The organism is Enterococcus sp. C57, assembly GCF_040887305.1.
Lineage (GTDB): Bacteria > Bacillota > Bacilli > Lactobacillales > Enterococcaceae > Enterococcus_B > Enterococcus_B hirae.
The window spans coordinates 1-115,343 of sequence record NZ_JBFOFP010000005.1 but is presented as its reverse complement, the minus strand read 5'-3'; the positions used below and the strand labels follow the sequence as shown (position 1 = coordinate 115,343).

The 115,343-nt window shown below is 37.1% G+C and carries 100 protein-coding genes, 1 tRNA gene, 2 pseudogenes and 1 riboswitch (1 of these 104 running past the window's edge); of the genes and pseudogenes, 85 read left to right on the top strand and 18 right to left on the bottom strand.

Annotation, left to right across the window (positions count from 1 at the left end):
* Positions 1–190: the final stretch of a signal peptidase I gene (lepB, locus tag AB5M32_RS07805; RefSeq protein WP_096709234.1), read on the top strand. It extends 362 nt beyond the left edge of the window; 190 of the gene's 552 nt are visible here — the last part of the coding sequence; its start codon lies off the left edge, out of view; it ends in the stop codon at positions 188–190.
* A 225-nt stretch (positions 191–415) separates the two neighbouring features.
* Positions 416–1,429 carry a lipoate--protein ligase gene (locus tag AB5M32_RS07800; protein ID WP_368024391.1) on the top strand — a complete coding sequence of 338 codons (1,014 nt, stop codon included), beginning with the start codon at positions 416–418 and terminating at the stop codon, positions 1,427–1,429.
* A 91-nt stretch (positions 1,430–1,520) separates the two neighbouring features.
* Here AB5M32_RS07800 and AB5M32_RS07795 read toward each other — a convergent pair whose 3' ends face one another.
* A complete protein-coding gene (locus AB5M32_RS07795) occupies positions 1,521–1,919 on the bottom strand; it encodes a VOC family protein (protein WP_010737374.1) in 399 nt (132 codons plus the stop codon).
* Between the two features lie 343 nt (positions 1,920–2,262).
* Here AB5M32_RS07795 and AB5M32_RS07790 point away from each other — a divergent pair, with 343 nt between their 5' ends.
* The 12 genes from AB5M32_RS07790 to AB5M32_RS07735 all read left to right on the top strand — a co-directional run bounded on the left by AB5M32_RS07790 (position 2,263) and on the right by AB5M32_RS07735 (position 14,954).
* Positions 2,263–2,709: a LytTR family DNA-binding domain-containing protein gene (locus tag AB5M32_RS07790; RefSeq protein WP_034700296.1), complete on the top strand. Its 447-nt coding sequence runs from the start codon at positions 2,263–2,265 to the stop codon at positions 2,707–2,709.
* Positions 2,706–3,137, top strand: a complete 432-nt coding sequence (locus AB5M32_RS07785; RefSeq protein ID WP_010737376.1) for a hypothetical protein — start codon at positions 2,706–2,708, stop codon at positions 3,135–3,137. The genes AB5M32_RS07790 and AB5M32_RS07785 overlap by 4 nt, the downstream gene beginning before the upstream one ends.
* Positions 3,138–3,805: 668 nt before the next feature.
* Complete coding sequence (ylqF, locus tag AB5M32_RS07780) at positions 3,806–4,666, top strand: ribosome biogenesis GTPase YlqF (RefSeq protein WP_010719467.1); 861 nt, start codon at positions 3,806–3,808, stop codon at positions 4,664–4,666.
* A complete protein-coding gene (locus AB5M32_RS07775; RefSeq protein ID WP_034700297.1) occupies positions 4,659–5,426 on the top strand; it encodes a ribonuclease HII in 768 nt (255 codons plus the stop codon). Before ylqF ends, AB5M32_RS07775 begins: the two co-directional genes overlap by 8 nt.
* A 61-nt stretch (positions 5,427–5,487) precedes the next feature.
* Positions 5,488–6,345 carry a DNA-processing protein DprA gene (gene dprA / locus AB5M32_RS07770; RefSeq protein WP_010737379.1) on the top strand — a complete coding sequence of 286 codons (858 nt, stop codon included), beginning with the start codon at positions 5,488–5,490 and terminating at the stop codon, positions 6,343–6,345.
* A gap of 120 nt (positions 6,346–6,465) precedes the next feature.
* Positions 6,466–8,544, top strand: coding sequence for a type I DNA topoisomerase (topA, locus tag AB5M32_RS07765; RefSeq protein ID WP_010719464.1), 2,079 nt, complete (start codon positions 6,466–6,468; stop codon positions 8,542–8,544).
* Positions 8,513–9,886 carry an FADH(2)-oxidizing methylenetetrahydrofolate--tRNA-(uracil(54)-C(5))-methyltransferase TrmFO gene (trmFO, locus tag AB5M32_RS07760; RefSeq protein WP_051092533.1) on the top strand — a complete coding sequence of 458 codons (1,374 nt, stop codon included), beginning with the start codon at positions 8,513–8,515 and terminating at the stop codon, positions 9,884–9,886. Before topA ends, trmFO begins: the two co-directional genes overlap by 32 nt.
* Before the next feature lie 282 nt (positions 9,887–10,168).
* On the top strand, positions 10,169–11,068 hold the full coding sequence (xerC, locus tag AB5M32_RS07755; RefSeq protein ID WP_096710450.1) for a tyrosine recombinase XerC: 900 nt from the start codon (positions 10,169–10,171) through the stop codon (positions 11,066–11,068).
* A gap of 39 nt (positions 11,069–11,107) precedes the next feature.
* Positions 11,108–11,656 carry an ATP-dependent protease subunit HslV gene (gene hslV / locus AB5M32_RS07750; protein ID WP_010719461.1) on the top strand — a complete coding sequence of 183 codons (549 nt, stop codon included), beginning with the start codon at positions 11,108–11,110 and terminating at the stop codon, positions 11,654–11,656.
* A gap of 12 nt (positions 11,657–11,668) precedes the next feature.
* Positions 11,669–13,069: an ATP-dependent protease ATPase subunit HslU gene (hslU, locus tag AB5M32_RS07745; RefSeq protein ID WP_010719460.1), complete on the top strand. Its 1,401-nt coding sequence runs from the start codon at positions 11,669–11,671 to the stop codon at positions 13,067–13,069.
* Between the two features lie 15 nt (positions 13,070–13,084).
* A complete protein-coding gene (gene codY / locus AB5M32_RS07740) occupies positions 13,085–13,876 on the top strand; it encodes a GTP-sensing pleiotropic transcriptional regulator CodY (protein ID WP_010719459.1) in 792 nt (263 codons plus the stop codon).
* 202 nt (positions 13,877–14,078) lie between these two features.
* Entirely contained in the window at positions 14,079–14,954 is an 876-nt protein-coding gene (locus tag AB5M32_RS07735; protein ID WP_034700304.1) for an aldose 1-epimerase family protein, read from the top strand.
* 163 nt (positions 14,955–15,117) lie between these two features.
* Here the strand turns inward: AB5M32_RS07735 and plsY are convergent, their stop codons facing one another.
* Positions 15,118–15,756: a glycerol-3-phosphate 1-O-acyltransferase PlsY gene (plsY, locus tag AB5M32_RS07730; protein WP_010719457.1), complete on the bottom strand. Its 639-nt coding sequence runs from the start codon at positions 15,754–15,756 to the stop codon at positions 15,118–15,120.
* Positions 15,757–15,859: 103 nt separating this feature from the next.
* Between plsY and AB5M32_RS07725 the strand changes: the two genes are divergently transcribed.
* From AB5M32_RS07725 to pflA, 5 genes are all read left to right on the top strand, one after another.
* Positions 15,860–16,294: a CoA-binding protein gene (locus AB5M32_RS07725; protein WP_010719456.1), complete on the top strand. Its 435-nt coding sequence runs from the start codon at positions 15,860–15,862 to the stop codon at positions 16,292–16,294.
* 199 nt (positions 16,295–16,493) lie between these two features.
* Positions 16,494–18,518, top strand: coding sequence for a DNA topoisomerase IV subunit B (parE, locus tag AB5M32_RS07720; protein WP_010737383.1), 2,025 nt, complete (start codon positions 16,494–16,496; stop codon positions 18,516–18,518).
* 11 nt (positions 18,519–18,529) lie between these two features.
* Complete coding sequence (gene parC, locus AB5M32_RS07715) at positions 18,530–20,980, top strand: DNA topoisomerase IV subunit A (RefSeq protein ID WP_010719454.1); 2,451 nt, start codon at positions 18,530–18,532, stop codon at positions 20,978–20,980.
* 274 nt (positions 20,981–21,254) lie between these two features.
* Entirely contained in the window at positions 21,255–23,486 is a 2,232-nt protein-coding gene (gene pflB, locus AB5M32_RS07710; RefSeq protein ID WP_010719453.1) for a formate C-acetyltransferase, read from the top strand.
* Between the two features lie 151 nt (positions 23,487–23,637).
* A complete protein-coding gene (gene pflA / locus AB5M32_RS07705) occupies positions 23,638–24,405 on the top strand; it encodes a pyruvate formate-lyase-activating protein (RefSeq protein WP_010737384.1) in 768 nt (255 codons plus the stop codon).
* Positions 24,406–24,583: 178 nt separating this feature from the next.
* Here the strand turns inward: pflA and AB5M32_RS07700 are convergent, their stop codons facing one another.
* Positions 24,584–24,808, bottom strand: coding sequence for a hypothetical protein (locus AB5M32_RS07700; RefSeq protein ID WP_063626944.1), 225 nt, complete (start codon positions 24,806–24,808; stop codon positions 24,584–24,586).
* 9 nt (positions 24,809–24,817) lie between these two features.
* The gene (locus tag AB5M32_RS07695) at positions 24,818–25,585 is read right to left on the bottom strand and encodes a DeoR/GlpR family DNA-binding transcription regulator (protein WP_010737385.1); all 768 of its coding nucleotides are present in this window, start codon (positions 25,583–25,585) and stop codon (positions 24,818–24,820) included.
* Positions 25,586–26,050: 465 nt separating this feature from the next.
* Between AB5M32_RS07695 and AB5M32_RS07690 the strand changes: the two genes are divergently transcribed.
* Complete coding sequence (locus tag AB5M32_RS07690) at positions 26,051–28,285, top strand: helix-turn-helix domain-containing protein (RefSeq protein ID WP_178286415.1); 2,235 nt, start codon at positions 26,051–26,053, stop codon at positions 28,283–28,285.
* 277 nt (positions 28,286–28,562) lie between these two features.
* On the opposite strand, the gene AB5M32_RS07685 is transcribed toward AB5M32_RS07690, so the two are convergent.
* The 4 genes from AB5M32_RS07685 to AB5M32_RS07670 all read right to left on the bottom strand — a co-directional run bounded on the left by AB5M32_RS07685 (position 28,563) and on the right by AB5M32_RS07670 (position 33,313).
* Complete coding sequence (locus AB5M32_RS07685; protein WP_368024390.1) at positions 28,563–29,867, bottom strand: alpha-L-fucosidase; 1,305 nt, start codon at positions 29,865–29,867, stop codon at positions 28,563–28,565.
* 10 nt (positions 29,868–29,877) lie between these two features.
* A complete protein-coding gene (locus AB5M32_RS07680; RefSeq protein WP_063626948.1) occupies positions 29,878–30,363 on the bottom strand; it encodes a hypothetical protein in 486 nt (161 codons plus the stop codon).
* 15 nt (positions 30,364–30,378) lie between these two features.
* Positions 30,379–32,247 carry a beta-N-acetylhexosaminidase gene (locus tag AB5M32_RS07675; RefSeq protein WP_063626950.1) on the bottom strand — a complete coding sequence of 623 codons (1,869 nt, stop codon included), beginning with the start codon at positions 32,245–32,247 and terminating at the stop codon, positions 30,379–30,381.
* Positions 32,248–32,668: 421 nt separating this feature from the next.
* Positions 32,669–33,313 carry a DUF624 domain-containing protein gene (locus AB5M32_RS07670; protein WP_178286411.1) on the bottom strand — a complete coding sequence of 215 codons (645 nt, stop codon included), beginning with the start codon at positions 33,311–33,313 and terminating at the stop codon, positions 32,669–32,671.
* 256 nt (positions 33,314–33,569) lie between these two features.
* Here AB5M32_RS07670 and AB5M32_RS07665 point away from each other — a divergent pair, with 256 nt between their 5' ends.
* The 12 genes from AB5M32_RS07665 (at position 33,570) to AB5M32_RS07610 (ending at position 48,401) form a co-directional block, all read left to right on the top strand.
* The gene (locus AB5M32_RS07665) at positions 33,570–34,916 is read left to right on the top strand and encodes an alpha-L-fucosidase (protein WP_063626953.1); all 1,347 of its coding nucleotides are present in this window, start codon (positions 33,570–33,572) and stop codon (positions 34,914–34,916) included.
* Between the two features lie 33 nt (positions 34,917–34,949).
* On the top strand, positions 34,950–35,903 hold the full coding sequence (locus AB5M32_RS07660) for a sugar ABC transporter permease (protein ID WP_034867549.1): 954 nt from the start codon (positions 34,950–34,952) through the stop codon (positions 35,901–35,903).
* Between the two features lie 13 nt (positions 35,904–35,916).
* Positions 35,917–36,825 carry a carbohydrate ABC transporter permease gene (locus tag AB5M32_RS07655; protein WP_034700323.1) on the top strand — a complete coding sequence of 303 codons (909 nt, stop codon included), beginning with the start codon at positions 35,917–35,919 and terminating at the stop codon, positions 36,823–36,825.
* A gap of 32 nt (positions 36,826–36,857) precedes the next feature.
* Positions 36,858–38,480: an extracellular solute-binding protein gene (locus tag AB5M32_RS07650; RefSeq protein ID WP_063626954.1), complete on the top strand. Its 1,623-nt coding sequence runs from the start codon at positions 36,858–36,860 to the stop codon at positions 38,478–38,480.
* A 302-nt stretch (positions 38,481–38,782) separates the two neighbouring features.
* Positions 38,783–40,192 carry a glycoside hydrolase family 1 protein gene (locus AB5M32_RS07645; RefSeq protein ID WP_368024388.1) on the top strand — a complete coding sequence of 470 codons (1,410 nt, stop codon included), beginning with the start codon at positions 38,783–38,785 and terminating at the stop codon, positions 40,190–40,192.
* A 275-nt stretch (positions 40,193–40,467) separates the two neighbouring features.
* On the top strand, positions 40,468–41,394 hold the full coding sequence (locus AB5M32_RS07640; RefSeq protein WP_010719439.1) for a manganese-dependent inorganic pyrophosphatase: 927 nt from the start codon (positions 40,468–40,470) through the stop codon (positions 41,392–41,394).
* A gap of 228 nt (positions 41,395–41,622) precedes the next feature.
* Positions 41,623–42,504 carry a DUF1803 domain-containing protein gene (locus AB5M32_RS07635; RefSeq protein ID WP_010719438.1) on the top strand — a complete coding sequence of 294 codons (882 nt, stop codon included), beginning with the start codon at positions 41,623–41,625 and terminating at the stop codon, positions 42,502–42,504.
* Positions 42,505–43,816: 1,312 nt separating this feature from the next.
* Positions 43,817–44,206 (top strand): hypothetical protein, encoded by a 390-nt coding sequence (locus tag AB5M32_RS07630; RefSeq protein ID WP_010719436.1) that lies wholly within the window; start codon positions 43,817–43,819, stop codon positions 44,204–44,206.
* Positions 44,207–44,210: 4 nt separating this feature from the next.
* Complete coding sequence (locus tag AB5M32_RS07625) at positions 44,211–44,975, top strand: alpha/beta fold hydrolase (RefSeq protein WP_178286405.1); 765 nt, start codon at positions 44,211–44,213, stop codon at positions 44,973–44,975.
* A 520-nt stretch (positions 44,976–45,495) separates the two neighbouring features.
* Complete coding sequence (locus AB5M32_RS07620) at positions 45,496–46,443, top strand: LacI family DNA-binding transcriptional regulator (RefSeq protein ID WP_034700335.1); 948 nt, start codon at positions 45,496–45,498, stop codon at positions 46,441–46,443.
* Positions 46,444–46,541: 98 nt separating this feature from the next.
* Positions 46,542–47,276, top strand: a complete 735-nt coding sequence (locus AB5M32_RS07615; protein ID WP_010737399.1) for a hypothetical protein — start codon at positions 46,542–46,544, stop codon at positions 47,274–47,276.
* Positions 47,277–47,348: 72 nt separating this feature from the next.
* Positions 47,349–48,401, top strand: a complete 1,053-nt coding sequence (locus tag AB5M32_RS07610; RefSeq protein WP_368024387.1) for a zinc-binding alcohol dehydrogenase family protein — start codon at positions 47,349–47,351, stop codon at positions 48,399–48,401.
* A gap of 39 nt (positions 48,402–48,440) precedes the next feature.
* Here the strand turns inward: AB5M32_RS07610 and AB5M32_RS07605 are convergent, their stop codons facing one another.
* Positions 48,441–49,106 carry a YitT family protein gene (locus AB5M32_RS07605; RefSeq protein WP_010719430.1) on the bottom strand — a complete coding sequence of 222 codons (666 nt, stop codon included), beginning with the start codon at positions 49,104–49,106 and terminating at the stop codon, positions 48,441–48,443.
* Positions 49,107–49,233: 127 nt separating this feature from the next.
* On the opposite strand from AB5M32_RS07605, the gene AB5M32_RS07600 reads away from it, so the two are divergent.
* The 10 genes from AB5M32_RS07600 (at position 49,234) to AB5M32_RS07555 (ending at position 60,782) form a co-directional block, all read left to right on the top strand.
* Positions 49,234–49,521: a hypothetical protein gene (locus tag AB5M32_RS07600; RefSeq protein WP_010719429.1), complete on the top strand. Its 288-nt coding sequence runs from the start codon at positions 49,234–49,236 to the stop codon at positions 49,519–49,521.
* A 439-nt stretch (positions 49,522–49,960) separates the two neighbouring features.
* Positions 49,961–51,499, top strand: coding sequence for an ABC transporter permease/substrate-binding protein (locus tag AB5M32_RS07595; RefSeq protein WP_010719428.1), 1,539 nt, complete (start codon positions 49,961–49,963; stop codon positions 51,497–51,499).
* A complete protein-coding gene (locus AB5M32_RS07590) occupies positions 51,496–52,461 on the top strand; it encodes an ABC transporter ATP-binding protein (protein ID WP_368024386.1) in 966 nt (321 codons plus the stop codon). Before AB5M32_RS07595 ends, AB5M32_RS07590 begins: the two co-directional genes overlap by 4 nt.
* Entirely contained in the window at positions 52,448–53,770 is a 1,323-nt protein-coding gene (locus AB5M32_RS07585) for an NAD(P)/FAD-dependent oxidoreductase (RefSeq protein ID WP_368024385.1), read from the top strand. Before AB5M32_RS07590 ends, AB5M32_RS07585 begins: the two co-directional genes overlap by 14 nt.
* Before the next feature lie 391 nt (positions 53,771–54,161).
* Entirely contained in the window at positions 54,162–55,646 is a 1,485-nt protein-coding gene (locus tag AB5M32_RS07580; RefSeq protein WP_034700342.1) for a helix-turn-helix domain-containing protein, read from the top strand.
* Positions 55,647–56,027: 381 nt separating this feature from the next.
* Positions 56,028–57,500 carry a helix-turn-helix domain-containing protein gene (locus AB5M32_RS07575; protein WP_010719424.1) on the top strand — a complete coding sequence of 491 codons (1,473 nt, stop codon included), beginning with the start codon at positions 56,028–56,030 and terminating at the stop codon, positions 57,498–57,500.
* A gap of 246 nt (positions 57,501–57,746) precedes the next feature.
* Positions 57,747–58,085: an LPXTG cell wall anchor domain-containing protein gene (locus AB5M32_RS07570; RefSeq protein WP_223603537.1), complete on the top strand. Its 339-nt coding sequence runs from the start codon at positions 57,747–57,749 to the stop codon at positions 58,083–58,085.
* Between the two features lie 55 nt (positions 58,086–58,140).
* On the top strand, positions 58,141–58,770 hold the full coding sequence (locus AB5M32_RS07565; RefSeq protein ID WP_010737408.1) for a hypothetical protein: 630 nt from the start codon (positions 58,141–58,143) through the stop codon (positions 58,768–58,770).
* A 304-nt stretch (positions 58,771–59,074) separates the two neighbouring features.
* Positions 59,075–59,581, top strand: a complete 507-nt coding sequence (locus AB5M32_RS07560; protein WP_178286391.1) for a hypothetical protein — start codon at positions 59,075–59,077, stop codon at positions 59,579–59,581.
* A gap of 289 nt (positions 59,582–59,870) precedes the next feature.
* Positions 59,871–60,782: a plasmid recombination protein gene (locus AB5M32_RS07555; protein ID WP_306172390.1), complete on the top strand. Its 912-nt coding sequence runs from the start codon at positions 59,871–59,873 to the stop codon at positions 60,780–60,782.
* Between the two features lie 107 nt (positions 60,783–60,889).
* Here AB5M32_RS07555 and AB5M32_RS07550 read toward each other — a convergent pair whose 3' ends face one another.
* The 3 genes from AB5M32_RS07550 to AB5M32_RS07540 all read right to left on the bottom strand — a co-directional run bounded on the left by AB5M32_RS07550 (position 60,890) and on the right by AB5M32_RS07540 (position 62,778).
* Positions 60,890–61,507 carry a LysM peptidoglycan-binding domain-containing protein gene (locus tag AB5M32_RS07550; RefSeq protein WP_178286389.1) on the bottom strand — a complete coding sequence of 206 codons (618 nt, stop codon included), beginning with the start codon at positions 61,505–61,507 and terminating at the stop codon, positions 60,890–60,892.
* 355 nt (positions 61,508–61,862) lie between these two features.
* The gene (locus tag AB5M32_RS07545) at positions 61,863–62,072 is read right to left on the bottom strand and encodes a DUF378 domain-containing protein (protein WP_010719419.1); all 210 of its coding nucleotides are present in this window, start codon (positions 62,070–62,072) and stop codon (positions 61,863–61,865) included.
* A 623-nt stretch (positions 62,073–62,695) separates the two neighbouring features.
* A tRNA-Leu gene (locus AB5M32_RS07540) sits at positions 62,696–62,778 on the bottom strand.
* Between the two features lie 68 nt (positions 62,779–62,846).
* On the opposite strand from AB5M32_RS07540, the gene AB5M32_RS07535 reads away from it, so the two are divergent.
* The 4 genes from AB5M32_RS07535 to nagA all read left to right on the top strand — a co-directional run bounded on the left by AB5M32_RS07535 (position 62,847) and on the right by nagA (position 66,635).
* The gene (locus AB5M32_RS07535) at positions 62,847–63,008 is read left to right on the top strand and encodes a hypothetical protein (protein ID WP_010719418.1); all 162 of its coding nucleotides are present in this window, start codon (positions 62,847–62,849) and stop codon (positions 63,006–63,008) included.
* A gap of 143 nt (positions 63,009–63,151) precedes the next feature.
* Positions 63,152–64,369, top strand: a complete 1,218-nt coding sequence (locus AB5M32_RS07530) for a pyridoxal phosphate-dependent aminotransferase (RefSeq protein WP_010719417.1) — start codon at positions 63,152–63,154, stop codon at positions 64,367–64,369.
* A 206-nt stretch (positions 64,370–64,575) separates the two neighbouring features.
* Positions 64,576–65,412 carry a helix-turn-helix transcriptional regulator gene (locus AB5M32_RS07525; protein WP_178286387.1) on the top strand — a complete coding sequence of 279 codons (837 nt, stop codon included), beginning with the start codon at positions 64,576–64,578 and terminating at the stop codon, positions 65,410–65,412.
* 74 nt (positions 65,413–65,486) lie between these two features.
* The gene (nagA, locus tag AB5M32_RS07520; RefSeq protein WP_010719415.1) at positions 65,487–66,635 is read left to right on the top strand and encodes an N-acetylglucosamine-6-phosphate deacetylase; all 1,149 of its coding nucleotides are present in this window, start codon (positions 65,487–65,489) and stop codon (positions 66,633–66,635) included.
* A 163-nt stretch (positions 66,636–66,798) separates the two neighbouring features.
* Here nagA and AB5M32_RS07515 read toward each other — a convergent pair whose 3' ends face one another.
* Entirely contained in the window at positions 66,799–67,563 is a 765-nt protein-coding gene (locus AB5M32_RS07515; RefSeq protein WP_178286385.1) for a DeoR/GlpR family DNA-binding transcription regulator, read from the bottom strand.
* A 217-nt stretch (positions 67,564–67,780) separates the two neighbouring features.
* On the opposite strand from AB5M32_RS07515, the gene ulaG reads away from it, so the two are divergent.
* The 7 genes and pseudogenes from ulaG to AB5M32_RS07480 all read left to right on the top strand — a co-directional run bounded on the left by ulaG (position 67,781) and on the right by AB5M32_RS07480 (position 73,384).
* Positions 67,781–68,848 (top strand): L-ascorbate 6-phosphate lactonase, encoded by a 1,068-nt coding sequence (gene ulaG / locus AB5M32_RS07510; protein WP_178286383.1) that lies wholly within the window; start codon positions 67,781–67,783, stop codon positions 68,846–68,848.
* A 16-nt stretch (positions 68,849–68,864) separates the two neighbouring features.
* Entirely contained in the window at positions 68,865–69,317 is a 453-nt protein-coding gene (locus tag AB5M32_RS07505; protein WP_034866766.1) for a PTS sugar transporter subunit IIA, read from the top strand.
* 12 nt (positions 69,318–69,329) lie between these two features.
* A pseudogene (locus AB5M32_RS07500) lies at positions 69,330–70,819 on the top strand (PTS ascorbate transporter subunit IIC).
* A 43-nt stretch (positions 70,820–70,862) separates the two neighbouring features.
* Positions 70,863–71,162: a PTS sugar transporter subunit IIB gene (locus tag AB5M32_RS07495; RefSeq protein WP_010719408.1), complete on the top strand. Its 300-nt coding sequence runs from the start codon at positions 70,863–70,865 to the stop codon at positions 71,160–71,162.
* Positions 71,163–71,176: 14 nt separating this feature from the next.
* Positions 71,177–71,818 carry a 3-keto-L-gulonate-6-phosphate decarboxylase UlaD gene (locus AB5M32_RS07490; protein ID WP_010719407.1) on the top strand — a complete coding sequence of 214 codons (642 nt, stop codon included), beginning with the start codon at positions 71,177–71,179 and terminating at the stop codon, positions 71,816–71,818.
* Positions 71,819–71,820: 2 nt separating this feature from the next.
* Positions 71,821–72,681 (top strand): L-ribulose-5-phosphate 3-epimerase, encoded by an 861-nt coding sequence (locus AB5M32_RS07485; protein ID WP_178286381.1) that lies wholly within the window; start codon positions 71,821–71,823, stop codon positions 72,679–72,681.
* Complete coding sequence (locus AB5M32_RS07480) at positions 72,668–73,384, top strand: L-ribulose-5-phosphate 4-epimerase (protein ID WP_034700355.1); 717 nt, start codon at positions 72,668–72,670, stop codon at positions 73,382–73,384. Before AB5M32_RS07485 ends, AB5M32_RS07480 begins: the two co-directional genes overlap by 14 nt.
* Before the next feature lie 162 nt (positions 73,385–73,546).
* Here the strand turns inward: AB5M32_RS07480 and AB5M32_RS07475 are convergent, their stop codons facing one another.
* Positions 73,547–74,329: a MerR family transcriptional regulator gene (locus AB5M32_RS07475; protein ID WP_010719404.1), complete on the bottom strand. Its 783-nt coding sequence runs from the start codon at positions 74,327–74,329 to the stop codon at positions 73,547–73,549.
* A gap of 178 nt (positions 74,330–74,507) precedes the next feature.
* On the opposite strand from AB5M32_RS07475, the gene AB5M32_RS07470 reads away from it, so the two are divergent.
* The 3 genes from AB5M32_RS07470 to AB5M32_RS07460 all read left to right on the top strand — a co-directional run bounded on the left by AB5M32_RS07470 (position 74,508) and on the right by AB5M32_RS07460 (position 79,334).
* A complete protein-coding gene (locus AB5M32_RS07470; protein WP_178286378.1) occupies positions 74,508–77,111 on the top strand; it encodes an HAD-IC family P-type ATPase in 2,604 nt (867 codons plus the stop codon).
* A gap of 195 nt (positions 77,112–77,306) precedes the next feature.
* Complete coding sequence (locus tag AB5M32_RS07465; protein WP_178286376.1) at positions 77,307–77,831, top strand: hypothetical protein; 525 nt, start codon at positions 77,307–77,309, stop codon at positions 77,829–77,831.
* A 15-nt stretch (positions 77,832–77,846) separates the two neighbouring features.
* Entirely contained in the window at positions 77,847–79,334 is a 1,488-nt protein-coding gene (locus AB5M32_RS07460; protein ID WP_010719401.1) for a flotillin family protein, read from the top strand.
* 77 nt (positions 79,335–79,411) lie between these two features.
* Here the strand turns inward: AB5M32_RS07460 and AB5M32_RS07455 are convergent, their stop codons facing one another.
* On the bottom strand, positions 79,412–80,005 hold the full coding sequence (locus tag AB5M32_RS07455; protein ID WP_010719400.1) for an aromatic acid exporter family protein: 594 nt from the start codon (positions 80,003–80,005) through the stop codon (positions 79,412–79,414).
* Between the two features lie 109 nt (positions 80,006–80,114).
* On the opposite strand from AB5M32_RS07455, the gene AB5M32_RS07450 reads away from it, so the two are divergent.
* On the top strand, positions 80,115–81,068 hold the full coding sequence (locus tag AB5M32_RS07450) for an aromatic acid exporter family protein (protein ID WP_010719399.1): 954 nt from the start codon (positions 80,115–80,117) through the stop codon (positions 81,066–81,068).
* A gap of 111 nt (positions 81,069–81,179) precedes the next feature.
* Here AB5M32_RS07450 and AB5M32_RS07445 read toward each other — a convergent pair whose 3' ends face one another.
* The gene (locus tag AB5M32_RS07445) at positions 81,180–82,133 is read right to left on the bottom strand and encodes a Gfo/Idh/MocA family protein (protein ID WP_010737424.1); all 954 of its coding nucleotides are present in this window, start codon (positions 82,131–82,133) and stop codon (positions 81,180–81,182) included.
* A gap of 183 nt (positions 82,134–82,316) precedes the next feature.
* Here AB5M32_RS07445 and AB5M32_RS07440 point away from each other — a divergent pair, with 183 nt between their 5' ends.
* The 6 genes from AB5M32_RS07440 (at position 82,317) to AB5M32_RS07415 (ending at position 87,470) form a co-directional block, all read left to right on the top strand.
* The gene (locus tag AB5M32_RS07440) at positions 82,317–82,853 is read left to right on the top strand and encodes a hypothetical protein (RefSeq protein WP_014834723.1); all 537 of its coding nucleotides are present in this window, start codon (positions 82,317–82,319) and stop codon (positions 82,851–82,853) included.
* Positions 82,854–82,867: 14 nt separating this feature from the next.
* The gene (locus tag AB5M32_RS07435; RefSeq protein ID WP_034700361.1) at positions 82,868–83,671 is read left to right on the top strand and encodes a D-alanyl-D-alanine carboxypeptidase family protein; all 804 of its coding nucleotides are present in this window, start codon (positions 82,868–82,870) and stop codon (positions 83,669–83,671) included.
* A gap of 9 nt (positions 83,672–83,680) precedes the next feature.
* Positions 83,681–84,298, top strand: coding sequence for a glycoside hydrolase family 73 protein (locus AB5M32_RS07430; RefSeq protein ID WP_010737427.1), 618 nt, complete (start codon positions 83,681–83,683; stop codon positions 84,296–84,298).
* Positions 84,299–84,320: 22 nt separating this feature from the next.
* The gene (locus AB5M32_RS07425) at positions 84,321–85,004 is read left to right on the top strand and encodes a hypothetical protein (RefSeq protein ID WP_010737428.1); all 684 of its coding nucleotides are present in this window, start codon (positions 84,321–84,323) and stop codon (positions 85,002–85,004) included.
* Between the two features lie 322 nt (positions 85,005–85,326).
* Positions 85,327–85,424, top strand: a riboswitch (purine riboswitch).
* Positions 85,425–85,575: 151 nt separating this feature from the next.
* Positions 85,576–86,157 (top strand): xanthine phosphoribosyltransferase, encoded by a 582-nt coding sequence (locus AB5M32_RS07420; protein ID WP_010719393.1) that lies wholly within the window; start codon positions 85,576–85,578, stop codon positions 86,155–86,157.
* A gap of 2 nt (positions 86,158–86,159) precedes the next feature.
* The gene (locus AB5M32_RS07415; protein ID WP_368024384.1) at positions 86,160–87,470 is read left to right on the top strand and encodes a nucleobase:cation symporter-2 family protein; all 1,311 of its coding nucleotides are present in this window, start codon (positions 86,160–86,162) and stop codon (positions 87,468–87,470) included.
* A 203-nt stretch (positions 87,471–87,673) separates the two neighbouring features.
* Here the strand turns inward: AB5M32_RS07415 and AB5M32_RS07410 are convergent, their stop codons facing one another.
* Entirely contained in the window at positions 87,674–88,951 is a 1,278-nt protein-coding gene (locus AB5M32_RS07410) for a hypothetical protein (RefSeq protein WP_178286374.1), read from the bottom strand.
* Positions 88,952–89,290: 339 nt separating this feature from the next.
* Between AB5M32_RS07410 and AB5M32_RS07405 the strand changes: the two are divergent.
* The 4 genes and pseudogenes from AB5M32_RS07405 to purB form a co-directional block, all read left to right on the top strand.
* Positions 89,291–90,219: pseudogene (locus AB5M32_RS07405) on the top strand (transposase); the annotation flags it as partial.
* 106 nt (positions 90,220–90,325) lie between these two features.
* The gene (gene purE / locus AB5M32_RS07400) at positions 90,326–90,814 is read left to right on the top strand and encodes a 5-(carboxyamino)imidazole ribonucleotide mutase (RefSeq protein WP_178286371.1); all 489 of its coding nucleotides are present in this window, start codon (positions 90,326–90,328) and stop codon (positions 90,812–90,814) included.
* Complete coding sequence (gene purK, locus AB5M32_RS07395) at positions 90,807–91,931, top strand: 5-(carboxyamino)imidazole ribonucleotide synthase (protein WP_172595681.1); 1,125 nt, start codon at positions 90,807–90,809, stop codon at positions 91,929–91,931. Before purE ends, purK begins: the two co-directional genes overlap by 8 nt.
* A gap of 13 nt (positions 91,932–91,944) precedes the next feature.
* Positions 91,945–93,252 carry an adenylosuccinate lyase gene (purB, locus tag AB5M32_RS07390; RefSeq protein ID WP_178286369.1) on the top strand — a complete coding sequence of 436 codons (1,308 nt, stop codon included), beginning with the start codon at positions 91,945–91,947 and terminating at the stop codon, positions 93,250–93,252.
* 155 nt (positions 93,253–93,407) lie between these two features.
* On the opposite strand, the gene AB5M32_RS07385 is transcribed toward purB, so the two are convergent.
* Entirely contained in the window at positions 93,408–93,785 is a 378-nt protein-coding gene (locus tag AB5M32_RS07385) for a hypothetical protein (protein ID WP_010737435.1), read from the bottom strand.
* A 261-nt stretch (positions 93,786–94,046) separates the two neighbouring features.
* On the opposite strand from AB5M32_RS07385, the gene purC reads away from it, so the two are divergent.
* The 18 genes from purC to AB5M32_RS07295 all read left to right on the top strand — a co-directional run.
* Complete coding sequence (gene purC / locus AB5M32_RS07380; RefSeq protein ID WP_088775548.1) at positions 94,047–94,763, top strand: phosphoribosylaminoimidazolesuccinocarboxamide synthase; 717 nt, start codon at positions 94,047–94,049, stop codon at positions 94,761–94,763.
* Positions 94,764–94,777: 14 nt separating this feature from the next.
* The gene (gene purS, locus AB5M32_RS07375) at positions 94,778–95,032 is read left to right on the top strand and encodes a phosphoribosylformylglycinamidine synthase subunit PurS (RefSeq protein WP_010719384.1); all 255 of its coding nucleotides are present in this window, start codon (positions 94,778–94,780) and stop codon (positions 95,030–95,032) included.
* Between the two features lies 1 nt (position 95,033).
* Positions 95,034–95,705, top strand: a complete 672-nt coding sequence (gene purQ, locus AB5M32_RS07370) for a phosphoribosylformylglycinamidine synthase subunit PurQ (protein WP_178286367.1) — start codon at positions 95,034–95,036, stop codon at positions 95,703–95,705.
* Between the two features lies 1 nt (position 95,706).
* Complete coding sequence (gene purL, locus AB5M32_RS07365) at positions 95,707–97,929, top strand: phosphoribosylformylglycinamidine synthase subunit PurL (protein WP_010719382.1); 2,223 nt, start codon at positions 95,707–95,709, stop codon at positions 97,927–97,929.
* The gene (gene purF / locus AB5M32_RS07360) at positions 97,914–99,356 is read left to right on the top strand and encodes an amidophosphoribosyltransferase (RefSeq protein WP_034700370.1); all 1,443 of its coding nucleotides are present in this window, start codon (positions 97,914–97,916) and stop codon (positions 99,354–99,356) included. The genes purL and purF overlap by 16 nt, the downstream gene beginning before the upstream one ends.
* A gap of 13 nt (positions 99,357–99,369) precedes the next feature.
* Entirely contained in the window at positions 99,370–100,413 is a 1,044-nt protein-coding gene (gene purM / locus AB5M32_RS07355) for a phosphoribosylformylglycinamidine cyclo-ligase (protein WP_178286365.1), read from the top strand.
* Positions 100,410–101,003: a phosphoribosylglycinamide formyltransferase gene (gene purN / locus AB5M32_RS07350; RefSeq protein ID WP_010719379.1), complete on the top strand. Its 594-nt coding sequence runs from the start codon at positions 100,410–100,412 to the stop codon at positions 101,001–101,003. Before purM ends, purN begins: the two co-directional genes overlap by 4 nt.
* Entirely contained in the window at positions 100,996–102,531 is a 1,536-nt protein-coding gene (purH, locus tag AB5M32_RS07345; RefSeq protein WP_368024383.1) for a bifunctional phosphoribosylaminoimidazolecarboxamide formyltransferase/IMP cyclohydrolase, read from the top strand. The genes purN and purH overlap by 8 nt, the downstream gene beginning before the upstream one ends.
* Before the next feature lie 17 nt (positions 102,532–102,548).
* On the top strand, positions 102,549–103,823 hold the full coding sequence (gene purD / locus AB5M32_RS07340; RefSeq protein WP_368024382.1) for a phosphoribosylamine--glycine ligase: 1,275 nt from the start codon (positions 102,549–102,551) through the stop codon (positions 103,821–103,823).
* 119 nt (positions 103,824–103,942) lie between these two features.
* On the top strand, positions 103,943–104,857 hold the full coding sequence (locus AB5M32_RS07335; protein ID WP_010719376.1) for an aldo/keto reductase family oxidoreductase: 915 nt from the start codon (positions 103,943–103,945) through the stop codon (positions 104,855–104,857).
* A 108-nt stretch (positions 104,858–104,965) separates the two neighbouring features.
* Entirely contained in the window at positions 104,966–105,481 is a 516-nt protein-coding gene (locus AB5M32_RS07330; RefSeq protein WP_178286359.1) for a hypothetical protein, read from the top strand.
* Between the two features lie 217 nt (positions 105,482–105,698).
* On the top strand, positions 105,699–106,676 hold the full coding sequence (gene guaC / locus AB5M32_RS07325) for a GMP reductase (protein WP_010719374.1): 978 nt from the start codon (positions 105,699–105,701) through the stop codon (positions 106,674–106,676).
* 116 nt (positions 106,677–106,792) lie between these two features.
* Positions 106,793–108,220: a PLP-dependent aminotransferase family protein gene (locus tag AB5M32_RS07320; protein ID WP_178287282.1), complete on the top strand. Its 1,428-nt coding sequence runs from the start codon at positions 106,793–106,795 to the stop codon at positions 108,218–108,220.
* A 457-nt stretch (positions 108,221–108,677) separates the two neighbouring features.
* On the top strand, positions 108,678–109,787 hold the full coding sequence (pdhA, locus tag AB5M32_RS07315; RefSeq protein WP_010719372.1) for a pyruvate dehydrogenase (acetyl-transferring) E1 component subunit alpha: 1,110 nt from the start codon (positions 108,678–108,680) through the stop codon (positions 109,785–109,787).
* Between the two features lie 2 nt (positions 109,788–109,789).
* Positions 109,790–110,767, top strand: a complete 978-nt coding sequence (locus AB5M32_RS07310) for an alpha-ketoacid dehydrogenase subunit beta (protein ID WP_010737448.1) — start codon at positions 109,790–109,792, stop codon at positions 110,765–110,767.
* Between the two features lie 26 nt (positions 110,768–110,793).
* The gene (locus AB5M32_RS07305) at positions 110,794–112,431 is read left to right on the top strand and encodes a dihydrolipoyllysine-residue acetyltransferase (RefSeq protein WP_063627006.1); all 1,638 of its coding nucleotides are present in this window, start codon (positions 110,794–110,796) and stop codon (positions 112,429–112,431) included.
* A 7-nt stretch (positions 112,432–112,438) separates the two neighbouring features.
* Positions 112,439–113,845, top strand: a complete 1,407-nt coding sequence (gene lpdA, locus AB5M32_RS07300) for a dihydrolipoyl dehydrogenase (protein WP_010719369.1) — start codon at positions 112,439–112,441, stop codon at positions 113,843–113,845.
* A 338-nt stretch (positions 113,846–114,183) separates the two neighbouring features.
* On the top strand, positions 114,184–115,343 hold a 1,160-nt coding region (locus AB5M32_RS07295; protein ID WP_368024381.1), incomplete at its 3' end, for a hypothetical protein.

Here is a 115,343-nt window from a genome sequence, read left to right as displayed (position 1 = left end):
TACAACGGACTTTACTCTGGAAGAATTAACGAATAAGACAAAGCTGCCAGCCGACAGTTACTTTGTTTTAGGGGACAATCGACGTGTTTCGAAAGACAGTCGCTCCTTTGGTATGATTACAGGAAGCGAAATATTGGGTAAGGCTCGCTTTGTTTACTATCCCTTGAACGAGATAAAATGGATTGGGTAAAGAAAAGAGATCATTCAGCATGATTTCAAGGCGCTAATGCCACCGCTAATTTGTTTTAGAGTGAAGAGGGAAGCGACCTCCAAAAGTTAGATTTTTTGGTCTAACTTTTGGAGGTCGCTTTTTTACTTGATTAAAGATAGTACAATTAAGATATAAAATGAACTAATTTCTTGCCATTTTATGTTCTAAAAGAGATGATAGGAGAAAAAGTAAGAAGGGATAAAAGTGCGCTATCATATCATGGAAAGTTTAGATATTCGGAGAAATCTAGCAACAGAGGAATATCTTATGAACAGTTTTGACAGTGATGAACCTTTGTTTTTATTATATATTCAAAAACCTTGTGTGATTATTGGACGAAACCAAAATAGTTATGAAGAAATCGATCTCAAGTATTTAAGGAAAAACACCGTGACACTCACTCGGCGAACCTCAGGTGGAGGAGCTGTATATGATGACTTAGGAAATCTAAGCTTTAGCTTTGTGACCAGCAAAAATGCAATGAAATTTGGTGAATATGAATCCATTACCTCGCCTATTATCACAGCATTAAGAAAAATGGGCGCAACCAAAGCAGAAGTTGGTGGACGTAATGATATGTATATCGAAGGAATGAAATTTTCTGGTAATGCCATGTATACGAAAAAAAATCGGTTATACTCACATGGTACATTAATGTATGATGTTGATTTGTCCGTTCTTGATAAAATTTTGACGGTTTCCAAAGAAAAAATTGAGTCTAAAGCAACGAAATCAGTAAAAAAAAGTGTGACGAATCTGAAACCATTTTTAAAAGAAAAATATCAATTTGAAAAAACCGCTGACTTTAGAGATTCACTGATTTGTGAAGTCTATCAGGTCGATGATCTGCGAGAAATTGAAGATAAAAGGATAGATTTGACGAAGAAAGATGAACAAAACATTGAACAAATCGTCCAGAATCGTTATGGCAATGATGATTGGGTCTATGGTGAAACACCAAGGTTTTCGGTGAAACGCAGAATCAGGCTCCCCAAAGTTGGAATTGTGGATGTCCGTTTGTCGACACTACATGGGAGAATCAATGAGATTCGTTTTTATGGTGATTTTTTTGGACAAAAAGATGTAAGTATTCTTGAACAACAATTACTTGGTCAAAAATTTATTTATGAAGAAATAAAAAACGCATTAAATGATATGACTGTTTCAGATTATATCTTTCATTTTAATAACGAAGATCTTCTAGCACTACTATTTTAGCCAAACAAGACAAAATAAGTGCATAGGAGATCAAGAAAATTTATCTAAAAAAGCCTTCCATCTGTTTTTCTAATGGAGGGCTTTAAAAAATTTACATTTTCATCCAGACAGGCTCTAATGTATTTCCATCTAAATCTTGGACTTCAAGTGAAAACATTTCTTCTTCAGACATGCCCATATCGACTTCATGATAGCTTCCGCCATTTTCTTTCGCCGTATTCGCAAACTTTTTAACTTCATCCGCATTTGCTACGCTAAAAGAAATCAAGGCGCCACTTGTTTTTTTATTATCTGCGATTTCTTTGTCTTTTAAGAATTTTTTGTAAAAACCGTGAGAGAGTAACATGATCCAAAATGTGTCGTCCCAAACCACAGCGCTTGCTTCGTCAGTTGAAAATTCTTCATTTTTCTTAAAGCCCAATTTTTCATAAAAAGCAACAGACTTGTCTACATCTTCAACGGGGAAATTAACAAAAACCATACTGTTCATTTGTACCTCTCCTTTCTTTTATCCTATCATCTATTAAAATGTAAACGTTGTCAAAAGATGTGTGCTGAAAGAATTCTTCTTTACAGTTTTATAAACGTTCATTGAATATATTTATCGGCAGAATACTAGAAAAAACGATTAAACCCAATCGAATGTCGTTCATCATTAAAGACAGGAACATTCTTCATTTGAAGAAGCAGGGTACACCTGAATAGGGAGGAAGTATTGAAATGTTTCCTATCTCTTGCAATCTTCTTGCGAAAAAGTGCAACCTCATGGAAAGGAATTGAATATGGTATGCGTACGGCTTAAACTGAGAGTATCAAAGCAAGGAGGAGAAAATTTGAGAATAAAATTTGGAATTGATAATCACATTGCACAGGATACAGTGAAGGTAACTACCCATTCTTCTTGCGAAAAAACGTGGGGGAGAATAAAAGAAGCTATTCTGACTACGGAGCAAACAATCGTAGTAATTGATGCAAAAACAAATAAGAAAGTTTCCAGGCTATTAAGTGATGTCTCCTCAATCGAGTCAAAAGAACAGATGTGTCATGTCGTTTTTACATCAAATGAGAGGTATCTATTAGCTGTACGGTTAAAAATAGTTGAGAAGCAATTTACAAGTTACGGATTTGTGCGGATCAACATTAGTACGCTGGTTAATCGATCTTTTATTAAAGCTTTTCGTTCTACGGATAATGCACGGGTTGAAATTGAAATGAAAAATGGTTCTAAATTTATTGTGAATCGTCACTATGTAAAAAAATTTAAGGAGATGTGGGTATGAGTAAACAGATAAAACATAATTTTTTTCAAACGTTCTCGTTAAGCAGCATCTGGTTGATATTTATAATAACAAGCTTCTTTGCGAAAGGACAGATGATCCATGTTTATTTTCTTTGGCACGTAATGGGTGTTAGTCTAGTTTGTGCATTAGTCTTTGGTGTGATGTATGATGTGCTTTGGAATCATCTTACGCTGAAACCAGTCAGTAATATTTTGATTGCGACTGTTGGAAATACAGTTGCGGGTTTAGCGATTTTCAATTTGCTTTCATTCAAACTGCCTTTGGCAATTTCACCAATTAATCTTTTGGCAATTTATCTTATTTTAAATTTGATCTTACACACCATTGCTTTTTATCTATACGCAAAAAATGAGAGCAAAAAGCAAGCAAGAGCGTTAAATAAAAAAATAAATAACTCAATCGATTAAACCTTAGAAAGCAAGTTGGAAGTTTTCCACTCATTTTTAACTGAAAAAGGATAATCGATAGTTGATGATTCCAAAACTCAGAATCGATAATAAAGTGAAAAAATATCTCAAATTATATTGAGTAATGGATCACGAAGAAGTCTTAAAGGATGTGTTATCTCACCAATTTGTAGCATGGAGGAATCAAGAACCCAGAGAACGGAAAATGCCAAAATGAGAGTGCGATTAGTAGGGAAATATGATAAAATACGGAACAGGCGCCTTTTTGTTATTTATAATGATGTATTTTCTTTTTATTAATAGTAATAAAAGTACAAAACATGTTTGATAAAGAAAAATACCCTAAGGCGTTGAGATTTAGTATCATGATAGAAGGATTATTCTGCCGAACCACTGATGAATAAAAAGCGGTATCCACTTTAAAAAATTGTAAAGTCAGGATAAATGCATAAAAATAATCGCTGATCTTAGGTTCATGGTAGTATGGATAGTTGCAGAGCTGCTTTTGAAAGAGTCTACCCAATAATTGCTTTGAATAATATAAGGAAAATGAGCCTAATCAACTTACTTGATGGTAGTAGACTTGTATGCATAGATTTACTAAGGTTAAATATGATAATGTAAGAATAAGGTTTGAAATCCTTATATGAAAGGAATGAATTTATTCTATGACGATCCAATGGTTCCCAGGGCACATGGCAAAAGCCCGTCGTGAAGTTTCTGAGAAAATGAAATATGTCGATATCGTCTTTGAATTAGTCGATGCACGATTACCTTTGTCTTCACGTAATCCAATGCTTGATCAGATCATCCAACAAAAGCCAAGGTTGGTATTATTAAATAAAGCTGATCTAGCAGACCCCCAACAAACGAAGTTATGGCAAACGTATTTTCAACAACAAGGTCATCAAGCATTAGCGATTACCGCTCAAGAGAGTAAAGGGATCAAAGCGTTGATTCCAGCAGCCAAAGAAGCACTGAAAGAAAAAAGAGCACGTGATGCCGCTCGAGGGATCAAACCACGAGCAATCAGAGCCATGGTTTTAGGTATTCCAAATGTCGGGAAGTCAACATTGATGAACCGCTTAGTTGGAAAAAAAATTGCTCAAACAGGTAATAAACCTGGTGTGACAAAAGGACAACAATGGTTGCGCCTAGGTAGCGAATTAGAGTTATTAGATACGCCAGGAATCTTATGGCCTAAATTTGAAGATGAAGAGATCGGTAAAAAACTAGCACTAACCGGAGCCATTAAAGACCAGTTAGTTCATTTAGATGATCTCGCTATCTATGGCTTAGATTTTTTCGCTCGTTACTATCCAGGAAGAATTGCGGAGCGCTATCAGTTACCAGAAGAAGCAGAACAACAATTAGCACCTGAATTATTGATGACGATTACTGCAAAGCGTGGCTATAAAGATGATTATGATCGTGGTAGTGAAGTGGTAGTCTTCGATATCCGTCAAGGAAAACTTGGGCGCTACACGTTAGATCGATGTGAAGAAATGGGGAAAACAAGCGATGAGTGAATCGATCCAAAGTATCAAGGAACGATTAAAAACAGTGACGTCGTTAACTGATCCCTTCATTGCCGAACTAAAGCAAGATCAGCGAAAAGGGGTACAACAAGCGCTTCTATCCTTTGAGAAACAAGTAAAAAAAACGGCATTGATCCAAGAAAAATATTTGGAAATGTCATTATTTGAGAAGCAGGCATATGAACAAGGATATGAATGGATTGCGGGGATTGATGAAGTAGGGCGTGGACCTTTAGCAGGGCCAGTAGTAGCGGCCGCTGTCATCCTACCTAAAGACGAACCGATCCTTGGATTAAATGACTCGAAACAATTATCAGAAAAAAAACGAGAACTGCTTTATGACCAAATCCAACAAAAAGCACTTGCTATCGGTATCGGCATCATTGATGAAAAAAAGATTGATGAGGTCAATATTTATGAGGCAAGCAAACTAGCAATGATCCAAGCTGTAGAAAAGCTGGCGATACGTCCAAATTATCTCTTAATTGATGCCATGACACTGGATTTGCCAATCCAGCAAGAAAAATTGATCAAGGGAGATGCTCGTTCAGTTTCTATTGCGGCAGCAAGTATCATTGCAAAAGTTTATCGTGATGATTTAATGAAAAAATATGATGAACTATATCCAGGTTATGGTTTTGGCCATAATGCTGGTTATGGAACGAAAGAACATCTACAAGGCTTAGCAACACAAGGAATTACCCCTATTCATCGACGCTCTTTTGCACCGATAAAAAATTATTTATCTTAAGATGTTTGACCGTCTCTTGCGTATTTTATTTAAAAGTAACTTCGAGAGGCGGTTTTCGTTCATGGATCAGATTGAAGGATTTTTACTTAAATTAGCTTATGCGAAAGGAATTAGCAGTCAAGGAAAATGGGCGGTTGTCCAGGCCTTATTGGAAGCTCAAACAAGCGAGTTGTCTTCTTATGAAATCATTGAAATCGCAAAAATTGTTCGTCATCGAGAAAAATTTCAAGAAAGTTGGCGGCAAATCAATCAAAATTTTGCGAAGTTTAAAACAGCTCAGTCATTCATTACTTGTCTTGACCCGTGCTATCCCCCGCAACTTTTTCATCTTGCGACACCACCGATTCTTTTATTTTATTCTGGTGATCTTTCTCTACTAAAACAAAAGATGCTCAGTGTGGTTGGGGGCAGGAAAACCTCGGTCTTGGCAAAAAAAGTTGTACATGAACTTTTAACTCCGGTCATAGATGCTAACTATGTCATCGTTAGTGGCTGTGCCAAAGGAATCGATACATATGCACATTTGGCTGCGATTAAAAATACTGGAAAGACGATTGCGGTAATCGGTACAGGAATTAAAAAAGCCTACCCAAAGGAAAACCAATTTCTTCAAGCAGAAATTGGAAAGAATCATCTTTTACTTAGTGAATATCCACCATATGAAGGACCAAAACAATACCGCTTTCCCATGAGAAATCGAATCATTGCTGCTTTGTCACAAGGCACTTGTGTCATTGAAGCAAAGCAAAAGAGTGGTTCTTTGATAACAGCACAACAAGCGTTAGAAATCGGTCGAACTGTTTTTTCTGTACCTGGAAATATTTTGACACAATACTCAACTGGCTCCCATCAACTAATTCAAGATGGTGCTGTTTGTGTGATTTCTGGTGAAGATTTATTGTTCGAGTTGAAAGAATAACAGGAACTTCTCATTTGATTTTCTTGACAAACGTTTTCTGAATGGATATGATAAGCTACGATTTGTATGAGTCCGCTTAATATAGTAGGAACATGTCAATGGAAAGGAGTCCATTCAGTAATGGCATATAAATATTTAGTGATTGTGGAATCACCTGCAAAGGCCAAAACCATTGAAAAATATCTTGGTCGTAATTATAAAGTAATGGCCAGTGTCGGTCATATACGTGATTTACCTAAAAGTAAAATGGGAATTGATGTCGAAAACAACTATGAACCCCATTATATTTCAATTCGCGGAAAAGGCGATGTGATCAAAAGTTTAAAATCAGCAGCAAAAAAAGCGCAAAAAGTTTATCTTGCAAGTGACCCGGATAGAGAAGGGGAAGCAATTGCTTGGCATTTAGCCTATTTACTAGGTTTAGATTTATCAGAAAAAAATCGTGTGGTTTTTAACGAAATTACTAAGGAAGCGGTAAAAGCAGCCTTCAAGGAACCAAGAACGATCGACGTGGATTTAGTGGATGCCCAACAAGCAAGACGGGCGTTAGACCGCTTGGTGGGCTACTCCATCAGTCCAATCCTATGGCGCAAAGTCAAAAAAGGATTAAGTGCTGGAAGAGTACAGTCTATTGCATTAAAAATTATCATTGATCGTGAAAAAGAAATCCGTGATTTCATTCCAGAAGAATACTGGAGCATTGACGGTAATTTCAAAAAAACACGTAAAAAATTTAAAGCAAACTTTTGGGGAATTGATGGTAAGAAAAAGAAATTGCCTGATGCCCAATCCGTAAAAGAAGTTACTGATCGTATTGATGGACCAGATTTCACCGTTCAAAAAGTTGAAAAGAAAGAACGGAAACGAAATCCAGCAAACCCATTTACTACGAGTAGCCTACAACAAGAAGCTGCTAGAAAATTGAATTTTAGAACACGGAAAACGATGATGGTTGCGCAACAATTATATGAAGGGATCTCCTTAGGTAAGCAAGGGACTGTAGGTTTGATCACTTATATGCGTACCGATTCAACACGGATCGCTGAGACTGCGAAAGCAGAAGCGGCTACCTTCATTGAAGAAACTTACGGGAAAGAATTTTCAAGTCATGCACAACGTAAAATCAAAAATGCGCAAGGTGCGCAAGACGCCCATGAAGCAGTTCGCCCGACAAGTGTCCTACGCACTCCTGAGGAAATCAAACAATATTTAGACAAGGACCAATTAAAACTCTACACCCTTATCTGGTCACGATTTGTTGCTAGTCAAATGACACCAGCGATATTAGATACCATGAAAGTTACCTTAGAACAAAATGGCGTACTTTTTATTGCGAATGGCTCTAAAGTTAAATTTAAAGGGTTCATGCAAGTCTATGTTGAAGGCAGAGATGATGGGAAAGAAGATAAAGAAAATATCTTACCAGAACTAGCACAAGGGGACATTGTTCAATCAGTGGACATTGAACCGAAGCAACATTTCACACAACCGCCAGCAAGATTCAGTGAAGCAACTTTAATCCGTGCTTTGGAAGAAAATGGTGTGGGACGTCCTTCCACTTATGCGCCAACGCTGGATACGATCCAACGACGTTACTATGTCAAATTGACACAAAAACGCTTCGAACCAACTGAATTGGGTGAAATCGTCAATTCTTTGATTTGTGATTTCTTCCCCCAAATCGTCGATATCCATTTTACCGCTGAAATGGAAGGTGATTTGGATAAAATTGAAGAAGGAAAAGAAGCATGGATCGAAGTGGTGGATCGTTTCTACAAACCATTTGAAAAAGAATTGACCAATGCAGAAGAAAAAATCGAAAAAATTCAAATCAAAGATGAACCGGCTGGATTTGACTGTGATATTTGTGGGCATCCGATGGTTATAAAATTAGGAAAGTATGGTAAATTTTATGCATGTAGTAATTTTCCTGATTGTCGAAATACGAAACCAATTGTTAAAGAGATCGGTGTGACTTGTCCAGTTTGTCATGAGGGTCAGGTGATTGAACGCAAGTCTAAGAAAAACCGAATCTTTTACGGGTGTTCACGTTTTCCAGACTGTGACTTTACTTCTTGGGACAAACCAGTAGGACGAAATTGTCCGAAATGTGACCAGTATTTAGTTGAAAAGAAAGTCAAAGGCGGAAAACAAGTCGTATGTATCAATGGCGACTATGAAGAAGACATTCAAAAATAAAATGAGAAGAGGTCTTTATTTGAAAACTGTTAATGTAATAGGTGCAGGATTAGCTGGAAGTGAAGCAGCTTGGCAAGTCGCTCAAGCAGGTGTTCCTGTTCGTTTATACGAGATGCGCCCAGTGAAATCAACAGAAGCACACCATACAAGTAATTTTGCAGAGTTAGTCTGTTCCAACTCCTTGAGAGGGAATAGTTTAGCAAATGCAGTAGGTTTATTAAAAGAAGAAATGCGACGGTTAAATTCAGTCGTGATTACTTCAGCTGATGAAACAGCTGTTCCAGCTGGCGGTGCCTTAGCAGTGGATCGGGATTCTTTTTCTGAGACGATCACACGTAAAGTCAAAGAACACCCGCTAGTAACAGTCATCAATGAAGAAATCACTGAAATTCCAGAAGGGATCACGATCATTGCTACTGGTCCCTTAACCTCTCACCCGTTAGCTGAAAGTATTAAAGCATTCAATGGTTCTGACGGATTCTATTTTTATGATGCAGCAGCACCGATCGTAGACAAAGCAACGATCGATATGGATAAAGTCTATTTAAAATCACGCTATGATAAAGGGGAAGCAGCTTATCTAAACTGTCCAATGACTGAAGAAGAGTTTAAAGCATTCCACGAAGCTTTAACAACAGCTGAAGTAGCCGAACTTAAATCATTTGAAAAAGAAAAATACTTTGAAGGCTGTATGCCGATCGAAGTGATGGCTCAGCGTGGCTTTAAAACAATGCTGTTTGGTCCAATGAAACCAGTTGGATTAGAAGATCCAAAAACCGGTAAACGCCCTTATGCGGTGATCCAGTTACGTCAGGACAATGCCGCTGCCTCATTGTATAACATCGTTGGTTTCCAAACGCACTTAAAATGGGGAGAACAAAAACGGGTTTTCCGTATGATCCCAGGTTTAGAAAACGCAGAATTTGTCCGTTATGGTGTGATGCACCGCAACAGTTTTATGAATTCACCAGAATTATTGAAACCAACTTATCAATCAACCAAGCGTGAAGACTTGTTCTTTGCAGGACAAATGACTGGTGTGGAAGGTTATGTTGAAAGTGCAGCTAGTGGTTTGCTTGCAGGGATCAATGCTGCTCGTTTAGCTAAAGAAAGTGAGCCGATTGAGTTTCCACGAGAAACAGCGATTGGGAGTATGGCGTATTATATTACACATGCTGAAGGAAAACATTTCCAACCAATGAATGCGAATTATGGTTTGTTCCCTGAATTACCAGAGCGCATTCGTGACAAAAAAACACGTTATGAAGCGATTGCTCAAAGAGCACTTCAGGCAAATGAACAAATAAAAAAAGAATTAATTGATGAAGTAACAGCTCAGTAACATGAAGTGAGCCCGGGACAAAGGTGTTCCGGGCTCTTTACTAGGCATAAAATAAATATACAACACATCTTTTATTTGCAGTGTTCCAAAAAAAATTTTTTCTTTTGGTAAAAAATGAGTAAATATCAGATTAAAAAAAAGGTCGTAATCTAAGAATTTTGTCAAATTAATTGTTTCAATTGTGAACAAACTTAGAAATATTGATTAAATTCTGACAATTTATTTGTTTTTTTAATTTTGCTATGCTAAATTTATCTCTGGGATTAAAAGGAAGGTGATAAAATGCTAGAACAAACGTGGAAAGATAAGTTTTTGCGTTATTTAATCGTGGAACGTGGTTACTCTGAAAAAACACGAGAAGCATACGAGGAAGACCTCACTAATTTTGAAAGATTTCTTACAGAATCAGGAGAGGATGATTTATTAAAAATCAATCACTTAGATGTTCGAGTGTATTTAAGTTACCTAACTGATGAAAGATATAGTAGAAATTCGATCAGTCGTAAGATTGCAAGTCTGCGCTCTTTTTATCAATACCTTTTAAAAGAAGAAGTGATCAAAGAAAATCCTTTTTCTTATGTCCACCTAAAAAAGAAAAATTTGAAACTACCTCGCTTTTTTTATGAGAATGAAATGCAAGTATTATTTGACAGTGTCAAAGGAGAAAAACCTTTAGATTTGAGGAACCAAGCGCTATTAGAAGTTCTTTACGGTTCGGGGATTCGATTAAGCGAGTGCAGTAATTTGAAACTAGCAGAAATCGATTTCGACTCCGAAGTCATGTTGATTCATGGTAAAGGGAATAAAGAACGGTATGCACCACTTGGTTCATTCGCACAAGATGCCTTACAAGAGTATTTTGAAAAAGGGCGAAAGGCTTTGATGGATAAATACCACAAGAGTCATGACTATGTTTTTGTGAACCATCATGGTGAACCAATTACGCCAACAGGGATCGAGTATGTATTGAATCAAGTGATTAAAAAGAGTAGTTTAGATAGTTCGATCCATCCACATATGCTGCGGCATACCTTTGCTACACACTTGCTGAATAATGGTGCAGATATGCGGACAGTTCAAGAGCTGTTGGGTCATGCTAATCTATCTACTACACAGATCTATGCTCACGTGACAAAAGAAAGTTTACAAAAAAATTATCGCTCGTTTCATCCAAGAGCGTAATAGAAAAGGATCAGTAATCTTAATTGGGAGGAAATAACTATGGTAGAATCACAATTTCATTCAACGACGATTTGTGCCGTTGAAAAAGATGGAAAATTTGCAATGGCAGGTGACGGTCAAGTTACAATGGGCGAATCCGTGGTGATGAAAGGAAGCGCAAGAAAAGTCCGTCGAATCTATAATGATGAAGTCATCGTAGGATTTGCTGGAAGTGTCGCAGACGCATTTACATTGGAAGAAAAATTTGAAGGCAAATTAAATGAATACAATGGTAATTTACAGCGAGCTGCAGTGGAATTAGCGCAAGAATGGCGGACACAACAGTCCATGCAAAAACTAGAAGCAATGTTGATCGTAATGAACGAAAAAGAAATGTTATTAGTTTCAGGTACTGGGGAAGTGATTGCACCAGATGATGGAATTTTGGCCATTGGTTCAGGAGGGAATTTTGCATTAGCTGCTGCTCGAGCAATGAAGAACTACGCACAAAACGACATGAGTGCCAAAGAAATCGCAGAGAATGCATTGAATATTGCAGCAGACATTTGTATCTTTACAAATCATAATATTATTGTGGAAGAATTATAGAGGTGAAGAAGAATGTATGAATTAAAACAAACACCAAGACAAATCGTTAATGAATTAGATCAATATATCATTGGACAACAAGCAGCTAAAAAATCAGTTGCGGTCGCTTTGCGCAATCGCTATCGCCGTTTACAATTAGATGAAAAAATGCAACAAGACATCACACCTAAAAATATGTTGATGATCGGACCAACAGGGGTAGGGAAAACAGAGATCGCTCGCCGATTGGCAAAAATCGTCAACGCTCCTTTCGTGAAAGTAGAAGCAACGAAATTTACAGAAGTAGGTTATGTTGGTCGAGATGTGGAGTCGATGGTTCGTGATCTAGTAGAAAATGCGATCCAGATCGTTGAAAAAGAACAATATAGTCGTGTATATACTGAAGCTAAGAAAAGAGCAGAAAAACGATTAGTAAAAGTGCTGGTTCCTGGAATTAAAAAAGAACAAAAACAAACAGGAAATCAATTTGAACAAATGATGAACATGTTCAATGTTGCGCAACAAAATACAGCAGAACCGCAAGAAGAAGTGACTGAAGAAATTCGTGTCAATCGGAAAACGGTTCTAGAACAATTACAAAAAGGTTTACTTGATAACCGTCAAGTAACAATCGAAATAGAAGAACAAAAGAAACCAGCTCCAATGATGAACAATGGTTTGGAACAGATGGGCATTGATTTAAATGAAACATTAGGGGCGCTAACACCGAAGAAAAAGGTTGAGCGCACGTTAGCAGTAAAAGATGCACTTGAACTGTTGATCAAAGAAGAATCAAGTAAACTAGTCAAAGATGCTGACATCCATAGTGAAGCCATTCAATTAGCACAATCAAGCGGGATCATTTTTATTGATGAAATCGATAAAATCACTTCAAAATCACAACAATCTGGTGAAGTATCACGTGAAGGCGTCCAAAGAGATATCCTGCCAATCGTTGAAGGTTCACAAGTGAACACGAAGTATGGAGTTATCCAAACGGATCACGTCTTATTTATTGCTTCTGGTGCCTTCCATTTATCAAAACCAAGTGATTTGATTCCAGAATTGCAAGGACGGTTTCCAATACGTGTAGAATTAGATGATTTAACTGCAGATGACTTTATTAAGATCTTGACTGAACCAAACAATGCACTAATCAAACAATACGTAGCATTGATTGGCACAGAAAATGTTTCAGTTATCTTTACGAAAGAAGCAATTGAGAAAATCGCTCAAATCGCTTATGATGTGAACCGCGATACAGACAATATCGGAGCTAGACGTTTGCACACGATCTTAGAAAAATTGTTAGAAGACTTATTGTTTGAAGCACCTGACATGCAAATGGGAGAAATCACGATTACGGAAGCATATGTAGAAGAAAAATTAGGTTCGATTGTAGCAAATGAAGATTTAAGTCGTTTTATTTTATAAAATCGGAGGAAGAAAATGACGGATTTATTAACAAAAACCCGCAATATCAACAAATTATTACAACAAAAAAATACTTTCGATCTGCGAGCTGATTTACCTTATGATAAAATGGCTGTGACATTAGGTGCTATTTTAGATAGTAACGTCTATATCATCAGCAGTGAAGGAGTCTTATTAGGCTATGATGAACGTCATGATGTCAACAATGAACGGATAAAAATGATGTTTGTTGAAAAGCAATTTCCCGATTCTTATACTGACACAGTTGATCAATTGAACAAAACGGAAGCCAATATTCCGATCAGTAGTGAAATGACTGCTTTTCCTTTTGAAGCAAGAGAAAAATACCCATTTGGTTTGACGACAGTAGTCCCTATTTTTGGTGCTGGCGAGCGGTTAGGAACCATTATTTTATCAAGGATGGAACAAGCCTTTACCGATGAAGACCTAGTGTTAGCTGAATATGGTGCGACGGTAGTCGGTATGCAGATCCTTTATCAAAAATCACGTAGTATTGAAGCGGATGTCAGAAGTGCAACAGCTGTCCAAATGGCGATCAATACTTTGTCTTACAGCGAATTGAAGGCAGTTCAAGCGATTTTCGATGCATTAGAAGGCGATGAAGGACGTTTAACAGCATCCAATATTGCGGATAAAATTGGGATCACTCGCTCAGTGATCGTCAATGCATTACGTAAATTAGAGTCAGCTGGGATCATTGAATCACGCTCCCTTGGGATGAAAGGGACGTATTTAAAAGTTCTAAATTCCAGATTCAAAGAGGAATTAACAAAACACAGTTACTAAAAATCTATGACCGATTGATTAGATGAATCTATTCAGTAGGAACGAAGTAAACAAAAAGAGTCTCCTTTAGGTTTTCTTTTCGCTGAAACACACGAGTAATGCCAAGGATGATTCGGATACTTCTTGTTGGAAAAAATAAGAATAGCTTAGGACCTGAGACTAGCTATCTCAGGTCCTAAGATTTAACGGTGGAGGAATTATAATGACTGTAATCATTCAAAATGATCAATTGATTGCTGAAATTGCTGAACATGGAGCAGAATTGGTCAGTTTAAAATCAAAGGATAATAATCTTGAGTATATTTGGCAAGCTGATCCAGCGTATTGGGGAAGACATGCGCCCGTTTTATTTCCATTTGTTGGAAGATTAAAGGATGACCAATACACGTACCAAGGAAAGACTTATTCAATGGGGCAACATGGCTTTGCGAGAGATATGGATTTTGAAGTAATCGAACATGGTCAAGAATTAGCCAGCTTTTTGTTAAGAAGCACACCCGAGACCAAAAAAAATTATCCTTTTGATTTTGAATTAGTGATTTCTTATGAATTAGGTGGAGATGGGATCACCGTTCATTATCAAGTGGCTAATACTGGAGAAGAAGAAATGTTCTTTTCGATTGGGGGTCACCCAGCCTTTAATGTTCCTCTGGAAGAAGGATTGACTTTTGATGATTTTTATCTTGCGTTTTCACCTAAAAAATCACGTTTGCGTTTACCTTTAAGTGGGCCATATATCGATATGGAACAAAAAACACTTGGACAAACAAATACCAACCTTGCATTAGTACACGATCTTTTTGAAAATGATGCACTAGTATTTGAAACGAAAGGATTGAACGCTTATGCCATCCGTAGTGAAAAATCTAGCCACAGTGTGACATTGAGTTATAAAGATATGCCATATGTTGGGATTTGGTCACCTTATCCAAAAGAAGCGCCTTTTGTTTGTATCGAACCTTGGTGTGGTATCGCAGATACAGTAAACAGCTCGGGAGAATTGATGGAAAAAGCTGGAATCAATCAACTAGGCGCACATGAAATTTTTCAAACAAAATATTCGATTACGGTAAAATAGTGGTTATCCTAAAGTTGTTTGATTTCAATTAATCAGAGGAAATCAGGTATAATGATTCATGTTCCCTTTATTTTGCTAATCGTTTCTTTTCGCTTCTTAACGAATCAATCATTTAAAAGCTAAAAAAACAGTTGGCTGATTAGTCAACTGTTTTTCTCTCAGGTCAATTTTTTTTCTTACTACTATTCAATCCGAAGGGGATACGACTTTCTGTATGGTTTTTGATTCGTAGGATATTCTCTTTATGGCGATAGAAAATAAAGGCAGAAACTAAAAATGCAATGATCGTCAATAGCCAGTTTTGCTTAGGTAAGATACCAGGTGCGATGTAAGGAAGGATAATCGTTGATAAAGTGATCAAAGTTGCACTGATCATACTTGTTAAACTTACCATACTAGTACAAAAGAGCGTAACAACGAAGATGATACTGGAATAGATAAAAAATAGAGGATTGAATCCAAGTAACATTCCAGCACTTGTTGCAACTGCTTTGCCTCCTTTGAAGCCAGCGAAAATAGGGAACGTATGACCTAAGATCGCACAAACACCAAACCATAGGGGATTAATGGTTGTAACGTGGAAAATAACTGGTAAGCAAGTTGCCAAGGTTCCTTTCAAGATATCCATGAACAACACAATTGTACCTGCTGTTTTTCCTAAAACTCTAAAAGTATTGGTGGTGCCAGTATTTCCGCTACCATGTTGGCGGATATCTTTTTTGAAAAATAATTTACCTATCCAAACCCCCGAAGGAATCGAGCCTAGAAGATAGGCAAGTACCAATAATAAAATTAATTTCATTGTTCTACCTCTTTCAATTTGAAACTAATGTTTATTTTAGCATGAATAAAGTACGTGAACAATTGGAAATACTTGAAAGAGTGAACGAAAGGGAGTATTATTTATGTCATTTGAAAATCCAACACAAGAAAAAATCTTCGATTATTTAAAAACAGCAAAAACGATTGCAATTGTTGGTTTGAGTAATAAGGAAGAACGAACAAGTTATCAAATTGCTCGATTTCTGCAAGAACGGGGTTATCGTATCATTCCGGTGAACCCATTATTAGCAGGAGAGATCATTTTAGGCGAAAAGGTCTATGCGTCGCTACAGGAAATCCAAGAACCGATCGATATCGTGGATATTTTTCGGCGTAGTGAATTTTTGCCAGAGGTAGCTGCTGACTTTTTACAGACTCAAGCAAAAGTATTTTGGGCGCAATTAGGTATCGCAAATGAAGAAGCAGCAAACAAGCTTCAATCAGCAAATCGCAAAGACATCGTCATGGATCGTTGTATAAAAATCGAGTGGAACAATATGAACGAAAAAGATAACTAAATGTTTGCATTTTAAATAACATGAAATATTTAATCGACAAGACAAAAGCGAACAATAGGATAAAAAAGATGGTATTCTCAAAGGTTAGTTAGTAATTAAGTTTTAATTCTTTCCTAACCTCTTTTTTTTCATGCGTATTTCTAGTATGATTATCGTGATGCGGTTTTAACCGTAAAGTATTATTGAAGGAGCGTTTGCCTTGGCAAAAAAAGTAAAGAACGAATATAATGATGCATCGATCCAGGTTCTTGAAGGATTAGAGGCAGTTAGAAAACGACCAGGAATGTATATCGGGTCAACGGATAGCCGGGGCTTACATCATTTAGTCTATGAGATCGTTGACAATGCGGTTGATGAAGCTTTATCTGGATATGGAAATGAAATTGATGTAACCATTCATGAAGACAATAGTATCACTGTGACAGATAGCGGTCGTGGTATGCCAGTTGGGATGCATGCTTCTGGTATCCCCACAGTTGAAGTGATTTTTACTGTACTACATGCCGGCGGAAAGTTCGGTCAAGGAGGATACAAGACCTCAGGGGGACTACACGGTGTCGGAGCAAGTGTGGTCAATGCTTTATCAAAATGGTTGGTTGTTACAATCGTCCGTGATGGGATTGAATACCAACAAAAATTCAGCAATGGTGGTAAGCCTGATGGTACACTGAAAAAAATCGGGAAAACCAAGAAATCCAATGGAACGACAGTTCATTTCTTACCAGATGACACGATCTTTTCCACTACTAAATTTTCTTATGATATTTTATCTGAACGTTTGCGAGAATCAGCTTTTCTTTTAAGAGGAGTAAAAATCACACTTTCTGATCTGCGTGGTGAAGAACCAATCAAGGAAGTTTTTCACTACGAAGAAGGAATCAAAGAATTTGTTGACTACCTAAACGAAGAAAAAGATACGTTGACACCAGTTGTTTATTTTTCTGGTGAAAAAGACGGTATCGAAGTCGAAGTTGCTTACCAATATAATGATGGATATTCAGAAAACGTGTTGTCATTTGTGAATAATGTCCGAACGAAAGATGGAGGCACCCATGAAGTCGGTATGAAGTCAGCGATGACGAAAGCCTACAATGAATATGCCCGAAAAGTAGGCTTGCTGAAGGAACGAGATAAGAATCTCGAAGGTAGTGATTTTAGAGAAGGTTTAGCAGCTGTTCTCTCCATTCGAGTACCTGAGAATCTCTTACAATTTGAAGGACAAACAAAAGAAAAATTGGGTACACCAATTGCCCGTACGGCAGTAGATAATGTCATTGGAGAACAAATGGGCTTTTATTTACAAGAAAACAGTGAAATGAGCCAAATGTTAGTGCGAAAAGCAATCAAAGCCCGAGAAGCACGTGAAGCTGCCCGAAAAGCTCGAGAAGAAAGCCGTAATGGGAAAAAACGTAAAAAAGGTGAATCATTACTCTCAGGAAAACTGACACCTGCTCAATCACGAAATCCGAAAAAGAATGAATTATACCTCGTGGAGGGAGACTCTGCTGGTGGTTCAGCAAAACAAGGAAGAGACCGTAAATTCCAAGCCATCTTGCCTCTTCGTGGGAAAGTGATCAACACTGAAAAAGCAAAAATGCAAGACATCTTGAAAAACGAAGAAATCAATACGATGATCTATACGATCGGTTCAGGTGTTGGACCTGAGTTTTCAATTGAAGATTGCAATTATGACAAAATTATTATCATGACCGATGCGGATACCGATGGTGCGCATATTCAAGTGTTATTACTGACGTTCTTTTATCGTTACATGAAACCATTGATTGAAGCAGGAAAAGTGTATATCGCATTACCACCGCTTTATAAGGTTTCTAAAGGTCAAGGAAAAAAACAAGTGGTCGAATATGCTTGGACAGATGATGAATTAGCAGCGACCATCAAAAAAATTGGTAAAGGCTATATGTTGCAACGCTATAAAGGTCTTGGAGAAATGAATGCAGAACAATTGTGGGAAACTACCATGGACCCAGCCTCTCGAACGTTGATTCGCGTGAGGATAGATGATGCTGCTCAAGCGGAACGTCGCGTGACGACATTAATGGGGGACAAAGTTGAACCTCGCCGAAAATGGATCGAAAATCATGTGCAATTCACGTTAGAAGAAGATGGTAGTATCTTAGATAAAAAAGAAGATATTGAAAATACAGCTACGTCCAATGAATTGTTCGATGAAGAGAAACAATCTGAATTAGTAGAAGAATAGGAGGTCACCTAATGGAAGAACGTCAAGAAGTCCAAGAACTAACCCTAGAAGAAGTGATGGGTGACCGCTTTGGACGTTACTCAAAATATATTATTCAAGAAAGAGCATTGCCAGACATCCGAGATGGATTGAAACCCGTTCAAAGACGAATTTTATTTGCGATGAATAAAGATGGCAATACTTTTGATAAAGGATTCCGTAAATCTGCCAAATCTGTCGGAAATATCATGGGGAATTATCATCCTCATGGGGACAGTAGTATTTATGAAGCCATGGTTCGGATGAGTCAGGATTGGAAGCTAAGAGAAGTACTTATAGAGATGCACGGAAATAACGGTAGTATGGATGGTGACCCACCAGCTGCTATGCGTTATACAGAAGCACGGCTCTCCCAATTAAGTGGTGAAATGTTGGCAGATATTGAAAAAAATACGGTTGATCTTGTATGGAACTTTGATGATACTGAAAAAGAACCAACTGTGTTGCCAGCGAGATATCCAAACCTATTAGTCAATGGTTCAACGGGAATTTCCGCTGGTTATGCTACGGAGATCCCTACCCATAACTTAGCAGAAGTCATTGATGGTACGATTTACCTCATTGATCATCCCCAAGCGAGTTTAGAGAAACTAATGGATTATATCCCTGGTCCTGATTTTCCTACTGGGGGAATCTTGCAAGGAAAAGCAGAAATCAAAAAAGCTTATGAAACTGGACGTGGAAAAGTCATTCTACGATCAAAGACTAAAATTGAAGCGATTAAAGGGAACAAGCAGCAAATCGTGATTTCCGAGATCCCTTATGAAGTAAATAAAGCCACATTAGTGAAGAAAATGGATGAAATCCGGTTAAATAAAAAAATCGATGGCATTGCTGAAGTTAGAGATGAAAGTGACCGCACTGGATTACAGATCGTGGTTGAATTGAAAAAAGATGCTAACGCACAAGGTATCCTCAATTATCTGTTTAAAAATACTGAACTACAAATCAATTACAACTTCAATATGGTAGCTATTGATCACATGACACCGCATCAAGTGGGGTTAAAAGATATTTTAAGTAGTTATATTGATCATCGAAAACAAGTGATCACGAAACGAAGTCAATTTGATTTAGAAAAAGCACAAAAGCGCCAGCATATCGTAGAAGGTTTAATGAAAGCTTTGTCGATCTTGGATGAAGTCATTGCCACGATCCGAGAAAGTAAAGATAAGAAAAACGCGAAGCAAAATTTAGTCGAAGTTTTTCAGTTTACGGAAGAACAAGCTGAAGCAATCGTGACGTTGCAACTATATCGTCTAACAAATACGGATATTACAGAATTACGTAAAGAATCAGAAAGCTTAATAGCACAAATCACTGAATTAAACAAAATTCTATCTAATGATAAAGAATTATTCTCAGTCATGAAGAAAGAACTTCGTGAGGTCAAGAAAAAGTATGCTAATGCACGTTTAACGACAATTGAAGACGAAATCGAAGAAATCAAAATTGATACAAAAGTGTTAGTAGCACAAGAAGATGTGATTGTCAGCGTAACGAAGGAAGGTTATGTGAAACGGACTAGTCTACGTTCATATAGTGCTTCTAAACCAGAGGAAATCGGCATGAGAGAAGGGGACTATCTCTTGTATTCTGGTGAACTAAATACCTTGGATCATGTGTTGTTGATCACCAATAAGGCAAATGTCATTTATCGTCCTGTCCATGAATTGCCAGATTTAAAATGGAAAGATGCTGGAGAACATATTTCACAAACGATTGTCAATCTTTCGGTTGATGAATCGATTCTAGCTGTTTTTCCATACAAAAAAATCGAAGCAGAAAAAACATTGGTCTTCATCAGTAAAAATGGCTGGGTAAAACAAACTCGAATGACTGAATTTGAACCATGGCGTACTTATAAGAGTCGTCCGTTAAGTGGCATGAAACTCAAAAGTGACGATGATGAATTAGTTGCGTCTTACTTGGTAGAAGGTCAAACGGATTTAGATCTCTTTTTAGTCACCTACCAAGGGATGGGGTTACGATATCCATTAGAAGAAGTACCTGTGGTAGGAGCAAAAGCTGCTGGCGTTCGTTCAATCAACCTCAAAGACGAAGATACTGTCGTTAACGGGTTACTCGTTTTGACAGAAGGAGATACGCCAATCATCATCGTCACTCAACGTGGTGCGGTAAAACGGATGCTTGCGCAAGAAATTAGTCAAACCTCTCGAGCAAAACGTGGTGTTACGGTTCTACGTGAACTAAAGAAAAACCCACATCGAGTTATTCATATGTCTGAAGGAAACGCCAAAGAAATAATGATCATTAATCAAAAAGGTCAAGAGCTAATGATTGACCCAACGGATTATCCGATTGGCGATCGAACGTCTAATGGCTCATTTGCAGTTGACGAGAAAAAAGGCGGCGAAGTGATTAAAGTCATTGAGCCACCTGAAGTAGCCATTACCGATTAACTGTTATAGTTTTTTTGAAAGAAGGTAGATCTGTTTTAATACAGAACTACCTTCTTTTTTCTGATTATTAAAAAATTATAAATATTAAGATAAAAAAATATGAAAGTGTTCACAATTACTAAAGCTTGGTATATTAGCGTTTGTTGATATAAGTGAATAAAAACGCCATCTTTTGTTAAATAAAAAACAAGAAAACCCTTGCAAAGATGCTCGTCTGTGTTATACTAATCACGTAAAAACTGTTACATAAAACAGATAACGGGAGGTCCATACAATGGAGCAATGGAATGGATTTAAAGGAACGAAATGGAAAGAAGGCGTAGATACAAGAGACTTCATCCAAAATAACTACACTGAATACCGTGGAGACGACAGCTTTTTAGAAAAACCAACTGAAGCAACAGAAAAGCTTTGGGCAGAATTACAAAAACTAAATGATATTCAATTTGAACGCAATGGCGTTTATGACATGGACACAGAAATCGTTTCAACGATTACCTCACATGATGCAGGTTATTTAGACAAAGATCTTGAAAAAATCGTTGGTTTACAAACAGATAAACCATTGAAACAAGCATTTATGCCATTTGGTGGTATCAATATGGCTAACAATGCATTAACAAGTAATGGTTACACACCTAATGATGAGTTGACACATATCTTTAGCGATTGGCGTAAAACACATAACCAAGGTGTATTTGATGCCTACACAGCTGAAATGCGTGCAGCACGTAAAAACAAAATCATTACAGGCCTTCCAGATGCTTATGGACGTGGACGAATCATTGGTGACTACCGTCGTATCGCATTGTATGGTATTGACTATTTGATGGAACAAAAGAAAAAAGACCATGATATGACAGGTTTCCATACAATGGATGAAGAAGTCATTCGTCTTCGTGAAGAAATCACAGAACAATATCGTGCTTTAGCACAAATGAAAGAAATGGCTGCAAAATATGGCTATGATATCTCTAAACCAGCTGCTAATGCAAAAGAAGCAGTACAATGGTTATACTTCGGTTATTTAGCAGCAATCAAATCACAAAATGGTGCAGCAATGTCAATCGGACGTATCTCTGCTTTCTTAGATATCTATATCCAACGTGACTTAGATAATGGCGTGATCACCGAACAAGAAGCACAAGAATTGATCGATCACTTAGTCATGAAATTACGTATGGTGAAATTTGCCCGTACACCAGAATACAATCAATTATTCTCAGGATTCCCAATCTGGGCGACTCTTTCAATCGCTGGAATGGGCTTAGATGGACGCTCATTAGTAACTAAGAATGATTTCCGTCTATTGCACACATTGACTAACATGGGTCCTTCTCCTGAACCAAACTTAACAGTTTTATATTCAGAACATTTACCAGAAGGCTTCAGAACTTATGCAAGTAAAATTGCAATCGAAAGCTCATCTATCCAATTTGAAAATGACAATCTTCTTCGTGAACAATGGGGTTCAGATGATTGCGCTATTGCATGTTGTGTATCTGGAACAGTTGTTGGAAAAGACATGCAGTTCTTCGGTGCTCGTGCGAACTTAGCAAAAGCATTATTATACGCAATCAACGGTGGGGTTGATGAAGTAACTGGTGCCCAAGTTGCCCCTGAATATCGTCCAATCACAGCTGATGTATTAGACTTTGAAGAAGTAAAACACAAATTTATGAATGTGATGGACTGGTTAGCTGAGTTATATGTGAATACATTAAACATCATCCATTATATGCATGATAAATATTCTTATGAAGCAGCTCAACTGGCATTGATGGATTCAGATTTGAAACGTACATTTGCAACAGGGATTGCTGGAATCTCTCATGCAGCGGATAGCTTGTCAGCGATCAAATATGCAGATGTGAAACCAATCCGTAACGAAAAAGGAATTGCCGTTGATTTCGAAGTAACTGGCGACTTCCCTAAATACGGAAATGATGATGATGCAGCAGATGAGTTAGCAGAATGGATCTTAGAATACTTTATGACACAAATCAAACGTCATAAAACTTACCGTAACTCCACACCAACAACGTCATTATTAACAATCACATCAAACGTGGTTTATGGTAAAAACACTGGTAACACACCTGATGGACGTGAAGCAGGTAAACCTCTTGCTCCTGGGGCAAACCCAAGTTACAATGCAGAACAAAATGGATTGTTGGCAAGTCTTAACTCAACTGCTAAAATCAATTATGGTTATGCACGTGACGGGATCTCTAATACGCAAACGATCAATCCTTCCGGTCTTGGAAAAGATGAAGAAACACGTATCGGCAACTTGCGTAATGTATTAGATGGTTACTTCTCTAAGGGAGCGTACCATTTGAACGTCAATGTATTTAGTAATGATCTATTACGTGACGCTATGGAAAATCCAATGAAATACCCTAACTTGACGATCCGTGTCTCAGGTTATGCTGTTAAATTCCGTGATCTAACGAGAGAACAACAATTAGACGTATTGATGAGAACATCACACGATAGAATGTAAAGCGGAATAAATAATACGATCTATCATTAAAAAGAACGATTGAAAAAGGTTGAGGGCAAGGCGGTGGTCTTTGCCCTCGTCTTTTCCTAGCAATCGGTTGATTCAAGTGTCTTTTGAAATAAAATGAAATCAAAGAAAAGAAGTGATCCTTATGGAAGAAAAAACAATTGGCTATGTTCATTCGATCGAAACGTTTGGTTCTGTAGATGGACCAGGCGTTAGATTCGTCGTTTTTATGCAAGGTTGTCGCATGCGTTGTGAATTTTGTCATAATCCTGATACATGGAATATAGGCGGAGGAAAAGAATATACGGCGGATGAACTATTAGACCAAGCAGAGCGCTATCGTTCCTATTGGGGTTCAGAAGGCGGTATCACTGTTAGTGGAGGCGAACCTTTATTACAGATCGATTTTTTGATCGAACTGTTCAAGAAAGCGAAAGAGCGTGGTATGCATACTACGCTAGATACTTGTGGGAAGCCTTTCACGCGTGACGAACCATTCTTTTCTCGTTTTCAAGAATTGATGAAGTATACTGAATTGTTACTGTTTGATATCAAACACATCGACAATGAAGAGCATAAAAAGTTAACACGTTGGGATAATGAAAATATTTTGGAGATGGCGCAATATCTTTCTGAAATCAATAAGCCAGTGTGGATCAGACACGTATTAGTTCCTGAACGCAGTGACTATGATGAATACTTGATTCGGCTAGATGACTTTATCAAGACATTGAACAATGTAGCTAAAGTAGAGATTCTACCTTACCATACGATGGGGAAATATAAGTGGGAAACACTTGGCTTAGATTATCCACTAGAAGGTATTGAACCGCCAACAAAAGAAAGAGTCGAGAATGCCAAACGACTACTTCACACAGAAGACTATCGAGGATATCTCAGCAATAAGAACTGAGTAGCTGTGTAAAATCAAACCTGGGTCAGAATGAATCTCATTCTGTCTCAGATTTTTTGTTTCGCACAAAGCGCACGAAAATGTGACTGAAGAATCCTCCAGTCACATAAATGATAGAGCCAATTAAGCAATGGCCTCAATACTGTATGTTCATTTTTTAGTGATACCAAAACACTTTTTATAGCGGATTGTCTTGTTTGAGGATCTGTGATTTCAGGTCAACCAATAGCTTGATGTAGGTGTGCTGTTTCTTTTGATGAAGCAAATAAGTGCTGTTTGAGTCACCTGCTTTTTGAGAAGAAAAAGGGTGAGTAACAAGGGCGTTTGTTTGGCTGGTTGCAAAAGTTCTATCAACAAGTTGGACAATGAGAAATATTGGATGCTCCAATCGTTTTTTGTCCATTTATATTTCTCATTCAGTGGGATACACCAAGTGAATGTCATTTTTTTCAATGATTCTATGATAAATCTTAGGCGGTTTTTTATTGGTAACAATCGCATCATAATCATAATAATCACCTATCTTGAAAAAATGAGTAGAGTCAAATTTCGTTTCGTCAGCCAATAAAACAATCTCTTGTGCTTTATTCATCATTTCTTTTTTGATTTGTGCTTGATTGAAGTTTGCTTCATAAATCCCTTCATGGTCGAGCCCCCGGCAAGATAAAAAGGCAGCATTGAAACGAAAGGAACTGGTAATGGGATCAAGTGTATTTGAAATAACTGTACTAGCATTAAGTTTGACTTCACCGCCAGTCAAATAAATTTTTAAAGATTCGTTCTGACATTCACTTAACTTTAAAGCTGTACGCAAACCATTGGTAATGATAATTAAGTTAGGTATCTTAACAAGTAGTGGAATAAGGTGTAGAACCGTACTGCTGGAATCTAAAAAAATACACATACCTGGTGCAATAAAATCTCGTGCTAATTCACTGATGATCTTTTTTTCCGGGATATTACTGGCTTCTCTTTGAAGATAAGTATATTCCATGTTTGTCGTTTCGTTCAAGATCGCTCCGCCCCAAGTTCTACGGATCAATTTTCGTTTTTCTAGCTCAAGTAATTCTCTGCGAAGTGTACTTATACTACAGTGAAGGTGAGTACAAAGTTCTTTGGAAGTTGCTTGTTTCTTTTTTACCAAATAGCTTAAAAGATCGCTTGTACGTCTAGTCTCCATTTTTTTCTCCAAGTTTTTCTTTTATTATAGCGCTTTCTTTTTGCGAATAAAATGCTTTTGAATAAAAATGAATGAGTTGAACAAAAATCTTGCTAATTTTTGAACAATGATCAAAATTTTAAGCAAGGATTTCCTTTGTTTGGAAAGCGCTTTATAATCGAGGCATACATACGTTGGAATAAAAGGAAACGATGGAAGAATACCAGATAAAAATTAGATTTGTGATATATGTAAATAAAATGTGGCTGCAAAAAGCTGGGTTGTCAGGATAATGAAAATGGTTCTATGAAGTTGATGGATCAGCTTTTTTAGGTATCTTCATCGGGATCAGCAACCTGTAGATATCTATTCATTGACCAGTGCGGATGGAATTGTGAGGAGTAATTATAGAAATGAAAAGTTGCTATTTGTAACTAAAGCCCTAGATAACACGACAGGATTAGCTAAAGAATCAAGGAGGGACATATGGTACGAGAAGTTGCTACTAACGGGAAAAATAAACAGCACAGACAGCTTTCTAAGTCGATTTTATCTTATCTTTTTGTCTTTCTAGTGCCATTTTTTATGGTATCGTTAATTTGGTTTCATACGGCTAAAGAAAGCATTAATCAGCAAGTTGTTTTGACAGCCAAAAATCAGTTACTCCAATTGAAGTACTCATCTGAAAATAAGTTTTTGCAATTGGATAATATCACTCAACATATTCCTTATAACACCAATCTTTCACCTGGAAGGTTTTCCCATAGTTATTATGCTCGTGAAGGACAACTTAGCTTGCAACAATATAAGCTAAGTAATGATTTTGTTGAGGAAATTTATCTTTACTACAAAGAAAACCCAAATACATTGTTTTCATCTGCCGGTAGCTTGACAGTGGACAATTTTTTGCAACGAAAAATCAATAATCATTCGCTTGATAAAAAAGAGCTGCTTTCACATCTAGATAACGATATTCCAACTGGGCTAACCCTGAAAAAAGAACCCAATTCCACACAACTTTTTTATATTGTTCCAATTAAAGATGCAGAAATGCATTTTTATGGCGCAGCAATCTATTCAATCAATCTTTCGATTTTGAATAAGCTGTTGAATCTTTCCAATAGTGATGGCATCAGTACCAACTATCTGATTGATGACTCGTATCGTATTCTAGCAGCAGATACCAGTAATAACAAACTAACGGCGCATTTGCATCAGCCGAAGCAAATTCAAATGATCTTGCAACAGGACAATTTTTACTACAACCATCGAAACTATCTTGTCCAGTCTTTGAATAGCAGGGATTTGAATATGTCGTTTGTTTCTGTAATGGATCCATCACAAGCTTTGACAAAGATCAATACCATCCACCAAAAGTTTTTAAAACTTTTTTTTGTGATTTTTGTGTTTGGTCTAGTGCTTGTAGTGATTATAGGTACTCGTTTTTCACAGCCGATCCGCAACATTGAAAAATTGATTGATCAATATTATCGAAATAAAATCGGTGTAGCTGTTTCCAACGGGAATGTCTATGAAACGTTGGCGCAATTTTTGAACGAACATGAAGAGCTACATAAAGAAATTAAACGACAGACTCCCCATGCGAGAGAACAAGTCCTTAGAAAAATTTTAGGAGGGAAATTTAAGTCTCCAGAAGATTCATTAGTTCTACTGAACTCTGTCCAAGTGCATTTTACCGGTACTTGCTATTTTGTCGTCGTAGTTGATTATCCTATCCAGAGCATTGACGATACAGCTAATGAGTTACCGCTGAAAGTAAGCGGAAAGAACTTTTCGGGATATGGTACAGAGATCCTATCTGCAGGAGTGACCGCCTATATCTTTAGTACCTATGAAAAAACTAGTCACAAGAAAGTTGTAATAGAGCTGATTCAGCAACTAAAAAAAGCGTGTTACGGTACTTTTAGGATAGGAGTAGGAAATAGTACTGAAAACCTTACGAAGATCAATGCTTCTTATATTGAAGGTTTGGCCGCATTAGACTATTCAACAGTAGAAAATAACTTTGTTTTCTATAATGAAATTCCAAGTGAAGAGTCTTCAACTAGCATTAATTACCCAGATGGAGAAAAACTGAAATTGATTCAAAGTCTGCGTCAAGGAGACTTAACGATCGCTGCGGAAACGATTGAATCGTTGATTGAGCGGGGGATTAAAGAACACTTTTCTTATAGTGGACAAAAAATGTATGGTTTTTATCTATTAAATGCAGTTGCTAAAGTAAGTAGTAATTTGCAAAATAAAACAATTTTGAAAAAAGCAGAAAGAAGTGCCAAGTTTAGTAATTTACTCGAATTGAAGCAACAATTATTAATGCTCGCAAAAATGATCTGTGAGGTTATGCAAGTTAAGCCACAAAATCAAGAGTCTGTGCTGAAAAAAGAATTGTTCGAATATCTTCACAAAAACTATGCTTCTTCCCAATTATCTATGGAAAAGTTGGCAGATGAATTTCAACTTTCAGTTTCGTATCTTAGCCGTTTTATCAAAAAAGAAACAGGTACTACTTTTTCAAAATATCTGCAAGAATTGCGGCTAGAAAAAATCAAGCAAGACTTAATAGAAACTGATTTGCCAATAAAAACGATTATTCAAAAGAATGGATATTATGATGTTTCAAATTATACGAGAAAATTCAGGACGAACGTTGGTGTGACTCCAGGTCAATACCGAACAATGAATAGAGAAGGAACTTTATAAGCAAGAAATAGGAGTAAACTAAGGGGGGATATCGAACTGGAGCAGGACGAAGAAGTCATTTTATTTCCAGTTTTGAGCTTCTAACTAAAAAAACAAAAGCAAATAATTGTAAAAGACTGAAATAACTACCCAAATTGTTGCTTTTTCAGCATACAACTTGGGTAGTTATTCAAATGTTTTACGATATTTCTCACTAAAAGTATGTTTTTACAAGCTTTCGATGCCAGTATTTTTTGTGAATCGACGAAGGAAGTATCATCTGCTTTATATTTGCTCTTTAATCGTCTTTCAAGGTAATTTCAATTACTGGGATCAGCACATCAGGCTTGATGATTGGCAAGGTGATGACAAGATCTTCTGGAGCAATGACTGCTTCTGTAGAAGTAATCACTTCGTCCGGATCAAATCCTCGATAAAAAATTTCCGAGCCATCATTGAGCAGACGAATAAACTCAACTTTACCTGCTAATCCTTTAAGATGAAGGTTGCGGTAAGGATAAGAAAAGAGATGCAGATAAAGCTTGTTTCCATTTTGTGTATATCGGCAATCGTCAGGAGCTTCAAAGGCGCTATATGAACAGCCAATGACAGATGCTTTGTGAAGGGTCATCCAATCCCCGATAGCATGAAGCCGTTCCAACGTTTTCGTATCAATCATTCCTCGTGGATTAGGACCAATATTCATCAAGAAATTCCCATTTTTTGAAACGGTATCAATCAGCATTTTCAAAAGCATCTCACTACTTTTCCATTCCATATTGTCACGGTCATACCCCCAAGTGCCATACATTGTCTGACAGGCTTCCCAGATAACAGGCATGCCGTTTTTCTCTAATGGTTTATCAGGTTGAAACTGTTCTGGAGTAGTGATGCCATGGCCTAAATCAAGTCGATCATTCAATAGGAGATGAGGTTGCAGTTCTAAGCAGAGCTTTTCTAGTGCTTCGCTATCCCAATCAATGTGCCCTTTTCCTTTTGACCAACCCCAATCGCGGTGGCTGTAAGAAAAATCGAACCATAAATAATCGATTTTTCCATATTCTGTCAGTAGTTCTTTGACTTGTTCGCGAAGATAGCGTTGATAAATCTTGATATCTCTTTCGGAATTTTTTTCTCGCAGTTTCTGGTTCTCTCTTTCAGGATGCAGTCCGTCCAGTGGGAAATGTTCATGGCGCCAATCGATCATTGAGTGGTATAACCCGATTTTGATCCCGACTTTGCGAAAAGCCGGGAGTAGCTCTGCCAGAAGATCTCGTCCAAAAGCAGTATTGGTGATTTTGTAATCAGTTTGTTTCGTATCCCATAAGGCAAAGCCTTCATGATGTTTTGTCGTGAATACCATGTATTTCACCCCACAACGAGCGGCTTCTTTTGCCCAAGCATCTGCATCAAACAAATCAGGGTTAAAATGCTGAAAATATTTTTTTGAATATTCCTCTAAAGAGACTTGTTCTGTGGTCATAAACCATTCGTGTCTAGCTCCCACACTGAACAAGCCAAAATGGATAAACAAACCAAAACGATCATGGATAAACCAGTTAGGATCAGGATAGTCGGTGGGCCAATTATTGAATTTTTTCATATGAACACTCCTAATTTAAAAATTGTGTATTTGTCATTGTTGTTTCTTTGATTTTCCATTCATTCTCTTCCAAAATAAAGGTGTGACATGCCGTTGTGATATGATCTCGATACGCCTTCTTCCCATGATTCACTGTTTTTTGTTCTGCCGCTACTAACATCGATTGAGGTGCTTGTTTGATTACTTCGAAAGAAAGCAGTTCATGACTGACATCATAGTCTTTAAAAAATTGCTGCATTTCTTTTGCGGTCGCGTTATGTGCATCTTTGACTAGTGTTGCTAAATAGTCATTCAGATTTTTATCCGTTGCAGCCTTTAAATTTTGTTGCAAAAGCTGATGGCAGATGTTCGCAGTTCTTTGATTATTGATTTTCCCAGTGATTTTAGTAGATGTCTGTTTTGCTTCGACACGAGGCACGTTTCTGACAAGCTGAGAAGCAGCAGTGACCAACAAAAAAATACTCAGAATGACCAAAAAAAGAGTTCTCTTTTTCATTTTTTATCCCTGCCTTTAGATATCTGATAGTTTACTAGCACTATAAATTCCATGGAACAAGTTTCGCCCGACACCGCTTGCTGTTTTGAAAGGAGCATCGAAGGGTAAAGGCGTTTGCTCAAGCTCAGGCAATTGCTTGATTTCTCCTGTTAAAAATTTATTCAGTCGCCAAATGGTTGTTTCTATCCGACTTTTTAAGGCACCGTAACGAAGATCGATAATTTCATAGCCAAAGGGTTTATTCCATTCAAACCATAGCTGGCGATGGAGGTGTTGCAACTCATTGATCTTTTTGGTGAGAACTTCCAGTTCGTGAAGGATTAGTTGTAACTGGTCCTTCCTTTTTGATTGGTAGGCTCGATAAGAGCGACCGATCAAATTTGTTTTTATAAAAAGGACTTGTGCTAATTTCTGATAAAAAGTAAACATCGTTTGTGTGTCCTCATTAGCTGTTACGCTAGATAGTTTCTCACTTAAGTCCTTATAATGCGAAGGAAGTTCTAAATTTTGCAGATCAACATCGTAAAGACCGTATAATAGATCTTGATAAAGTGCCAACTTACTACTATTTGATCCATCAGGGTTATTTTTTGCTACACCTTTCGTCTGGTCAAAAGCATCTAGCAGTAAAAAATCATCAGCCTCAAGATGGTGGAAGAGACGGAAACGCTCCTTAATCAATTCCATGCTTACTTCAGGAGCAAATTGTTCCTCGCTGAATTGTTGTAATCCTAACAAACTTGCGAGGATCGGTGTTTCAGCACTATCATCGCCCCATAAAGTAGCATAAACTTCGTTGATTTTTTCCTCTTTTGCGACAGAAAGACTAGCTCTTGTCGTTTCAAATGATTTTCCATAATTTGGTGCAAGACCATTCCACGTCCAGATACCGCCCGCAAAAACGATCGGCCGTTGCAATTTTTTATGATTTGAAAAATGCAATTGGTACTCTTCTTTTGAATGATGGTAATAATCCCAATAAACCATACTAATTTCAGGAATCTTTGCAATCAAATCTTCTGGAAAATGTACATCTTTATCGTAATAGTCTCCTGACTTTGAACCGATTCTAAAAAACATATCGCTCCACATCATGGGCTGTAACTGATAGTTCCTGCAGATTTCCATTACTTTTTTCAGATGCTTTTCCATAATATCAAAGCGATCGATCAAACCATGCTGGGTTAAATAATGACCACGTCCCAGATCATGAGCTTCGTCCATCCCGATATGAATTTTTGACGTTTTAAAAGCGGCTGCGATCACAGAAATTGCACGATCTAAAAATTGATATGTTTTTTCCTCTTCCACAAGGAGAATATCACTTGTATCTCTCATGCCATTGGCAAATCCCCATTTTAGCGGATTAGTTAAATGAGCCAGCGTTTGAATACAAGGAATCAGCTCGATCCCTACCGTCTCTGCAAAAGCATCCAACGCCTTTAATTCCTCAAGAGAATAGGCACCACGACAATAACCAAAATAAGGATAATCAGGGATTTGATACGTATCTTCCATATAAAGCATGCAGCTATTTAATCCCATCTTGCTACAAAGAACAAAAAAGTGTTTCAGCTGATCAACAGTCATCACAGCATTTCTAGAAAGATCTACCATGGGCCCAATTTTTTCAAATTGCGGAAACTCTTCATAAACAAATTCTTCTTCACAGCGATCTAACCAGAGTGACAGCGCTCGAAAAAGATGGGCTTTTTCCTGAAAATAGATAAACGTTTCGTTTTCTTTATTTTCAATTTTTAATGAACCGTTGCGCTGAATCAGTTGGAATGGTTTTCCATTATCTGAAATAGTTAACGCTAATTCGTTTGTCGCAATTTCAAAAAAATCACGCATGACATCTGTAAGTTCGATTGAAACTTGCATAATAACCTCCTTTAAGTAATCGTTTTCATTTTCAGTATATAGCACTTGTAAAAAAAGAAAATAACTAGCTTGAAAGTACATAATCTGTTTATTTGACATAGTGAAAGTTGATGAATATACATAGTCGATCAGCTTCTGGAAAATAATAAATGAAAGAAAAAACGAAAGGGATAAGTAACAGGTAGTAGCCTTAGCAAAAATTGAAAAAAGGCTTGAGTCAACGATTGGCAGAAGGTTCCCTTTGATGGCGACAATTATGAATAAGGAGTGAAACAGACATTTGACTTTTACCTAAAGGGCTGAAGAATTGCATTGTAGATTGTAAGTTAAAAAAGAGCTATTATTGAGGTTTCCTTGTAAAATCTCCTCGCAGTTCTGTTACAGCTTTTAGCTGTTTGTTTGATTTAAGGTTTGTTTTTTGTTATTGCGTTAACGTACTTTTTTTTTCTTCAATTTTAATCATTGATTGCAAAGAGAACCAACTTAATGGCAAACAGAATAAAGGCACAAAAGCCACGATTGTCAAAATTGGGAAAAAGGTAGAGACAGCCGTCACGACAAAGATCCCCAGAATAATCGCTACGGTTTCAATCAAGCTACACAAAGATAGAAATAATGCTTGTTTGAAATATTGTGTGAATGACAAATCATAACGTAAAAATACTGGGAATAAATAAAGAATGACTATGACAGTTGCGATAAATAATAATAAGATCCCCATATGAATGAAAGGGTTTTGTAAATACACAGCTGCAATTCTCAGATCCATCCATAGAAATCCTAGTAACATGCCAGCAGCATAGCCTAGTTGATTTGTTGAAATAAACAGATTATTGAAGCTTGCTTGAAAATCTGAATATAAGACTTGAGGAATTTGTTTTTCTTCAAATAAATGATAGAAAAATTTGAGAACGGTAACACTTGCGGGAAAAGTTCCTAGTAGAATACAACCTTTTAATACCGATAAAAACCAAAATACTTGGAGCTTGATGAGAAAAAGCAAGAATTTTCCTAAAGAATAGGTGAAATCAAAAATAGAATGTGGTGATCGTTTATGTTGATTCATAGCTAAAACCTCCTTGTATTAGTCATACAGCTCTTTTTATTATAGTAAGGTTTATTTATGTTTTCTATCAGTATGCGATTATTACATAGCTTTTTCTACTTTTACATAGTTACTTTCCGACTAAGAGATAAGATATAGATATCCTCTAAATAAGTTACGCTTTATGCTGTTTTTACATAGCTTATGCTTTTTACATATTGCTGTTGCCTTGCTTTTTTTGTAAATTTAAAGCACAAACATGAAAGGGGTTTCATAAATGGCGATACGCGGAGATATCGAAGTACCTAAAGAGGTTGAATTAGATCATAGGACTTATCCAGAAACAGAAATGCTAAAAGAACGATTAGAATGGTTTCAAGATTTAAAACTTGGCGTGATTTTTCACTACGGACTTTATGCTCAAGCAGGAATCGTAGAATCTTGGCAACTTTCTGAAAAAGACCTTTGGGCAAGAGAAGGGCGTGAGTTTCGGAAAGATTTTAAACAACTGCAACTAGACTACTGGAATTTGATTAAAGAGTTTAACCCAGAAAAATTACAGGCAAAGAAATGGGCAAGTATATGTAAAGAAGCAGGCTTTAAGTATTGTATTTTTACAACGAAACATCACGATGGGTTTAATATGTACAATACTCTTGAAACAGAATATAAGGTTGGCGGTAAACAAAGCCCATTTAAAAGAGATATTTTAAAAGAAGTTTTTGAGGCTTTTCGTAAGGAAGAAATAGCAACAGGAGCCTACTATTCAAAAGCCGATTGGTATTCGCCGTTTTATTGGTTGGATGACGATACGATTAAGGGGCGTCATGCGAGCTATGATACGGAACGTTACCCAGAAATTTGGCAACGTTACGTAAGTTTTGTTCATAATCAGATTAAAGAAATCACGCATAACTATGGTCATGTGGATCTTTTATGGTTAGATGCTGGTTGGTGTGGACAGAAAAAAGAAGACCTGGAAATGGATCGATTAGCAGAAATCGCTCGTGAGAAGCAACCGGAATTAATTATTGTGGATCGTATGATGGGGGGCAGACATGAGAACTATGTGACCCCTGAACGAAAGGTGCCAGAACTAGCTGAAATTCCCAAGAAAGTTTGGGAAAGTAATATCCCGATTGGTGATGATTGGGGCTATGTACCAAATGATCGCTTTAAGAGTTCCCAAGAACTATTGGAAACTTTTGTCGATGTGGTCAGCAAAGGTGGGAATTTGATCTTAGGAGTTGGGCCAAAACCAGATGGTACCTTTACTGATGAAGAAACCAAAATCTTACAGGAAATTGGGGATTGGCTAAATATCTATGGAGAAGGAATCTATGAAACTCGCTCACGACCTAAAGAATGGCAAAATCAGTGGAAATTAACATACAGCAAAGATCAAACCATACATTATGCCTTTCAAAGTATTCGCTTTACACAAGAAAAAATATTTTTAGCTGACATTGAGGCCGATAAATATCATGTGATTAAAGATTTATCTACAAAAAAAGAATTAGAAGTATATACGGAAGAAGATCAAATATATATCCTCAGCAGTGAATTAGAGAAACCAGCAATTGGGCTGATTGGTCTTGAAATTTTAAAAAAGCCACAAGGATAGAGATGAGTGAACTTCATAAAAGGAGGTTAAAAAATGGCTGATGCATTACTTGATGTCAATAAAGAAAAAGAGAAAACAAAATGGTCAGAGATCAAAAAAAAATTATATAAAAGCCGACAGCTGTATGTTTTTGTCATTCCAGCATTGGTGGTGGTTGCTGTTTTTTCTTACGGTCCCATGTACGGCGTGATTATAGCATTCAAGGATTATATCCCGTCATTAGGAATTTTTGGAAGTCCTTGGGTAGGATTTAAGCATTTCCAACGTTTTTTTGATTCCTACTATTTCTGGGATCTAATTAAAAACACGTTAGGTATCAGTATATATTCTTTGGTCGTAGGATTTCCGCTACCGATTATATTAGCACTAGCACTAAATGAGTTGAAAGATGGAAAATTTAAAAAATTTACGCAGACAGTGACTTATGCACCTAATTTTATTTCAGTCGTTGTCGTTTGCGGTATGTTAATTGCTTTTTTGACGCCTTCCACCGGTATTATTAACCATCTACTGGTTTTTCTAGGTTTTGAGCGAATTAGTTTCATGACAGATCCTCGTTGGTTTAAAACGATCTACGTATTATCTGGGGTTTGGCAAGGAACAGGATGGGGTTCAGTGATTTATTTAGCTGCATTATCTGGTGTTGATACACAGCTTCATGAAGCTGCAACTGTTGATGGTGCAACGAGATGGCAAAGAATCTGGTATATCAACCTACCGACTATCATTCCTACTATGGTTATTTTACTGATCATGAATGTGGGGAGTTTGATGTCATTAGGTTATGAAAAAATCCTGTTGATGCAAAATGCGTTGAATATGGATTCTTCAAATGTGATTGCCACGTTTGTTTACAAACAAGGGTTGCTTGACGCACAGTACAGCTATGCATCAGCTGTCGGACTGTTCAATGCAGCAATCAACGCATTTTTATTGATCACAGTAAATAAAATTTCGCGTAAAGTCAGCGAAACAAGTTTATGGTAATGGAGGGAAAATAATGTATTCAAAAGCGATCCGATCATCGAAAGGTGACAAATTTTTCATGTTTCTCATCTACTTGTTTATTGCCATTGCCCTTTTGTTGGTTATTTATCCGTTGATTTATGTTATAAGCGCATCTATATCTAGTCCGACCTCCGTCAATTCTGGAGAAATGTGGTTATTGCCAAAAAAGATCACTTGGGATGGTTACAAAACGATTTTTACGTATAAAAGTATCTGGCAAGGTTACCGGAACACGATTTATTACACATTACTAGGAACATTTATCAATTTATTATGTACACTTCCTTGTGCATATGCTCTAGGAAGAGCAGAATTTTATGGGAAAAATCTATTTATGAAGTTTTTGATGGTTCCTATGTTTATCAGTGGCGGTTTGGTACCTACTTATTTATTGATTAAAAATCTAGGGATGAATGATTCGATTTGGGCGTTAGTTATTCCAGGGGCCGTTTCAGTTTATAATATTGCAATTACACGTACTTTCTTTCAATCTACCATTCCTAGAGAAATGGAGGAAGCGGCATTGATTGATGGATGTTCTGACTTTCAGATATTTATGAAGATTGTTTTACCATTATCAATGCCAATTATTGCAGTAATGGGACTATTTTGCGGAGTGGCCCATTGGAATAGTTATTTTAGCGCGTTAATCTATTTAACAAACAAATCAATGTATCCGCTTCAATTAATCCTGCGAGAGATTTTAGTGAATCAAGATTTAACAAAAGGAACAACAGAGATGACAGCAGCGGCAGCAGAAGTGGCTTATAGTAAACAACAGCTTGCACAAGTCATTAAATATGGAGTAATGATCGTTTCGACATTACCAATCATTATGATCTATCCGTTTTTACAAAAGTACTTTGTTAAAGGTGTCATGGTTGGTTCTTTGAAAGGCTAACTAAAAAATAAATAAGAGAGTGAGTGAAATGGATGAAAAAATGTTATTTAGTAATTGCATCATTAGTGTTGACAACAACTCTTTTGGGTGCTTGTGGGAACAAGGGAAATACTGCTGGAAAAGAAGAAACTATTGCCGTTGAAAAAACCGGAATGCCAATCGTCAAAGAAAAAATCAACATGACGATGATGGCGCCTGGTGGAGAAGCAGAATGGGATGAGTTAGCTTCGGCTAAAGCGTTAGCGGAATTAACTGGAATCAATTTTGATTATATTACTCCGCCAAGTACAGATTTTGAAGCGAAATTGAATTTGGCTTTTGCTTCTGGTGAGTTACCAGATGTTATTTTTGGTGCAGGAAGTGGTCTTTCAAATGCCAAACAATCAGATTATGGATCACAAGGAATTTTAATTGCCTTGGAGGATTTGATTGATGACTATGCGCCAAATTTAAAGAAAATCCTTGATGAGAACCCAGAGTTCAAAAAATCAATTACTGCACCAGATGGTCACATTTATTCTTTACCACGATTATATCCAGAAGATACCTCTAGCCCTCTTTATATCTCACCTTTATGGTATAACGGCGAGTGGCTAGAAAAATTAGGGGTAACCGAATTGCCAAAAAACACGGATGAGTTATATAAATTGTTGAAGCGATTCAAAGAAGAAGACCCCAACGGTAATGGCAAACAAGATGAGATTCCGTTATCAGACGGCAACAAGTTGGCAATTATTCGTACGTGGTTGCTACCTGCTTTTGGTATGAAATCTTTAGGAATCGAAGAAGTTAACGGAAAAGTGCGTTATGCTGCTGCATCAGCTAACTATAAGGAATATTTAACGTATATGAATAAACTTTATTCAGAAGGATTGCTGGACCCAGAAGTCTTCTCGCAGTCAGAAGAAAAGTATCAAGGAAACACACAAACAGATAAAGTCGGTTTATTTGGCGCGTATGCTTCATATATGGCTACTGGTAAAATGCCTGAGGAGTCTTTATCAGATCCAATGTTTTCACCAGTTACTTCAAGTATTCAAAAAACACCTTTAGCACCAGGTCATCCTCGTGTAACAACTGGAACTTTTGCGATTACCAATAAATGTAAAAGTCCAGAGGCAGCAATGCGATGGGCGGACTATCTTTACACAGAAGAAGGACAAGATTTAATGACAAAAGGTCCAGAAGGGGCATTTTGGAAATATGAAACAAACGATTCTGGAGAAAAAGTTCGGGTATATACAGGTGAAAATAAACAAAAGATGGAAGAAGACCGTGGGAAAATTGCAATGGATTATGGCTTAGTCGTACCGGGATTAGAAGACGATTATGCCCAAAGTGTTTTAGCTAATGTCAACGATCCTGATCCTAGTGTATGGACGGAATTTCGCATGAAAGAAATCAACGAGAAAATCATGCCCAATACCGAGGTACCTTTCCCAATTGTTTATATGACGAAAGATGAAGCAGATCAAATTGCGATCAACGCGACGGACATTCGGACTTATGTAGAGCAAATGGAAGCTAAATTTATTACAGGTGTGGAAAGTTTGGCTAAATGGGATGAATATGTCAGTACATTAAAATCAATGGGATTAAATGATTTTGTCAGCACTTATCAAAAAGCATATGATCGTTGGGCTAAAACCGAATAATCATCTTTAACATCAAAGTGGACGTTTGGGATGTTCCTAGCGTCTAGCTTTGTTTGAACAAAACATCAAGAGTTTGGAGAAACCAAAATGAGATCATTAGCAACTAGCATAGCGATGATGGTCAAACAAATGGTTTCATGATAAAGATCAAAGAGAACGAGTATCACACTGACTAAATAATTTTGCCAAATCATGGTAAATATAAATGAGAAAAAGAATGAACCAACATGAACGATGATCATTGGGTTCACTGACTGAAGGGAATCAGTGGATAAAACGATAGAAAAGGAAGGAAATTTTAAATGGATACATTTCCACAAAACTTTCTGTGGGGAGCAGCGGCTTCTGCCCCTCAGACAGAAGGAGCTGCTTTGGTTGATGGCAAGAGCCCATCAACTTGGGATAAGTGGTTTGAAATAGAACCAGAATTGTTTTATAACGGAACAGGACCAGAAAATACCTCTAATACGTATTATCAATACAAAGAAGATGTTGCCTGTATGAAGGCAATGAATTTAAATTCCTATCGGACATCGATTGCTTGGACGCGTCTTTTACCGGATGGCAAGACATTAAATCCGCAAGCTGTTGATTTTTACCGAGCCTATTTTCAGGAAATGCTGGACAATGGCATTGAGCCGATCATCAATTTGTTCCATTTTGATATGCCTTGGTGGCTGATGGAAAAAGGTGGCTGGGAAGTTCGTGAGTCAGCGGATCATTTTGCATTTTACGCAAAGACTGCGTTTGAAGCTTTTGGCGATTTAGTAAAAAAATGGGCGACGTTCAATGAGCCTCTTGTACACATCGAATGTGGGTATATGGGAGATGCACATTGGCCCAAGGTGCATGATTTTAAACGAGCTATACAAGTTGCCTATCACACACTACTAGCGCATGCGAAAGCTGTAAAGGAGTACCGGCGCTCTTCTTTTAATGACGGACAAATTTCTATCATTCTCAATTTAGCACCCGTTTACTCTAAAAGCGAAGAAGCTGAAGACGTGACTGCTGCAAAGTGGGCAGACCTGTTTTATATTCGCAGCTTTCTGGACTGTGCGGTACGAGGTACTTTCCCAGAAGAGCTGGTAGAGGTATTACGAGAAAGTGATTTGCTTCCTAAAACAGAAACAGGCGATAAAGAAATTTTTGCGGAGAATACAGTAGACTTTATTGGTTGTAATTATTACCAGCCATTACGTGTTCAAGCACCTCAAGAAAAGAAACGACCAATCACAGGACTAAGAGATTTATTCCGAGGTTATGATTGGCCGGAGAAACGAATTAACCCACATCGTGGCTGGGAGATTTATCCGCGGGGAATCTATGATATTGCGATGCGGTTAAAAAACAGTTATAGCAATATCCCTTGGTATATTTCAGAAAACGGGATGGGTGTGTCGCAAGAAGAACGGTTCAACAATAAAGAGAATATGATTGACAACAACTACCGAATTGATTTTTTATTTGAACATTTGACGCAACTGCAGCAGGCAATTTCAGAAGGTTCTCCTTGCTTTGGGTATCATATGTGGACATTTTCTGACTGTTGGAGTTGGTTGAATGCCTATAAAAATAGATATGGTTTTTATCGTGTCGATCTGGACAATGGCTATAAACGGTTACCGAAACAATCAAGTATATGGATGGCACAGGTAATTGCTGAAAACCGCTTAGTTGAACCGTTTGCTCAAAACTCAAGTAGTCATTAAAGGCTAGTAAAGAAAAAAAACGATAAATGATTTACTTTTCCCAACTTTTTCTTTCAGTACAAAGAGTTCTGCAATGAAATAAGTAATGGCATGGCCAACTTTTTAAATGACTGTTCCATGGTACTTCGCGCTATCAAAAATTTTGTTTACGATTGTTTGATATAAAAGTAAGATGGATCGGAATTTCTTCCATCCTAGAAATTATAGCGTCAGTATTGCTTCTTTCGGTTTTTTTGCTATTATTAAGTAGGAGAAACCATAAAGGAGCGAGACAAATGTCAAAAATTTTAGTTTTTGGTCACCAAAATCCAGATACAGATGCAATTGGAGCGGCAATCGCCTTTTCACACTTGCAAAATCAACTAGGAAAAGAAACTGAAGCTGTAGCTTTAGGTACACCTAACGAAGAAACACAATATGCATTAGATTACTTTAAGTTATCTGCCCCACGTGTCGTTCAATCAGCAAAAGAAGAAGCAACACAAGTGATGCTAGTGGACCATAATGAATTTCAACAAAGTATTTCTGACATTGCAGAAGTAGAAATTTTAGCGGTCGTTGATCATCATCGGATTGCAAATTTTGAAACAGCAAATCCACTTTATTACCGAGCTGAACCAGTAGGTTGTACAAGTACAATCATTTTGAAGTTATATAAAGAAAACCAAGTAGAACTTCCTAAAGAGATTGCTGGCATTATGCTTTCTGCAATTTTATCTGATACATTGCTATTCAAATCACCAACATGCACATCAGAAGATGAGGCAGCTGCAAAAGAACTTGCAACAATTGCAGGCGTTGATTTGACAAGCTATGGGTTAGATATGTTAAAGGCCGGTACAAATCTTAGCGATAAATCAGCTGCAACTTTACTTGACCTTGATGCCAAAAGCTTCCCAATGGGAGAAGCTAATGTTCGTATTGCACAAGTGAATACAGTCGATTTAAGCGAAGTAATGGCTCGTCAAACGGAACTGGAAGAAGCGATGACTGAAGAAATGGCTAAAAATGGATATGACCTCTTTGTCCTAGTGGTAACGAATATCCTAGATAGCGATTCGGAATTATTAGTTGCAGGTCAAGGATTAGATAAAGTCGAAGAAGCTTTCCAAGTTAAATTAACGAACAATCGTGCCTTATTAAAAGGTGTTGTTTCTCGTAAGAAACAAGTCGTTCCTCAGCTAACAGCAGTTTTTAACTAAGCTAGCTAAGGGGTTGCTAACACCTTTTATTCGATAGTTATTAAAGAGCCTGACAGCTATTTGTTCCAGGCTCACAATGCCAGCCTAGCTTGTTCGATCAAAATGAGGTTGGAACAGAAGTGATCCAGCTTTAAAAAATAAGCCGAAGAATCCGAAAATAGTTGCTCGTATTTTTGGGATTCTTCGGCCTATTTCCGATTGAGCTAGGGAAAACGAGAAGGGGAAAAAATGAACTATTTTTATTCACAAAATCACCAGCAGTTGCTTAGCAAACTAGTAAACAATGCTGTTTTTCCAACTTTGATTGAGTATTTGCATCATCATCAAGAAGAAGACATTATTTTGAGAGAGTTGAAAAAAAATTTTGATCATCCAAAATTTGAAGCTTTTCTTGATCAGTTGATTGATGAAAATCTAATCAAGCGGGAAAATCGTCGTTATAAGTTGAATTTTCCAATATTTGAGGAAGAAACTTATCAAAAAGAAATTGAAGAAGCTGCAGCCCAGATTTTACAAGCTATTAGTCATTTGTCGCAAACGGAAAAACAGTTGGTTATGGGAAATGAATGTTGGCAAGAATGTTTCGTGTCTAATTCAACCTATTTTTATGCAACCTTAGAAGATCTTATTCCTGTGACGAGACAGGTTGCTGGCAATGAGAATTATCGATTTGTTTCTTTAAATTATCATAACAAGTTATCTTATTCTCTTGCCAATTATTTTTATTTACAAAAGAAACAATTACCTGTGCCATCAGAATTTTTAAAACTTGTAGAACTGATCGGTGACGTCAACGAAACTTATTATTTTGATCAAGTTGAAGTAATCATTGAGCGTATCCAAGCTCAAAAATATAAGAATCGTCGTTCCAGTATCTTCTTTGATTCACTGATCTTGTCGAATACTGTTAAAGTTGTGAAAACTGATGATCAGCTCAACTATCAATTAGCATTGCCGTTGGTTAAAACGGCAAACAGCAGAAGACAACTACCCAAAATCGCTGCTGGAAGAACCGTGGAAGAGCATGCTTATATTGCTAGAAAAGTCTATGATCGTCTTATCAAGGAACTAAATTTAGCAGATTTTTCTTATATAGAAAAAATCAACTGAAAAATTTTTAGACTCAACTGTTAATAATCCTCAGACATCAAAGTTATCAGAAATGACTAGCTTTGATGTTTTTTATGTAAAGTTCAATCATTTATGTCTATTGTAAAGGATTCTTTATTAGCAATATCATCCGAAAAATAAAAAAACAGTTCAAGGCACTTAGACTTACTTGTCCTGAACTGTTTTTCTTATTTGCCACATCATCATTCCTAAACACGAAATGAAGAGTAATTCAAGAAAATTACTAGTGATTTGAATATTTGCTGGATCAAAAGTTGGCGCTAACGCTAATACAAGAAAAGAAAAGACACTATAGACAAAGCAGAATAGTGGGATTAGTTGCATTAAAAGTGGCAAGCGTAACTTTTTGAATATTAGTGAAAAAATAAAGTAAGTAAAGATGGATAAAATGATAACCAGTCCATTCAGTATAAAAAAGAACAATGAATTTTGGTTAAAGGAATAGAATAAAACGGTCAGCAATGCGAGCAACCTAGATGCAACAAAAATTGTAGCAGCTTCATCCATCTTTTTGGGGATTTGTTTTTTCACATATGTTCGAAAAGCCAATGAAAAAATAAAACCACACAAAGATGAAAGAATTAACAAGAAGAGGCTCTCATCTACCTGACTTAAACCGGGGTGATCTAACAATAACCAGCCAAAGGCATTACATGGTATATCGGAAGATCTGAAATAGGAATAGCATAAGAACAAAAAAAGTGTCAATAGGGCGAAAATCGTCCCTATGTGCAAAAATGTACTTGTCTGTCGTTTCGTTTTCATATATTCTCCTGATAAAAATAGTGTTAATCAGATATATGATAACAAAATGATGAGTATATGTCGATGCTTTTTAATGGAAATAAAAAATAAAGGCTTTTTTTATATGGTAAATTTCATTTTAACTTCAATTACAAGTTTTCAAACTAATTTAATTAAAGGTTTTACTAATGATGTGCCTCACTTAAATGTTTTTATTCACAAAGAATTTTAGTGAAAACATTGATTATTACTTATGAGTTAATAATAGATCAGTTTGATGTAGATTTTCCCAAAAGTATATTTATTCTCTATTTTAAAAAGGAGAAGTTTGAACATGAAATGCCTGAAAAAAGAATTAAATTTTTTCAGAACTAGATAGACCAAATGAGGAGCATGACAAAAAAACAAGAGGTACTCATAGGTTGTTAGGTCATTTTGATTGTGAACGATTATTTGGAAAAAAGAAAAAATTAAAATTTAAGCCTTTTTTGTTCTAAATGATGATAAAACGATTATAATAGAATTATAAAGAGAGTTGGTGATACGAATGAAAATAATAAACCGAGCCATAGGAGTCACTCATGTTCTCAGTGTTGCCTCTTGTGGGTATTTAGATTTATATTCACTTCAGCAGCCCATCGTAGCCAATAATAATATCTTTCAGATATCATTGACCGATAGCTTGCTTTTAAGTATTTTTTTATTTTCCGTGATCTTTATCGGAAATATTTTTGGCAGCTTTGCTAGTTTTTTTAATTTCACAATTTATCCACTGCTTACCTTAGGATTAGGACTAGCTGGTCTTTTAGCATTATTGCTTTTTTCAAGAACGATGAGCTTATTTTTGATTTTGTTTGGTACGATTTGTTTATTTCAAATTGTGGTTAGTGGATGGGAAATATTTCGTTCGACTATTTTGATGAAGATCGGAGACTAAAGAAGTGAATCCAATGATATTAAAACGTAAAGTAAATAATATTCCATTATTAGAAGTTGTCCTAACCGAATTAAGAGCTGAAAAAATTCCGATAATTATTTATTATCATGGTTGGCAAACGAGTAAAGAATTAGTTTTGACACAAGGAAGAAAGTTTGCGAAACAAGGATTTCGTGTCTTACTACCAGATGCAATGAACCATGGTGAAAGAAAGCAAGTAGTTTCTGCTATTCCTTCCTTTACCTTTTGGAATAGTATTTATGGAAACTTATTTGAATTTGAGACTTTATTGAAGCACTTAGAAAAACGAGATGTTCTTCATGAAAAAGTAGCCGTAGGTGGCGTTTCAATGGGGGGGATGACGACTTGTGCGTTGTTAACAAAACATCCGCATTTGGTTGGTGGTATTTGTCTGATGGGTTCCCCTGCGCCTGAACAGTATGCTAAAGAAATTTACAAAAGAGCTCATCAGTACCAATACATACTGCCGAACGATTATTTTGATTTAATTTCTTGGGTCGAAAAATATGATTTATCTTTGCAGCCAGAAAAACTAGCTGGGCGACCTTTATATTTTTGGCACGGTGAAAAAGACGAGAAAATTCCATTTCAACAAACCAATGATTTTGTGAAAAATAATCAAAAAGAGCGTTATGGTCAAGAAATTGTTTTTGATTATTCGCAAACCGAAAAGCATATGGTAAAAGTCCCATTGATGGATACAGCAACCAAATTTTTGGTGCAAATGATGAATGGACCCAAAGAATAGAAAAGACAGGTGTATTCTAATTTTTTATAACAATTTAAATAGATAGAGAAGTAAACAATACTATGAAATAATCGAAGTTGAGGTTGAGAAATAAGCGTTTAGCATCAAGAAATACGAAAGAATATCCAAAAATTGACAAGAAACACAAACACTGGTTTTTTCTGTTGATGGATACTTACTAGGTGTTTCTCAAATTTTTAGTCAATTTCGGCAAATTTTTTGATGTTGTTGCTCCTTAAACACCGTTTATTCGTTTTAGAGATACTAGAAGAGGAGGCTATTTTTGGCTTAGTCTCATTCTTTGCTATTTTCTAGTTCATATCTGAAACTAGAAAATAGATGGAGATAACGTACATTTTTCTAGTAAAATGGAGTAACTGGCTTTCGATTCTAGTGAACTTTTATTAAAAAGATGCTGGCTTGCAGATGATTTTTACGATATTTCTACATTTTATCGCTTTCAAGTTTGCTATAATGATAGAAAACAGAAAAAAGTTTTCTATTGTGAAAGGAGCAACCTATGCCAACATTAGCTGATGTTGCTAAAAAAGCAAATGTATCCAAAATGACGGTGTCTCGTGTCATTAATCACCCGGAACAAGTAACGGATGAGTTAAAAGAATTAGTTTTTTCTGCGATGGCAGAATTAGATTATCGCCCCAATATTGCAGCAAAAGCACTCGTTTCTAATCGGTCACAAATCATCAAACTTTTCATCCTTGAAGAGATTGATACAACAGAACCGTATTATATGAATTTATTGATGGGAATTGCAAAATGTATTGGAAAAGCGCACTATTCTTTGCAGTTGGTAACCAATGATGCATTTGACGTAGGGTCTTGCGACGGCTACATCATTACAGGGGTGAGAGAAAAAGATTTTGACTGGATCGACCGATTGGAAAAACCAGTCGTCCTTTTTGGTGAAAATCGTTTTGGCTATGATTATGTAGATAGCGATAATCATTATGGCACAGCAAAGGCTTCACAATATGCTATGGAATGCGGATACGAGACCATTATTTATATTGGGATTGACGAGGATGAGCCATTTGAGTTATCAAGAGAAGCAGGCTACCTTTCAGTTATGGAAACAGCCAACATGAAGCCGCAAATATTACGTTTCCCAAATCATTCGACAATGGCAGAGAAATATCTTGCCGATCATTGGTCAACTATTAAACCAAAGACTTGTTTTATTTGCAGCTCTGACCGACTAGCTTTAGGGATTGTAAGAGGTATTGCTAAAGAAAAGGGAAAAATTCCTGAAGATTTTGGAGTCATTGGCTTTGATGGTGTATTTTTAGACCAAATCAGTTCACCCAAATTAACTACGGTAAAACAAGATATCGTACGAATGGGTGAAGTTTGTGGTGAAATGTTGTTAAAAAAAATTACCGAAAAAGGAGAAAGTCAAGGATATCGTCGATTTTTCCCTGAATTGGTCATTCGAGAAACGACCAGATGACCGTCGAAAGAGGTTAAATTTAGTTATGGTTACTATGGAAAATGAAAAAATTATGCTATGATTGAGAAAAGTTCCATTTATGAGAAGGATGGTTTAAAATGAATGAAATTAGACGGAAACATTTTCGTTTTCCTGCCTATGATGACGAAATTGGCGTCAAACTAGCAAAAAACCAAAGGCGTGTTTTATTTGATGGACAGGATGATCTATTAACCGAAAACAATAATCAACCAATGTTTGAGCAAATGCAAGAATTTCACTTTGCTCAAGGCGATGCTAGAGAACAACGCAAACGTCGAAATTTGAGCAATTCAAAAAAATCAACAATTCCAAAAGAAAATTTAGTCAGACACAAAGAACAGCTTCCTGATTATCATACGCATCAAGCAAGTAATCGCCCATTGACTAATCAGCGGACGAGAAAAGCGGCTGATTCAATGAATAGTCAGAAGAGCCAAGAGCAGCACACAAGTACCAAAGCCTATACATCGAACCAACAAAAAAATGGTCGTGGGCGTTCTTACTTTGTACCTAAGTATGTGCCAGCATCAATTATTCCTGATCCAAAAGTATCTAGTATTTCTGACGCAGAACTAGTTGATTCAATGAAAAAAATGAAAGATTCATATTTGTTATTTGATAATGAACCGGTACCTTACCAAACAAAAAAAGCCGGCTCTCCTTCTGTACAACCTTTTAACAAAGCTGAGAAAGAACCACTCAGTGCGACATCAAAAAGAAAAGATAAAAATCATGGTGTTTTAGAAAGATCATTAAAAGGATTGATAGAAGAACAAGGGAATTCTTTGGGAGAAAATAGCTATTTTAAATAATGGAAAGCCTGGATAACTCCTTTCGTGGATTGATCCAGGTCTTTTTGTATAAAGAAAGAAGGAAAGGTTTCTATGAAAAAACAAATGAAGCAAATAGGGTTTTATGAGGGATTACCATTGACTGACAAAAATAGTTTTTTAGAAAAGTTGGCAGAAACTCCGGTTCCTAAAAAAAGGGAGTTATTGGTGGAGATTTCAGCGGTTTCAGTGAATCCAGTGGATGTAAAATTTAGAATGCAGACGCCAAAACAAGAGTCTTTAACTGTTTTGGGATTTGATGCGGTAGGGAGAATAGTTGCAAAAGGTCCCCAATCTGAAAATTTTGAGATAGGAGACCGTATTTATTATGCTGGTTCAGCAAAACAACCAGGTAGTAACCAAGAATATCAGTTGGTAGATGAACGAATTGTGGCAAAAGCACCAGAAAATCTCACGGACGAAGCTAGTGCAGCATTACCGTTAACTGCAATCACCGCCTATGAACTCTTATTTGAGAAATTTCAATTGATTCCTAAAGAATCAGCGAATAAAGGTAAAAAAATATTGGTCATCAACGGTGCTGGAGGTGTCGGTTCGATTCTCACACAATTAGCAAAATGGAGTGGGTTAGAGGTGGTTGCGACAGCCAGCCCCAAAAACTTTCAATGGTTAAAAGAAAATGGGGTCGATCATCCAATTGATTACCATCAAGAGTTAAAGCCTCAACTAGAAAAGGTTGGGATAAGCACCGTCGATGTCGTAGCGGTTTTACATGATATCCGTCCCTATCTAACTGAGCTGGCAGAAATGATTCAACCTATGGGGAAAATTGGGATGATCGTAGGACTTGATGGACCAATCGATATTGCAAGTTTTAAAAATTTATCTGTTTCATTTGAATGGGAGTATATGTTTACTAAAACGGATTATGGTCAACTAATCGAGACACAAGGGGAAATATTAAAACATTTGACAGCATTGGTAGAAGAAGAAAAAATCCATACTACTTTAGGAAAAGTATACAGAGAAGGCATCAGCAAAGAGACTTTAAAGCAGGCAACGAAAGAAGTAGAGACTGGAAAAGTACATGGTAAAGTAGTGATTACTGGAGGTTTTGCTAGTAACGAAATAGCGACTGAAAAGTAGAAATATACTTTTCAGTCGCTAATCAATCATTTAAGAATGTTATTCAAATTGTTCTGCAGAATCAAGAGTATCAAAAGGTTCTTTTGAACGATTTGCAGAAAAAGGATTGAGAGAACCTTTTACTTCGAGATATTTCACTTTGTTTAACGTATAAGATAAGATGGAGCAACTGAGTAAGGTATAAACAAAATGTGTTACATCCAGATATAATAAAGAAACAACCAAGATACCAAATGTAATCAAGAATAGACTTTTACCGATCTTGATATGGAAATATTTTTCAAAGGCTTGGTAAATAATGTCTGTTCCGCCAGTGCTTCCACCAAAGCGAAAGACCAGACCACAACCGATACCAGATAATACACCAGTCATCAGGCTATTGAGTAAAAGATTGTGGACAGCAAAATGGACGTTTAGTCCTTCCCACAAATGTAAAAAGAACACTAAGGCAAAGGTTCCGACAATCGTTCGCAGAAAAGCCTGCTTACCAAAAATGAATAATGAAACCAATAGCAATGGTAAATTGATAATAAGTGATGTAATGGAAGGAGCAAAACCGAATAAATTATTAAGTAAAAGGGCAATTCCTGTTACACCACCATCTGCTAATTTAGCAGGAATATTGATCCCGGTCACAGCTAAACCATAAAGTGCAGCGCCAAAACTGATACCAACCAGATCAATTAATAGATTTATTTTTTTCATTCTCAAACCTCTTTTCTTTTGAAAATTTTCAGCAACTTCTTTATTATACTTATTAGTTAAGAATCTTCAATAGATAATTTGAAAAATTTTTTCAACATTTAAAGGATGTCCAAGGAAAGGAGTAACTATGCGAGCAGCTGATCTATTAACACTCATCACAACTTCTCCAACGAAAAGAGAATATAAAGGCATCTATTGTGATCTTCATGATAATCTGCAGGCTTTGACGAGCATTCGAAGAAAAGGTGAGACTCAATGTGTGTTTTTATTTGAACCAAATAAACCCAATCTGCCGATGAAAGAGTTGCTTGTTTTCTTGATGAAAAATCGTGAAAAAGAAATTTTGTATCAAAAAGGTCAAGAATTTTATCCATTATACGGAGTGAAAGAAAGAGCAAACCAGCTAGTCATTTGAGAAAAAATAGGAATTTCGAGAAAAATTGAACGTTTATGACTCTAAAACGATCATTTATTACTTTTTTTTATCATTGGACAAAACTTACAGTATAATAATTTATGAACAAGCCAGTAAAAATTATCTCCCCCACGAGGTTTCTGCTTTACTGGCTGTTTTTTTATATTCAAATAAATTAGACACATTTCTCGTTCAAATTCGTGAGATGTGTCTTTTTTTATATGAAAGAAATACATAGAGTTTGAAGAAATAAATTTCCTCTTTCTTTCCATTTATTGATTAAGGACTTTATTGCTAGTTTGAAGCATATTCAGAGAATTGCCGGGGAGTTGGATTTACAAATGATGAACTACGCATCTTTTTTGTTCTTTTCAGACAACTTAGTTGGGGATTTTTTCGTCTATGTTTATACTTAAATTAGAATGGAAAGGAAGATCCTATGAATAATTTTTTTCAAACGCTTGTTGAGCGAAAAGGAGAATTGATCTCCGCAACATTTCAGCACTTATCAATTTCATTAATTGCCTTATTGATTGCGATTGTTATTGCAATCCCATTAGCTATTTGGGCAGTGAACCATAAAAAAATGGCAGAAGTATTGTTGCAGATAACCAGTGTTTTACAGACGATCCCATCTTTAGCTTTATTAGGATTGTTGATCCCCTTCGTTGGAATCGGAACAGTGCCAGCGTTGATTGCATTAGTGATCTATGCGTTATTACCAATTTTTCAAAATACGTATATCGGACTTAGTGAAATTGATCCATCCATTGAAGAAGCAGCAGTTGCTTTTGGTATGTCACGCATGAGACGGTTGATCAAAGTGGAATTGCCAATCGCATTACCAGTGATTATTTCAGGTATTCGAACAGCCCTTGTCTTGATCATTGGAACAGCGACGTTAGCAGCATTGATCGGTGCCGGTGGCTTAGGAACGTTTATTTTATTAGGAATCGATCGCAATACGCCAGTTTTGACACTGATCGGTGCAATCAGTTCAGCTTTGTTAGCAATTATTTTCAGTAGTTTAATCAGACTTCTTCAACATTTGAAACCTCGATATACAGTTATCACTTTATTGCTTATCTTTTTGGGAATCGGTGGAATATCTTTGTATCAAAGCGGACTCTTTAAAGAAGATAAGGTGACAATTGCTGGGAAATTAGGTTCAGAACCAGATATTTTGATTCAAATGTATAAAGAATTAATTGAAGATAATTCAGATGTTGAAGTTGAATTAAAACCGAACTTCGGCAAAACCAGTTTTCTTTTTAGTGCATTGGAGAATCAACAGATCGATATTTATCCGGAATTTACAGGAACTGTGTTAGAAAGCTTAGTTAAAGTACCTGATGACTTAAAAAATAAAGAATTGAATGAAAAAGAAACCTATAATCAAGCGAATCGCTTATTAGGTGAACAATTTGAAATGACACTTCTTCAACCAATGGCGTATCAAAATACCTATGCTTTAGCGGTGAAGCGATCATTTGCCAAAGAAAATGGGCTAAAAACCATTTCTGATTTGGGAAAGATTGAAGATCAGATAAAAGCCGGTTTCACATTAGAATTTATTGATCGTTCGGATGGCTATAAAGGAATCCAAGAACTTTACAAACTTAATTTTCCAAGTGTACAAAGTATGGAACCAAGTTTACGCTATCAAGCCATCGATAACGGAGATGTCAATGTAGTAGATGCTTATTCGACGGATAGTGATCTAAAACAATATGACCTTGTCACCTTAGAAGATGATCAGGGATTATTTCCAGATTATCAAGGAGCTCCTTTGATGACCAAAGCCTTTGCGAAGGAACATCCAGAAATCGTTGCAGCTCTAAACAAGCTCGCTGACAAAGTAACAGAATCTCAAATGATTGAAATGAATTATCAAGTGAATGTAGAAAAACAACAACCTGCGGAAGTAGCGCATGCATTCTTGGAAAAAGAAGGACTACTGAAGGAGGGGAATAAATGAATAATCTGATAGAATTCAAGCAAGTCCAAAAGAAATTTGGCGAAAAATATGCAATTAAAGAACTAAACTTATCGATTGAACAAGGGGAAATCTTTGTTTTGGTGGGTCCCTCTGGTAGCGGGAAGACGACCTCGCTTAAAATGATCAATGGTCTATCTCAGCCGAGCGCAGGGGAGATATTCTTCAAGGGTAAATCGTTAAAAGACTATGATTTACAAAAAATGCGGTGGAAAATGGGCTATGTTTTACAACAAATTGCGTTGTTTCCAACTATGACTGTCCAACAAAATATCGAAGTTATTCCAGAAATGCTAGGATGGGAAAGAAGAAAAAGAGAAAAAATAGCTGACCAATTACTTGAGAAAGTCGGACTTGATCCTACAATCTATCGAAATAGAATGCCACAGGAATTATCCGGTGGAGAGCAACAACGGATCGGTATCGTCCGTGCTTTGGCAGCTAGCCCAGAAGTTATTTTGATGGACGAACCATTTAGTGCTTTAGATCCTTTGTCTCGAGCTTCTTTACAAGACCTTGTACTTTCCTTACATCGAGAATTAGGCACAACGATCGTCTTTGTGACGCATAATATGGATGAAGCCATAAAATTAGGAGATCGGATCGCTGTCATGAAAGAGGGCGAATTAATTCAATGTGACCAACCCGACCAGTTGTTGACTCAGCCTAAAAATGAATTTGTACGGAGCTTTTTTGATGAAACGATTCAACAAAAACAACAAACAGTAAAAGAGCTGATCGTAGCTGACGATTACAGCAAAGGACTTCATCAAGCGGATTTTCCAGATGTTTACTTAAGTACATCGCTGACTGAAGTATTCGAATTATTGATCCAACATGAAGCAGTAAATATTCGAGAAAATGAGGAAAATCTAGGGGAGATTACAAGAAAAGATATCTTCACTTATTTATCTAGAAAGGAAAGGGAAAATGAAAGAATATGATGAAGTTGTGATTGGTTCCGGCGTAGCTGGTATGAGCGTGGCTTATGGGTTAAAAAAAGCAGGGAAGAACGTCTTGATCATCGAAGAAAATCTTTGGGGTGGTACTTGTCCTAATCGAGGATGTGACCCTAAAAAAATTCTACTAAATAGTGTGGAAGCAAGAAAACGAATTGAACAGTTGTTGGGTAAAGGATTCAGCGAAGTACCAACTGTTGATTGGCAAGAACTACAAGCATTTAAGCGCAGTTTTACAGATCCAGTTTCAAAGAATCGTCAAAAAGAATTAGCAGCAGCTGACATTGATTATCTAGCTGGAACAGCACGCTTTATCAATGAAAATACGATCATGGTAGGAGAAGAAAAAATTTCAGCTGAACATTTCATTCTTGCTACTGGTCAACGACCATCGATTTTACCTATTGATGGGAATGAATTTTTACAAACAAGTACTGACTTTTTATCATTAAGTGAATTGCCTCAGGACATTATTTTTATTGGTGCAGGCTATATTGCATTTGAATTAGCGATGATCGCTCATGCTTCAGGAAGCAATGTCACGATCGTTCACCATAATCAACGACCATTAAAAGCATTTGACGAACAATTGGTCAAACAATTAGTTAAACAAATGGAAGCAGCCGGGATTCGATTTGTTTTTGATTTTGAGTCACAGCGAATTATTCAAGAAGGAACGCACTATTCCTTGCAGTCAAACGATCAAGTACTACAAGCAGATGCGATTTTTTGTGCCACTGGAAGACAGCCAAATGTTGAGCGACTAGACCTGGAAAAGGCGAAGGTAGAAACAACGAAACATGGTGTTGTTGTTAATGACTATCTTCAAACGAGTAATCCAATGATTTTTGCTTGCGGGGATATCATCTCACGGACAGAGCCAAAATTAACGCCAGTTGCTACCTTTGAAGGAAATTATGTTGCAAACTATGTATTAGGAAATACTAAAGAAAAAATTAGTTATCCTTCCATTCCTACGATCGTTTTTACTAGTCCGAAATTGGCTCAGGTCGGAGTAACAAAAAAACAACTCACTGGACAAGAAGAAGTAGTAGAAATTGATATGACCAATTGGTTTACCTATCATCGTGTGAATGAACCACTTGCTAAATCCCAAATGATCTATGACAAAGCTGGGTATTTGATTGGTGCCAGTGTCCTTAGTGAACAGGCAGATGATTTAATCAATGATTTGAATTTATTGATCAGTCAACATACAAAAAAAGAAGAATTAGAGCAGTGGATCATGGGTTATCCAACGGTAGCGAGTGATTTATCCTATTTATTGAAATAAAAAATACAGTGTATTGATTATGTAAAAAAACGATTAAATATAAAAAAATAAACGCTTAAATCTGTGGCTGAAAATGTCCTCGAATTTAGGCGTTTTTTCTATTGTAGTGAAAATGATAAAAAGATTATTTTAGTGAAAGGCTCTTTATGGAGTTCTCTAAAAGATCCGGTAGTAAATATTTTAATAATAGATATCTTGAGTGTTATTTTTATTAAAATATTACCTCGCAGAAAAGCACGAATCTTATAGGTTGATCACTACTTTTTTAATATTATTATACTTATATTTTAATGAAATGGTAGACATACTTATTTTCGTACATTAAAATTAATAATAGAGGAGAATAGAGAAAACAAAGCGTTTGTAAATTTTGAGGGATTAGGAGGGGAAAATGAAGCAATTACTAACGAAACAAAGTTTAAGACAGCTAGCACTCTTAGAGTTACTCTGGAGCAACGAATGGCTGACGATTGCAGAGATCGTCAAAAAAATAGGTGGGGTTGAAAAAACGATCCGAACAGACATCAAACAACTGAATGAAATAATTGAACCTTTAAAAATAGAGACTTCGGTAAAATATGGCGTTTTTTTAAGTAAAGACTTAGGTGTTTCAAAATCATATGTTTATTCGCTTTTTTTACAAAAAAGTGTCGAATGTCAAATGTTGGAAATGATATTCATCAATCCCATGATGAAAAGAGGGGAACTATGCGATCAACTCTTTATTTCAGAAACCCAACTCAATCGATTACATAATAAAATGAATATTTTAATGAAAAAATACGAAATAAAAATCACAAATGATTTGAAATTGATCGGTCACGAAAAAAATATCCGTAAACTTTTCTCTAGTTTGTTCTATGAAAAATACCTTTCACCCGATTTACTTTTTAAAACAGAAGAATTTCAACTGATTGATACAGTACTTGATATTTTTTATAAACAAAATAAAGAGAAGATGGTTATGGATGATCAACATCATTTTTTATTGAATAAAATGCGAATGAGATTATGGGTGGCTGCCTATCGTTGTAAATCTAGCTCATTCTTTAAACAAGAGGAAGATTATTTTAATTATTCTATGATTACTGGAGATCGAGAATTAAACAAAAGGTGGCAAGCTGTGTTTGGTATCGAACTATCAGAAGAAGTTTTGTTTAACCTGTTTGAGTATTTTCATGCTCCATTCAAATTAAATGAAAGATGCTTACAACTAGGGACTAGTCAATCGATCTTACAAACAAGACTGGAAAATCTGATTTTGGAAGTTAGCTATGAATTTAAGATTAATTGCCAGAACAAAACAGCTCTACTTCAGGCCGTTATGTGGCGGATATTTCGTACGATCGGTCCAACGCATATTTTAAATAACGTTGAAGAAGATTTTGTCTGCGAATTAATGAATGATCGACAAGATATCGTTTTAAATTTGAAAGCTAAATTCAGTGAAATTTATGACGATCTAACCGTTCATTCTCTAGATAAAAAAAATATGATTTATCAATCCATTTATACTTTAGTTTCACAATGGTCTGAATTTCGTTCGGAAATACGTAAGCCAACGATTAAAATCCACGCTGCATTGCTATTAGATGCACCAGCCGGGCATTTAAAAATGCTAAAAGAAGAAATTGAATATCATTTTAGAAATACATATGAAGTTGATATTTTATTGCCAATAGCACAAAATTCTGTGAATCAGCTAAAACACTATGATTGTGTCCTAACCAATGGCTTTAATACTGGCGATCTAGGAGATGTGAAAATTATTGGCGTCCCTAATTATTTTGGAGAAGAATTTGTCAAAAAACTACATCATTTTTTGATCAACAAAAAGGAAGAATTACACGTTTTTAGAAAGAATATACTCATCTAAAAGCAAAACAAGTTGAATATACATATTGAGAAAGAGGCTGAACGATACAGTAACAATCATAGTAGTATTTCCGAATGAACATCCAAAGAGCAGTTATCGTTACATTAACTATAAAAAAAGTGAGCGTGCTATTTAGTGAAAACGATTCTGTTTGTTGCATAGATCTACCTAGTAAAGGGACCCGAGATGAATGATTGTCTTTGGTCTCCTATTTTTTTACTTTGCATCACGAACAACTCAATGGATCGGTGGAAAAAATAAAAGATTATGAAAGATATTTTACCAAGGGCTCGGTATATTAAGGTTATTTTTAAAGATTGGGATATGCTAAAAATAAAACAAGGAGTATTTATCTGTTAGGAGAGGAGAGATGTAATAGAAATGAGAGAAATATTAGACGGGCGTTTGAGACGCCAATTGAATATTTTAGAAATCCTTTGGAATACGGAATGGATTACGACTGCGGAATTAGCTGAAAAAATTGATAGTTCAGAAAAAACCATTCGAAATGATCTATCTCAAGTCAACGAAATGATTGAGCCTCTATCAATTGAAACTTCTTTTAGAGCAGGAATCATTTTAAAGAAAGATATCACAACGCCTAAGTCATTTATCTATTCAAAAATTCTTGAAAAGAGTCTAGAATACACATTACTGGAAACGATTTTCCTAGGAAAAGTTACTTCTAAAGAAGAGCTTAGTGATTTGCTTTATATTTCAGAAACTCAGGTATCAAGGGTAATTAATCGAATCAATCAAGAAATCCGGTTTTTCGATTTTCAAATTACCAATCAAATCAAAATTATCGGAAACGAAGGGAATATCAGAGACTTCTTTTCAGTATATTTTTCTGAGAAATATCATTTGCCCGAAAAATTGATACAAAAAGAAGAAAGAAATTTGATTTCAGAGATCATTGATATATTCATCAAAGAAAATACGATTTGGGCAATTGTGAACAATGACCATCATTTATTTTTGGGAAATTTAAAATTTCAATTGTATGTCTGTTTTACACGACTGAAGCAAGGCTATCAATTAGAAGTTAACGAGATACCTTTTCATTTTACACATCTAATGAACGAAAAAAAACTAGTAGAAAAAATACATAATGTCTTTGGCATCAAAAGTGTAAAAGAAAATCTTCAGCAATTATTTTATGAATTCCATCAGCCAATTAATCCAATAGCTCGCTTTCATTCAGAAGGAGTTGAAATCGATTCGGTCTCAATAAAGAAACAGATCGGCTATGTGATTACTTTGCTGGAAGAACGTTTTGGATTACTTTGCGAGAATCGAGATAAATTGATTCATGATATTTATTGGACGACCATGAGTTCGGTGCGACCTACTTATATTTTATACAATAAAAAAACGGATTTTTTTGAAAATACGTTGAAGGTAAGTCCTGAGTTAGTTACCGCATTAAGAGATGAATTTTTTGATATTTACTTTTCTCTTGGTAATCCATTTTTATCTTACTTAGATGAAATGATCCAGCAATCCATCTTCAAATTATTAACTTCTTGGTCTGAACTATGGGTACGCGTGAGAGAAAGTAAAGCAAGTATCAATGTAGCACTTTTATTGGATAGCTCTTACGATCATATGCGGATGCTCAAAGAGGAAATTCAATTTTATTTTAGACATAATATCAAAATTGAGATACTCGATCCTACTACTCAAATACAAAAGGGCTATTTACAAAAGTTCGATTGCCTTTTAACAGATGTATATTCGCCTGACCATTTCGGTATTCCAACGATTGGGATGTCTAGTTATTTTGATGAAGATATCATTAATAAATTAGTTGATTATTACCATATAAAAGTTAATTCCAGTATGGATAGTTAGTTTGCACTATAACTATAAATTTCGGAAAAGTTTCCGCTTATCAACTGATATGGCTAAAAATTAAGTATTATTTTTAGATGTTCTAAGCTAATCATCTTTTTGTTACATAACAATTACTAATGGAAAAGGTATTTACCAATCTATCGGTAAAACTTGGTTTTCATTCTATTTTATTTTTACGGATAATATTATTGTGGAGGTTGCGTCGTTAAAGTATTGGAGGTGAAGAGCGAAATAAAAAGAGTGATGTATTACTTGATAGGTGTTTTAATGGTTAGTCTTTTCATTACAACAAACTGTCATGCACAAACCACAAATGAACAAACGATTCAAGTTGAAGCAATAATAGGAGTATGGGATGCGGACGCAGATGCCAGTACAATTGATAACGTAAGTGACGCAGGAACCAAAGAAAAAGCAACTATAACGATCACACCATCTGATTCAGGTTCTTCAAAAAAAGTGAGACTTCCACAAACTGGTGAACAATTGAGCGTTTATATGATGTTACTTGGAACAATTGTATCCCTTTTCTCAACGGTTATGTTGATTGAGCTCAATCGAGAAAAAAACTATATCATGTAATTTTATTTTTATGGAAATGTTGTGAGACGTTTTCAGCGAGGAGAGAGACAGAATAATGAAGAAGTTGACAAATGTGTTACTAGTATCATCTATTTTATTAGGTGGATTTGGAATTGGAACAATGAATGCAAGTGCAGAAACAGTTAAAGATAATGAATTAGGCTGGATTCCTGGATTAAGTGACCCTGAGGATGACAGCGCAACTATTCAAGGAAAAGATAATGCACAAATTGGAGTGGATGGCTGGATTGGTCCATGGGATCCGGTCGGACCGGAAGATGTATCTTATGTTGACATCACTGTACCTACAAAAGTACGTTATGCAAATGCGGTAACAGATGATGGCCAGCCACTTCCTAATATCTTATCACCTATTTATACCGTAACAAATAATTCTAGTGCACGTAGAGTCAAGATTGAAATATCAAAATTTGAAGAAAAAAGTCAATCGGGTGTAAGACAGGATTTATACTTTACGCCAACAAATGAAGCGGGCGTCCGTTTACAAAGTGTTGCGGGTCAATTTCTTAATAGCCCTACTTATTTAACAGAATTAGATAAATCTTCATCTAAAACGTTAAAATTCGAAGGAAAAATCGCTGAAGGATTTAAAGAAAATCAAGTGGTTAGACCAAGTTACGAAATAACGTTTAATTTCACTGCTTTAAAAGATACTGAATCATAAAAAAGCGTGATTTGTTTCATTTATATCATATATTATTGGAATCCCCAGCAGAATAAACAGGGGATTTCGCACATAGTAACAATGACATGACTGTCTTAGAATACCATTTAGCAGGATTCCAAATAGTTGGAGTTCTGCTAATCATTGAAAGTATAAACTGTTGGAACGAAAGAAACTAGTTGATAAACAAAAAAACATGTGGATTGTTTGAAAAGAAATAAAGGTAAATGCTCAACGAATGATTTTTTTATCCATCTGGTTGAGACGATTTGTTTTTGATTTTATCAGAAAGGGAGATTTTTAAATGGCACATAAAGCAAAACAAAGAAAAAAAAGCACATATATCCTGATAACCTTCTCTGTAGTACTTTTGATATTGGGGATCAGTGGATACTTCTATTTTAATCAATCTCCCCCTCAAGTCGTTACAGGATTGCCAGATTTTGATGAGAACATCACTCAGTTGAATAATGGCGAATTATTAAAAAAGATGCAGGAAGAAGTCGATAAAGACAATGTTCGGATTGTATTGAAGCATGAAGTCGAATTAAATAAAGAGGGAAAAGCCCACGTGGATGTACGTAATGTGGGTGTCAACTCCTATAATATACAAGTAGAATACTATTTAGCATCTAATCAAAAAAAATTATATGTTTCAGGATTGATTCCACCCAACAATGGGATTGAATCGGTTGCTTTCAAGAATATGCCTTCCTCGGGTACGCATGGCATAAAGATATATTATAAAGTATATGATGAAAAAGAACTAATCAATACAACAACCATTGATGGAACACTCCGTATTGATTAACGAATCATAGCTAGCATAATAAAAAATAGTTATTTAGAGGCGGGCCAAAGCTTGCTTTATTATCTTAGTTCACTCGAAAATTCACGAAGTAGGTTTTGTTTTAACTGGTTTACTTGGGATCCTTTAAAGAGGGTCCTTTTTTATTTCACTAAAAGTACATAATTACCAAGAAATAGGAATTTTTCGGTTTGTTTTTTCGGATAGAATTAACTAAACTTTAGATGAAAACGTTGTTTATTTACTTGTTTGAAAGATTCACATAGTAAGAAGAAAGTAAGGAGGCAGAACTATTAAATCAATCAAATTAGAAAAAACGGATTATCGATTTTATGAATTAGAACAAGTCCAAAGACATAATCAAAGAGAAATAGTTGAATCAAGTATTGTACAACCAGATAAAACATCTTTAAATTATGATGTTTTAAATAAGAAATTTATTGACTATAAAAAGATCATTAGAAAATATTTGACCCATTTATCTTCAACAAAATCGATTCATTCTAATTGGACAATATTAATTGAATGGCGAATCATCTTTAAAGAATCGGCATTAAAAAAATTATCAGTAAGAGAAACAAAACTATTTTTTTTACAAATTGTTCAAACCTTTCAAAAACTATACGGTCTATCGAATATCATTTATGCACATGTTCATTTTGATGAAGAGAAACCACACTTACATATTGGCCTAATACCCATGAAAGAAGGACGTCTCAATTCTGCTTATATTATGTCCAAATATAAAAACTGTGAAATAGAAACAGAATTACTCAAAAAATTAGAAGCAGTTCTTCAACAAAATAAGACATCCATCTATCGAAAAAAATCGACAAATGATCATATGAAAGAACAATTGAATGCTGAGTATCAGGAATACAAAGAACTGTATACTAAATTGCTTCACCACTCGTTGTTGCCTTCTGAGGTGGGGATGAAGAAACCAGGAAGAGAAACAGATAACTATTCAAATCATATGACAGACGAAAAGAGTAAAACAATAGACGAATTACATAAAGAAAACAATTATTTGAATTCATTAGTGAAACGATTGAAAGCAGAGAACAACTATTTATTGAACGTCATGAAAGAAACAAAAAATAATTTTGAGCAGTTAGACAAACACAACTGTTCAAAAAACACGATGAACGAACCACCATTTGCCAAACTGGAATTAGAAAATCGAAATTACCAAAAAAATTGACAGAAAGGATACTATTTCTGCCAATTTTTTTCATTTACGCTTTGCTTAGTAAAAAAAAACGAAGATCCTAAAGAGGGACCTTCGCTTTTTAAACAAGCTATTTTATATTAGTACCAACCGTTTGCTTCCCAGAAAGATTTAGCTGCTTCCCATGAGCCGTAACGAGAAGATACGTATTGTTCAGCAACTCGTTCTTGGTTTGCTGCTGAATAGTCACCATTTAAGTAAGAAGAATCTAATTGGTAACGTCCGATGTAACGACCGTTTGTTGCTGTATAAGAACCGCTAGATTCTTTTTGAGCGATCCATTCTTTCGCTGAGCTTGTGTTTGTTGTTGCTGGTGTTGCTTGTGCCACTGTTTGCGTTGCTTGAGCAACTGGTTGAGCAGGTGCTGCTTGTTGAACTGGTTCTTGCTTCACTGGTTGTTCAGCCACTGTTTTTGTTTGAGCAGGCGCTTGATAAGCTGTTTGTGTTGTTGCTGCTTGTTCGCCTGTTGGGATTGTTAATTGTTGACCTGAATAAATCAAGTTGATGTTTGAGATTGAATTTTTTTCTGCAATAGTTTGGATCAAGGAGTTATCACCAACGTATTTTTGAGAAATCGTTGATAGCGTATCACCTGATTGAACGGTATAAGCTTCGTCCGCATGTGCAGATGTTCCCATAAAGAATAGTGCGCCGGCAGTCAAAGTTGTTCCTAATAGTAATGTTTTAAGTGATTTCATGTAAAAGCTCCTTCGTAAATTTAAAAATAGTTTTGTTGTGACCAACGAGGAATACTTTACCACGGGGATATATTTCATAGGTAATAGCTTTATGACAAATCTACCTTTTTTGTAATATTTGAGGTAACATATGTAATCGAAAGCGATTTCTTTGTCGTGAAATCAAGCATAATGTCTCTGAAAAGAGTAGCTGTCTAGTTATTAAGAAAAGGTTAATCTCACGTTTTTTTGTAGAAAAAATCTCTCTTTTGTCTCGGATAACGCTTACATGAATATAAATAAAAACAGTCATGAGCATACAAACTAACGCTCATGACTGCTTTATTTATATTAGGAACAGAGGATAATTAAAAAATTATCGTTCTACTCTATTTGTAATAAGTGGAAAGAATTTCAAACAATAAATAGCACAAATTCCTACGATAATATAGATCGCTTTAGCTAGAATTGTCGTAGATCCACCTGCAATAGTAGCAACTAAATCAAATTCTAATAAACCAACCAATAACCAATTTAATCCACCAACGATCAACAATGTTAAAGCAATAATGTCTAAAGTTTTCATTTGTTATTTCTCCTCTCCATATTTGACATACTCTAATTATAAACTAATTTTTATATTAGTACTAAAATACTGCTTAAGCTTATAAAATAAGGTTATAAGCTGGTAATGTCATCTTTATTTATAAGAATACGAGTTTGATGATGAGAAAAAAATGAAATATATAAGTCAAGAAAGAGAAATGTCCAATGGAAAGCAAAAGGATTCAAGAACTGTAAACAAGCGTTACACTATTTAAAAGGATCGATTGAATAAGAGTTCAATTATGGTTCCTAATATTCATCGTTCTCATAATTCTTTTACAGTATAGGTCATAGGTTGTAAGTATAAAAAATGATCAAGATGGGCAAAATAGAAGGCATGCAGATAAAACAATACTGATTTCATTGCTTAATCGTAATAAGGAGAAATAATCAAAAAAGCTATCTTATGAAACATAAGAAGGAACTGTCCATGGTAATCATTAGCAGTAAATTAACAGGAAGAGTAAAATAGAAAGAAGAATTTATGCGTAAAATTATCAGAAGTCAGGTCGTTTAGTATAACGAACAGTAAGTTTATTAATAAGACGTGAATAAGAAAACAAAAAAACGTAGAGCACGGAATGCTCTACGACTAGTCATTGATGCAGACGATGGGATTTGAACCCACACGAGCGTACGCTCACAAGACCCTCAATCTTGCATGTCTGCCGTTCCATCACGTCTGCGTATAATAACAATAAATTAATGATAGCGAGTATTTCCGCAGATGTCAAGATGAAAAGGGAGAGAAAAAGTGGAAAAATATGATGGGGAGTTTTCTATCTTAGGAATGAGTGTTGGGCTAATTCTTGGTATTGTATTGAAAGATTTGTCTGCCGGAATTTTTTTGGGTGTTATTTGCGGAATTGCTATGGACTGGGGTGCGAATTTATTCAATGAATATCGACGGAAATGAGTTTGAAAACTAACTAAAATTTCTTATGGTTTTACTTAAAATTGTGGTAAATTTTAGAGGGATAGAGTATGATATTGAAAATAAGTAAAAAATAAAAAATCAGAAATTTCTGTTTATTTTGAAATGAGGGATTGGATAGCGTTATGAGAGAATTTGAAAAATCCAATAAACTAGAAGGCGTAAGCTACGACGTACGTGGACCTGTGTTAGAAGAAGCCGAACGTATGCAAGAAGAAGGGATCAGTATTTTAAAGTTAAATACTGGAAATCCTGCCCCCTTTGGATTTGAAGCGCCAAATGAAGTGATACGTGATTTGATTATGAATGCACGAGATTCAGAAGGCTATTCTGATTCTAAAGGCATTTTTTCAGCAAGAAAAGCGATTGAACAATATTGTCAAATCAAAAAGTTCCCCAATGTGACGATCAACGACATTTATACAGGGAATGGAGTCAGCGAACTGATCACAATGTGTATGCAAGGTCTACTTGATAATGGGGATGAGGTTTTAGTTCCGATGCCTGATTATCCATTATGGACGGCTTCAGTATCACTGGCTGGTGGAAAACCTGTTCATTATATATGTGACGAACAAGCAGAATGGTATCCTGATATTGATGACATTAAATCAAAAATAACGAGTAGAACAAAAGCAATCGTGATCATCAACCCAAATAATCCAACTGGAGCATTGTATCCAAAAGAGATTTTAGAGCAAATCGTGGAGATTGCTCGTCAAAATCAATTGATTATTTATTCTGATGAAATTTATGATCGTTTAGTCATGGATGGTTTAGAACATATTCCAATCGCTACCTTGGCACCAGATTTATTTGTCGTGACGTTGAATGGTTTATCTAAATCCCATCGTGTTGCAGGATTTCGTGTTGGCTGGATGGTGTTGAGTGGAGATAAATCACATGTTAAAGGCTATATTGAAGGATTGAACATGCTTTCTTCGATGCGTCTTTGTTCCAATGTATTGTCTCAGCAAATCATTCAGACGGCATTAGGTGGTTATCAAAGTGTGGATGAATTATTATTACCTGGTGGGCGTATTTATGAGCAACGAGAATTTATTTACAATGCCATTAATGACATTCCCGGCCTTTCTGCAGTAAAACCTAAAGCAGCGTTTTACATTTTTCCTAAGATTGATACGAAGCGTTTCAATATTTTAGATGACGAAAAGTTTGTTTTAGATTTCCTACATGAACATCATATCTTGCTGGTTCATGGTGGGGGATTTAATTGGCATCAACCGGATCATTTTAGAATCGTTTATTTACCAAAGATGGATGATCTGAAAACGACTGCTGTCAAAATGCGTGAATTTTTATCGACTTACCGACAAAAATAGCCTGTCATGGATGTTTTTACTCAAAAGAGCCGAACTCAAGTTTTGGCTCTTTTTGGTGTGAGAGATGAAATAATCACTAGCTAAATCAAAAATAAGGAAGGAAAAAAGTCGGACAAGTTTTTGATAGGACTTTTCTTGATGTTTCTTCTTCCGTAAAGTAAAATATTGGTATAATGCGAATACGCATATTTTGAAGGAGGATGCTTATGGAAACGTTGGTCACTTCCTTTGGTACAATCATAAAAGAAATTCGAAAAGAACAGAAGATGACACAAAAAATGCTTTCGCAAGATATTTGTTCACAGAGTGTTTTAAGCAGAATTGAAAATAATGAAGAGCTACCAAATGTTGTTGTAATGGCACAAATTTGCCAACGTTTAGGCGTAACGATCGATCATGTCATGCGTTTATCTCATGGGAAAATTCGAGCGGTCTTAAAGAATTTTGAATTAACAGACTTGTATTTTCAGCAACGAGATTATCGCAAGCTGGAGCAAGTGTTAAAATCGCCAGAAGTTACAGAAAATTTGTACGAAGCTGCGGATTTTCAAAAATATTATTATTACTTAGGCGTCTGTGAATTTACATTACGAAAAAATATTACTCAAGCACTTAGTTATTTAAAAGAAGCGCTCTCCTATTCTACATTAAAAGATCGAACACAAGTGACAGATGTTGAGATCCAGCTAGTCAGTTGCATTGGCAAAATCTATGGCGTAGCTGGCAAAACTGCGGAAGCTAGGTACTATTTAAGTCGTAGTATCCAACTCTTCCAAGAGACGATCCAAGATCGAACCAAAAGTGAGTTTACTCAAATTTTTTATAACTATGGAAGCTTTTTATTGCACCAAGGAGAAATTGAACTATCTTTAGAACAAGTAAATCAAGGAATACGGTGGGCGCAAGATAAAAATAGTTATTATTACCTTAATGATTTATTTATTTTAAAGAGTTTGATTTATAAAAAGAAAGGTGAAATCAATAAAGCTCTCTTTTATGAAGAATTGGCACAATCAGTTAAAAAAATAGCAAAAAGTCTCTAAATGGTGTAGACCATTCTTGACTTATCTCCAAAATAAGAGTACCTTTAGGATAGAAAATCAAAGGAGAGAGAAGAATGAGAACTTTTATCTACGCAGACAAATTCTTTTTGTCATCCGGTGTCAAAAATGCAGGTTATCTTGAAATCACTGATGGTCTTTTTGGGGAGTATACCCAAAACACACCTGAAGGAGAAGTCAATATCATTGATCAAAGCGGAAAATGGATCGCTCCTGGTCTAGTTGATACGCATATTCATGGCTATATGAACCATGATGTGATGGATAATGATGCAGAAGGTGTGAAAGCAATGTCAGAAGGATTGCTTTCTTGTGGAGTAACATCGTTTTTACCAACTACTTTAACATCAAGTAAAGAACGTTTAAAAGATGTAGCTGAAACAATTGGAAAAATGTACCAAGAAGCTCCTGGAGCAAAAATTAAAGGAATCTATTTTGAAGGACCATTCTTTACGGAAGAACATAAAGGGGCGCAAAATCCAAGTTATTTTGGAGACCCTGATCTTGATACTTTCCATGAATGGCAAGAAGCTTCTGGCGGACTGATCAAAAAAATTGCCCTAGCCCCAGAACGAAAAGGCGTTGAAGAGTTTGTCAAACAAGTGACAGATGAAGGTGTGGTTGTTTCATTGGGTCATAGTAATGCGACGATCGATGAAGCACAAAAGGCAGTAGAAGCAGGTGCCAGTGTCTTTGTCCATGCGTATAATGGCATGCGTGGATTAAATCATCGTGAACCTGGAATGGTTGGTGCGCTACTATCGCTAGAACATGTTTTTTCAGAATTGATTTGTGATGGGCATCATGTTCATCCAAATGCTGCTCAAATTTTAATGGAAAAAGCAGGTCATGACCATGTGGCATTGATCACTGATTGCATGATGGCTGGTGGAATGCCTGATGGCAATTATAATTTAGGAGAATTTCCAGTGGTCGTGAAAGATGGAACTGCTCGCTTAGAATCAGGTAATTTAGCAGGAAGTATCTTGAAATTAAAAGAAGCAATCAAAAATGTAGTAGACTGGGGATTAGCTACACCTGAACAAGCTGTGATGATGGGAAGCTTAGTACCAGCAATCAGCTGCAAGATCGATGATACTTGTGGCAAGATCGCAAAAGGACGGGACGCTGATTTTATCGTATTGAATCCAGATATGACTTTAGAAGCAACATACCTAGATGGTGTAGAACGTTATCACGCTTAATAAAAAGACTGTTATTAAGTAAGTAAGAGCGAACCATCGCTGAAAGGCTGATTTGAAGAGTTTTGACTTAATGGATCAGGTCATTATGTTTGAACATCATTCGTAAATAAGCAAAAGCCGATGTGGCTGGGACAGAACCTTGTTCCATTCACACCGGCTTTTTTTAACTGATTTGGATGACTTTGACCCCAACATGGTTGATTTCAGCAATTACTTTTTCAGAACAAAACTGGTCGGTAATCAAATAATCAAAAACAGAAATATCTGCAATTTTAAATTTCGATGTTAAACCAATTTTACGATGATCAGCAACTAGAATCTTACATTTAAACGTTTGACGAATCATCATTTCATTGATCGTTGATTCATTGAGAATTTTAGTTGTTACGCCATTATCGATCGATACGCCACTGCAACCAATGATACAGACATCAGCATTCATTGAAGAAATGGTATTTAATGTGATATCACCCACTAATGCTTCTTTTGGAAAGCGCATCTCACCCCCAGTCAAGATATAATTGCAGTTTTCTTTGTGAGGGGAGTAAGTGATTTTTACGTTATTTGTGACAATTGTCAGGTGATTGGCACGTACATATTCAACCGCTTTAAGTGCAGTAGAACTAGAATTTATGAATACGGTATCATAATCATTGATGTATTTACAAGCTTCACGAGCGATTGCTTGTTTCAGCCGTTCTGGACCAGATTGATCAAAGTCTGTACGATTATCATAATTATAAGAACAATACCCGTAATTGCGAATGATCTCATTTTTTTCTTCTAATAAGTTTAGGTCTCTGCGTATTGTACTAATAGAGACTTTTAAAGATTCAGCTAACTCATATGTTGTCATTTGCTCTTTTTGCTGTAATCGTTCCAAAATATCCTTTTGCCGCTTCTCAATATTGACAATGGAATTTTTCATTATTTACCCTCCTATATGTCGTTTGTATATATGATTTTTATTACTTCAAAAATTCATATAAAGTTTATTAACTACATCTATCATACTAAAAAAATCAATTAACTAACAAAAACGATCATATAAATAACAAACACTCATATAAAAGGGTTTTCATGTTTGACGCCGCATATTATGATTTAGATGTCAACAAAAGAAAGTTCTTGAGAGGAGCATTACAATGAGCAAACATGTCAATGATGTCACAAAAGAAAATTGGGTTTTAGAAACATTTCCTGAATGGGGTACCTACTTGAATGAAGAGATCGAAGCAGAGGAAGTAAAAGAAGGAACGGTTGCGATGTGGTGGTTAGGTTGTACCGGGATTTGGTTAAAGACGCATAAAGGGACAAATATTTTGTGTGATTTATGGTGTGGGACAGGTAAACGTAGTCATGGAAATGGGATGATGAAAAAAGGGCATCAGATGATGCGAATGAGTGGTGTTCAAAAAATGCAACCGAACTTGCGGACGCAACCTTTTGTGATTGACCCTTTTGAAATGAAAAGTGTAAACGCTTTAGTTGTCACGCATATCCATTCGGATCATTTGGATATCAATACAGCAGCTGCTGTTCATCAAAATTGTCCGAATGCAAAATTCATTGGTCCTCAAGAAGTAGTAAATACTTGGTTGAACTGGGGAATTCCAAAAGAGAAAACGATAATCGTCAAACCAGGAGATGAAGTCAAAATTGAGGATGTAACTATCGTTGCTTTAGAAGCATTTGACCGTACAGCATTAGTCACTTGTGAAGATCCAGAGGAAACTTTAAAAGGGAAAATACCTCAAGAAATGGATGAGATCGCTGTGAATTATCTATTTGAAACATCGGGTGGAAATATTTATCATGCTGGAGACTCTCATTATTCTAATATGTTTGCGAAACATGGGAACGAACATACTATTGATGTTTGCCTAGGTGCATATGGTGAAAATCCACGAGGTATCACGGATAAAGTGACTTCTGTCGATATGTTGCGAATGGCTGAGTCATTAAAGGCTAAAGTAGTCATCCCTGTTCATTATGATATCTGGGCAAATTTTATGGCTGATCCAAAAGAAATTACCGAAATATGGAAGTTTAAAAAGGATCGATTGAAGTACGATTTTAAACCATATATCTGGCAGGTAGGAGGCAAGTTTACCTATCCAACGAACAAAGACGACCTGGAATTTAATTTCTACCGTGGTTTTGAGGATGTATTTTCTGTAGAAAACGATACACCATTCCCGTCATTCTTATAGAAAAGAGGCTAACAACATGTTGAAATATTTTTTGGATCAAGGCTTGGTGAAATATTCCGATAAAGAAATTACTGATTGGAAGGAAGCTGTTGCTGAAAGCTGTCAACTATTATTAGATAAAAAGTTGATTGATCAAAGTTACGTAGATGAAATCATCCAATGTGTAGAAGAACATGGTCCTTATATCGTGATTGTTCCCAAAGTGGCAATGCCACATTCTTCAGCAGATAGTGAAGGAGTTTATGGAACAGCTATCTCATTCACTAAAATGAAAAGACCCATTCAATTCGACCAAGAAGAAAAATCAGCAAGTTTATTCTTTACTTTAGCAGCCAAAAATGTAGATCAGCATATGGAAAATATTCAAAAATTGTCTGAGTTGTTGATGATAGATGGGCTAATTGATCGTTTGGCAGATACCGATTCGATTGAAGACTATCGAGTGGTGATGCAAGAGTATAACTTATAGGAGGAAAAAAGAATGGCTGATTTTTTATTGAGCATTTGGACTTATTTCGCTACAAACATCTTAACTCAACCAGCTTATCTGATTGGTTTTATTGTACTGCTAGGGTACATTCTCTTGAAACGTCCATTTTATGAGTGTATTGCTGGTTTCTTGAAAGCAACAGTCGGTTACTTCATTTTGACGGTTGGTTCAGGAGGATTAGTAAACAACTTCCGCCCCATTTTAGTAGGTTTAAAAGAACGGTTTAATCTGGATGCGATGGTCACCGATCCATATTTTGGACAAAATGCCGTTGACTCTGGATTAGAGGAAACATTTGGTCGTACATTTGGGGATGTCATGATTTTACTTTTGATTGCTTTTGTTATGAATATCTTACTCGTTCGTTTTCAAAAATATACAAAATTACGTTCGGTTTTTACAACTGGAAATGTTCAGATTCAACAATCTGCAACTGCTTTTTGGATATTATTATTTTGTTTTCCCTCTTTAGGAAGAATTCAAGTTCTGATTTTTATGGGACTGATTTTAGGCTGTTATTGGGCAGTAGCTTCTAATTTAACAGTTGGTATCACCCAGGAGTTAACCGAGGGCGCTGGTTTTTCTGTGGCACATCAGCAAATGTTTGGTATTTATATATTTGCGAAGTTAGCCGAGTTTTAAAGAAACGTGATCAAAAAAAAGAACACTCTAAAAAAGTGGATAAAAAATTGGAAGATATTGAATTACCAGGTTTTTTATCTATATTTAATGAAAATATGGTAGCAACTTCTTTATTAATGCTTTTATTTTTTGGAATTATTTTGTTAGTGCTAGGAAAAGATTATTTGATTCAAGCACAGTTTATGCAAGAAGGACAAAGTTTCTTGTTCTATATTATGACAACATCATTGAATTTTGCTGTCTACCTAGCCATTTTACAATTAGGAGTCCGTACTTTCGTGGATGAGCTAACACAATCTTTTCAAGGGATCTCAAATACAATCCTACCAGGTGCGGTTCCTGGGATTGACGTAGCTGCTACTTTTGGTTTTGGTTCACCTAACGCCGTAACCATTGGCTTCTTGTTTGGTGCCTTAGGTCAATTTTTGATGATTGCCTTACTCATTTTGTTCAAATCACCAACCATCGTGATTGCTGGTTTTATTCCGCTGTTCTTTGACAATGCAGTTATCGCAGTTTTTGCCAACAATCGAGGTGGTTTCAAAGCCGCCTGTCTGTTCCCATTTCTTTCTGGAATCATTCAAGTTGGTGGATCGGCCGTTTTTGCAACTTGGATCGGCATGTCAAAATATGGTGGCTATCTCGGTATGTTTGACTGGGCCACTGCTTGGCCATTATTTACTGTAATGATGAAGTTTTTGGGGTATGTTGGTATCGCATTAGTCGTGGTTGGGCTATTGATTATTCCACAATTACAATACCGTAAAAATCCAGACGGGTACTTTTTGATCGTCGATGATTATGAGCAATATGCAGAAAAATATCACAACGAGAATTAAACACAACAATAAAATTAAAATGAACACATAGGAGGAAAACATAATGAGAATTTTAGTATCTTGCGCAAACGGGTCGGGAACAAGTTTGATGATGATGAGAAGCGTCGAAAAGGCAATGAAAGAACTAGGTGTGTCAATTACCAAAATCCATCATTGTGCAATTTCTGAAGGAAAAAGTTCTGCGACTCAGTATGATGTCGTTTTTACACCAGTCAATTTTTTGAATATGTTTATTCAAGCAGAGAAAAAAGGAATTACAGTGATTGGCATTAAAAATGTCATGTCAGCCAAAGAAATTGGTGAAAAATTTGCTGAATCAGCGTTGTATCAAAAATCTAAATAAAAGAGGAAGACAAAATGAGCAGACCAAAATTACAGATTGCTTTGGATCATAATGATTTAGAACAAGCATTAGCAGATGTATTTCAAGTAGGAGATATTGTCGATATTATTGAAATTGGAACCATTTTATGTCTGCAAGAGGGACGCAAAGCCATCAGCTGTATTCGTAGCATGTTTCCAAGGAAAACAATTGTTGCTGATACAAAATGTGCGGATGCCGGGGGAACGGTAGCCAAAAATGTAACTGATGCCGGTGCGGATTTTATGACTGTTATCTGCTGTGCTACTCTGCCAACCATGGAAGCAGCTCAAAAAGAAGTGAAGGCATTGCAAGTCGAACTGTATGGGGATTGGACCTATGAACAAGCAGCTGAATGGCGGAGGATCGGTATCCAACAGGTGATCTATCATCAAAGTCGAGATGCATTACTTTCTGGTGAAACTTGGGGAGAACGGGATCTGACAAAAGTAAAGAAATTGATAGAAATGGGCTTTGCAGTTTCTGTGACAGGTGGATTAAACGTGGAAACATTGAAATTATTCGCAGGGATTGAAGTGGAAACTTTTATAGCTGGAAGAGGGATTTCTAGTGCGGACGATCCTGCAAAAGCAGCCAATGATTTTAAACAAGAAATGATTCGCATTTGGGGGGAATAGACTTGGCTCAAATCGGAATTTATGAGAAGGCACTACCAAAAGATATCTCTTGGAAAGAGCGCTTTTTATTAGCAAAGGAACTTGGTTTTTCCTTTATTGAGATGTCGATTGACGAGACAGATGAACGCCTAGCTCGACTCAATTGGTCTGACGAGATGATCAATCAAATACGCAAAGACATGAAAGAGACGGGCATACGGATCAATTCCATTTGTCTGAGTGGTCATCGCAGGTTTCCTTTTGGTTCTTCAAATGAAGCGTATCGGGTAAAAGCCAAAGAATTGATGGTCAAAGCGATCCGACTTGCTCAGCGCTTAAGTATCAAAATTATCCAAGTAGCCGGATACGATGTCTATTATGAAAAAAAAACAAGGCTATCACGAAAATTATTTATTGAAGGACTTGAAGAAAGCGTCAAAATAGCTTCTGAATATGGAATAATCTTGTCAATTGAAATTATGGATGATCCATTTATGAATTCAATCACTAAATTTTTAGAAATCAAACGCCAGATTGATTCACCATATCTTCAAGTTTATCCAGATCTTGGTAACCTTTCGGCTTGGCAAGAAAACGATCCAGAACGTGAACTAGAAAAAGGGATCAATTGGATTTCTTCCATCCACTTAAAGGATACCTATCCAGTAACAACTGAATCATCAGGTCAATTTCGTGATGTTCCTTTTGGCGCAGGCTGTGTTGACTTTGAGGGTTTGTTAAAGAAACTCAAACAGATGAATTATAATGGGTCATTTTTAATTGAAATGTGGAGTGAAAAAAATCCGGATTTTAAAAAAGAAATCGCAGCAGCAAAAAGCTATCTTTATCCGAAGCTAAAGGAGGCAGGTTATGAGTTTGCGTAATCCGATCATTAAAGAAATGAAACAACGTGTTTATGAAGCAAATTTGGCACTACCTCAATATGGACTAGTTAAGTTGACTTGGGGCAATGTCAGTGAGATTGATCGAGCGCTTGGGGTGATCGTGATCAAGCCAAGTGGTGTAAAGTATGAACAGATGGCTCCCGAACAAATGGTAGTGACTGATCTAGCTGGAAATCCGCTAGAAGAAGATGGGATGAAGCCCTCTTCTGATTTATCGACTCATGTGATTTTGTATCAAGCTTTTGAAAAAATCAATGCTATCGTCCACACGCACTCCACTCATTCAGTCATGTGGGCGCAGGCTGGTCGAGACTTGCCTGCCTATGGAACAACTCATGCGGATGCTTTTTATGGAACGATTCCTTGCACACGGCAATTAACTGAAGAAGAAGTTAAAAGTGCTTATGAAAGAAACACTGGTCATGTGATTGTTGAAACGTTTCAAGAGAGACAATTAGCTCCTACTGAAGTTCCTGGTGTATTCGTTTATGGACATGGCCCATTTACTTGGGGTGAAACCCCTGCAAAGGCGGTAGAGAATAGCTTGATCTTAGACGAAATATGCTTAATGGCTAAAGAAAATGAAAAAATTAATCCTGCTATGCAATCTATTCCACAATATCTTTTAGATAAGCACTACTATCGAAAACATGGGATGCATGCATATTACGGACAAAAATGACGAAGCTTGCGGGGGCTTACTTGAAGTCTTCACATTTATTGATTCGTAGCACTTAGTAGCAAATTTTTATTCTTGATTTATAAAAGAGTTACTACGTCTGAGTTTGATATTTGATGTCAAATGAGACGTAGTTTTTTTGTATAAATATTTAGTTATCCCAAGCTACGATTCAACTAAAATTTCTAAACGCGTCACATATTCTTCTGGCTTATTCGTTTCGTGAAAATCAATCAGATAAGATTCATAAAATGGACTGGCTCTATGAAGCGAATGGGTAGTCAGGTAGTTCATGATGGTAGCAATTCCTTTCTTCCTTTGTTCATAGTCACCTTTAAAACTATAACTAAGATAATTTCCAGCAGGGAGTATCTCAGCATCCTCATTTTTAATCGTAAGGTCAGGACAAAAATAAAATACTTGATAGGTAAAAGGATCTTCTTCTAAATGGATGATACTACCAAAAAGATTTTGATTATTAGTGCTTAATAAAGGTTCGTATTTTTTATGAAGTTCTTTTAACGAAAAGTCGATTTGTTCATCCGTTGCAACCGTAGAAGCTTTAAGAATCAGTCTTTTCGGTTGCTGCACTAATAGCACTTCTTGATAGTCTATGCTTTCTGCTTCTTCAATTAACTGGACACGTTCGATTAATAGTTCGATTTTTTTTTGTGAGTCACTGATGAGTTGATGAAGTGCCTCGATTTCAAAAGCTAATAATTCTTTTGTCTTGCTGATTTCTTTTTGCTTCAAATAATCGGCGATCTCAGTAATGGAGACGTCAAAATAACGTAGGTCACGGATGGTATTCAGTTGTTCAATGTGTTCGTAAGAATAATTTCGATAGCCATTTTCATCATAATCCGGTGTAATCAAACCTAATTTTTCATAATAGCGTAAAGTATGGGCTGTAATATCATAGAGCTTTGCTAATTCATTGATTTTCAAATCATCACTTCCATTGATCAGTCATTTTAAGTAAGGTTATTTTACTACGAAACGTGGGGGAAATGTGAATGGAATTGATTTTTTTATTCTACATAGATAGATTTGCTTAAATTTTTCTTGACCTTAGAGTCACTCTAACCTTTATGATTTGATCAGTAAGAATTATTGGAGGAAAAAAATGAAAGAATGGTACACCTTATCAATCATAGAAATCAAAGAAAAATTAATGGTAAAAAAAGCAATGAACGAACAAGAAAGGAACGAACGACAACTTAAGTATGGAAGAAACGTCTTAGAAAATGGTATTAAAGTTCCAGAATGGAAAAAATTTCTTTCTTACTTTCATGATGCACTGATGTACATTTTACTAGGAGCTGCGATCGTTAAGCTTTTTACAGGCGCATATATTGAAGGCAGTATGATTTTTTTAGTTGTTTTCTTAAATGCGCTGATCGGCTATTTACAAGAACGAAAGGCAGCTTCATCTTTAGACAGCATTGCGGAATTACTTAGTGAAAAAGCAGTCATCATCGAAAAGGGACAGCAAAAAGAGATTGCACCAACTGATTTAGTGGTGGGGGATCAACTCGTATTGGCTGCTGGAGATATCGTTTCTGCAGATGTTCGTTTGAGTGAAACGTTCAATTTACAAATCGATGAAGCAATTCTTACTGGAGAAACGCATGCGATCCAAAAGACGACCGACCCATTACCGCTTGAGACACCTTTAGCGGAACAAACAAATATGGCTTTTTCTGGGACTAAAGTGGAATCAGGTAGAGGAATAGGGATCGTAGTCGCTGTCGGAACTGCTACAGAAATTGGAAAAATCAGCACTTCATTAGGGTCGATCTCTGAACAAGAAACGCCTTTATTGAAGAAGATCAAGGAAATGAATACTAGTATATTTAAAGGAATCGCTGCGTTGATTTTATTGCTAGCTACCGTATCCTACTTTTATTATGGCATGACTTGGGGCTATATAGCGACAGCTGTCATTGCCTTGATCGTGTCTTCTATCCCAGAAGGACTTCCTTCGATCTTAACGATTATTTTATCTTCGGGTGTCAATCGGATGGCAAAGAAACAAGCAATCGTCAAAAATCTACCTACAGTTGAAACGTTAGGGGCAATGACAGTAATTTGTTCAGATAAAACAGGAACACTGACTAAAAATGAAATGACATTGGTTAGCTTAGCGACTAGAAAAGCGAACTATGGGGTGGAAATGCTTGAAGAAAAAAACTGGACCAAAAATGAGACTTGGCTTGTTGAAGCGATGCATAATTGTCAAGAAACCCAACTAACTCAAGGAGTATGTCCAACTTCAGGTAATGCCACGGAATTAGCTTTATTAAAATGGACCAATCAACAACCGATCGAACTTTATCCAGTCGTTGATAAAATCCCTTTCGACTCAGCTTACAAATATATGGCGACCGTCCATGAGATTGCAGGAAAAAGGATCTTATTTGTGAAAGGTGCGCCAGATGTTTTACTGAATAAAGTGCAATATGAACTGGGATCAGATGGAAGACAACAACAGATAGATCATGCTATGTGGTTACAAAAAAACGAACAATTAGCGCAAACAGGCCAACGTGTCTTAGCGTTTGCAATGAAAGAGTTAAAGGATCGTGAATTGTCACATGAAGAATTAACGAATGAGCTAGTGATGATTGGACTTAGTGGCATCATTGATCCGCCAAAGGAATCAGCTATTGCTTCAGTCAAGGAAATGCAACAAGCAGGGATCAGAGTAAAAATGATCACTGGCGATCATCAAGCAACAGCAAAAGCGATCGCTGAGGAATTAGGTTTAAAAAATGCTAAATCGGCGATTACGGGAACGGAACTAGATCAATTGACAGAAGAAGAATGGAAGATCGCTGTCCGTGAGAATGATGTTTTTGCCAGGACGACACCTGAACATAAATTGGCTATTGTGACCTATCTCCAAGAACAAGATGAAATTGTTGGAATGACTGGGGACGGCGTTAATGATGCGCCAGCTTTGAAAAAAGCCGATGTCGGGATCGCTATGGGAATCAAAGGGAGCGATGTTAGCAAACAGGCAGCAGACATGGTGTTGGTAGATGATAATTTTGAGACCATTGCAAAAGCCGTGAAAGAAGGACGACGTATTTTTGATAATTTGAAAAAGACGATTCTCTTTTATTTGCCAACTTGTTTAGCCCAAGGATTACTGTTGCTCTTTTCATTGGTAGGAAATTTCCCATTACCTTTAACTACTGTACAAATCTTGTGGTTAAATCTAGTCGCTTCGATCACCCTTTCATACGCATTGGGTTTTGAAAAAGCAGATCAAGATGTTATGAATCGTCCACCGAGACCAATTAACGAAAAAATCCTATCAAAATATGCACTTTTGCGTATTTTATATGTTGGGATCATCATGACTATTTTAGGGTTCGTTGCAATGGATTTTGTTCCTGCTGAAGCGAAACAAACCGTTCTGATCAATGCGATGGTTTTTGGACAAGCCTTCTACATGGTTAATTGTCGAAGAGTGACTGAATTTAGTCTGACAAAAGATCTTTTTGAAAATCGGGCATTACTCTATTCGATTGGAGCGATGATCCTCTTACAAGGATTGATGTTAGTGTTCCCACCATTAAAAATTGCGATTGGGACAGTTTCGTTGACTGTCCAAGAAGCAAGCATCAGTTTACTACCTGGATTGGTTTTATTCCTTCTTGTTGAATTAGAGAAAGCTTTTGTAGGGATGACGGTAAAATCAACTCACAAACTAGATGCATGAGCCATTTTCTTTTTAAAGAAAAGAAGCGAACAAAAATAATAAACGATCGCATCAAAGTTCTTTTGTTGCCGGTGGGGTGTCCGCCCCACTGGCTAAATTGTCATTGGGAAATTGGTAAAACAAAATTATCGATCAAACTATACAGAAAGTTATTCTATTGGTATGATAGAACAAAACAGAGGAGGAGGCGATTACATGATTGGAGGGGTGGCATTAGAGACGATTTATTGGTATACACTTTTAACTTGTGCGGGGATTGCAGTTTTTCTGCTAGTCTTTGGAGATATTTTTGATTTCGATGGTCCAATAGACCCGATACTCATTGTCCCTTGGCTAACTTTTACCAGCCTGTTTGGGTATTTAGGAGAGCGCTTAACAGAATTAGATTCGCTGTTTCTATTGATTTCAAGTGGGGCGATTGCAACTGTTTTAGTGTTTTTGCTCAATTTTTATGTCCGAATGCCGATGAAAAATGCTGAAAGTACGTTGTCGGCATCAGAAAAAACTTTTGAAGGACAGATGGCGATCGTAGTTACACCCATACCATTAAAAGGGATGGGGGAGATCCAATTAAAAAGTGTGACTGGTTCGATTACGCGACCTGCATGCTTTTATGCCCCACAAAGTTCACCAGCTAAGCAAGGGGAACAGGTCTTGATCATTGAAGTAAAAGAAAGAGTTTGTTATGTAACGCCTTATGAAGGCATGCTAAAAATATGAAGGAGTGTATAAGAAATGGAAATATCAGGAGTTTATATCGCAATTGCTATTGCAGTCTTGATCATTTTAATGTTACTGATCGTCTTTGTAGCAAAATATCAAACTGCCAAACCAGATGAAGCATTAATTATTAGCGGGAGTTATTTAGGCAGTAAAAATGTCCACGCAGATGAAAGTAATAATAAAATCAAAATCGTTCGTGGTGGCGGGGCATTTGTTTTACCAGTTTTCCAACGCTCGAATCGGATCAGTCTCTTGTCAAGCAAGTTAGATGTTTCGACGCCAGAAGTCTATACTGAACAAGGGGTACCAGTGATGTGTGATGGCACCTCGATCATCAAGATTGGTTCTTCAGTGGAAGAGATTGCGACTGCTGCAGAACAGTTTCTAGGTAAAACACGTGAGGAACTTGAAAATGAAGCAAGAGAAGTTTTGGAAGGGCATCTTCGTTCCATTTTGGGTTCGATGACTGTAGAAGAAATTTATCAAAACCGCGACAAATTTAGTCAAAGCGTTCAAGAAGTAGCATCTGTTGATTTAGCGAAAATGGGATTGATCATTGTTTCGTTTACGATCAAAGAAGTCCGTGATAAAAACGGTTACTTAGATTCTTTAGGGAAACCACGGATCGCCCAAGTGAAACGTGACGCAGATATTGCGGAAGCAGAAGCGTTAAAAGAAACACGTATTAAAAAAGCAGAAGCTGAAAAAGATTCTCAAGCAGCGGAACTGCAAAGACAGACGGAAATTGCAGAATCAATCAAAGAAAAAGAATTAAAACTAGCTTCTTACAAGCAAGAACAAGATATTGCAAAAGCCAAAGCAGACCAAGCCTATAACTTGGAAAGCGCTCGGGCGCAACAACATGTTGTTGAACAAGAAATGGAAGTAAAAGTCATTGAACGACAAAAACAAATTGAATTAGAAGAAAAAGAAATCATTCGTCGTGAGAAACAATACGATTCAGAAGTGAAGAAAAAAGCTGATGCGGATCGTTATGCCAAAGAACAAGAAGCACAAGCTCAAAAGGTAAAAGAAGTAACTGAAGCCGAAGCTGAACAATTCCGCGTTGAAGCTCTGGCACAAGCCGAAGCCAATAAAACCCGGTTAGCTGGTCAAGCGGAAGCGGAAGCGACTTTAGCCAAAGGAGCGGCCGAAGCTGAAGCCAAAGCCAAAATCGCAGATGCGTTCAAAGAATATGGTGAAGCAGCGGTCTTGAGTATGGTAATCGAGATGTTACCACAATTAATGAAAGAAGCAGCACAACCATTAGGAAACATTGAGAAAATCTCAGTGGTTGATACCAGTAACGGGTCAAGCGAAAATGGCGGAGCAAACCGGGTGACTAACTATGCTACCAATCTCTTAGCTTCCACTCAAGAAACGTTGAAAGAAACAACAGGATTAGATATCAAAGACATTATCGAAAATCTCTCTAATCGTGGAACGATGAAACAAGTTAATCTCTATGAAAACGGGGAACAACCCGATCAAGCAGAATAATTATCGCTAAAATTAGTTAGAAAAATAAACAAACCAGTTTCTTTCATGTTGAAGAGACTGGTTTGTTTATTTATGTATTAGCTATTTTTGTGTTTTTTGATCTGTTCTTCGACTTCTGCCAAATTTTCTCTAAGCAACGCTTCTTTTTTTTGCAGCTCAACTAAGTCTTCTACAAGCTCTTCTTTCTTTTCTGTCTCAGGTGGACGGAGAAAGAAATTGATTCCGATGGCGATAAAGGTTCCAATGAATGTGTCTAAGACTCGTTGGATCGCATATAAAGAGGATTCGCCTTGAGGAACGCTAAGGGCAATCAACAACAAAGTGGCGATTGCTGAGATGATCCCAGAATTATTATTGATTCCGTCAGATACCACGATGACGATGACCACTAGAACCGGCAGCAGAAATAATTCCACTAAAAAATCATTGTGAAAATAGTTCTTTACTAAAAAATAGATGATTCCGAGAAAGCCGCCGATTGAATTGCCAATGATTCTTGAACGACCAAAGGAAACAGTAGTGGTTAAATCTTGGCGCAAGGAAAAAACAGCTGACAATGCAGCAATCATCGGTAGTCCTCGATCAGTGACGTGGAAAAATAAAATACATAAAAAAACTGCTAATGCGCTTTTTATTGTTCGCATTCCTAAACGAAAACGGCCAAATTCCATCGCTTATTCTCCTTTTAGTCCTTTTTAATAGGATAACGAACTTTTAAAGAGATTGCTAGTTTTTAGCTAAGTCTTTTAGTATAATTCTAAGAAAAGAGAGGGGTTGCTTATGCGTATCGGAATGAGGACCGTGAAAACAGTGGTTAGTAGTATGTTGTCCATGGTTACCGCCCAAATGTTTTCATTATTGTTTTGGCCTTCAGCAGGAATCATTGCTTTGTTAAGTGTGGGCAACACGAAACGTTCAACTTTAAGAACTGGGATGTTAAGGATTGCGGCATTTATTTTAGCGACTGTGATTGCTTTTATTAGTTTTTTTATTTTTGATTATACGATCTTGGGGTTTGGCTTGTTCCTACTACTGTTTATTCCTCTGACTGTTGGGTTAAAATTGACGGATGGCATTGTCGTAAATTCTGTGCTAGTCACACACTATTTAAGTGAAAAAAATATGAGTTGGTCGTTGATCGGTAATGCAGCAAGTTTAATGGCTATCGGTGTTTTTTTTGCGCTAGTAGCGAATATCTATATGCCGGATATCAAAAAACAGCTACAAAAAAATCAACAATTGATCGAAGAAGAGTTTCGTATCATTTTAAACAACATGGCTGATTTCCTACTGACTGGAAGAAATACTAGCAATCAACTGCTTTGTGATAAATTGTTGGCTTTCGTAAGAGAAAGTCAGAGCGATGCTAGGAAGTACCAAGAGAATTACTGGGTGAAACAAACGCAATACTATGAAACGTATTTTTCTATGCGTCGAACCCAAATCAACGTGATCAAAGATATGCAGGGAAATCTGGATCGAATCCAAGACCCGGTTCCTTATGGCAAGCATATTTACGGCTTGTTGGTTTATACTGCAGAAACTTTTTCTGAAAAGAATGATGGAAAAGAATTATTGAAGCGGATTGAAGAAGTCTACGAACTATATCGGGACATGGCTATGCCCAAAGAACGTTTAGAATTTGAAGATCGAGCAGAATTGTTTCAATTTTTGCAATCCTTTAAGAGCTTTATTGAAATCAAAGCGGAATTTTCGCAACAATCGATTGGTTAAATTATTCAGTTCAATGAATGAAATAAAGAGAAGCTGTTTAAGCATTGGGGATGTCTCCGTTGCTTAAACAGCTTTTCATGTTTAGAAAAATTCCAGCTTATTTCAAGGAGCTTATTTTTGCCAAAGTTTTTGCATCCCATCAAGGATCTCGATGACATCGTGGGTCAGAAACAACGAACGGTTAGGGAGTTCGCCTTTAATAGTTTTGACCATATTTTCGATTTCATAATTCATGGCTTGCGCGGTGCTGCCGCTTTCGATCCATTCTTTTGTCCCGTCATTGAAGATGATCTCCGCACGATCCGCACGAGGGTAATCGGTGATGGTGATATAGCCCTCTTCAAATGCAACGATTCCCACTTTAGGCATTTTGGCTTGGAAAGTCAGACTGATCGTTGCTAACTCATTTTCTTTATTCCTTAAAATAGTCACTGACTGTTCATCCACACCTGTTTCAAATGGTACCATTGTTGATGCAATAACTTCTGGTTGAGAGCTCAAAAAGAAACGAGCAAACGAGACGGCATATGTCCCAATATCTAATAAAGCACCACCAGCTAATTCAGGATTAAAAAAGCGATTGGTTGGGTCGGGATCTTTATAGCTGCCAAATGGTGCTTGAATCATTTTTAATGCCCCAAGCTTGTTTGTATCGATCAAAGAACGTAACTGTTGATACAATGGCATATTGAAAATCGTCATCGCTTCTGCTAACACTAGATTCTTTTCTTCTGCTAATTTCATTGCTTCGGTCAGTTCTTTTTTATTCATGGTGATCGCTTTTTCACATAAAACATGCTTATTCGCTGCTAATGCTTCCATGATATGTTGACTATGTTGACGATTGGGAACGGCGATATAAATAATATCGATTTCTTGGTCATTAAGCATTTCTTGATAACTACCATATGCTTTAGGAATATGATAGCGTTGTGCAAATGCTTCTGCTTTATCTATGGTTCGTGAAGCAACTGCTGCCAACTCGCTTGTTTCTTGGTCAAAATGTTCCGCAAACTCATGTGCAATATTTCCTAAGCCAATGATTCCCCATTGATACTTTTTCATACTTCAAAACTCCTTCTCGTGTTATATTTAATATAGTGAATGAAATGAAAAAATGCCATTGTCCTTGTTTAATTATACCAAATCAATCGTTAAAATTTGTGTTAGAGTACTTTAATAAGAAAAAGTAAAGTCGTAGTGAATTTTTTTGAAATTTAAGTAAAATGAGTAGAGGGGGAAACTTTTATGCATCAAGTTTATGTTGATTTGATTCTTAGTGTATTACTGGAACAGTACGCAACAGAAAAGAATTTTTTAGAGGACTATTTAGTAATTGACGAAGCGCAGTGGGAAGGCTGGAAACGAGGAGAGAAGAACCTTCCATCTGAAACCATGCAGAAAATCAAAAACCTGTTTACTGATTATGAATGGATGCTTACGCAAAAGATTTTACGACAAACGATCATTTTCCCTGAAAAAAGGACGACTGCAGTGGCAGAGTATAAACAAATCAAAACGAGAATCGCTCAAAAATGGTTAACGGATGGTCCTGCCAAAGTCGAATTGATTCCATTAAAAAACGATCAATATCTTACAGGGTTCCTTGACTTGAAGGTAAGTATTAATTATGATGAATGGGGTTATGACGACATCTTGAACTTTCGATTACCTGCAGACGTTCAAAGACAGATCGAAGGCGAGAAATTGGAACTGTTGGATTGGGTAAACGAGAATTTAGAAGAAACCTATGTTCATGAAAAAAATGAACATAAAAAGGAATGAGAGGATTTTTAAGAGTGAATAAAGTTTTAGGGTTTGGAGCAGTTGTGATCATGGTTGCCGCAATGGGGTACATCTTTGTAAGCGAGCAACACATGAAATCTGACGTCCAAGCAGAAAATCAAACAACTGAACAAGTAACCAAACAGACAACAAAGAGTTCCAAAGAAACTAAAGTGAAGGATTCTACCAAAAAAAGTGAAGATTTACCAAAGGTTCAACCGACTGATTGGGATCTTGTCTTGGTAGGACCTGATCATAAAATCGAAAAAGAAATCAATGAAGACACGCAGCTGGCATCACTGCCCAATGGTTATTTGATCGATAAACGTATCGAATCCCATTATGAAGATTTTGCGAAAGCAGCACAATCTGCAGGTTTTCCTTTAGTGATGGTCTCCGCATATCGTTCGGTTGCAGCACAGCAACAGGTGTTTACACAAAATGTCCAAGAAGTGATGAGTAGTCAACATGTTTCAGAGGAAGAGGCGACAGCAATCACGAAACAAACAATCACCGTCCCTGGACATAGCGAACATCATACAGGCTTAGCGGTCGATGTAGTGGATGAAAATTGGTATAATAATTATCCTTCACAGCTTTTAGAGGCAAGTTATGGAGATCAACCAGGGGCAAAATGGATTGCTGAAAATGCGCCTAAATATGGATTTATCATACGTTATCCTAAAGATCGTCAAGATATTACAAAAATCACGTATGAACCATGGCACCTACGTTATGTTGGAGAAGAAAGTGCGGCCTATATTTCGAAACATGATATCACATTAGAAGAATACTTAGAACAATTACAAAAGAAATAGGAGTAGTGAATGGCCAAAAAAAAATGGAAGAAACAAAAACGTAATTCATTACGCTTGATTGCTGTGATTTTTGGTGGAATATTGTTGATGATAGCTTTTGTTCTCTCTTTACGAGGCTTATCAGCGCCTCTTGTTGGGCAAGAACAGAATAACAATGAGGCACAAACACATCAACAATTTATTGATCGATTAGCTCCTCATGCGAAAGAATTACAAACTGGCTATGGCGTTCTCCCAAGTATCATTTTAGGTCAGGCAATTCTTGAATCAAACTGGGGCGAGAGTACGTTAGCCAGTCAATACAATAATCTTTTTGGAATTAAAGCATATGGTGATCAAAAAAAGGTCAATTTAGAAACAAAGGAATTTGTGAATGAAGAATGGGTCACGATCCAAGGAGATTTTCGTGTGTATGATTCATGGGAACAATCGATGGACTCTCACACACAACTTTTTGTGAATGGGGTAGATTGGAATCCAGCATTATATGAAAAAGTGATCACGGCTACGAACTATCGTGAAGCTGCCCAAGCACTGCAAGACGCAGGCTACGCAACTGACCCTTCCTACGCACAAAAAATTATCCAAGTCATTGAAACCTATCACTTGGATCAATATGATCAATAACTATGAAAAAGGGAGTGGCAAGATGGCAGAGCAATTTACCCCTGAAATTATGACCGAGCTACGAAAAGATATCGTTAGAGTACCTGAGGTCATTATGGAGGCAAGTGGTATTAAGATTTTTGGAAAACTGATCCGATCGATTATTTTTACTACTGATATAGCAATTGTCCGGAATACAAATGCAAATGCCGTGATTGCTGTGTACCCATTTACTCCGCATCCTGCAATCACTAAAAGTATTATCGAAGCAGCAGACATTCCAGTCTTTTCAGGCGTTGGGGGTGGTCTAACACAAGGCACGCGCTCTTCTTACATGAGCTTATTCGCTGAAGCGCAAGGATCGTTAGGAGTCGTTTTAAATGCACCCACACCACTTGAAACAGTTCAAGAAGTTTGTCGTGCAGTGGATATCCCAGTGATTAGTACAGTGACATCGAAATATACAGAAATCGATGAAAAATTGGCAGCAGGTATTACGATCATCAACATCAGTGCAGGGAAAGAAACAACTGAAACGGTAAAATTTTTCCGAGAAAAGTATCCAGAACTACCGATTATTGCTACTGGTGGTCCAACAGATCAAAGCATCTTGGATACGATCAAAGCTGGAGCGAACGCTATTACCTATACTCCTCCAAGTAATGGGGAATTATTTAGTCGTAAAATGGAAAAGTATCGACAACTTGAAAAGCAAGAGGAATCATAAAAATCAAAAACAAGTCAAAAAAGAGAAAAAATCGTGGCACTCACGTAAATTCTCTTTTTTCTCTTTATTTCTGTCAGAAATACCGAACAACCTTGCTGAATGAGATCAAAAATATTAGATTTTAGAAAAAAATAGTGAAAGTTGGTTGTCACTTTCTGAAACAGATGTTAAACTGTTTTCATCGTTTGGAACAACAGCTAACATTGAAAGTGCCAACTAACGATTATGAATGCTTGAATCAATCAAACATATTTTATTAAAGCTACTTCTAGACTACTTGAGCAAAATAGATCACTATTTTGTTTCTTAAGAGGATCGAAGGAACGTAGTGATATAGCCCACTTATATATCGTCATGATAAGGATGACAGTTTCTAGCCAGCACCGTAAATGCTGGACTATAAGTGAAAGAGTGTCTTGCACCCTTTTTACTTATTTAGTAAAAGGGTTTTTTTGTTTAAAAAGCAGGCATTTCTGCGTATTTCGCACGAGCTTGAAACCTTGAAAGGGTGATCCATGAGGTCGAATAGTGGTTAGCTTTGATATCAATAAATGAAAAAGGGGCAAATAAAGTGAAAGAATTAGTGGAACGTATTCAAAAAGATGGCCGTGTGCTAGGTGAAGGCGTCTTAAAAGTAGATAGCTTTGTGACACATCAAGTGGATCCGGTATTAATGGAACAAATAGGGCAACGATTTGCGGAAGTTTTCAAAGATCAAGGAATCACTAAAGTGGTAACGATTGAAGCTTCTGGAATTGCACCAGCTTTATTTGTGGCGCAGACATTAAATGTACCAATGATTTTTGCCAGAAAAGCCAAAAGCTTGACGATGGATGAAGAATTGTTGACTACTTCTGTTTATTCCTTTACAAAACAAGTGACTAGTACGATTTCTATCTCTCGTAAATTTTTATCTGCAGAGGACAAGGTTTTAATCATTGATGATTTCTTAGCGAACGGTCAAGCGGCGAAAGGGTTGGTTGAATTGTGCCGCCAAGCAGGTGCAGGAGTCGAAGGGATCGGCATCCTGATTGAAAAATCGTTCCAAGATGGCCGTCAGCTATTAGAAGAAATGGGCTTGAAAGTTGTTTCATTGGCACGAATTGCGGCATTATCCAACGGACAGGTTGAATTTCTTGAGGAGGATGCATAAAGGTGGAGAAAGAAACAAAAAATGGCCAAGCCGCAGTATTAGGTTTACAACATCTCTTAGCAATGTATGCTGGGGCAGTTGCTGTTCCTTTGCTGATCGGTACGGGACTAGGGTTTAATCAAGAGCAAATGACGTACTTGATCTCGATTGATATTTTTATGTGTGGCTTAGCAACATTATTACAATTGACGGTTAATCGTTTTTTTGGTATTGGGTTGCCAGTTGTTTTAGGTTGTGCCATTCAAGCAGTTGCACCACTGATCCTTATTGGGAGCGACCAAGGTGTTGGGGCAATTTATGGTTCGATTATCGCTTCTGGTATTTTTGTTGTTTTAGTGTCTGGATTTTTCTCAAAGATCAAACGATTATTTCCGCCGATCGTGACTGGGACGGTCATTACCGTGATTGGGTTGACGTTGATTCCAGTTGCAATCGAAAAAATGGGCGGTGGCGATTCATCTGCGACTAATTTTGGAAATCAAACCAATTTATTACTAGCTTTCGTTACAATTGCACTGATTGTCGGAGTGCAAATGTTGGCTAAAGGTTTTGTTCGCTCGATTGCTGTACTGATCGGTTTAGTTGGCGGGAGTATTTTAGCTGCTGTACTGGGAATGGTGAATTTAAGTGCGATTGGTCAAGCGCCTGTTTTTCACGTACCTCAACCTTTTTATTTTGGAAAACCAACTTTTGATGTCTGGTCGATCTTGTTGATGATCATTATTTCTATTGTCAGTATGGTAGAGTCAACAGGTGTTTACTTTGCGCTAGGGGATATCACTGGACAAAAAGTGGGCGAAGAAGAATTGAAAAAAGGCTATCGTGCCGAAGGTCTGGCGGTTATTTTAGGTGGGATTTTCAATACATTCCCTTACACTGGTTTTTCTCAAAATGTTGGGCTAGTCCAACTTTCAGGTATAAAGACAAGAAAACCAATTTATTTCTCTGCAATTTTTTTGATTATTCTTGGATTATTTCCTAAAATAGGTGCTTTGGCACAAATCATTCCAGAGCCAGTTCTAGGTGGCGGCATGTTAGTCATGTTTGGGATGGTTGCTGTTCAAGGTATTCGGATGTTGATGGAAGTTGATTTTACGAATGACAAAAATCTCTTGATTACTGCTGTTTCGATTGGTTTTGGCTTAGGATTCAATATTATGCCGACTTTATTTAGCCAATTACCCCCAACAGTTCAAATGTTTACGGGGAATGGGATCGTCATGAGTAGCGTGACAGCGATCGTTTTGAATCTTATTTTTAACGGGTTGAAAAAAGATGAAGAGATTATTGAAGAAGCATTAGCAAAAAAATAACTTGAATCGTCCTAAAAATGAGACTGAGACAAAGGTAACATCTTCGAAAAATAAGCCGAAATTGACCAAAAAGTAGAAAAGCAAATTTTGGAAATTTCGGCTTATTTCTTGACGCTAAATACCTTTGTCTCAACCTCGTTCTAGTTTATATCTTTATGTATACGCTAAAATCAATATTCTATACTTATTATATGCTATTTATGCTATGCAAAAGAGGAACCCCGCTCTGATTTATCTGGTTGTTTACTTTTTTCAGTTTGTTTCCCTTGACTTAAAATTTCACTTTGTTTTTCCTTCGCATTATCTTTTAGATCAATAAATGTACTTTGCCCCCTCATTGTTGCAAATTCCTTTTTTTGGTCAGCTAAATTTTGAACTATTTTTATTGAAGTATTAATTTTTTCCGAAAGTATTTTATTCGAATTTTCTAAGTTTGTCAAATCATCCTTGAATTTGGGATCAATTTGTTGGGTTACTTGTGTATTCTTAGATAAATGATTCACCTCATTCATCAAAGTTTTGAGATTCGTTTTTAAAGCATTAAGCTCAGCCTGTTTTTCTTGACTTATGGGTAACATTTTATCTATTGCTGCTTCACTCTCCATTATATATGCTGCTTTATCTTCAGATATCGTACGCAATTGACCCTTATACATTGCTATATTTTGATCTTTTGTGTCTAACTTTTTCGTTAAATCTCTCTTTTCTCCTGTAAAATACACTATAATTTTATTGAAAAATGACGAATTATCTATTTCATTTATTTGATTTTTTATGTTCTTTCGGCTCTTTTCTTCTTTACTTAATTTATTTTGGATGTCAGGCACTTCTTTATCTAGCAGGGACATTTTATGTTTATTATCTTTAACATACTGCACAGTGTTTGTGATTTCCTCAAATTGGTTTTCTTTGAGTTTTCCATTTTTATCAGGGCTGTTAGTCGTTAAGTTATTGTATTCTACTTCTAACTGGTTGTTTGACTCTTTAAAATTGTCCATATACACCTTAATTTTTTTATCATCAGGTTCTCCTCTTTGTTCTCTCTTTGCTTGTAACATGCCCAAATTAGCCGTTGCTTGTTCTGCCTCTTTCGCTTGTTGCTGTCGTTGTACTTTGGGTTTATTTATGTTTTCCATATGATTGTATCTGTTTTTGGCATATTTAAGTTTTTCTGATATTTTTAATGCTTCATTGCCAAAAGGATCGGATATCCGAGCATGCTGCATTTCCAATTTATACACTTGTACTTTTGCTTCATCTATTTCTTTTGTGCTAAATGCTGGTTGATCCTTTTCTTCTTGATGATGACTTTTCATATATTCCAAGCATTTATTTTCTTTTTCGTAGTTTTCTTTCGCCACTTTGCTCGCTGATGAATATTCATGTTTCACATTAAGGGCTTGTTTTGCTTTTTCAGTTATTTTTCTTTGACTGTTAATCTCATCTTTTGTAAAGTAAAACCCTTCATACCATTCTTTCATCTCTTCACTCCTCTATTTTTATTCATAGTTCAATCTTAACACGTCAAGATTATTGTTATATTCTAATAATTTCTTTTGTTAGGAAAAGATGAAAAACTACTCTTTTCTTCTACTTGTATAATGGATAATTACATAAATCTATACAAAGGATATGATAGTTCCCACGAAATTTATTGTTTCCATTTACAAAAACATACTAAGATTAGAGAGTGGGACAATAGTCAGAAAAAATCTGATTATTGTCCCATTGTATTTTGATTTTAAGGCACACAAAAAGCACACAACCTTGTATGATTCAAGTGCTTAAACAAAAATCAAAGGAGTGTGCTTTATGTTTAAAAATAATACCATCAACCAAACAACTTTACCACTAGATGTAGAACATTTACTGATGCCGCCTTTATGCGGATGAAAGACGATTATATGCGAAATGGACAGCTCAAACCAGGTTATCATTTACAAATCACCACCGAAAATCAGTATGTTTTGAGCTATGAATTATTTCCGAATCCCACAGACACCAAAACATTGAAGCCATTTTTAGATAGTTTTTTAGACCAACATAAGGAGTTGCCGGAGTACATTGTGGCAGATGCAGGGTATGGTAGCGAAGAAATTGACATGTATATCAACGATGTTTTACATAAAACCCCCTTGATTACCTATGGAAGTTACCACAAAGAAAATAAAAAGAAGGACAAGGAGAATCCGTTTAACGTGGAGAATTGGCGTTATTTTGAAGAACAAGACACCTATATTTGCCCAGCGAATCGTCCGGTACCGTTCAAAAATTATAGTCGCAGAATAGATAAAGGTGGCTTTATTCGAGAGTTCAAAATCTATGAATGTGAGGAGTGTCGGAACTGTCCAGTCCGTCGTCAATGTACGCGTGCGAAAAGTGAACAAAAGCAAAAAATTCAAGTAAATAATAATTGGCGCTATTTCAAAGCAGAATGCAGAAAAAAGCTTTTAGATGAGAAAAATGGTTCGATTTATCGGAAACGAAAAATGGATGCCGAACCTGTGTTCGGGCATCTAAAGGCTCACTTGGCGTTTTATCGTTTCCATTTGCGTGGGAAACAAGGAGCAACGATAGATATTGGTTTGGCACTGATGGCATTAAATTTAAGAAAATTTGGAAAATATATGGAGAGGAAAGTGCGCATAACAGAAAAATAAGTTCGATTTTGACAATAAACATCAAAATTGAACTTATTTTCTTTTTGAGAAAGAACTATTGTCTCACTCTCGTTTTTTCGCTGATATAAATACCGAACATTAAAGCTGAAAATCTTTATAATATTCGAAAATTCTTTGACATCAAAAAAACCGATTGCTAAAATATGAATGTGAAAGTAGAGAAAGGAGAAATGTATGACAATCAAGGTTGCGGTAATTATGGGGAGTACATCTGATTGGGAAACGATGAAAAATACTTGCGATATTCTAGAAGAGTTTGAGGTGGCTTATGAAAAGAAAGTCGTCTCTGCGCATCGTACACCTGATTTGATGTTTCAGTATGCCAAAGAAGCACGAGCAAGGGGAATCAAAGTGATCATTGCCGGAGCAGGTGGAGCCGCTCATCTGCCAGGAATGGTGGCTTCTCAAACAACCTTACCAGTAATTGGCGTTCCGGTACAAACACGAACATTGAACGGATTAGATTCGCTATTATCTATTGTCCAGATGCCTGGTGGTGTTCCTGTGGCAACGACGGCGATTGGAAAAGCGGGGGCAATTAACGCTGGACTACTTGCGGTTGAGATGCTTTCAATGTATGATTTAAAGTTGGAGGCTAAGTTAGCGAAAAGACGGTTAATGTTAGCTGAAACTGTGATAGAAAGTAGTGATCAACTTGGTTAAACCTTTGTTGCCTGGATCAACGATCGGAATTGTCGGTGGCGGACAATTAGGACGGATGATGGCGATCAGTGCAAAAGAAATGGGCTTTAAAGTCGGGGTTCTTGATCCTGTAACGAATTGTCCAGCAGCTCAAGTAGCTGATTGGTATATTCAAGGAACATACGATGATACTTTTGCATTGGAAGAACTTGCTAGACGAACAGACGTTATCACGTATGAATTTGAAAACGTCAGTGTGGAAGCATTAAATGCCATTTCTTCTATGTCGTTTATTCCTCAAGGAACTGATTTATTGGCGATCACCCAAGATCGTCTTTTAGAAAAATCTTTTTTAGAAACGAATAATATCGTTATTGCCCCTTATGCGACAATTGTAAGTCCAACCGATATTCAAGATGCCATTGATGGTATTGGTTATCCTTGTGTGTTGAAAACGACACGAGGTGGATATGACGGCAAGGGACAATACGTCTTGAAAAGTCGGGCAGACCTTGCGCCAGCAATGGATTTACTAAGGGAAGGGACCTGTGTATTGGAAGCATGGATTCCCTTTGAAAAAGAAATCTCGATCTTAGTTGCTGGAAACGGACAAGGGGATTATAGTACATTTCCAGTGGTTGAAAATATCCACCGTAACAACATTTTACATGAAACGATTGCACCAGCAGCAATCGCTGATGAGGTTGTTGAAGAAGCAGAGCGGATTGCTCGAGTCATCGCTGAAGGAATGAGCTTATCTGGCGTACTTTGCATTGAAATGTTTTTAACAAAAACTGGTGGTTTATATGTGAATGAATTAGCACCACGACCTCACAACTCGGGACATTACTCCATTGAAGCATGCTCGATGAGTCAATTTGATGCCCATATTCGGGGAATATGTGGTTGGCCATTAAGTAAAAAAGTCCGTTTATTGAGTGAGGCAGTGATGGTCAATGTATTGGGCGAGCAGTTATTAGAAAGCTATCATTTGATCGATAAAAAACCAGATTGGCAATTTCATTTTTATGGGAAAGCACAAGCGAAAAAGGGTCGTAAAATGGGGCATATTACTATCGTAACTGAAGACATTCAACAAACTTTGGATGAAATAAAGAAAACCAATATTTGGGATTAAAGGAGAAAAATTGATGTTAGAACGTTATACACGACCTGAAATGGGCAATATCTGGACAGAACAAAACAAATACCAAGCTTGGCTGGAGGTAGAAATTTTAGCTGACGAAGCATGGGCAGAATTAGGAGAAATTCCTAAAGAAGATGTCAAAAAAATTCGTGAACATGCATCTTTTGATATTGAACGTATTTTGGAAATTGAAAAGGAAACACGTCACGACGTTGTTGCCTTTACTCGAGCAGTTTCTGAAACATTAGGCGAAGAACGTAAGTGGGTCCACTACGGCTTAACGAGTACTGATGTCGTGGATACAGCTTATGGCTATCAAATCAAACAAGCAAATGATCTTTTACGAGATGATTTGAAATGTTTTACGGCAATTATTGGTGAAAAAGCTAAAGAACATAAGTACACAGTGATGATGGGAAGAACGCATGGCGTTCATGCTGAACCAACGACATTTGGCTTGAAATTAGCTACTTGGTATTCAGAAATGAAACGAAATATTGAACGTTTTGAGCATGCAGCCAAAGGTGTCGAAGCAGGTAAGATATCAGGAGCGGTAGGAACATTTGCGAACATTCCGCCATTTATTGAAGAATATGTGTGTGAAAAATTAGGGATTCGTCCTCAAGAGATCTCTACGCAAGTGCTCCCACGTGATCTTCACGCAGAGTACTTTGCGACTATGGCATTGATTGCTACCAGCATCGAACGTTTTGCAACAGAAATCCGTGGTTTGCAAAAATCAGAAACGAGAGAAGTAGAAGAGTTCTTCGCTAAAGGACAAAAAGGGTCTTCAGCAATGCCTCATAAACGAAACCCAATCGGTTCAGAAAACATGGCTGGACTTGCTCGAGTGATTCGTGGTCATATGGTCACAGCCTATGAAAATGTTTCGTTGTGGCATGAAAGAGATATCTCTCATTCGTCAGCAGAACGAATCATTTTACCTGATACAACAATTTTGTTGGACTATATGTTGAATCGTTTTGGAAATATCGTAAAAAATCTGACGGTCTTTCCTGAGAATATGAAACGCAACATGGAAGCTACTTTTGGCTTGATCTATAGTCAACGTGTGATGTTGAAACTGATTGACAAAGGTATGACAAGAGAAGAAGCTTACGACTTGGTTCAACCTAAAACAGCTTATGCATGGGATCATCAAGTTCAATTTAGACCTTTACTTGAAGAGGATCCAACGGTTACTTCTGTTTTATCAAAAGAAGAGATCGATGACGCATTTGACTACCATCATCACTTGAAAAATGTGGATGTGATCTTTGACCGTGTTGGTTTAGGAGAAAAAGACAAATAATCAAAATGAGTGGCTTGCTTCGTATTGCTAGAAGCAGCCACTCTTTTACTGATATGTAATAAAAAGAACCTTGACACAGATAACTCAACTGGTCGGGGTTCTTTTTAGCTATTTTGATTCATTTCATGATGTTGCTTGATAATAGCATGAGAAAACTATCCGTAAAGGGCTTGAGCGGAATAGTTAAAATGTTTAGTATGAAGCAAACTCAATAATTCTTCGATAAAAGTATAATCAAATTCTTGCTGATCATAAGTGACTTGGATACGATAATGATTTTTGAATAATTTTTGTTCGTGTATCTGACTGATCACGAGTTGATGTTCAGAAAATGTTTGATATTCAAATGTGCGCTTTCGACACTCAGTATGGCGCTTTGCCGCACGACGGATTTTTCTGAAGGTATAAAAACTCGTATCTTTATTACATAAGTAGACATCTTTGATAGACAACAGGTCATTATATAAACGTGACGTTTCCTCGGGCGATAAATCCATTAAAAAACATTGGGCACAAACTGCGGCCTCTTCCATTTCGCTACCTCCTTGAATTCCTTGAATAAATATCCAGAATCATTCTAATCCTACTATAGCATCAATTATTATAGGTGTAAACGCTTATTATTTTTCCAAGGAAGAATTTTTGGATTAAACACGAACATTAGACAATTTTAATACTACAAATGTACATGTTTTTATTGAACAGGATAAAAACACTTGTTAAAATTTAAAGTGAAAAGACGAACAAAAAAATAATGTTTGTTGTGATCGTCAAGAATTTAAGGAGATGTCGAAATGGAACAGAAGGATTTGCTGTATGAAGGAAAAGCTAAAAAAATGTACCATACTTCAGATGAACAGGTGATTTGGGTGGAATACTTGGACCAAGCTACGGCTTTGAATGGCTTGATGAAAGACCAAGTAAATGGAAAAGGGGAACTGAACAATCAAATCACAAGTAAAGTCTTCCATTATTTATCCGAACAAGGGATTGCCAATCACTTTATCCAACAAATCGGAAAAGACGAACAATTAGTGAAAAAATTAAATATTCTTCCCTTAGAAGTGGTAGTCAGAAATAGTGCAGCTGGTAGTTTTTCAAAACGGTTGGCAATTCCTGAAGGACAAAAATTACCCACACCAATTGTCGAGTTTTATTACAAAGACGATCAATTAGATGATCCATTTATCAATGATGAACATGTGCTGTTTTTACAAATTGCAGATGAAGATGAAATTACTGAATTAAAGACACAGGCTAGAAAAATCAATCATTTGTTAATCCAACTATTTGAGAAAATCGATTTACAGTTAATTGATTTCAAACTGGAATTTGGGAAAACAGCTACGGGAGAAATCGTATTAGGAGATGAAATTTCGCCTGACACTTGTCGATTATGGGATCTGAAAACAAACGAACACATGGACAAAGATGTTTATCGACGAAAAATTGGGGAGATTGTCCCAGTATATCAAGAAGTTTTGACACGTTTAACACAAGCTGGTTTATGAGAGGGGAAAATGAAATGTATTTTGTAAAAGTTTATGTCACCTATAAAGATTCTGTATTAGATCCTCAAGGAGAAGCAGTGAAAAATGCGGTCCATCGTTTGGGATATGAAACTGTTGAAGATATCCGAATCGGTAAATATTTTGAGATCCAAGTTTCAGCAGAAGCTAGCGCAGTAGAGGAAACGATTGAAGGGATTTGTGACAAACTATTAGCTAACGTCAACATGGAAACGTATCGTTATGAAATTGAACAATTGGAGGAAATCTAGCATGAAATTTGCAGTGATTGTCTTTCCTGGTTCGAACTGTGATGCAGATATGTTGTGGGCAATTCGTGACATTATGGAAGTAGAAGCTGAGTATGTTCGTTACGATGAAACCTCTCTACAAGGCTATGACGGCGTATTGCTTCCTGGCGGTTTTTCTTATGGCGATTACTTACGCTGTGGAGCCATTGCGCGTTTTTCAGCTATCATGAAAGAAGTTGTTCGTTTTGCGGAGGAAGGAAAACCAGTCTTTGGTACGTGTAATGGGTTTCAGATCCTTACAGAAGCAGGTCTCCTTCCAGGCGTGCTAAGAAAAAATGAGTCTTTGCGCTTCATTTGCAAAACTGTTCCTTTGAAAGTTAACAACCAGACAGCCTTTACTTCGGAGTATGAAACCGATGAGATTATTCAGCTGCCTGTCGCTCATGGCGAAGGAAATTATTTTTGCGATGATCAAACGTTGCAAGAATTAAAAGCCAATAATCAAATCGTTTTTACTTACGCTGAGAATATCAATGGTAGTGTCGCAAATATTGCAGGGATCACCAATAAAGCAGGAAATGTGCTGGGGATGATGCCTCATCCGGAACGGGCAATGGAGGCGTTACTAGGATCAGAAGACGGAAAACGATTTTTTGCCTCGATGTTAAAAAATTTTGGAAAGGTGACTGCCTAAGATGAAAACACGGAACGAACCAAGTCCCTTAGAGATCAAAGAAAAGAAAGTTTATGCTGAATGGGGATTGACAGATGAAGAATATCGAATGATCGAAGAAGATATATTGGGGAGAATGCCTAACTACACCGAAACAGGTTTGTTTTCAGTCATGTGGAGTGAACATTGTTCTTACAAAAATTCAAAACCGATTTTACGAAAATTCCCAACAAGTGGACCGCATGTTCTTCAAGGTCCAGGAGAAGGAGCTGGTATCGTGGATATCGGTGATGGTCAAGCAGTTGTGTTTAAAGCGGAAAGTCATAATCACCCTTCAGCAGTAGAACCTTATGAAGGGGCGGCAACCGGTGTTGGTGGGATCATCCGTGATATTTTCAGTATGGGTGCACGTCCGATTGCTTTACTTGACTCCTTACGTTTTGGCGAGTTAGACCAACCACGAACCAAGTACTTATTGGAAGAAGTAGTCGCAGGGATTTCTGGGTATGGTAATTGTATCGGAATACCGACGGTTGGAGGAGAAGTAGCGTTTGATCCTTGTTATGAAGGGAATCCGTTAGTTAATGCCATGTGCGTAGGGTTAATCGATCACAAAGACATTCAAAAAGGGCAAGCTTCTGGTGTGGGTAATTCGATCATGTATGTCGGTGCGAAAACAGGACGCGACGGCATTCACGGTGCGACTTTTGCTTCAGAAGAGTTCAGTCAAGAAGAAGAGCAGCAACGTTCCGCAGTCCAAGTAGGCGATCCTTTTATGGAAAAACTATTACTTGAAGCTTGCTTAGAATTGATCCTGGAACATGCGGACATTTTAGTAGGGATCCAAGACATGGGCGCTGCCGGATTGGTTTCTTCAAGTTCAGAAATGGCATCAAAAGCTGGATCTGGTTTGATTTTGACATTAGATGATGTACCACAACGAGAAACAAATATGACTCCTTACGAAATGATGCTTTCAGAATCACAGGAACGAATGTTGATTTGTGTAAAAGCTGGGGCAGAGGAAAGAGTCAAAGAATTGTTTAAAAAATATGATTTGGATGCTGTTACGATTGGAGAAGTCACCGATGATGGCTTGTATCGCTTGTACCATCATGGGGAAGAAGTGGCTAACTTACCAGTTGATGCCTTAGCCGAAGATGCACCTGTTTATGAAAAGGCAGTGCAAGAACCCGCTCGAATCGAAAAATTTAAACAGTTAGGGCAATATCAACCAATCATTGAAGATGCGAATCAATTATTGCTAGATTTATTGAAACAACCGACAATAGCTTCAAAACATGCGATTTATGAAACCTATGATTCTCAAGTACAAACCAATACAGTAGTTTCCCCTGGAAGTGATGCTGCCGTATTGCGTATTCGTGGAACTGAAAAAGCAATTGCTATGACGACTGACTGTAATGCCCGCTACCTTTACTTAAACCCCGAGATAGGTGGCCAAATTGCTGTTGCAGAGGCTGCCAGAAACATTGTAGCTAGTGGCGGACGTCCATTGGCGATCACAGACTGCTTGAATTATGGTTCTCCTGATAAACCAGAAGTATTTTGGGAACTGGTCAAATCAGCAGACGGGATTGCCAAAGCATGTGAAGTCTTTGCAACACCTGTGATCTCCGGGAATGTTTCTTTATACAATGAAACGGATGGCAAAGCGATTTATCCTACCCCGATGATCGGCATGGTCGGATTGATCGAAGACCACCAACACATCACCACTCAATCTTTCAAAATGGCGGATGATTTGATTTATCTTGTTGGTGAAACTTATGACGATTTTAATGGTAGTGAATTGCAAAAAATGCAATTAGGAAAAATTGAAGGGGACATCGAGCATTTTGATCTATTGACGGAACAACAAAACCAAGAAAGTCTACTGGCGGCTATTCAAGCAGGAGTGGTAACCAGTGCGCATGATTGTTCGGAAGGCGGTTTGGCTGTGGCGTTGGCTGAAGCAACTTTTGGTACCCAACTGGGATTAGATGTCACAGTAAATCTGACGACAGCACAACTTTTTTCAGAGACACAATCAAGATTTGTGGTCACCATCCTTCCAGAAGATCGTGAGGAATTTGAACGTTTGATGGGCGAAAAAGCAAGTTGTATCGGTAAAGTGACTGAGTCAAGTAATATCGTGATCCAAGCAAGTGATGGGGAAATCCATCTAGCTGTTACAACAGCTAAAAAATGCTGGGAGGACGCAATCGAATGTCTTATGAAGTAAAAAGTTTAAATGAAGAATGTGGGGTGTTTGGTGTCTGGGGACATCAAGAAGCATCGAGTGTGACGTATTTCGGGCTTCATAGTCTTCAGCATCGTGGTCAAGAAGGTGCCGGGATCGTTTCAAATGATCAAGGGAAACTATTGGGACACCGGGATCTAGGTTTACTCTCAGAAGTTTTCAAAGATCAAAGAAAGCTAGCTGCACTCTCTGGACAAGCAGCGATTGGACATGTGCGTTATGCTACAGCAGGTAATGGTAGTGTGGACAATATCCAACCCTTTTTATTTAAATTTTATGATCAGTCAATCGGTCTAGCTCACAATGGTAATCTTACGAATGCCCGTTCATTGAGAACGTCGTTAGAAAAAGACGGTGCGATTTTCCATTCCAATTCAGATACAGAGATTTTGATGCATTTGATTCGTCGAAGTAAAAAAACAACATTACTCGATCGCTTAAAAGAAGCATTAAATGAAGTGAAAGGCGGTTTTGCCTATTTGCTTTTAACAGAAGATGCCATGATCGCCGCTCTTGATCCGAATGGTTTTCGACCTTTGGCAATCGGTCAAATGAAAAATGGTGCATATGTGATTGCTTCTGAAACTTGTGCACTGGAAGTCATCGGTGCGCGGTTTATTCGAGATGTTCGTCCAGGGGAAGTAGTGATCATTGATGACTCAGGCTATACGATCGATACTTATACGACCGAAACCCAGTTAGCGATTTGTTCCATGGAATATATCTACTTTGCACGACCAGATTCAAATATCGCTGGTGTCAATGTACACACTGCTCGTAAAAATATGGGGAGAAATTTAGCACAGGAAGCGCCAATTGATGCTGACATGGTTGTAGGTGTTCCAAATTCTTCGCTATCAGCAGCCAGTGGCTATGCCGAAGCTAGTGGCATCCCTTATGAGATTGGACTAGTAAAAAATCAATACATTGCCAGAACCTTTATTCAACCTACACCAGCATTAAGGGAACAGGGTGTCAGGATGAAACTTTCGGCTGTCAGAGGAGTTGTTGAAGGGAAACGAATCGTGATGGTGGATGATTCGATCGTTAGAGGAACAACGAGCCGGCGAATCGTACGTCTATTAAAAGAGGCAGGAGCAAAAGAGGTACATGTACGAATTGCTTCACCACCGTTAAAATATCCTTGTTTTTACGGCATCGATATACAAACGAGAAAAGAACTAATTGCAGCGAATCATAGTATCGAAGAAATCAGACAATGTATTGAAGCAGATTCATTGGAATTTTTAAGTGAGGATGGGTTGATCCAAGCAATCGGATTAAAAGAAGCAGCTCCTTATTCTGGGTTATGTATGGCTTATTTTAATGGTGATTATCCGACGCCTTTATACGACTATGAAGAAAAATACCGTGAATCATTGAAAGAAAAAGTATCTTTTTTTCAATAAAGGAGGAAGTAACATGAGCAATGCCTATGCGAATGCTGGTGTGGATGTAGAAGCTGGCTATGAAGTAGTAGAACGAATCAAGAAACACGTGAAAAAAACAGAGCGACTAGGGGTAATGGGTGCTTTAGGCGGTTTTGGTGGCTGTTTTGATTTAAGTTCTTACCAATTAAAAGAACCAGTTTTGGTATCAGGGACAGATGGGGTAGGAACAAAATTGTTAGTAGCCATCGAAGCGGATCAACATGAAACAATCGGAATCGATTGTGTGGCGATGTGTGTCAATGATATTTTAGCTCAAGGTGCGGAACCTTTATATTTCTTAGACTATTTAGCTACTGGAAAAAATGATCCACAAAAATTAGAAAAAGTCGTCGCTGGCGTGGCGGATGGTTGTGTAGCAGGTAATCTTGCGTTGATCGGTGGCGAAACCGCAGAGATGCCAGGGATGTACGCGGAAAATGAGTATGATCTTGCTGGTTTTGCAGTTGGGGTTGCAGAAAAGTCGCAATTGATCACAGGAAGTGAAATCGAAGTTGGTGATGTTCTGTTAGGCTTACCTTCTAGCGGGATTCATTCAAACGGCTATTCATTGGTTCGGAAAGTGTTTTTTGAACAAAATAGTTACACATTAACCGATCAGATAGAGGGTCTGTCTGAAACACTGGACCGAGAATTGTTAAAGCCGACAAAAATCTATGTATCAGCTTTGCTGCCAATCATAAAAGAACAAAAGATCAAAGGTGCGGCACATATCACTGGTGGTGGATTCGTAGAAAATATTCCTCGGATGTTGCCGGAAGGAACGGCCGCGCAAATTCAATTAGGTTCATGGCCTAGCTTGCCGATTTTTGATTGTCTCCAACGTTTAGGTGAAATCCCTGAACAAGAGATGTTTGAAATTTTTAATATGGGTATTGGCATGGTTGTAGCAGTAGCAGCTTCTCAAGTCGATGAAGTCATTGGAAAAATCAACGAGCAAGGAGAAGCAGTTTATCGAATCGGTGAAGTAGTTCCCTTAAAAAATAAAACAGTGTTGTTTGATGAGGAAGGAAAATGAAGATTGCCGTATTTGCTTCAGGAAATGGCAGCAACTTTCAAGCTTTAGTTGACTATTTTCGGGAAAATAAGTTGCCAGATACCTTTGAATGGCTTTTTTGTGACCAGCCGAATGCTTTTGTCTTAGAACGGGCAGAAAAGTTACATGTACCATTTCATTTTTTTTCACCAAAAGAATTTTCATCTAAAAGAGAATATGAAGAAAAAATTTTAGAGATCCTAGTGGAAAAAGAAATTGAACTCATTGTATTAGCAGGATACATGCGGATTATTGGTCCGACTTTATTGAATGCTTATGAGTCAAGGATCATTAATATCCACCCCTCTCTTTTACCTGATTTTCCTGGCTTACATGGGATTCGTGATGCGTTTGCTGCGAAAGTCAAAGAAACAGGTATAACGATTCATTACATTGATAAAGGGATAGATACAGGACCAATCATTCACCAAGAAACCATAGAGATCACGAAAGAAGACACATTGGATAGCTTAGAAGCAAAGATTCATCAAATCGAACATCAGACCTATCCTAAAATAATCGAAGCAGTCATCAAAGAAATGCAAAAAGTGGAGGAAGAAAAAAATGACTAGAGCATTGTTAAGTGTATCGGATAAAAAAGGAATTGTTGAATTTGCCAAGGGATTACAAGCTTTGGAAATTGAGATCATTTCAACTGGGGGCACCAAAAAAGCACTTGATGAAGCGGGAATCTTGACCATCGCAATCGAAGATGTCACTGGCTTTCCTGAGATGATGGACGGACGTGTCAAAACTTTGCATCCTAAGATTCATGGGGGATTATTAGCACGTCGTGATCTTGCTAGTCACAGAGACGCAATGGCAGCTTCTGAGATTTTGCCGATTGATTTTGTTTGCGTCAATTTGTATCCTTTCAAAGAAACAATCATGAAACCGGATGTTAGTGAAAAAGAAGCCATTGAAAATATTGATATTGGTGGACCAAGTATGTTACGTAGTGCTGCCAAAAACCATGAATTTGTCACGGCGATCGTTGATCCGAACGATTATCCAATTGTTTTAGATGAACTGAGAAATCAAGGGACTACTTCTCTAGCGACACGTCAGAAACTGGCAGCGAAAGTATTTCGTCACACAGCAGCCTATGATGCATTGATTGCTCAATATTTAACGGAGCAAGTGAAGGAAGAAAAGACGGAAAAATTGACTCTTACTTTTGAACGCAAGCAAGACCTCCGCTATGGCGAGAATAGTCATCAGCAAGCTGTCTTTTATCAATCTGCTCTACCAGAACGTTATTCGATTGCTCAAGCAAAACAGCTTCATGGAAAAGAACTATCTTTTAATAATATTCGTGATGCAGATGCTGCTTTGCGGATCATGAGTGAATACCAAGAACCAACAGTCGTAGCACTCAAACACATGAATCCTTGTGGTATTGGCTCAGCTCACACGATTTTCGATGCTTGGCTAGCAGCTTATGAATCAGATCCTGTTTCGATTTTTGGTGGGATTGTGGTATTGAATCGGGAAGTCGATTTAGCAACAGCTCAAGAAATGCATAAACTCTTTTTAGAGATCATCATTGCACCGTCTTATACACCAGAAAGTCTAGAAGTTTTAAAAGCCAAGAAGAATTTACGATTATTAACGGTTGACTTTAACTCGCAATTAACAAAAGCATCTAATGAAATTGTTTCAGTTCTTGGAGGTTTACTCGTCCAAGAAAAAGATACAGCAATGGAAGAACCAACTACATGGCAAGTAGTAACCGATCGTCAGCCAACATCTGATGAAATGGCTGCATTAGCATTTGCTTGGAAAGCTGTTAAGCACGTCAAATCAAATGCGATCGTTGTAAGTAATCGGTATCAGACGCTAGGGATTGGTGCAGGACAAATGAATCGTGTCGGTTCTGTCAAACTTGCGATTGAACAAGCTGGAGAAAAAGCACAAGCAGCTGTTTTGGCAAGCGATGCTTATTTCCCAATGGATGATTCGGTGGAATATGCAGCTAAACACGGAATCAAGGCGATCATTCAGCCTGGTGGAAGTATCAAGGACCAAGCGTCGATTGATATGGCTAATAAACATGGAATTGCTATGGTCTTTACGAACGTCCGTCATTTTAGACATTAAGATAGAAGGAGTAAGAAATGAATATATTGATCATAGGATCTGGTGGGCGTGAACATGCGATTGCGAGTAAAATCTTACAAAGTCCGCTAGTCGAAAACGTTTATTGTGCACCGGGGAATCCTGGCATGACACGTGATGGGGTCAAAATCGTTGATATTAAAGAAACTGATCATCAAGGATTGATCGAGTTTGCTAAGAAAGCGTCGATTACTTGGAGTTTTGTTGGCCCAGAAATTCCATTACTAAATGGGATCGTAGATGATTTTAAAAAAGCAGAGTTAAAAATATTTGGTCCGACGAAAGCTGCCGCATTGATCGAAGGATCTAAGAGTTTCGCCAAAGAATTGATGGAGCGTTGTCAGATTCCAACTGCTGAATCTAAAACTTTTACCAACTATCTTGAAGCCAAATGGTACATTGAAGAGAAGGGTGCCCCAATTGTGATCAAAGCGGACGGTTTAGCTGCTGGCAAAGGCGTGGTCGTAGCGATGACAAAAGCCGAAGCGTTACAGGCAGCCAGCGATATGCTGGAAAAACATCGTTTTGGACAAAGTGGACATCAAATCGTTGTGGAAGAATTTTTAGAAGGAGAAGAGTTCTCTTTGTTAGCGTTTGTGGATGGCGAAGCAGTTTATCCAATGGAAATCTCACAAGATCATAAACGAGCGTATGATGGAGATCAAGGACCGAATACTGGAGGGATGGGCGCCTATTCTCCAGTACCTCACATTTCTGAAGCAATCATTGAAGCGGGGATCGAAAAAGTAATAAAACCTGCAGCTAAGGGGATGTGCGAAATTGGTCGTCCGTTTATCGGTGTATTGTATGCAGGATTGATCGCCACTTCAGATGGACCGAAAGTGATTGAATTTAATGCGAGATTTGGCGATCCTGAGACACAAGTCATTTTACCTCGATTGAAGAGTGACTTGGCGCAAGTGATCACTGATTTGTTAGACCGTAAGCCGGTTCATTTAATTTGGGAGGAAACTGGATATCGTTTAGGGGTTGTAGTTGCAGCAGAAGGTTATCCTAATCAGTATTTAACCGCTATGGATTTGCCCGATTTTCCTGAAGAGGAGGCAACTGTCTATTATGCGGGTGTTCAAGAGGAAAAAGGAAATTTAAAAGGTTCAGGTGGTCGAATCTACTTAGTGGAGTCCTATGGGGAAACAATTGAAGAAGCGAGGGAAAAAATATACAGTGCGTTGGAATCAAAAGATACGAAGGGGACATTTTATCGGAAAGATATTGGAATGAAAGCAATCAACGTTTTTTCTAAGAATCACTAACGCAACAAAAAGGGGGATAACATTTTTTTCTTTTTTGAGAAAAAAGTGGCATGCCTCTTTTTGCCCCCTTTTTGAAGTAAATGTGTTAAAATCTAATGGGAAAGAAAGGAATGATTTTAATGAAACAGATTCAATTGGGAACTTCAAATCAAAAGGTGTCATCGGTCATTCTCGGATGTATGAGGATTAATGGCGCTGAACATCCAGAACGTATTATTGAAACTGCTTTTGATAACGGTATCAATTTTTTTGACCATGCGGATATCTATGGTGGTGGAGAATGTGAAACCATCTTTGCTAGTGCATTAGCAAAAACTTCAATAAAGAGAGAAGAGCTATTTGTTCAAACAAAATGTGGGATTGTTCCTGGTGTGATGTTTGACTTTTCCAAAAAGCACATCATTGAATCAGTGGAAGGTAGTCTCAAACGGTTAAAAATGGATTATGTTGATGCGTTGCTATTACATCGTCCTGATACCTTAGTTGAACCTGAGGAAGTGGCAGAGGCATTCGATGAATTAGAAAAGTCAGGTAAAGTACGTTATTTCGGTGTAAGTAATCAGAAACCAATGCAAGTCGAATTGCTAAAGAAATACGTCAAACAACCTTTGTTGATCAACCAATTGCAATTTGGATTGAAACATTCTGGAATGATTGATCAAGGGATCCATGTGAATATGACAGATGAAGCTAGCGTTGACCACGATGGTAGTGTCTTGGATTATTCACGTTTGAATGAAATGACGATCCAAGCATGGTCGCCTTATCAATATGGTTTTTTTGAAGGGGTATTTATCGGTAACGAAAAGTTTCCTAAATTGAATCAAAAATTAGCAGAACTTGCTGAAAAATATCATACAACGCCAACAGGTTTAGCTTCAGCTTGGATTTTACGCCATCCTGCGAATATCCAAGTGATTGCAGGAACGATGAATGTAGGGCGAATCAAGGAAATTGCACAAGCATCAGACGTTGAACTGAGTCGTGAAGACTGGTATGCGCTGTATCGCGAAGCTGGCAATATCCTACCATAGACATGAAAAAACATTGAATGAAACAGTCATTAGTTGCTTGTTCGCTAATGACTTCTACATATATTGATGCGAGGAACGTCACTAAGAATCTACGAAAAGGGGAGTAAAATGGGATATCTAAATAAATGGGACAATAATTCGTCAATGCCAGAAAGTGAGCTAAACGCTCATAGAGCAGCGTATGAAAATGTCAGTGATGGTAAAGAAGCGAAAGGCAATCTAAAACTAGACCCCCAACGCTATAGTCTTGGAGTAATGACACACGCAATAAATAAAACGAAATCTGCAAAATCAAATAAACCTAATAGAGCTCTACTTGGAATGATCCAAGAAATAGCGCAAAGCTATTTTAGCCCTAAAGTACTTGCTGGTATGGAGAAATTCAAAAAGGATAGAGAAAAAGAGCTAGAAAAAAGTTCGAACATTGCGCAAACAAAGTTATCTAAAGATAAAGAAAACCCTGATAATGAAAATCAAGTTTATAAAAGGTTGAATGCCATTATCTCTGGCGCTAAACAGACACTCGTTCAAACCGGAACTCTGAATAAAAACGATCAAGAGAAAACAAACCAATCAAAAGAAGCTGGAAATCAACAAAAGAATGAACCACCTGGTAGAGATTGAGTAGCTATAAGCGACAAACAGCTGATTGTTTATTTGTCGAAAAGTTTGATGGCTAGACAGTGTTATTTCAGATTAAGGAGTTTTTATTTTTTTGTTTATATTCCCCTTGATTTTTTAGTTTAAATACGGTAAATTACATAAGGTGCTAAAAATAAACACCCAAAAAGCAAATAATGTTCGTGTTTTACTGAATTCGAACATCAGGAGGATCATGTCCATGAAAGTGTTTGATTACGAAGATATCCAACTCATTCCTAATAAATGTATTGTAAGTAGCCGTTCAGAATGTAACACGACAGTGACACTAGGAAAGCATACTTTTAAAATGCCTGTTGTCCCTGCGAATATGCAAACGATCATCGATGAGTCAATTGCACAATTTTTAGCAGAAAATGGTTACTTCTATATTATGCATCGATTTGATGAAGCAGCAAGAATCCCCTTTGTGCAAAAAATGAAGGAGCAACAATTGATTACTTCAATCAGTGTTGGCGTAAAACAAGAAGAATATTCATTTGTTGAAGAATTAGCACAGTTAAATTTAGTTCCTGATTATATCACGATTGATATTGCGCACGGTCATTCAAATGCGGTGATTGAAATGATCCAACATATCAAAAAACATTTACCAGAAACGTTCGTTATTGCAGGAAACGTTGGGACACCAGAAGCTGTTCGGGAATTAGAAAATGCCGGAGCTGATGCAACAAAGGTTGGAATTGGACCTGGTAAAGTTTGTATCACAAAAATCAAAACCGGTTTTGGTACCGGTGGTTGGCAACTTGCTGCCTTAAGATGGTGTGCGAAAGCTGCCAGAAAACCGATTATTGCTGATGGGGGTATTCGTACCCATGGTGATATTGCAAAATCCGTTCGTTTTGGCGCAACAATGGTTATGATCGGTTCGCTATTTGCCGGACATGAAGAATCGCCTGGTGAGACAATGGTGGAAAATGGCGTAGTGTACAAAGAATACTTCGGCTCTGCCTCCGAGTTTCAAAAAGGTGAAAAGAAAAATGTAGAAGGTAAGAAAATTTGGATCCAACATAAAGGGTCTTTGAAAGACACGTTGGTTGAAATGCAACAAGATTTACAATCTTCTATTTCTTATGCGGGTGGGAAAGATATTGAAGCTATTCGCAAAGTAGATTATGTGATTGTTAAAAACTCCATTTTTAACGGAGATACCATTTAATAGCTATTAAAAAGCAAAGTAGATGCTCTCGCATCATGCTTTGCTTTTTCTTTGCTTTTCGATCCCTTTTTTATAAGATAAAATAGGCAGTAGAAGAAAGAGGAATGGAGAAGAACATGTGGGAAGTCATAGATAAGAAACAAAGACCAATTTATCGACAAATTATGGATCAGGTGATGAAAAATATTGAAAATGGGAATTTAGATCCCAACGTACCCTTGCCCTCTGAAAGGAAATTGGCAGTTATTTTTCAAACAAATCGCACCACTGTGGTTCGAGCGTTGGATGAATTACGAGATCTTGGCGTTCTTATCAGTCGCCGAGGCAGTGGACGCTTTGTGAATCAAACCGAATGGGGGCGGTATTCTGCCCCGAGAGTGAATTGGCGCGAATTATTTTCTCAACGCTATGAACAAATCGATGATAGTTATGAAAAAATGATCGAAGTAGGAAAACTGAACCCTTATTTTCTCGATTTATTTTCGAGCGAGATGCCTACAGACTTATTACCAAACGTTCAATTTCCAGCATACTCAATGAATGAGATTATTGAAAAAGAGCAACAAATCACCTGTCTAGGTTATCTTCCATTAGTAGCAAAAATAAAAAATTACTTGATCGAAAAATTTTATTTTGATTTTACTAAAACGCAATTATTAGTTACGAGTGGGGGTCAACAGGCTATTTTTCTAATTTTACAGACGATTTTATCTAGTGGTGATGCTATTGCGGTAGAAGCGCCTTCGTTTTTTTATCGTTTGTCCTTATTTAAAGCGACAGGGATTCGTCTATTTGGTGTACCCATGGATAGCGAAGGTATTGAGCTGGATAAGCTAGAAGTGTTGATCAAGAAAAATAAATTGAAAGCTGTCTTAGTCAATCCAAACTTTCAAAATCCAACAGGGAAAGTGATGTCCCAAAAACGTCGCGAAGCATTAGTGACCCTTTGTCGCAACTATCAATTACCGATCATTGAAGACGACGTTTTTAGTGACTTATCCTTTCATGATAGTGAAAAGCATAAACCAACTGCGATCCATTCGATTGATCCGGAAAATGTTTTATATATCGGATCATTATCTAGGGTATTAGGACAAACGACCAAGATAGGTTGGATCGTTGGGCTGCGTTCCTTTATCGACCGCTTAGCGAAAGCGCAGGAAATGATGGAATTTTCGATGAGCATCTTTCCCCAAAATGTGGCGATGACTGTATTTGAAGAAAGTTATAGCACAAAGATCGCCATTGTGAGGGAAGAATTATACAAAAGAAGCTTGACACTGGTTGAATGGGAAAAAACGCAAAACTTTTTTGAAGTCTGGCCCATTTATGGTGGGTACTATGCGTGGATTACGTGGAAAGGACAGCAATTGACAAGAGATATTGCGGAAGAATTGATCCGCTCAGGGTTAGGCATTGCACCAAGTTTTTTGTTTGGAGAAGAGACCAACGGGTTGCGTATCAATTTTAGTCGTTTAACTGAAGAAAGGCTACCATTTTTTCAAGCGGAAATGGCAAAATTAGCAAAACGTTTATCCGTTTAATTCATGATCAAAAGAACAGGTTCATGTGCAACAGTTAAGGAGATTCCTTGCTGTTGCTTTTTAATTGAAAAAAATACACATATAGTAGAAAATTAAAAGAGGGATGATTGTAAAGAAAATCACTAATTAATAAAAATTTTTTCTGTTTGTTGGAATAAGGTATAACAATGTGCGGATTCAATGATAACAGTAGAGAGGAGTAGATAGAAAATCAGGACTAATTTTGTACAAAAGATGTAAACCGCTTTCTTGATTGTGATGTTGTTCACTATTTGCGTGGTTAAGCGGATTGTTACAAATTTTTAAAAACGTGAATTTTTTTGCTTTTAGCTTGTATTTCTTAATGATCCATGATAATTTATAAAAGAAGACGGTTGGATATTGATACAGTTTATATATCTGTTTCAATCGCAGAAAGATGAGATTTTCTTATATGATGAGAGAGGAATGTGTACAAATGGCAAAAAAGAAATTACCACTAGACTTTAATGCGTTATTAGATGAAGTCAATTCAGATTTTCCAGTATACCAAGCGCTTGACCAAAATGGTAAAGTAGTAAACCCTGATCTTGTTCCTGATTTATCAGATGAACAATTAGTAGAATTAATGACTAGCATGGTTTGGTCTCGTGTATTAGACCAACGCTCAACAGCTTTAAACCGTCAAGGGCGTCTAGGATTCTTTGCACCAACAGCTGGTCAAGAAGCTAGCCAACTTGCAAGTGCATTTGCTTTTGAAAAAGAAGACGTATTACTTCCTGGTTACCGTGATGTCCCCCAATTAGTAAAACATGGATTGCCTTTAGCACAAGCTTTCTTATGGTCACGAGGACATGCGGCAGGGAATTTTTATCCAGAAGAATTGAAAGCTCTACCACCACAAATCATTATTGGTGCGCAGTACATCCAAGCGGCTGGTGTGGCTTTAGGATTGAAAAAACGAAACAAAAAAAATGTGGTCTTCACTTATACAGGTGACGGCGGCTCTTCTCAAGGTGATTTTTATGAAGCAATCAACTTTGCTGGAGCTTATCATGCAAATGCTGTATTTTATATTCAAAACAATGGCTTTGCAATCTCAACACCTCGTGAAAAACAAACAGCTGCTAAAACATTAGCGCAAAAAGCTGTGGCAGCCGGGATTCCAGGGATCCAAGTAGATGGTATGGATCCATTAGCAGTTTATACAGTATCTAAAATGGCACGTGATTGGGCAATCAACGGGAATGGTCCAGTCTTGATTGAGACATTGACTTACCGTTATGGTCCGCATACTTTATCAGGAGATGACCCAACTCGTTACCGTTCAAAAGAAACAGATGACGAATGGCAGAAAAAAGATCCATTGATCCGTTTCCGTAACTACCTAACAGAAAAAGGTCTATGGTCAGAAGAAAAAGAAGAACAAGTAATTGAACAAACAAAAGAGGAAATCAAAGCAGCGATTGCTGAAGCAGATAAGATTCCAAAACAAAAAGTTTCTGATTTCTTAAAAAATATGTTTGAAGTGGCACCACAATCAATTAAAGAACAAATTGCAATCTATGAAGCGAAGGAGTCGAAATAATCATGGCACAAAAAACAATGATTCAAGCAATCACAGATGCCCTAGCACTTGAACTTGAAAATGATGAGAACGTAATCGTTTTTGGTGAAGATGTTGGGAAAAACGGTGGAGTTTTCCGTGCAACGGAAGGATTGCAAGAAAAATTTGGCGAAGAACGCGTTTTCGATACCCCATTAGCTGAATCAGGGATTGCTGGTATGAGTTTTGGGTTAGCTTTAGAAGGTTTTCGTCCAGTACCTGAAATTCAGTTCTTTGGATTTATTTTTGAAGCCATGGATGAAGTAGTCGCACAAATGGCACGTACAAGATATCGAATGGGTGGGACTAGAAATCTACCGATCACGATTCGTTCACCATTTGGTGGTGGGGTTCACACACCAGAACTTCATTCAGATAACTTAGAAGGATTGATTGCTCAATCTCCAGGAATTCGCGTAGTCATTCCATCAAATCCTTATGATGCAAAAGGATTATTGATCTCTTCTATCCGCAGCAATGACCCAGTTGTATTTTTGGAACATATGAAACTTTATCGTTCATTCCGTGAAGAAGTTCCAGATGAAGCTTATGAAGTACCATTGGACAAAGCGGCAATTACTCGTGAAGGAACAGACGTTTCAATCATTACCTATGGCGCAATGGTTCGTGAAGCGATCAAAGCAGCTGACAATCTTGCGAAAGAGGATATTTCAGTAGAAGTCGTTGACCTAAGAACAGTCGCACCGCTAGATATTGACACAATCATTCAATCAGTTGAGAAAACTGGTCGTGTGGTAGTCGTTCAAGAAGCGCAACGACAAGCAGGTGTAAGTGCCCAAGTGATTGCTGAAATCTCAGAACGTGCGATCCTTTCATTAGAAGCACCAATTGGACGTGTAGCAGCACCAGATACTGTTTTTCCATTTGGACAAGCTGAAAACATCTGGTTACCAAATGCGGCTGATATTGAAGCAAAAGTCAAAGAAATTGCAGAATTCTAAGAAATAAGAAGGGACGTAAGTAAATCATGGCATACCAATTTAAATTACCTGACATTGGTGAAGGAATCGCAGAAGGCGAAATCGTCAAATGGTTTGTCAAGCCAGGCGATACCATCAATGAGGATGATACGTTATTAGAAGTTCAAAATGATAAATCAGTAGAAGAAATTCCATCCCCAGTTACTGGGACAGTGAAAAACGTCATCGTACCTGAAGGAACAGTCGCGAATGTTGGCGATGTACTGGTAGAAATCGATGCACCAGGACATGAAGACAACGAAACAAGTGGCGATGCTGGAGTAGCAGCGAAAGAGCAAACACCTGAACATCCAGCTGCTGAACCAACTGAAGCTAGTGCCGATGGTGGGGTCTTTGAATTTAAATTACCCGATATTGGTGAAGGAATCGCAGAAGGTGAAATCGTTAAATGGTTTGTGAAACCAGGCGATACCATCAATGAAGATGACACATTGTTAGAAGTACAAAACGATAAATCGGTAGAAGAAATCCCGTCACCAGTGACTGGAACGGTTAAAAACATCTTGGTATCAGAAGGAACAGTTGCAACTGTTGGTGATGTATTAGTAGAAATCGATGCACCAGGACATAATAGTGCGCCTTCTACTACATCAGAAAAAACAGCTGAATCAACTGATGCTAAAGTAGAAACTTCTGGTTCAGCATCAGTAGCTGAGGCAGCTGATCCTAACAAACGTGTTTTGGCTATGCCATCAGTTCGACAATTTGCTCGTGAAAAAGACGTGGATATCACACAAGTCACTGCAACTGGTAAAGGTGGACGTGTGACAAAAGAAGATATTGAAAGCTATCTATCAGGTGGGCATGCGAGTCAAACAGCATCAGCTGAACCAGCTGCACCTGCGACAGAAAAAGCGGTTGAAGCGAAAGCTGAAAGCAAGCCAGCAGCACCAGCAAAAGCGTTCAAATCTAATTTAGGTGAATTGGAAGAACGTGTAGCAATGACACCGACACGTAAAGCGATTGCTAAAGCAATGGTCAATAGCAAGCAAACAGCGCCACATGTTACTTTACATGACGAAGTAGAGGTTTCTAAACTTTGGGATAATCGTAAGAGATTTAAAGAAGTGGCAGCTGCGAATGGGACAAAATTGACTTTCTTGCCATACGTGGTAAAAGCATTAACTGCTACTGTGAAGAAATTCCCTATTTTGAATGCGTCAATTGATGATGCGAACCAAGAAATCGTTTATAAAAATTACTATAACATCGGAATCGCAACTGATACAGATCATGGCTTGTATGTACCAAATGTAAAAGATGCAGACCGTAAAGGGATGTTTGCGATTGCGGATGAAATCAATGAAAAAGCAAAACTAGCTCATGAAGGTAAATTAGCAGCTGAAGATATGCGAAATGGCACTATTACGATCAGTAATATTGGTTCTGTAGGTGGTGGCTGGTTTACACCAGTAATCAACTACCCTGAAGTAGCAATTTTAGGTGTGGGAACAATTGCACAACAACCGATCGTTAATGGTGAAGGTGAAATCGTTGTTGGACGAGTGATGAAACTTTCCTTAAGCTTTGATCACCGTATCGTAGACGGAGCAACAGCTCAACAAGCAATGAACAATATCAAACGACTTTTAGCTGATCCTGAGTTATTGATGATGGAAGGATGATAAACAAATGGTAGTTGGAGATTTTGCTGTAGAATTAGACACAGTTGTAATCGGTGCGGGACCTGGTGGCTATGTTGCTGCCATCCGTGCTGCTGAAATGGGACAAAAAGTGGCAATCATTGAAAGAGAATACATCGGTGGTGTTTGTTTAAACGTTGGTTGTATTCCTTCAAAAGCGCTGATTGCTGCAGGACATCATTATCAAGAATCTCTTGATTCAACTTTATTCGGTGTCACGAGTGAAAATGTCACACTTGATTTTGCAAAAACACAAGACTGGAAAGAAAATAAAGTAGTGAAAACACTGACTTCTGGTGTTGGCTTCTTATTGAAAAAACACAAGGTAGAAACAATCGAAGGCGAAGCATTCTTCGTCGATGATCATACATTGCGTGTGATCCATCCCGATTCTGCTCAAACGTATTCTTTCAATAACGCAATCATTGCCACTGGCTCCCGTCCGATCGAAATCCCAGGATTCAAGTTTGGCGGACGTGTACTTGACTCAACAGGCGGCTTAGCTCTAAAAGAAGTACCAAAAAAATTCGTCATTATTGGTGGCGGAGTTATTGGAGCAGAATTAGGTGGAGCCTATGCTAACTTAGGTGCTGAGGTAACGATTCTTGAAGGTTCTCCTCAAATTTTACCTACCTATGAAAAAGATATGGTGAAATTAGTGGAAGACGACTTCAAGAAAAAAGGTGTGACAATCGTAACCAATGCAATGGCGAAAGAAGCTGTTGATAATGGGGACAGTGTGACAGTCAAATATACTGTTGACGGTAAAGAAGAAACAGTGACAGCAGATTATGTTATGGTAACAGTTGGCCGTCGTCCAAATACTGACGATATGGGATTAGAACAAGCGGGTGTCGAAGTCGGTGAACGTGGATTGATTCCAGTGGATCAACAAGGGCGTACGAACGTGCCAAACATTTTTGCAATTGGGGATATCGTACCAGGTGCTGCTTTAGCGCATAAAGCAAGTTATGAAGCAAAAATTGCTGCAGAAGCTATCTCAGGTAAGAAAGTAGCAGTTGACTATAAAGCAATGCCTGCGGTTGCCTTTACAGATCCAGAATTAGCTTCTGTTGGGATGACGATCAAAGAAGCAAAAGAAGCTGGTATTGAAGCTACTGCATATAAATTTCCGTTTTCAGGAAATGGACGGGCGTTATCGCTTGCAAAAACAGAAGGTTTTATCCGTTTAGTGACGACCAATGAAGACAATGTCATCATTGGAGCGCAAATCGGTGGTGTAGGTGCTAGTGATATGGTTTCTGAGCTTGCTTTAGCCATTGAATCAGGAATGAATGCCGAAGATATTGCGTTAACGATCCATCCACATCCATCGCTAGGTGAAATTACGATGGATGCTGCTGAACTCGCTTTAGGTTTACCAATCCATATTTAATTTAGCAATTGGGATATTTTATCCGAACTGTTTCAAAAAAAGTATGGATGCTGGCGATAGTTGCCAGGTTAAAAACATCTTTTTGACAAATTGAATTGATACATGATCGATGAAACATCAAAGTTAGCAAAAACTGCTAGCTTTGATGTTTTTTTTGTAGTCTTTTCAAAACCTCTTTTTCTGAAAAAAGAAAAAAGAAAGTCAAGCTTTTTGAAAGAGGGTGTTAGAATAAATGTGGTAAAAGCAATCAGATCAGCATATTTCTATATCAATGATTTAACTAGCGGAACTAGTTGTTTACTAATTAATTTTTAATCACTTTAAAGGAGATTGACTTTGTGAGAAAAGAAACGATTAAAACATTTCAAGGAGACTGTCATGAGAATGAAAAGAATAATGAAATTGGCGGTCCTAACAATTCAATTAAAAAGAGAAATGAAAGGATTATAGAAGCATACCAAACAGAAAATACATCGATAGCAGGACTTGCTGAGCGATTTGGAGTATCAAAGAGAACCATTGGAAATGTAACACACAGTCTAAAAGAGCAAAATCTGCAACAGCAAAGCTTAACGAATGAGACAACTAAAGAAAAGGAAGAGAGCAATAATCAAAATATCGAAGCATATTTAGCAGGAGACTTGTGGGTAAGTAAACTTGTTAATAAATTTAACGGATCAGCGAGAACCATTTTGATGAAAATAAAGAAAGCAAGAGAACAGAAGGAAGAGATGCAATATAAAACATCGTCAGAAAATGAAATTTTACAGTTAGATAGAAATAGTTTTGAGCAAAGGGAAGAGTTAGTGAAGCAACAAGAGCTGATTTCAGAAGTTCTTCTAAAAGATGAGCTGGAACAGGTACATCCTGCTCAGCCAAGGTCTTTAGAGGACAAAGTCATTTCATTAAGAAAACAAAAAAGTGTTGATCATGACAGCCAGTCAAAAAAATACAATCTCAATGACAGTTCAAGCAGAAAAAGAAAGATGCAAGAAAATAAGGACCCAGAAAAGTTTTCACTATCGGCGTTCCCAATTGATAAAAATAGTTTGAAAACATCGAGTGTGAAACCTAAGAAGCCAAAGAAATCTCATGTACTTCATGAAGTAGAAGAATATTCACCCAAACTATCACAAATAAGCAAACAAATACATACAACAGAGAATGAGCATTTAATTGATGAGAACCAACAGGATAAACTTCAAGGGATCGGTCCTCAACAAAATAAAAACTTTTCTTCATCACTTCCTTTACCAAATAAATTAGAGGAAGCAACAAGTAGTGAGAATCATATCTTCAATAGCAAACAAGTGCAAGTAACTGGAAGTCATCTAAGAGAAAACCAAGAGGAACACCCAATTTTATCAGAGACAGAAGGTGAATTTGGAAATAGCTTGTTCGATAGTTTATCTGATTTTGACTATTCAAATGAGTCCAATGAAGAACGTTCGTTTTTTCAAAAGTCAGCAAATTTATCCGATGAATTGTCAAATCATAA

Bases quoted from the DNA above. Each gene is read 5' to 3' on its own strand.
- AB5M32_RS07795 (WP_010737374.1), bottom strand. From the start codon at position 1,919: ATGAACAGTATGGTTTTTGTTAATTTCCCCGTTGAAGATGTAGACAAG.
- AB5M32_RS07785 (WP_010737376.1), top strand. From the start codon at position 2,706: ATGAGTAAACAGATAAAACATAATTTTTTTCAAACGTTCTCGTTAAGC.
- ylqF (WP_010719467.1), top strand. From the start codon at position 3,806: ATGACGATCCAATGGTTCCCAGGGCACATGGCAAAAGCCCGTCGTGAA.
- AB5M32_RS07775 (WP_034700297.1), top strand. From the start codon at position 4,659: ATGAGTGAATCGATCCAAAGTATCAAGGAACGATTAAAAACAGTGACG.
- dprA (WP_010737379.1), top strand. From the start codon at position 5,488: ATGGATCAGATTGAAGGATTTTTACTTAAATTAGCTTATGCGAAAGGA.
- topA (WP_010719464.1), top strand. From the start codon at position 6,466: ATGGCATATAAATATTTAGTGATTGTGGAATCACCTGCAAAGGCCAAA.
- trmFO (WP_051092533.1), top strand. From the start codon at position 8,513: ATGGCGACTATGAAGAAGACATTCAAAAATAAAATGAGAAGAGGTCTT.
- xerC (WP_096710450.1), top strand. From the start codon at position 10,169: ATGCTAGAACAAACGTGGAAAGATAAGTTTTTGCGTTATTTAATCGTG.
- hslV (WP_010719461.1), top strand. From the start codon at position 11,108: ATGGTAGAATCACAATTTCATTCAACGACGATTTGTGCCGTTGAAAAA.
- hslU (WP_010719460.1), top strand. From the start codon at position 11,669: ATGTATGAATTAAAACAAACACCAAGACAAATCGTTAATGAATTAGAT.
- codY (WP_010719459.1), top strand. From the start codon at position 13,085: ATGACGGATTTATTAACAAAAACCCGCAATATCAACAAATTATTACAA.
- AB5M32_RS07735 (WP_034700304.1), top strand. From the start codon at position 14,079: ATGACTGTAATCATTCAAAATGATCAATTGATTGCTGAAATTGCTGAA.
- plsY (WP_010719457.1), bottom strand. From the start codon at position 15,756: ATGAAATTAATTTTATTATTGGTACTTGCCTATCTTCTAGGCTCGATT.
- AB5M32_RS07725 (WP_010719456.1), top strand. From the start codon at position 15,860: ATGTCATTTGAAAATCCAACACAAGAAAAAATCTTCGATTATTTAAAA.
- parC (WP_010719454.1), top strand. From the start codon at position 18,530: ATGGAAGAACGTCAAGAAGTCCAAGAACTAACCCTAGAAGAAGTGATG.
- pflB (WP_010719453.1), top strand. From the start codon at position 21,255: ATGGAGCAATGGAATGGATTTAAAGGAACGAAATGGAAAGAAGGCGTA.
- pflA (WP_010737384.1), top strand. From the start codon at position 23,638: ATGGAAGAAAAAACAATTGGCTATGTTCATTCGATCGAAACGTTTGGT.
- AB5M32_RS07700 (WP_063626944.1), bottom strand. From the start codon at position 24,808: ATGGACAAAAAACGATTGGAGCATCCAATATTTCTCATTGTCCAACTT.
- AB5M32_RS07695 (WP_010737385.1), bottom strand. From the start codon at position 25,585: ATGGAGACTAGACGTACAAGCGATCTTTTAAGCTATTTGGTAAAAAAG.
- AB5M32_RS07690 (WP_178286415.1), top strand. From the start codon at position 26,051: ATGGTACGAGAAGTTGCTACTAACGGGAAAAATAAACAGCACAGACAG.
- AB5M32_RS07685 (WP_368024390.1), bottom strand. From the start codon at position 29,867: ATGAAAAAATTCAATAATTGGCCCACCGACTATCCTGATCCTAACTGG.
- AB5M32_RS07680 (WP_063626948.1), bottom strand. From the start codon at position 30,363: ATGAAAAAGAGAACTCTTTTTTTGGTCATTCTGAGTATTTTTTTGTTG.
- AB5M32_RS07675 (WP_063626950.1), bottom strand. From the start codon at position 32,247: ATGCAAGTTTCAATCGAACTTACAGATGTCATGCGTGATTTTTTTGAA.
- AB5M32_RS07670 (WP_178286411.1), bottom strand. From the start codon at position 33,313: ATGAATCAACATAAACGATCACCACATTCTATTTTTGATTTCACCTAT.
- AB5M32_RS07665 (WP_063626953.1), top strand. From the start codon at position 33,570: ATGGCGATACGCGGAGATATCGAAGTACCTAAAGAGGTTGAATTAGAT.
- AB5M32_RS07660 (WP_034867549.1), top strand. From the start codon at position 34,950: ATGGCTGATGCATTACTTGATGTCAATAAAGAAAAAGAGAAAACAAAA.
- AB5M32_RS07655 (WP_034700323.1), top strand. From the start codon at position 35,917: ATGTATTCAAAAGCGATCCGATCATCGAAAGGTGACAAATTTTTCATG.
- AB5M32_RS07650 (WP_063626954.1), top strand. From the start codon at position 36,858: ATGAAAAAATGTTATTTAGTAATTGCATCATTAGTGTTGACAACAACT.
- AB5M32_RS07645 (WP_368024388.1), top strand. From the start codon at position 38,783: ATGGATACATTTCCACAAAACTTTCTGTGGGGAGCAGCGGCTTCTGCC.
- AB5M32_RS07640 (WP_010719439.1), top strand. From the start codon at position 40,468: ATGTCAAAAATTTTAGTTTTTGGTCACCAAAATCCAGATACAGATGCA.
- AB5M32_RS07635 (WP_010719438.1), top strand. From the start codon at position 41,623: ATGAACTATTTTTATTCACAAAATCACCAGCAGTTGCTTAGCAAACTA.
- AB5M32_RS07630 (WP_010719436.1), top strand. From the start codon at position 43,817: ATGAAAATAATAAACCGAGCCATAGGAGTCACTCATGTTCTCAGTGTT.
- AB5M32_RS07620 (WP_034700335.1), top strand. From the start codon at position 45,496: ATGCCAACATTAGCTGATGTTGCTAAAAAAGCAAATGTATCCAAAATG.
- AB5M32_RS07615 (WP_010737399.1), top strand. From the start codon at position 46,542: ATGAATGAAATTAGACGGAAACATTTTCGTTTTCCTGCCTATGATGAC.
- AB5M32_RS07610 (WP_368024387.1), top strand. From the start codon at position 47,349: ATGAAAAAACAAATGAAGCAAATAGGGTTTTATGAGGGATTACCATTG.
- AB5M32_RS07605 (WP_010719430.1), bottom strand. From the start codon at position 49,106: ATGAAAAAAATAAATCTATTAATTGATCTGGTTGGTATCAGTTTTGGC.
- AB5M32_RS07600 (WP_010719429.1), top strand. From the start codon at position 49,234: ATGCGAGCAGCTGATCTATTAACACTCATCACAACTTCTCCAACGAAA.
- AB5M32_RS07595 (WP_010719428.1), top strand. From the start codon at position 49,961: ATGAATAATTTTTTTCAAACGCTTGTTGAGCGAAAAGGAGAATTGATC.
- AB5M32_RS07590 (WP_368024386.1), top strand. From the start codon at position 51,496: ATGAATAATCTGATAGAATTCAAGCAAGTCCAAAAGAAATTTGGCGAA.
- AB5M32_RS07585 (WP_368024385.1), top strand. From the start codon at position 52,448: ATGAAAGAATATGATGAAGTTGTGATTGGTTCCGGCGTAGCTGGTATG.
- AB5M32_RS07580 (WP_034700342.1), top strand. From the start codon at position 54,162: ATGAAGCAATTACTAACGAAACAAAGTTTAAGACAGCTAGCACTCTTA.
- AB5M32_RS07575 (WP_010719424.1), top strand. From the start codon at position 56,028: ATGAGAGAAATATTAGACGGGCGTTTGAGACGCCAATTGAATATTTTA.
- AB5M32_RS07570 (WP_223603537.1), top strand. From the start codon at position 57,747: ATGTATTACTTGATAGGTGTTTTAATGGTTAGTCTTTTCATTACAACA.
- AB5M32_RS07565 (WP_010737408.1), top strand. From the start codon at position 58,141: ATGAAGAAGTTGACAAATGTGTTACTAGTATCATCTATTTTATTAGGT.
- AB5M32_RS07560 (WP_178286391.1), top strand. From the start codon at position 59,075: ATGGCACATAAAGCAAAACAAAGAAAAAAAAGCACATATATCCTGATA.
- AB5M32_RS07550 (WP_178286389.1), bottom strand. From the start codon at position 61,507: ATGAAATCACTTAAAACATTACTATTAGGAACAACTTTGACTGCCGGC.
- AB5M32_RS07545 (WP_010719419.1), bottom strand. From the start codon at position 62,072: ATGAAAACTTTAGACATTATTGCTTTAACATTGTTGATCGTTGGTGGA.
- AB5M32_RS07530 (WP_010719417.1), top strand. From the start codon at position 63,152: ATGAGAGAATTTGAAAAATCCAATAAACTAGAAGGCGTAAGCTACGAC.
- AB5M32_RS07525 (WP_178286387.1), top strand. From the start codon at position 64,576: ATGGAAACGTTGGTCACTTCCTTTGGTACAATCATAAAAGAAATTCGA.
- nagA (WP_010719415.1), top strand. From the start codon at position 65,487: ATGAGAACTTTTATCTACGCAGACAAATTCTTTTTGTCATCCGGTGTC.
- AB5M32_RS07515 (WP_178286385.1), bottom strand. From the start codon at position 67,563: ATGAAAAATTCCATTGTCAATATTGAGAAGCGGCAAAAGGATATTTTG.
- ulaG (WP_178286383.1), top strand. From the start codon at position 67,781: ATGAGCAAACATGTCAATGATGTCACAAAAGAAAATTGGGTTTTAGAA.
- AB5M32_RS07505 (WP_034866766.1), top strand. From the start codon at position 68,865: ATGTTGAAATATTTTTTGGATCAAGGCTTGGTGAAATATTCCGATAAA.
- AB5M32_RS07495 (WP_010719408.1), top strand. From the start codon at position 70,863: ATGAGAATTTTAGTATCTTGCGCAAACGGGTCGGGAACAAGTTTGATG.
- AB5M32_RS07490 (WP_010719407.1), top strand. From the start codon at position 71,177: ATGAGCAGACCAAAATTACAGATTGCTTTGGATCATAATGATTTAGAA.
- AB5M32_RS07480 (WP_034700355.1), top strand. From the start codon at position 72,668: ATGAGTTTGCGTAATCCGATCATTAAAGAAATGAAACAACGTGTTTAT.
- AB5M32_RS07470 (WP_178286378.1), top strand. From the start codon at position 74,508: ATGAAAGAATGGTACACCTTATCAATCATAGAAATCAAAGAAAAATTA.
- AB5M32_RS07465 (WP_178286376.1), top strand. From the start codon at position 77,307: ATGATTGGAGGGGTGGCATTAGAGACGATTTATTGGTATACACTTTTA.
- AB5M32_RS07460 (WP_010719401.1), top strand. From the start codon at position 77,847: ATGGAAATATCAGGAGTTTATATCGCAATTGCTATTGCAGTCTTGATC.
- AB5M32_RS07455 (WP_010719400.1), bottom strand. From the start codon at position 80,005: ATGGAATTTGGCCGTTTTCGTTTAGGAATGCGAACAATAAAAAGCGCA.
- AB5M32_RS07450 (WP_010719399.1), top strand. From the start codon at position 80,115: ATGCGTATCGGAATGAGGACCGTGAAAACAGTGGTTAGTAGTATGTTG.
- AB5M32_RS07445 (WP_010737424.1), bottom strand. From the start codon at position 82,133: ATGAAAAAGTATCAATGGGGAATCATTGGCTTAGGAAATATTGCACAT.
- AB5M32_RS07440 (WP_014834723.1), top strand. From the start codon at position 82,317: ATGCATCAAGTTTATGTTGATTTGATTCTTAGTGTATTACTGGAACAG.
- AB5M32_RS07430 (WP_010737427.1), top strand. From the start codon at position 83,681: ATGGCCAAAAAAAAATGGAAGAAACAAAAACGTAATTCATTACGCTTG.
- AB5M32_RS07425 (WP_010737428.1), top strand. From the start codon at position 84,321: ATGGCAGAGCAATTTACCCCTGAAATTATGACCGAGCTACGAAAAGAT.
- AB5M32_RS07410 (WP_178286374.1), bottom strand. From the start codon at position 88,951: ATGAAAGAATGGTATGAAGGGTTTTACTTTACAAAAGATGAGATTAAC.
- purE (WP_178286371.1), top strand. From the start codon at position 90,326: ATGACAATCAAGGTTGCGGTAATTATGGGGAGTACATCTGATTGGGAA.
- purB (WP_178286369.1), top strand. From the start codon at position 91,945: ATGTTAGAACGTTATACACGACCTGAAATGGGCAATATCTGGACAGAA.
- AB5M32_RS07385 (WP_010737435.1), bottom strand. From the start codon at position 93,785: ATGGAAGAGGCCGCAGTTTGTGCCCAATGTTTTTTAATGGATTTATCG.
- purC (WP_088775548.1), top strand. From the start codon at position 94,047: ATGGAACAGAAGGATTTGCTGTATGAAGGAAAAGCTAAAAAAATGTAC.
- purS (WP_010719384.1), top strand. From the start codon at position 94,778: ATGTATTTTGTAAAAGTTTATGTCACCTATAAAGATTCTGTATTAGAT.
- purQ (WP_178286367.1), top strand. From the start codon at position 95,034: ATGAAATTTGCAGTGATTGTCTTTCCTGGTTCGAACTGTGATGCAGAT.
- purL (WP_010719382.1), top strand. From the start codon at position 95,707: ATGAAAACACGGAACGAACCAAGTCCCTTAGAGATCAAAGAAAAGAAA.
- purF (WP_034700370.1), top strand. From the start codon at position 97,914: ATGTCTTATGAAGTAAAAAGTTTAAATGAAGAATGTGGGGTGTTTGGT.
- purM (WP_178286365.1), top strand. From the start codon at position 99,370: ATGAGCAATGCCTATGCGAATGCTGGTGTGGATGTAGAAGCTGGCTAT.
- purN (WP_010719379.1), top strand. From the start codon at position 100,410: ATGAAGATTGCCGTATTTGCTTCAGGAAATGGCAGCAACTTTCAAGCT.
- purH (WP_368024383.1), top strand. From the start codon at position 100,996: ATGACTAGAGCATTGTTAAGTGTATCGGATAAAAAAGGAATTGTTGAA.
- purD (WP_368024382.1), top strand. From the start codon at position 102,549: ATGAATATATTGATCATAGGATCTGGTGGGCGTGAACATGCGATTGCG.
- AB5M32_RS07335 (WP_010719376.1), top strand. From the start codon at position 103,943: ATGAAACAGATTCAATTGGGAACTTCAAATCAAAAGGTGTCATCGGTC.
- AB5M32_RS07330 (WP_178286359.1), top strand. From the start codon at position 104,966: ATGGGATATCTAAATAAATGGGACAATAATTCGTCAATGCCAGAAAGT.
- guaC (WP_010719374.1), top strand. From the start codon at position 105,699: ATGAAAGTGTTTGATTACGAAGATATCCAACTCATTCCTAATAAATGT.
- AB5M32_RS07320 (WP_178287282.1), top strand. From the start codon at position 106,793: ATGTGGGAAGTCATAGATAAGAAACAAAGACCAATTTATCGACAAATT.
- pdhA (WP_010719372.1), top strand. From the start codon at position 108,678: ATGGCAAAAAAGAAATTACCACTAGACTTTAATGCGTTATTAGATGAA.
- AB5M32_RS07310 (WP_010737448.1), top strand. From the start codon at position 109,790: ATGGCACAAAAAACAATGATTCAAGCAATCACAGATGCCCTAGCACTT.
- AB5M32_RS07305 (WP_063627006.1), top strand. From the start codon at position 110,794: ATGGCATACCAATTTAAATTACCTGACATTGGTGAAGGAATCGCAGAA.
- lpdA (WP_010719369.1), top strand. From the start codon at position 112,439: ATGGTAGTTGGAGATTTTGCTGTAGAATTAGACACAGTTGTAATCGGT.